This window comes from Streptomyces sp. NPDC048424 (assembly GCF_040651555.1).
Taxonomy (GTDB): Bacteria; Actinomycetota; Actinomycetes; order Streptomycetales; family Streptomycetaceae; genus Streptomyces.
The window spans coordinates 115,344-224,773 of sequence record NZ_JBEZKE010000001.1 but is presented as its reverse complement, the minus strand read 5'-3'; the positions used below and the strand labels follow the sequence as shown (position 1 = coordinate 224,773).

General features: G+C 72.4%; 116 protein-coding genes and 1 pseudogene (2 of these 117 cut by a window edge). 75 read left to right on the top strand and 42 right to left on the bottom strand.

Annotation, left to right across the window (positions count from 1 at the left end; all coding sequences use genetic code 11):
• Together AB0D29_RS01115 and AB0D29_RS01110 are read right to left on the bottom strand one after the other, a co-directional pair.
• Positions 1-117, bottom strand: the 5' portion of a protein-coding gene (locus tag AB0D29_RS01115) for a cupin domain-containing protein (protein WP_362851519.1). Its footprint begins 363 nt before the window's first position; 117 of the gene's 480 nt are visible here — the first part of the coding sequence; its start codon is at positions 115-117; the stop codon falls past the left edge of the window.
• A 28-nt stretch (positions 118-145) separates the two neighbouring features.
• Positions 146-1,762 (bottom strand): MFS transporter, encoded by a 1,617-nt coding sequence (locus AB0D29_RS01110; RefSeq protein WP_362851517.1) that lies wholly within the window; start codon positions 1,760-1,762, stop codon positions 146-148.
• Positions 1,763-1,994: 232 nt separating this feature from the next.
• On the opposite strand from AB0D29_RS01110, the gene AB0D29_RS01105 reads away from it, so the two are divergent.
• From AB0D29_RS01105 to AB0D29_RS01005, 21 genes are all read left to right on the top strand, one after another.
• The gene (locus tag AB0D29_RS01105; protein WP_362851515.1) at positions 1,995-2,966 is read left to right on the top strand and encodes an alpha/beta hydrolase; all 972 of its coding nucleotides are present in this window, start codon (positions 1,995-1,997) and stop codon (positions 2,964-2,966) included.
• 21 nt (positions 2,967-2,987) lie between these two features.
• Positions 2,988-4,961: a potassium transporter Kup gene (locus tag AB0D29_RS01100; RefSeq protein ID WP_362851513.1), complete on the top strand. Its 1,974-nt coding sequence runs from the start codon at positions 2,988-2,990 to the stop codon at positions 4,959-4,961.
• A gap of 142 nt (positions 4,962-5,103) precedes the next feature.
• The gene (locus AB0D29_RS01095) at positions 5,104-5,679 is read left to right on the top strand and encodes a DUF1772 domain-containing protein (protein ID WP_362851511.1); all 576 of its coding nucleotides are present in this window, start codon (positions 5,104-5,106) and stop codon (positions 5,677-5,679) included.
• Positions 5,663-5,851, top strand: a complete 189-nt coding sequence (locus AB0D29_RS01090; RefSeq protein WP_362851509.1) for a hypothetical protein — start codon at positions 5,663-5,665, stop codon at positions 5,849-5,851. The genes AB0D29_RS01095 and AB0D29_RS01090 overlap by 17 nt, the downstream gene beginning before the upstream one ends.
• A gap of 123 nt (positions 5,852-5,974) precedes the next feature.
• Positions 5,975-6,427, top strand: coding sequence for a hypothetical protein (locus AB0D29_RS01085; RefSeq protein WP_362851507.1), 453 nt, complete (start codon positions 5,975-5,977; stop codon positions 6,425-6,427).
• Positions 6,427-6,729, top strand: coding sequence for a transcriptional regulator (locus AB0D29_RS01080; RefSeq protein ID WP_362851505.1), 303 nt, complete (start codon positions 6,427-6,429; stop codon positions 6,727-6,729). The genes AB0D29_RS01085 and AB0D29_RS01080 overlap by 1 nt, the downstream gene beginning before the upstream one ends.
• Before the next feature lie 217 nt (positions 6,730-6,946).
• On the top strand, positions 6,947-7,306 hold the full coding sequence (locus AB0D29_RS01075; protein WP_362851503.1) for a hypothetical protein: 360 nt from the start codon (positions 6,947-6,949) through the stop codon (positions 7,304-7,306).
• A gap of 58 nt (positions 7,307-7,364) precedes the next feature.
• On the top strand, positions 7,365-8,426 hold the full coding sequence (gene lxmK / locus AB0D29_RS01070; RefSeq protein WP_362851501.1) for a class V lanthionine synthetase subunit LxmK: 1,062 nt from the start codon (positions 7,365-7,367) through the stop codon (positions 8,424-8,426).
• Positions 8,423-9,523 carry a T3SS effector HopA1 family protein gene (locus AB0D29_RS01065; RefSeq protein ID WP_362851499.1) on the top strand — a complete coding sequence of 367 codons (1,101 nt, stop codon included), beginning with the start codon at positions 8,423-8,425 and terminating at the stop codon, positions 9,521-9,523. Before lxmK ends, AB0D29_RS01065 begins: the two co-directional genes overlap by 4 nt.
• A 127-nt stretch (positions 9,524-9,650) precedes the next feature.
• Positions 9,651-9,857 carry an LxmA leader domain family RiPP gene (locus AB0D29_RS01060; protein ID WP_030718520.1) on the top strand — a complete coding sequence of 69 codons (207 nt, stop codon included), beginning with the start codon at positions 9,651-9,653 and terminating at the stop codon, positions 9,855-9,857.
• Positions 9,858-9,924: 67 nt separating this feature from the next.
• Positions 9,925-10,095, top strand: coding sequence for an LxmA leader domain family RiPP (locus AB0D29_RS01055; protein ID WP_158717266.1), 171 nt, complete (start codon positions 9,925-9,927; stop codon positions 10,093-10,095).
• Between the two features lie 58 nt (positions 10,096-10,153).
• On the top strand, positions 10,154-10,324 hold the full coding sequence (locus AB0D29_RS01050; RefSeq protein ID WP_362851497.1) for an LxmA leader domain family RiPP: 171 nt from the start codon (positions 10,154-10,156) through the stop codon (positions 10,322-10,324).
• 169 nt (positions 10,325-10,493) lie between these two features.
• A complete protein-coding gene (locus AB0D29_RS01045; RefSeq protein WP_362851495.1) occupies positions 10,494-11,543 on the top strand; it encodes a methyltransferase in 1,050 nt (349 codons plus the stop codon).
• Complete coding sequence (locus tag AB0D29_RS01040) at positions 11,536-12,423, top strand: ATP-binding cassette domain-containing protein (protein ID WP_362851493.1); 888 nt, start codon at positions 11,536-11,538, stop codon at positions 12,421-12,423. The genes AB0D29_RS01045 and AB0D29_RS01040 overlap by 8 nt, the downstream gene beginning before the upstream one ends.
• Positions 12,420-13,643 carry an ABC transporter permease gene (locus tag AB0D29_RS01035; RefSeq protein WP_362851491.1) on the top strand — a complete coding sequence of 408 codons (1,224 nt, stop codon included), beginning with the start codon at positions 12,420-12,422 and terminating at the stop codon, positions 13,641-13,643. The genes AB0D29_RS01040 and AB0D29_RS01035 overlap by 4 nt, the downstream gene beginning before the upstream one ends.
• Positions 13,640-15,520, top strand: a complete 1,881-nt coding sequence (locus AB0D29_RS01030; protein WP_362851489.1) for an ABC transporter ATP-binding protein — start codon at positions 13,640-13,642, stop codon at positions 15,518-15,520. The genes AB0D29_RS01035 and AB0D29_RS01030 overlap by 4 nt, the downstream gene beginning before the upstream one ends.
• Positions 15,517-16,479: an LLM class flavin-dependent oxidoreductase gene (locus tag AB0D29_RS01025; RefSeq protein ID WP_362851487.1), complete on the top strand. Its 963-nt coding sequence runs from the start codon at positions 15,517-15,519 to the stop codon at positions 16,477-16,479. The genes AB0D29_RS01030 and AB0D29_RS01025 overlap by 4 nt, the downstream gene beginning before the upstream one ends.
• Positions 16,476-17,204 carry a flavoprotein gene (locus AB0D29_RS01020; protein WP_362851485.1) on the top strand — a complete coding sequence of 243 codons (729 nt, stop codon included), beginning with the start codon at positions 16,476-16,478 and terminating at the stop codon, positions 17,202-17,204. The genes AB0D29_RS01025 and AB0D29_RS01020 overlap by 4 nt, the downstream gene beginning before the upstream one ends.
• The gene (locus tag AB0D29_RS01015; RefSeq protein WP_362851483.1) at positions 17,201-18,142 is read left to right on the top strand and encodes a hypothetical protein; all 942 of its coding nucleotides are present in this window, start codon (positions 17,201-17,203) and stop codon (positions 18,140-18,142) included. Before AB0D29_RS01020 ends, AB0D29_RS01015 begins: the two co-directional genes overlap by 4 nt.
• Positions 18,142-20,718, top strand: coding sequence for an insulinase family protein (locus AB0D29_RS01010; RefSeq protein ID WP_362851481.1), 2,577 nt, complete (start codon positions 18,142-18,144; stop codon positions 20,716-20,718). Before AB0D29_RS01015 ends, AB0D29_RS01010 begins: the two co-directional genes overlap by 1 nt.
• Entirely contained in the window at positions 20,715-21,047 is a 333-nt protein-coding gene (locus AB0D29_RS01005; protein ID WP_362851479.1) for a hypothetical protein, read from the top strand. Before AB0D29_RS01010 ends, AB0D29_RS01005 begins: the two co-directional genes overlap by 4 nt.
• Positions 21,048-21,087: 40 nt before the next feature.
• Here AB0D29_RS01005 and AB0D29_RS01000 read toward each other — a convergent pair whose 3' ends face one another.
• On the bottom strand, positions 21,088-22,050 hold the full coding sequence (locus AB0D29_RS01000; RefSeq protein ID WP_362851477.1) for a helix-turn-helix transcriptional regulator: 963 nt from the start codon (positions 22,048-22,050) through the stop codon (positions 21,088-21,090).
• Between the two features lie 316 nt (positions 22,051-22,366).
• Between AB0D29_RS01000 and AB0D29_RS00995 the strand changes: the two genes are divergently transcribed.
• The 5 genes from AB0D29_RS00995 (at position 22,367) to AB0D29_RS00975 (ending at position 24,237) form a co-directional block, all read left to right on the top strand.
• Positions 22,367-22,573 carry a hypothetical protein gene (locus tag AB0D29_RS00995; protein ID WP_362851475.1) on the top strand — a complete coding sequence of 69 codons (207 nt, stop codon included), beginning with the start codon at positions 22,367-22,369 and terminating at the stop codon, positions 22,571-22,573.
• Positions 22,574-22,771: 198 nt separating this feature from the next.
• Entirely contained in the window at positions 22,772-23,359 is a 588-nt protein-coding gene (locus AB0D29_RS00990) for a DUF5994 family protein (protein ID WP_362851473.1), read from the top strand.
• Positions 23,360-23,364: 5 nt separating this feature from the next.
• Entirely contained in the window at positions 23,365-23,553 is a 189-nt protein-coding gene (locus tag AB0D29_RS00985) for a hypothetical protein (RefSeq protein ID WP_362851471.1), read from the top strand.
• A gap of 95 nt (positions 23,554-23,648) precedes the next feature.
• Positions 23,649-23,915 carry a hypothetical protein gene (locus tag AB0D29_RS00980; RefSeq protein ID WP_362851469.1) on the top strand — a complete coding sequence of 89 codons (267 nt, stop codon included), beginning with the start codon at positions 23,649-23,651 and terminating at the stop codon, positions 23,913-23,915.
• A gap of 49 nt (positions 23,916-23,964) precedes the next feature.
• Positions 23,965-24,237 carry a hypothetical protein gene (locus tag AB0D29_RS00975; protein WP_362851467.1) on the top strand — a complete coding sequence of 91 codons (273 nt, stop codon included), beginning with the start codon at positions 23,965-23,967 and terminating at the stop codon, positions 24,235-24,237.
• A gap of 43 nt (positions 24,238-24,280) precedes the next feature.
• Here AB0D29_RS00975 and AB0D29_RS00970 read toward each other — a convergent pair whose 3' ends face one another.
• Both AB0D29_RS00970 and AB0D29_RS00965 read right to left on the bottom strand, forming a co-directional pair.
• On the bottom strand, positions 24,281-25,489 hold the full coding sequence (locus AB0D29_RS00970) for an FAD-dependent oxidoreductase (protein ID WP_362851465.1): 1,209 nt from the start codon (positions 25,487-25,489) through the stop codon (positions 24,281-24,283).
• A 114-nt stretch (positions 25,490-25,603) separates the two neighbouring features.
• Positions 25,604-26,227 (bottom strand): TetR/AcrR family transcriptional regulator, encoded by a 624-nt coding sequence (locus AB0D29_RS00965; protein WP_362851463.1) that lies wholly within the window; start codon positions 26,225-26,227, stop codon positions 25,604-25,606.
• Between the two features lie 123 nt (positions 26,228-26,350).
• On the opposite strand from AB0D29_RS00965, the gene AB0D29_RS00960 reads away from it, so the two are divergent.
• The 3 genes from AB0D29_RS00960 to AB0D29_RS00950 all read left to right on the top strand — a co-directional run bounded on the left by AB0D29_RS00960 (position 26,351) and on the right by AB0D29_RS00950 (position 29,654).
• Complete coding sequence (locus AB0D29_RS00960; RefSeq protein WP_362851461.1) at positions 26,351-27,304, top strand: alpha/beta hydrolase; 954 nt, start codon at positions 26,351-26,353, stop codon at positions 27,302-27,304.
• A gap of 51 nt (positions 27,305-27,355) precedes the next feature.
• Positions 27,356-28,669, top strand: a complete 1,314-nt coding sequence (locus AB0D29_RS00955; RefSeq protein ID WP_362851460.1) for a serine hydrolase domain-containing protein — start codon at positions 27,356-27,358, stop codon at positions 28,667-28,669.
• A 202-nt stretch (positions 28,670-28,871) separates the two neighbouring features.
• Positions 28,872-29,654: a VOC family protein gene (locus tag AB0D29_RS00950; protein ID WP_362851794.1), complete on the top strand. Its 783-nt coding sequence runs from the start codon at positions 28,872-28,874 to the stop codon at positions 29,652-29,654.
• 21 nt (positions 29,655-29,675) lie between these two features.
• Here AB0D29_RS00950 and AB0D29_RS00945 read toward each other — a convergent pair whose 3' ends face one another.
• Complete coding sequence (locus AB0D29_RS00945) at positions 29,676-30,536, bottom strand: helix-turn-helix transcriptional regulator (RefSeq protein ID WP_362851458.1); 861 nt, start codon at positions 30,534-30,536, stop codon at positions 29,676-29,678.
• 156 nt (positions 30,537-30,692) lie between these two features.
• Between AB0D29_RS00945 and AB0D29_RS00940 the strand changes: the two genes are divergently transcribed.
• Complete coding sequence (locus AB0D29_RS00940) at positions 30,693-31,535, top strand: alpha/beta hydrolase (protein WP_362851456.1); 843 nt, start codon at positions 30,693-30,695, stop codon at positions 31,533-31,535.
• Here the strand turns inward: AB0D29_RS00940 and AB0D29_RS00935 are convergent.
• On the bottom strand, positions 31,519-32,406 hold the full coding sequence (locus tag AB0D29_RS00935; protein WP_362851454.1) for a YhjD/YihY/BrkB family envelope integrity protein: 888 nt from the start codon (positions 32,404-32,406) through the stop codon (positions 31,519-31,521). The genes AB0D29_RS00940 and AB0D29_RS00935 overlap by 17 nt on opposite strands.
• Before the next feature lie 192 nt (positions 32,407-32,598).
• Here AB0D29_RS00935 and AB0D29_RS00930 point away from each other — a divergent pair, with 192 nt between their 5' ends.
• On the top strand, positions 32,599-33,795 hold the full coding sequence (locus AB0D29_RS00930) for a DUF2254 family protein (protein ID WP_362851452.1): 1,197 nt from the start codon (positions 32,599-32,601) through the stop codon (positions 33,793-33,795).
• 97 nt (positions 33,796-33,892) lie between these two features.
• Entirely contained in the window at positions 33,893-34,450 is a 558-nt protein-coding gene (locus AB0D29_RS00925) for a potassium channel family protein (protein WP_362851450.1), read from the top strand.
• Positions 34,451-34,537: 87 nt separating this feature from the next.
• Here AB0D29_RS00925 and AB0D29_RS00920 read toward each other — a convergent pair whose 3' ends face one another.
• The 3 genes from AB0D29_RS00920 to AB0D29_RS00910 all read right to left on the bottom strand — a co-directional run bounded on the left by AB0D29_RS00920 (position 34,538) and on the right by AB0D29_RS00910 (position 36,823).
• Positions 34,538-34,966 (bottom strand): hypothetical protein, encoded by a 429-nt coding sequence (locus AB0D29_RS00920; RefSeq protein WP_362851448.1) that lies wholly within the window; start codon positions 34,964-34,966, stop codon positions 34,538-34,540.
• A gap of 116 nt (positions 34,967-35,082) precedes the next feature.
• Positions 35,083-36,453 carry an FAD-binding oxidoreductase gene (locus tag AB0D29_RS00915; protein WP_362851446.1) on the bottom strand — a complete coding sequence of 457 codons (1,371 nt, stop codon included), beginning with the start codon at positions 36,451-36,453 and terminating at the stop codon, positions 35,083-35,085.
• Between the two features lie 70 nt (positions 36,454-36,523).
• Entirely contained in the window at positions 36,524-36,823 is a 300-nt protein-coding gene (locus AB0D29_RS00910; protein ID WP_362851444.1) for a hypothetical protein, read from the bottom strand.
• A 153-nt stretch (positions 36,824-36,976) separates the two neighbouring features.
• On the opposite strand from AB0D29_RS00910, the gene AB0D29_RS00905 reads away from it, so the two are divergent.
• Positions 36,977-37,717, top strand: a complete 741-nt coding sequence (locus tag AB0D29_RS00905; protein ID WP_362851442.1) for a PP2C family serine/threonine-protein phosphatase — start codon at positions 36,977-36,979, stop codon at positions 37,715-37,717.
• A gap of 31 nt (positions 37,718-37,748) precedes the next feature.
• Here the strand turns inward: AB0D29_RS00905 and AB0D29_RS00900 are convergent, their stop codons facing one another.
• Both AB0D29_RS00900 and AB0D29_RS00895 read right to left on the bottom strand, forming a co-directional pair.
• Positions 37,749-38,237 (bottom strand): hypothetical protein, encoded by a 489-nt coding sequence (locus AB0D29_RS00900; protein ID WP_362851440.1) that lies wholly within the window; start codon positions 38,235-38,237, stop codon positions 37,749-37,751.
• On the bottom strand, positions 38,225-38,725 hold the full coding sequence (locus AB0D29_RS00895; protein ID WP_362851438.1) for an RNA polymerase sigma factor: 501 nt from the start codon (positions 38,723-38,725) through the stop codon (positions 38,225-38,227). Before AB0D29_RS00895 ends, AB0D29_RS00900 begins: the two co-directional genes overlap by 13 nt.
• 429 nt (positions 38,726-39,154) lie before the next feature.
• On the opposite strand from AB0D29_RS00895, the gene AB0D29_RS00890 reads away from it, so the two are divergent.
• From AB0D29_RS00890 to AB0D29_RS00875, 4 genes are all read left to right on the top strand, one after another.
• Positions 39,155-39,358: a cold-shock protein gene (locus AB0D29_RS00890; protein ID WP_030011983.1), complete on the top strand. Its 204-nt coding sequence runs from the start codon at positions 39,155-39,157 to the stop codon at positions 39,356-39,358.
• A 369-nt stretch (positions 39,359-39,727) separates the two neighbouring features.
• A complete protein-coding gene (locus AB0D29_RS00885) occupies positions 39,728-41,254 on the top strand; it encodes a DEAD/DEAH box helicase (RefSeq protein WP_362851436.1) in 1,527 nt (508 codons plus the stop codon).
• Between the two features lie 75 nt (positions 41,255-41,329).
• Positions 41,330-41,638 carry an SCO5918 family protein gene (locus AB0D29_RS00880; protein WP_319723949.1) on the top strand — a complete coding sequence of 103 codons (309 nt, stop codon included), beginning with the start codon at positions 41,330-41,332 and terminating at the stop codon, positions 41,636-41,638.
• A 24-nt stretch (positions 41,639-41,662) separates the two neighbouring features.
• The gene (locus AB0D29_RS00875; protein WP_362851434.1) at positions 41,663-42,034 is read left to right on the top strand and encodes a hypothetical protein; all 372 of its coding nucleotides are present in this window, start codon (positions 41,663-41,665) and stop codon (positions 42,032-42,034) included.
• A 78-nt stretch (positions 42,035-42,112) separates the two neighbouring features.
• Here AB0D29_RS00875 and AB0D29_RS00870 read toward each other — a convergent pair whose 3' ends face one another.
• Positions 42,113-42,622, bottom strand: a complete 510-nt coding sequence (locus tag AB0D29_RS00870; protein WP_362851432.1) for a hypothetical protein — start codon at positions 42,620-42,622, stop codon at positions 42,113-42,115.
• A 243-nt stretch (positions 42,623-42,865) separates the two neighbouring features.
• On the opposite strand from AB0D29_RS00870, the gene AB0D29_RS00865 reads away from it, so the two are divergent.
• Positions 42,866-43,243 carry a helix-turn-helix domain-containing protein gene (locus AB0D29_RS00865; protein ID WP_362851430.1) on the top strand — a complete coding sequence of 126 codons (378 nt, stop codon included), beginning with the start codon at positions 42,866-42,868 and terminating at the stop codon, positions 43,241-43,243.
• Positions 43,132-43,458: pseudogene (locus tag AB0D29_RS00860) on the top strand (AfsR/SARP family transcriptional regulator); the annotation flags it as partial. The gene AB0D29_RS00865 and the pseudogene AB0D29_RS00860, both read left to right, overlap by 112 nt.
• Before the next feature lie 375 nt (positions 43,459-43,833).
• Here the strand turns inward: AB0D29_RS00860 and AB0D29_RS00855 are convergent.
• Positions 43,834-44,862, bottom strand: a complete 1,029-nt coding sequence (locus AB0D29_RS00855) for an alpha/beta hydrolase (RefSeq protein WP_362851428.1) — start codon at positions 44,860-44,862, stop codon at positions 43,834-43,836.
• 108 nt (positions 44,863-44,970) lie between these two features.
• On the opposite strand from AB0D29_RS00855, the gene AB0D29_RS00850 reads away from it, so the two are divergent.
• The 4 genes from AB0D29_RS00850 to pucL all read left to right on the top strand — a co-directional run bounded on the left by AB0D29_RS00850 (position 44,971) and on the right by pucL (position 49,026).
• Complete coding sequence (locus tag AB0D29_RS00850) at positions 44,971-45,561, top strand: GNAT family N-acetyltransferase (protein ID WP_362851793.1); 591 nt, start codon at positions 44,971-44,973, stop codon at positions 45,559-45,561.
• A gap of 29 nt (positions 45,562-45,590) precedes the next feature.
• The gene (locus AB0D29_RS00845; RefSeq protein ID WP_362851792.1) at positions 45,591-46,400 is read left to right on the top strand and encodes a PaaX family transcriptional regulator C-terminal domain-containing protein; all 810 of its coding nucleotides are present in this window, start codon (positions 45,591-45,593) and stop codon (positions 46,398-46,400) included.
• 127 nt (positions 46,401-46,527) lie between these two features.
• Positions 46,528-47,877, top strand: coding sequence for an aspartate aminotransferase family protein (locus AB0D29_RS00840; protein WP_362851426.1), 1,350 nt, complete (start codon positions 46,528-46,530; stop codon positions 47,875-47,877).
• A gap of 231 nt (positions 47,878-48,108) precedes the next feature.
• Positions 48,109-49,026, top strand: a complete 918-nt coding sequence (pucL, locus tag AB0D29_RS00835; protein ID WP_362798959.1) for a factor-independent urate hydroxylase — start codon at positions 48,109-48,111, stop codon at positions 49,024-49,026.
• Between the two features lie 6 nt (positions 49,027-49,032).
• On the opposite strand, the gene AB0D29_RS00830 is transcribed toward pucL, so the two are convergent.
• Positions 49,033-49,551 (bottom strand): histidine phosphatase family protein, encoded by a 519-nt coding sequence (locus tag AB0D29_RS00830; protein WP_362851424.1) that lies wholly within the window; start codon positions 49,549-49,551, stop codon positions 49,033-49,035.
• A 189-nt stretch (positions 49,552-49,740) separates the two neighbouring features.
• On the opposite strand from AB0D29_RS00830, the gene AB0D29_RS00825 reads away from it, so the two are divergent.
• The 6 genes from AB0D29_RS00825 to AB0D29_RS00800 all read left to right on the top strand — a co-directional run bounded on the left by AB0D29_RS00825 (position 49,741) and on the right by AB0D29_RS00800 (position 52,628).
• Positions 49,741-49,956, top strand: coding sequence for a CbtB-domain containing protein (locus AB0D29_RS00825; RefSeq protein ID WP_362798964.1), 216 nt, complete (start codon positions 49,741-49,743; stop codon positions 49,954-49,956).
• A gap of 42 nt (positions 49,957-49,998) precedes the next feature.
• Positions 49,999-50,748 (top strand): CbtA family protein, encoded by a 750-nt coding sequence (locus AB0D29_RS00820; RefSeq protein ID WP_362851422.1) that lies wholly within the window; start codon positions 49,999-50,001, stop codon positions 50,746-50,748.
• Positions 50,749-50,769: 21 nt separating this feature from the next.
• Positions 50,770-51,012, top strand: a complete 243-nt coding sequence (locus tag AB0D29_RS00815) for a hypothetical protein (RefSeq protein ID WP_362851420.1) — start codon at positions 50,770-50,772, stop codon at positions 51,010-51,012.
• A gap of 220 nt (positions 51,013-51,232) precedes the next feature.
• Entirely contained in the window at positions 51,233-51,844 is a 612-nt protein-coding gene (locus tag AB0D29_RS00810; protein WP_362851418.1) for a class F sortase, read from the top strand.
• A 153-nt stretch (positions 51,845-51,997) separates the two neighbouring features.
• Positions 51,998-52,357 carry a hypothetical protein gene (locus AB0D29_RS00805; RefSeq protein WP_362851416.1) on the top strand — a complete coding sequence of 120 codons (360 nt, stop codon included), beginning with the start codon at positions 51,998-52,000 and terminating at the stop codon, positions 52,355-52,357.
• 100 nt (positions 52,358-52,457) lie between these two features.
• The gene (locus tag AB0D29_RS00800) at positions 52,458-52,628 is read left to right on the top strand and encodes a hypothetical protein (protein WP_362851414.1); all 171 of its coding nucleotides are present in this window, start codon (positions 52,458-52,460) and stop codon (positions 52,626-52,628) included.
• 83 nt (positions 52,629-52,711) lie between these two features.
• On the opposite strand, the gene AB0D29_RS00795 is transcribed toward AB0D29_RS00800, so the two are convergent.
• From AB0D29_RS00795 to AB0D29_RS00785, 3 genes are all read right to left on the bottom strand, one after another.
• Complete coding sequence (locus tag AB0D29_RS00795) at positions 52,712-53,119, bottom strand: hypothetical protein (protein WP_362851412.1); 408 nt, start codon at positions 53,117-53,119, stop codon at positions 52,712-52,714.
• Between the two features lie 66 nt (positions 53,120-53,185).
• A complete protein-coding gene (locus AB0D29_RS00790) occupies positions 53,186-53,584 on the bottom strand; it encodes a RidA family protein (protein WP_362851410.1) in 399 nt (132 codons plus the stop codon).
• A 67-nt stretch (positions 53,585-53,651) separates the two neighbouring features.
• Positions 53,652-54,125: an Rrf2 family transcriptional regulator gene (locus AB0D29_RS00785; RefSeq protein WP_362851791.1), complete on the bottom strand. Its 474-nt coding sequence runs from the start codon at positions 54,123-54,125 to the stop codon at positions 53,652-53,654.
• Positions 54,126-54,250: 125 nt separating this feature from the next.
• On the opposite strand from AB0D29_RS00785, the gene AB0D29_RS00780 reads away from it, so the two are divergent.
• From AB0D29_RS00780 to AB0D29_RS00765, 4 genes are all read left to right on the top strand, one after another.
• Positions 54,251-55,078 carry a hypothetical protein gene (locus AB0D29_RS00780; protein WP_362851408.1) on the top strand — a complete coding sequence of 276 codons (828 nt, stop codon included), beginning with the start codon at positions 54,251-54,253 and terminating at the stop codon, positions 55,076-55,078.
• An 80-nt stretch (positions 55,079-55,158) separates the two neighbouring features.
• The gene (locus tag AB0D29_RS00775) at positions 55,159-57,153 is read left to right on the top strand and encodes an FUSC family protein (RefSeq protein WP_362851406.1); all 1,995 of its coding nucleotides are present in this window, start codon (positions 55,159-55,161) and stop codon (positions 57,151-57,153) included.
• Positions 57,154-57,217: 64 nt separating this feature from the next.
• A complete protein-coding gene (locus AB0D29_RS00770; RefSeq protein ID WP_362851404.1) occupies positions 57,218-57,919 on the top strand; it encodes a hypothetical protein in 702 nt (233 codons plus the stop codon).
• Complete coding sequence (locus tag AB0D29_RS00765) at positions 57,907-59,175, top strand: HAMP domain-containing sensor histidine kinase (RefSeq protein WP_362851402.1); 1,269 nt, start codon at positions 57,907-57,909, stop codon at positions 59,173-59,175. Before AB0D29_RS00770 ends, AB0D29_RS00765 begins: the two co-directional genes overlap by 13 nt.
• 48 nt (positions 59,176-59,223) lie before the next feature.
• On the opposite strand, the gene AB0D29_RS00760 is transcribed toward AB0D29_RS00765, so the two are convergent.
• On the bottom strand, positions 59,224-61,305 hold the full coding sequence (locus AB0D29_RS00760; protein ID WP_362851400.1) for a PhoX family phosphatase: 2,082 nt from the start codon (positions 61,303-61,305) through the stop codon (positions 59,224-59,226).
• Positions 61,306-61,716: 411 nt separating this feature from the next.
• Here AB0D29_RS00760 and AB0D29_RS00755 point away from each other — a divergent pair, with 411 nt between their 5' ends.
• A complete protein-coding gene (locus AB0D29_RS00755) occupies positions 61,717-63,339 on the top strand; it encodes a VWA domain-containing protein (RefSeq protein ID WP_362851399.1) in 1,623 nt (540 codons plus the stop codon).
• Positions 63,340-63,438: 99 nt separating this feature from the next.
• Here AB0D29_RS00755 and aspS read toward each other — a convergent pair whose 3' ends face one another.
• Positions 63,439-65,262, bottom strand: a complete 1,824-nt coding sequence (gene aspS / locus AB0D29_RS00750) for an aspartate--tRNA ligase (RefSeq protein ID WP_362851397.1) — start codon at positions 65,260-65,262, stop codon at positions 63,439-63,441.
• Positions 65,263-65,420: 158 nt separating this feature from the next.
• Between aspS and AB0D29_RS00745 the strand changes: the two genes are divergently transcribed.
• Entirely contained in the window at positions 65,421-67,673 is a 2,253-nt protein-coding gene (locus AB0D29_RS00745) for a SpoIIE family protein phosphatase (protein WP_362851395.1), read from the top strand.
• Positions 67,674-67,756: 83 nt separating this feature from the next.
• On the opposite strand, the gene AB0D29_RS00740 is transcribed toward AB0D29_RS00745, so the two are convergent.
• From AB0D29_RS00740 to AB0D29_RS00725, 4 genes are all read right to left on the bottom strand, one after another.
• Positions 67,757-68,749: a pirin family protein gene (locus tag AB0D29_RS00740; RefSeq protein WP_362851393.1), complete on the bottom strand. Its 993-nt coding sequence runs from the start codon at positions 68,747-68,749 to the stop codon at positions 67,757-67,759.
• A gap of 118 nt (positions 68,750-68,867) precedes the next feature.
• On the bottom strand, positions 68,868-68,990 hold the full coding sequence (locus AB0D29_RS00735) for a hypothetical protein (RefSeq protein WP_362851391.1): 123 nt from the start codon (positions 68,988-68,990) through the stop codon (positions 68,868-68,870).
• A 105-nt stretch (positions 68,991-69,095) separates the two neighbouring features.
• Positions 69,096-70,064, bottom strand: coding sequence for a winged helix-turn-helix domain-containing protein (locus tag AB0D29_RS00730; protein WP_362851389.1), 969 nt, complete (start codon positions 70,062-70,064; stop codon positions 69,096-69,098).
• A 75-nt stretch (positions 70,065-70,139) separates the two neighbouring features.
• Positions 70,140-70,598, bottom strand: a complete 459-nt coding sequence (locus AB0D29_RS00725) for an SseB family protein (protein WP_030302361.1) — start codon at positions 70,596-70,598, stop codon at positions 70,140-70,142.
• A gap of 172 nt (positions 70,599-70,770) precedes the next feature.
• On the opposite strand from AB0D29_RS00725, the gene AB0D29_RS00720 reads away from it, so the two are divergent.
• The 3 genes from AB0D29_RS00720 to AB0D29_RS00710 all read left to right on the top strand — a co-directional run bounded on the left by AB0D29_RS00720 (position 70,771) and on the right by AB0D29_RS00710 (position 74,889).
• The gene (locus AB0D29_RS00720; protein ID WP_362851790.1) at positions 70,771-72,597 is read left to right on the top strand and encodes an acyl-CoA dehydrogenase; all 1,827 of its coding nucleotides are present in this window, start codon (positions 70,771-70,773) and stop codon (positions 72,595-72,597) included.
• 168 nt (positions 72,598-72,765) lie between these two features.
• On the top strand, positions 72,766-73,494 hold the full coding sequence (locus AB0D29_RS00715) for a hypothetical protein (RefSeq protein WP_362851387.1): 729 nt from the start codon (positions 72,766-72,768) through the stop codon (positions 73,492-73,494).
• A 102-nt stretch (positions 73,495-73,596) separates the two neighbouring features.
• The gene (locus AB0D29_RS00710; RefSeq protein WP_362799033.1) at positions 73,597-74,889 is read left to right on the top strand and encodes a M18 family aminopeptidase; all 1,293 of its coding nucleotides are present in this window, start codon (positions 73,597-73,599) and stop codon (positions 74,887-74,889) included.
• A 28-nt stretch (positions 74,890-74,917) separates the two neighbouring features.
• On the opposite strand, the gene AB0D29_RS00705 is transcribed toward AB0D29_RS00710, so the two are convergent.
• Entirely contained in the window at positions 74,918-76,759 is a 1,842-nt protein-coding gene (locus AB0D29_RS00705; protein ID WP_362851385.1) for an NHL domain-containing thioredoxin family protein, read from the bottom strand.
• A gap of 122 nt (positions 76,760-76,881) precedes the next feature.
• Between AB0D29_RS00705 and AB0D29_RS00700 the strand changes: the two genes are divergently transcribed.
• Together AB0D29_RS00700 and AB0D29_RS00695 are read left to right on the top strand one after the other, a co-directional pair.
• Positions 76,882-77,436, top strand: coding sequence for a Uma2 family endonuclease (locus AB0D29_RS00700; RefSeq protein WP_362851383.1), 555 nt, complete (start codon positions 76,882-76,884; stop codon positions 77,434-77,436).
• Positions 77,437-77,465: 29 nt separating this feature from the next.
• Positions 77,466-78,107: an MSMEG_1061 family FMN-dependent PPOX-type flavoprotein gene (locus tag AB0D29_RS00695; protein WP_362851381.1), complete on the top strand. Its 642-nt coding sequence runs from the start codon at positions 77,466-77,468 to the stop codon at positions 78,105-78,107.
• Here the strand turns inward: AB0D29_RS00695 and AB0D29_RS00690 are convergent.
• The 3 genes from AB0D29_RS00690 to AB0D29_RS00680 form a co-directional block, all read right to left on the bottom strand.
• Positions 78,098-78,625, bottom strand: a complete 528-nt coding sequence (locus AB0D29_RS00690) for a DUF4240 domain-containing protein (RefSeq protein WP_362851379.1) — start codon at positions 78,623-78,625, stop codon at positions 78,098-78,100. The two genes, AB0D29_RS00695 and AB0D29_RS00690, sit on opposite strands and share 10 nt — an antisense overlap.
• 107 nt (positions 78,626-78,732) lie before the next feature.
• Positions 78,733-79,926: a transposase gene (locus AB0D29_RS00685; protein ID WP_362851789.1), complete on the bottom strand. Its 1,194-nt coding sequence runs from the start codon at positions 79,924-79,926 to the stop codon at positions 78,733-78,735.
• Positions 79,927-80,016: 90 nt separating this feature from the next.
• Positions 80,017-80,820, bottom strand: a complete 804-nt coding sequence (locus AB0D29_RS00680) for a hypothetical protein (RefSeq protein ID WP_362851377.1) — start codon at positions 80,818-80,820, stop codon at positions 80,017-80,019.
• A 32-nt stretch (positions 80,821-80,852) separates the two neighbouring features.
• On the opposite strand from AB0D29_RS00680, the gene AB0D29_RS00675 reads away from it, so the two are divergent.
• Both AB0D29_RS00675 and AB0D29_RS00670 read left to right on the top strand, forming a co-directional pair.
• The gene (locus AB0D29_RS00675; RefSeq protein WP_362851375.1) at positions 80,853-81,353 is read left to right on the top strand and encodes an LURP-one-related family protein; all 501 of its coding nucleotides are present in this window, start codon (positions 80,853-80,855) and stop codon (positions 81,351-81,353) included.
• 115 nt (positions 81,354-81,468) lie between these two features.
• A complete protein-coding gene (locus AB0D29_RS00670) occupies positions 81,469-81,834 on the top strand; it encodes a hypothetical protein (RefSeq protein ID WP_362851373.1) in 366 nt (121 codons plus the stop codon).
• A 30-nt stretch (positions 81,835-81,864) separates the two neighbouring features.
• Here the strand turns inward: AB0D29_RS00670 and AB0D29_RS00665 are convergent, their stop codons facing one another.
• Positions 81,865-82,452: a GNAT family N-acetyltransferase gene (locus AB0D29_RS00665; protein WP_362851371.1), complete on the bottom strand. Its 588-nt coding sequence runs from the start codon at positions 82,450-82,452 to the stop codon at positions 81,865-81,867.
• Positions 82,449-83,240 (bottom strand): carbon-nitrogen family hydrolase, encoded by a 792-nt coding sequence (locus AB0D29_RS00660; protein ID WP_362851369.1) that lies wholly within the window; start codon positions 83,238-83,240, stop codon positions 82,449-82,451. The genes AB0D29_RS00665 and AB0D29_RS00660 overlap by 4 nt, the downstream gene beginning before the upstream one ends.
• A gap of 150 nt (positions 83,241-83,390) precedes the next feature.
• On the opposite strand from AB0D29_RS00660, the gene AB0D29_RS00655 reads away from it, so the two are divergent.
• Positions 83,391-84,215: a maleylpyruvate isomerase family mycothiol-dependent enzyme gene (locus tag AB0D29_RS00655; protein ID WP_362851368.1), complete on the top strand. Its 825-nt coding sequence runs from the start codon at positions 83,391-83,393 to the stop codon at positions 84,213-84,215.
• 122 nt (positions 84,216-84,337) lie between these two features.
• On the opposite strand, the gene AB0D29_RS00650 is transcribed toward AB0D29_RS00655, so the two are convergent.
• Together AB0D29_RS00650 and AB0D29_RS00645 are read right to left on the bottom strand one after the other, a co-directional pair.
• Positions 84,338-85,633 carry an MFS transporter gene (locus AB0D29_RS00650; protein ID WP_362851788.1) on the bottom strand — a complete coding sequence of 432 codons (1,296 nt, stop codon included), beginning with the start codon at positions 85,631-85,633 and terminating at the stop codon, positions 84,338-84,340.
• Positions 85,634-85,692: 59 nt separating this feature from the next.
• On the bottom strand, positions 85,693-86,376 hold the full coding sequence (locus tag AB0D29_RS00645; RefSeq protein WP_362851366.1) for a GntR family transcriptional regulator: 684 nt from the start codon (positions 86,374-86,376) through the stop codon (positions 85,693-85,695).
• 145 nt (positions 86,377-86,521) lie between these two features.
• On the opposite strand from AB0D29_RS00645, the gene AB0D29_RS00640 reads away from it, so the two are divergent.
• A complete protein-coding gene (locus tag AB0D29_RS00640; protein WP_362851364.1) occupies positions 86,522-87,709 on the top strand; it encodes a DUF418 domain-containing protein in 1,188 nt (395 codons plus the stop codon).
• On the opposite strand, the gene AB0D29_RS00635 is transcribed toward AB0D29_RS00640, so the two are convergent.
• From AB0D29_RS00635 to AB0D29_RS00625, 3 genes are all read right to left on the bottom strand, one after another.
• Positions 87,681-88,004: a protease inhibitor I42 family protein gene (locus tag AB0D29_RS00635; protein ID WP_362851362.1), complete on the bottom strand. Its 324-nt coding sequence runs from the start codon at positions 88,002-88,004 to the stop codon at positions 87,681-87,683. The genes AB0D29_RS00640 and AB0D29_RS00635 overlap by 29 nt on opposite strands.
• 29 nt (positions 88,005-88,033) lie before the next feature.
• Positions 88,034-89,929 carry a C1 family peptidase gene (locus AB0D29_RS00630; protein WP_362851360.1) on the bottom strand — a complete coding sequence of 632 codons (1,896 nt, stop codon included), beginning with the start codon at positions 89,927-89,929 and terminating at the stop codon, positions 88,034-88,036.
• Between the two features lie 152 nt (positions 89,930-90,081).
• On the bottom strand, positions 90,082-90,381 hold the full coding sequence (locus tag AB0D29_RS00625) for a glutaredoxin domain-containing protein (RefSeq protein WP_362851358.1): 300 nt from the start codon (positions 90,379-90,381) through the stop codon (positions 90,082-90,084).
• 102 nt (positions 90,382-90,483) lie between these two features.
• On the opposite strand from AB0D29_RS00625, the gene AB0D29_RS00620 reads away from it, so the two are divergent.
• Positions 90,484-91,689, top strand: a complete 1,206-nt coding sequence (locus AB0D29_RS00620) for a DUF1266 domain-containing protein (RefSeq protein WP_362851356.1) — start codon at positions 90,484-90,486, stop codon at positions 91,687-91,689.
• Between the two features lie 74 nt (positions 91,690-91,763).
• Positions 91,764-92,183: a PPOX class F420-dependent oxidoreductase gene (locus tag AB0D29_RS00615; protein ID WP_362851354.1), complete on the top strand. Its 420-nt coding sequence runs from the start codon at positions 91,764-91,766 to the stop codon at positions 92,181-92,183.
• Between the two features lie 24 nt (positions 92,184-92,207).
• Here the strand turns inward: AB0D29_RS00615 and AB0D29_RS00610 are convergent, their stop codons facing one another.
• The 6 genes from AB0D29_RS00610 to pdhA all read right to left on the bottom strand — a co-directional run bounded on the left by AB0D29_RS00610 (position 92,208) and on the right by pdhA (position 98,398).
• Positions 92,208-92,798: a YcxB family protein gene (locus AB0D29_RS00610; RefSeq protein ID WP_362851352.1), complete on the bottom strand. Its 591-nt coding sequence runs from the start codon at positions 92,796-92,798 to the stop codon at positions 92,208-92,210.
• Positions 92,799-92,842: 44 nt separating this feature from the next.
• Positions 92,843-93,607 carry a hypothetical protein gene (locus AB0D29_RS00605; RefSeq protein ID WP_362851350.1) on the bottom strand — a complete coding sequence of 255 codons (765 nt, stop codon included), beginning with the start codon at positions 93,605-93,607 and terminating at the stop codon, positions 92,843-92,845.
• A 61-nt stretch (positions 93,608-93,668) separates the two neighbouring features.
• Entirely contained in the window at positions 93,669-94,604 is a 936-nt protein-coding gene (locus AB0D29_RS00600) for a GNAT family protein (RefSeq protein ID WP_362851348.1), read from the bottom strand.
• A gap of 159 nt (positions 94,605-94,763) precedes the next feature.
• Positions 94,764-96,197: a dihydrolipoamide acetyltransferase family protein gene (locus AB0D29_RS00595; protein ID WP_362851346.1), complete on the bottom strand. Its 1,434-nt coding sequence runs from the start codon at positions 96,195-96,197 to the stop codon at positions 94,764-94,766.
• 12 nt (positions 96,198-96,209) lie between these two features.
• On the bottom strand, positions 96,210-97,190 hold the full coding sequence (locus AB0D29_RS00590; RefSeq protein ID WP_362851344.1) for an alpha-ketoacid dehydrogenase subunit beta: 981 nt from the start codon (positions 97,188-97,190) through the stop codon (positions 96,210-96,212).
• Positions 97,190-98,398, bottom strand: coding sequence for a pyruvate dehydrogenase (acetyl-transferring) E1 component subunit alpha (pdhA, locus tag AB0D29_RS00585; protein WP_030718744.1), 1,209 nt, complete (start codon positions 98,396-98,398; stop codon positions 97,190-97,192). The genes AB0D29_RS00590 and pdhA overlap by 1 nt, the downstream gene beginning before the upstream one ends.
• Before the next feature lie 326 nt (positions 98,399-98,724).
• Between pdhA and AB0D29_RS00580 the strand changes: the two genes are divergently transcribed.
• Positions 98,725-99,384 (top strand): response regulator transcription factor, encoded by a 660-nt coding sequence (locus AB0D29_RS00580; protein WP_362851342.1) that lies wholly within the window; start codon positions 98,725-98,727, stop codon positions 99,382-99,384.
• A gap of 151 nt (positions 99,385-99,535) precedes the next feature.
• A complete protein-coding gene (locus AB0D29_RS00575; protein WP_362851340.1) occupies positions 99,536-99,952 on the top strand; it encodes a pyridoxamine 5'-phosphate oxidase family protein in 417 nt (138 codons plus the stop codon).
• Between the two features lie 123 nt (positions 99,953-100,075).
• On the opposite strand, the gene AB0D29_RS00570 is transcribed toward AB0D29_RS00575, so the two are convergent.
• Positions 100,076-101,665, bottom strand: a complete 1,590-nt coding sequence (locus AB0D29_RS00570) for a protein kinase (RefSeq protein ID WP_362851338.1) — start codon at positions 101,663-101,665, stop codon at positions 100,076-100,078.
• Between the two features lie 230 nt (positions 101,666-101,895).
• On the opposite strand from AB0D29_RS00570, the gene AB0D29_RS00565 reads away from it, so the two are divergent.
• The 7 genes from AB0D29_RS00565 to AB0D29_RS00535 form a co-directional block, all read left to right on the top strand.
• On the top strand, positions 101,896-103,557 hold the full coding sequence (locus tag AB0D29_RS00565) for a protein kinase (protein WP_362851336.1): 1,662 nt from the start codon (positions 101,896-101,898) through the stop codon (positions 103,555-103,557).
• 183 nt (positions 103,558-103,740) lie between these two features.
• Positions 103,741-104,271: a hypothetical protein gene (locus AB0D29_RS00560; RefSeq protein ID WP_362851334.1), complete on the top strand. Its 531-nt coding sequence runs from the start codon at positions 103,741-103,743 to the stop codon at positions 104,269-104,271.
• 96 nt (positions 104,272-104,367) lie between these two features.
• Complete coding sequence (locus tag AB0D29_RS00555; RefSeq protein WP_362851332.1) at positions 104,368-105,021, top strand: PadR family transcriptional regulator; 654 nt, start codon at positions 104,368-104,370, stop codon at positions 105,019-105,021.
• A 25-nt stretch (positions 105,022-105,046) separates the two neighbouring features.
• Positions 105,047-105,793, top strand: coding sequence for an ABC transporter ATP-binding protein (locus tag AB0D29_RS00550; RefSeq protein ID WP_362851330.1), 747 nt, complete (start codon positions 105,047-105,049; stop codon positions 105,791-105,793).
• Positions 105,794-105,894: 101 nt separating this feature from the next.
• Entirely contained in the window at positions 105,895-108,654 is a 2,760-nt protein-coding gene (locus AB0D29_RS00545) for an FtsX-like permease family protein (protein WP_362851787.1), read from the top strand.
• An 81-nt stretch (positions 108,655-108,735) separates the two neighbouring features.
• Entirely contained in the window at positions 108,736-109,275 is a 540-nt protein-coding gene (locus AB0D29_RS00540; RefSeq protein WP_319731183.1) for a bacterial proteasome activator family protein, read from the top strand.
• A gap of 141 nt (positions 109,276-109,416) precedes the next feature.
• On the top strand, positions 109,417-109,430 hold the 5' portion of the coding sequence (locus AB0D29_RS00535; RefSeq protein WP_362851328.1) for an NTP transferase domain-containing protein. 877 nt of this gene lie beyond the right edge of the window; the window shows 14 of its 891 coding nt (coding positions 1-14); its start codon is at positions 109,417-109,419; the stop codon falls past the right edge of the window.

Sequence of the window (109,430 nt, the reverse complement as noted above, 5' to 3'; positions counted from 1 at the left end):
GGTCAGCTGGAGGTACTTCCCGGACCAGGCGACCGCGCGATAGTTCGTGTTGTCGAGCGTCGCCTTCTCGAGGTCGAAGCTTTGAGGTTCCGGCCCGATGTCCTTGATGGTCGTCATGCTTGTCTCCCGGTCGATGAAGGCGGTACTAGGGCTCCGACGAGCGGGGCTGGGTCGTCGGGATGCGGTGGGTGAAGAACAACGCCAGCAGGGCGGCGAGGGCCAGGATGGCGAGGGCGGCCTGGAGGCCGTCGAGTCGTGCCGCGGCGTTCGCGTCCAGTGCGGCCTGGGCCACTTCACCGCTGGTGCCGGCTTCGTCGAGGGCCGTCTCGAGCTGGGCGTCCGACAGGAAGGGGGCGCCGCTCTGGAGCTTGACCGTCGCCTGGCTCTTGACGCTGTCCGGGACCGCCGGATTCTGCTCGACGCTGGTCAGGAAGGAGCCGGCGAGCGCGGCGATCATGACCGATCCGGCGAGTGCGGTACCGATCGAAGCGCCGAGGTTGGTGACGGCGTTCTGGACGCCCCCGACCTCTGCGCTCTTCTCTTCCGGTACCGCGGACACCGTGACCGACCCGAGCTGGGACGCCAGCGCTCCCATGCCGAGCCCGATCAGCAGGAGGGGGACGGTGACGACTTCCGCGCCGGCGTCGGCGTCGAGCGCGGCCATCAGGACCACCGCGCCCGCGAGCAGCGCGAGGACCCCGAGCCGGACCACCCGCCGCGGCGAGACGTCGGGGAGGAAGCGGGGGATCAGGACCGCGGCCGCCAGCAGGGTCACCGACAGCGGCAGCAGGCGGGCACCGGTCTGCAGTGCGGACAGGCCGAGGGCGACCGACAGGTAGAGCGGTACGACGAAGAACACGCCCATCTGCACGAGGTACTGGAAGAAGAACATGGTCAGCCCGCCGGTGAGCTGCTTGTTCTCCAGCAGCGCCGGGTCGATGAGCGGCTCCCTGCGCTGCTGCACGAGGCGGGCCTCCCAGCGCAGGAAGAGCCAGATCAGCAGCAGGCCCGCCAGCATGAGCCACACGACCAGCGAGATCCCGAACAGCGCGGGTGCGTCGGGCTTCGGCTGGAACCAGCCCCATTCGTCGGAGCGCAGCACCCCGTAGACGAAGAGCCCTAGCCCGAGCGCGGACAGCACGACGCCGACGAGATCGATGGGCTCGCGTTCGCCGACCGGGGTGTCGGCGATGCGGCGGGCCAGCACCAGGATGCCGAGCACCACCAGCACCTCACCGGCGAAGACCCACCGCCAGGAGAAGTACGTCGTCGCGACACCCCCGATGAGCGGCCCGAGCGCGATCGCCACGGCCCCCGCCGCCGCGACGAGTCCGTAGGCGGCGGGGCGGCGTTCAGGGACGAAGTTGCCGGCCACCAGCGCCACGATCGCGGGCAGGATGAGCGCCGCCCCGAGGCCTTCGAGGAGCGCCCAGCCGAGCAGCAGCACGGTCAGGTTCGGTGCGAGCGCCGTGGTGAGGGAGCCGGCCCCGTAGATGCAGCAGCCGATCAGGAACGCGCGTTTGCGGCCGATCAGCGCCCCGACCTTGCCGCCCGGAATCATGAACATCGCCATCACGAGGGTGTAGGCCGTGATGGCGCCCTGGATCCCCGTCACGGTCGTGCCCACGTCCTCGGCCACCGTCGCGATCGAGACGTTCATGACCGAGCTGTCGAGCGCCATCAGGAACTGTCCGGCCGCGAGCGTCAGCAGGACGACTCGCGCTGTCGCAGAACTCTCGGCCGTACCTGTCCTTGAGGGCATGGGCGGATCGTCCCAGCACAACGGGAGGGCGGATCCGCGGCCCGCCAAACAGATCAGCCGATTGGCGGACCGCGCTACGCCATACGGGACGCGCCGATGCCCGGGCCGCTTCCGTGTTGTCCAGACCTCTCCGCGTAGGTGCGGCGCATCTGGCCGGAGTTGCACCGCTGTGCTGCCGAGAGACGATGGGAGATGGCCGTGACGACCCGCATTGTGAGGCAGGAGGCACACGATGGCTACTTCCACGATGGTCCCGACGCCGGTCCTGGAGCCCGCGGCCCAGGAACTGGTGGAGGCCACGAAGCCGCACCCGCGTCTCTACGAAGTCCCACCGGCGAACGGCCGGGAGATCCTCGATGATCTGCAGGCCGGCAAGGGAGTGCCCAAGCCCGAGGTGGACGAGGAGTGGGTGAGCGTCGACGCGGGCCAGTACGGCCAGGTCCGAGCCCGCATCATCCGCCCCAGGGGCGTGACGAAGACCCTCCCGGTGGTTTTGTACATCCACGGCGCCGGATGGGTGTTCGGCGACGAGAACACGCACGACCGACTGGTCCGGGAACTGGCGACCGGATCGGAGGCCGCGGTGGTCTTCCCGGTCTACGACCTGGCCCCCGAGGCGAAGTACCCCACGCAGATCGAGCAGAACTACGCGGTCGGCAAGTGGATCATCCAGAACGGCGGGGAGCGGAACCTCGATGCCTCGCGCATGGCGGTCTGCGGCGACTCGGTCGGCGGCAACATGTCCGCCGTCTTCGCGCTGATGGCCAAGGAACGCGGCGATGTCCGCCTGGCGGCCCAGGTGCTGCTGTACCCGGTCACCGATGCCAACTTCGACACCCCCTCGTACCGGCAGTTCGCCGATGGCTACTACCTCACGCGCGACGGGATGAAGTGGTTCTGGGACGCCTACACCACCGACCCCGCGCAGCGCGCCGACATCCATGCCTCACCGCTGCGCGCCGACATCGAGCAACTCCGTGGCCTTCCCCCCACCTTGCTCATCACCGATGAGGCCGATGTGCTGCGCGACGAAGGCGAGGCGTACGCGTCCAAGCTGCGCGAGGCGGGAGTGGACGTCACGGCGGTACGCGTGCTGGGGATGGTCCACGACTTCCTCATGCTCGACAGCCTCCGCGACTCCAAGGCGACCGTCGTCGCACGCACGATGGCCATCGAGGCGCTGCGCGGGGCACTCCACCCGTAGCCCGCGCCGAGGAGGAGCACCATGGCCGATCGCCGCCGGCACGGGACGGACCCGGGTGGTGAGGCCGCGTCCCGGCCGTCGGAGGCCCGTGGCCCGAGCGGGCAGGAGACGGTACGTCTCGCGCTGGTGGTCGGCGCTCTCGGCGTGGTCTTCGGCGACATCGGAACCAGCCCGATCTACACCCTCCAGACCGTGTTCAACCCGAGCGACCCGCACCCCGTCCCGGTCAGCACGGACAACGTGTACGGGGTGGTCTCCCTCGTGTTCTGGTCGGTGGTCGTCATCGTCCTCGTCACGTACGTGCTGCTGGCGATGCGCGCCGACAACGACGGCGAGGGCGGCATCATGGCGCTGATCACGCTGCTGCGGCGGTGGAGCTCGGAGCAGGGCCGGCGCGCCACCGGCACGCTGATCGCGCTGGGCATCTTCGGCGCGGCGCTGTTCTTCGGTGACAGCATGATCACCCCGGCGATCTCGGTACTGTCCGCGGTCGAGGGGCTCAAGGTCGTCGAGCCGTCGCTGGAGAGCGTGGTCGTGCCGGCCACCGCGGTGATCATCGTGGTGCTGTTCATGGTGCAGCGCAGGGGTACCGCGGTGGTGGGCCGGGTGTTCGGGCCGGTGATGATCGCGTGGTTCCTCGCCATCGGCGCGTTCGGGGTGGTCGGCATCCTCGACCATCCGGAGATCCTCAGGGCGCTGTCGCCGACCTATGCCCTGGGCTTTCTGTTCGGCCATTTCGGTACCGCCTTCTTCGCCCTGGCCGCGGTCGTGCTCGCGGTCACCGGCGCCGAGGCGCTGTACGCCGACATGGGGCACTTCGGCCGCCGGTCGATCACCCGCGGCTGGCTGATCCTCGTCTTCCCCGCGTGCGTACTGAGTTACCTCGGCCAGGGCGCGCTGATCCTCGCCGATCCGGACAACACGAGCAGCCCGTTCTTCCTGCTCGTACCCGGCTGGGGACGATGGCCGATGGTCCTGCTGGCCACGGCGGCGACGGTGATCGCCTCGCAGGCGGTGATCACCGGCGCGTACTCGGTCGCGTCCCAGGCCGCTCAGCTCGGCTACCTGCCGAGGTTGCGGATCGCGTACACCTCCGAGTCCACCATGGGTCAGGTCTACGTCCCGTGGATCAACTGGCTGCTGATGGTCTCGGTCCTCACCCTGGTCTTCGCCTTCCGCAGCTCCACGGCGCTGGCCTTCGCGTTCGGCATGGCGGTGACCGGGACCATCACCATCACCACCCTGCTGTTCTTCTACGTCGCGCGCGTGAAGTGGGGCACACCGGTGTGGGTGCTCGTCATCGGCGGGTCCGTACTGCTCTGCGTGGACCTGCTGTTCGTGGCCGCCAACCTGACCAAACTCGTCCACGGCGCGTGGCTGCCGCTGCTGATCGGCATCATCGCGTTCACGGTCATGACCACCTGGCGGCGCGGCCGCGAGCTCGTCACCGCGGAGCGGGAACGGCACGAAGGCTCGCTGCGCGAGTTCGTCGAGCAGCTGCGCAACGGTACGGCGGCGACGAGCCGTGTCCCCGGCACGGCCGTCTTCCTCAACCGCGGCAAGCAGACCGCGCCCCTTGCCATGCGGGCCAACGTCGAGCACAACCACGTACGGCACGACCAGGTCGTGATCATGTCGCTCGAGACGGAGCCGGTCCCCCGGGTCCCGGTGGACCAGCGGTGCGTCGTCGACGACCTCGGCTACGGCGACGACGGGATCATCCACGTCACCGCCCGGTTCGGCTACATGGAGACACCGGACGTGCCCGGCGCCCTGGCCGTGCTCGACCCCGCGATGACCGAGGGGCGGCTCCAACCCGACCAGGCCTCCTACTTCCTGTCCAAGATCGAGCTGCGCCGGGGGAAGGCGCCCACGATGGCGGCGTGGCGCAAACGGCTGTTCATCGCCACGTCCTACATCACCGCCGACGCCGCCGAGTACTTCAGCCTGCCCCGCGACCAGACGGTCATCATGGGCTCGCACATCGAGGTCTAGCCGGAAGGCCCGGCCGGCCTGGTCGGCCTGGCCGGCCCGATCGCTCACACTCCGCTGCGGCGTTTCGTCGAAGGGGGGAGAGCCGGGCGAACGCGCGGCGTTCAGCCACACCGGCGACACCCCTGCACTGGAGCCCACGAACATGCGCATCCGAGTCCTTCAGGCACTCGCCCTGCTCGCCACCGGCCTCCTGGCCGGGGCCTTCGGGTACGGCGCGGCCAACCTCGTCCCCACCTTCAACGCGGTACCGCTCGACATGCGCCTGTCGTTCCACGCCGAGCTGATGAAGATGAACGGCATCACCATGCAGGCCGCGATGGCCGTCTCGACGCTGAGCTCCCTCGCCCTCGCGGCCCTGACGCGCGGACGTGCCCGGCTGATCGCGGGTACGGCGGGGCTGCTGACCCTCGCGTCCTTCCTGATCACCCGGCTCGGCAACGTGCCGATCAACGGCCGGATCAAGCAATGGGCGCTCACCTCGGCCCCGGCCGATCACGCGGAGATCCTGCGTCGCTGGGAACTCTTCAACAACCTGCGCACACTCACCGCCGTCACGGCCTTCGCCCTGCTGATCGCTCTGACCCTGTCGGGTCGATACCCGCAGGTCAGAGGCCATGCGACAAGCGCGCAGCGCGGGCCTGGTGGGGCGCGCGGGAGTCTGTCAGGATCTGGGCATGATCGAGTCCTCGAACGTCGCGAGATTGAGCAGAGCCCTTGACTGGGCAGGGTTGATTCCGTCCGCCCTCCTGCTGGTGATCGGCATCAGGCAGTACCGCGACGGCGGGTCCGTGGGGTGGCCGATCGGCGGTGCGCTCCTGGTTCTGGTCAGCCTCTGGGTGGTCTACCGCGGGATGGCCCGCCGGAGCGGCAGGACCGCCGCTCCGCAGTAGCCGTACAGCGGCAACAGGGCTCGCTCGCCCGACCCTCCCACCACCTTTTTTCCTCTCAGGAAAGAAGGTGGTACTTTCCTTGCGAGAAAGTACTCGGAACGCCGATGACCAGGGACGCCAGCCGTGACCGCTTACGACGCCCAGACCGCCCTCAACGCAATACACCACCGTCAGGAGCAGACGTTCGACGCCTACATGCGCCACGCCGCCTCCCGTCCCTACGTGATCGTTTCGGCACTGGGCCTGTTCGCGGTGTGCTCGTCCTTCGATCTGCCGAGCCCTTGGAACACCGCCGCGGTCCTGGTGGGGAACGGCCTGACCCTGGGCGGGCTGTTCGTGCACCAGCGCCGGGCGCCCGTCCGCCGGAAGACCGTCGGCCCGGAGGCGCTCTTCTACGCGGCCCGGGGAGTCGCCCTGCTCGTCCTCTTCTGGGCGGTGGCGATCGGCGCCCACTTCCTCGGCCTGCCGGCGCGGCACACGCTCGCCGCAGCCGTCACCGCCGTGGCGATCGTGGTCGCCTCGTACGCGTTGCGCCCGGTCGTCGAGAGCTTCGTCCGCGGGAACGGCCAGCGCTGATGGATCCCGACTTCGACGAGTTCCTGCACGTTCCGGCACGGCTCTCGATCGTCGCGCTCCTGTCCCCGGCCGACTGGGTGGAGTTCGGCTTCGTCCGGGACGCGGTGGGCACCAGCGACTCGGCCCTGTCCAAGCAGGTCGCCGCGTTGGCGGACGCCGGGTACGTCGAGGTCCGAAAGACCCGGGACCGTACGGGACGGCACACCCACCTCCGCCTGACCCCGCACGGGCGTCAGGCGTTCCAGCGGCACGCTTCGGCGCTCGAGCGGATCGTGGCGGCCGCCCGTACACCTCTCGGATAGGACGGCGCCCGCGCGGTCGATTCCGCTCCCCCAAGAAGGCCCAGGTCAGCGACCTGGGCCTGCTTCGTTTCCGCGACATCCTCAGCGGCCCGGAACCCGGTGCAGGAAGCTGAACCGCGCATACAGGAAGCTGAACGGTCTTTTCCCTCTCAGGGGCCTTCCGGCGCGGCAGAGTTGTCCACGTCGAGAAGGAAACGACACCACGAGGGGAAACGAAATGACGAAGTCGGCCACCGCCAAGGAACGTTCGAAGAAGCGCTCGGTCTACGTATTCACCGCACTGGGACTGGTCGCCGGAATCGCCGTCGCGACCCTGACCAATTCGGGTGACTCCGAGGACCGTTCCGCCGCACCGGCCGGCCTCCACCACGTCACCGCGACCGCCGTCACGGTGGCCGACGAGACCCCCACAGAGCCGACGGATCCGCAGGTCACGGCAGCGTCCATCCCGGGCTGGCAGAGCCCGAGCCAGCAGATCCCGGGCTGGCAGAGCCCGAGCCCGCAGGGCCCGAGCCAGGCGATCCCCGGCTGGCAGAGCCCGCCGGCGGCCAACGGTCCCGCGACGCAGAGCATCTGAGGCCGGCCACCCGATGTCGACCACATTCGCTCCCGTCGATCTCGACGGAGTTCCGGCGGTGGAATCCTTTCTCGACCGCATGGGATTCGGCCACTTCGACAGGAATTCGGTCTCCGCACCGATAGGCCGCAACGAAATATGGGCCGGCAGCACGGAAAGCGGCCGGGAGGTCTTCGTCAAACGGCTCGTGGGAACCGGCGATGACGTCCGCGACCGGATGCGGCGCCTGCTCGCCTTCGAGCGGTTCGCCGTCACCCTCCCGCCCCACGCACTGCGCGGCCCGGTCTTCCTGGGCAACGACACCGCCGAACGGCTGGTCGCCTTCACCTACCTCGACGGCGCCCGCAGCGGTGCCGAGCTGATGGTGGACGAGAGCTTCGACGACGAGCTGGCCGGCCAGGTCGGCCGCGCCATCGGCCTCCTGCACGGCGCGCAGCACCCCGACCCCGAGGAGCTGGACACCACCCCGCCGGCGCTGCCCTCCCTGGGCTTCCTCCAGGGCCTGCCCCCGGGCATGTTCGACAACCTGGGCTTCGCCGAACTCCAGGCCTGGCGCCTGATGCAGAGCGACGCACAGCTGGTCGAGGCACTGACGCGGCTGCGCGCCGCCGAGGCCGCCGCGCCCAAGGTCCCCTCCCACTGCGACTTCCGCGTCGACCAGCTCCTGCTCACCGACGAGGGCCTGTACGTGGCGGACTGGGAGGAGTTCCGGCTCGCCGACCCCGCCCGCGACGTGGGCAGCTTCGCCGGCGAGTGGCTCTACCGCTCCATCCTCGACGTGGTCACCACCCGTGGCGACGAAGAGGGCAACGGGCCCGAGGAGTACGAGCTCACCCACGAGGCGATCCTCAGCCGCGGCGTGGCCAAGATCGAACGCCTGCGGCCCAAGATCCGGCACTTCTGGCAGGAGTACGCCGCCGTACGCCCCGACATGGACCCCGGACTCCCCGAGCGTGCCACCGCCTTCGCCGGCTGGCACATGCTCGACCGCCTGATCGCCGGCAGCACGCAGCGGATGCGCCTGTCCGGCATCGAGCGGGCGGCCGCCGGCATCGGCCGCAACATCCTTCTCCACCCCCAGAAGTTCGTCACCGCACTCGGATTGGAGGTAGCCCCGTGAGCACGGGAACGAGAACAAGAACGAGCACGACAAGAACGAGCACGACGAGCACGAGCACGAGCACGACGAGCCCGAGCACGGCCACCGGCACGACCGAAGCACCGCCCGCCGCGCTGCTCCACGCCCTGGACGGCGTCCGCATCGCCGACGACCGCCTCTCCGCGACCGTCGCCGGCCGCGAACTGACCGCGGACAGCCCCGGCGAGCTCAAGACCCTCCTGGGCACCGCCCTGTACGAGACCCTGCACTCCGGCCAGGACGAGTCGGCCTCCAAGCTGCCGCGGATCCTGCGCGACCCCGACTTCGAGCGGCGCCTCGGCGAGGCCGTACCGCACCGCAGCGTCACCGCCGAGGCCGTGGTGCTGCCGCAGCCGCCCGGCACCCCCTCCGACGCCCCCGACGTGCTCGTCCTGCGGGACGGCATCCGGACCTGGGTCCCCCGGCGGACCATGAGCGTCACCGACCCGGCCCCCGGCACCCTCGTCGAACTCGGCGTACCGGCCGCCCGGCCCGCGCTCTCCCCCGGCTTCTTCGTCGTCACCAGCCCGGTCAACCGGGGCGCACCGGCCGAACTGCTGCGCGTCTACCTGAACCTGACCGACTCCCAGGCCGCTCCTCAGGCCTGGCAGGCCGTCCTGACCCGGCTCAACGAGCTTGAGATCGCGTACCAGGCCAAGGTCCTCTCCTGCCTGCCGCTCTACCCGCGGCGCGACGCCCTCGTCGTCTACCTCCAGCCCGACGCCTGGCACGCCGTTCCGGTCCTCGCCGAACTGGCGCCGTCCCTGCCCGGACTGGGGTCCGAGACCTCGCACTTCGTCCACCGCGTCGCCCCCGGCGTCGGCGTGGCCTTCGAGCCCGCGGACCAGCGGCCGGCCATGCGCGGCCTCAGCTTCGGACAGCACCGCGCCGGCGCCGCCGCCGAAGCCCTGCTCGACCGGGCCCGGCACGGCACGCCGCTGGCCGAGGCGCTCACCGCCCGCTTCACCCAGGCCGGCATCGACCCGCACCGCCCGGCGCGCAACCTCACCTCGCCGGAACTCCCCGCACCCGCGACCCCGGGCGCGACCGGCACCGCCTCGACGGCTGCCGCGGCCTGAGGGGGCTGCAGGGCGTGAGTGCCCGCGCACCCGCTCCCTGCTTCCACCTCAGTACGTACCGCACGTGCACCACGTACGGCACACCTCTCAGGTGCCCACCGGGCACCCATCCACAAGGAGAAGAACCATGGACAACGCTTCGATGATGGACCTCGTCGCCGGCTACAACACCTACGCCGAGGCCTCGGAGCTGGGCATCCAGGCGGTCGCCGACGCCCCGGCCACCACCCCGGTCTGCGCCGCGACCATCGCCGCGTCCGCCGTGTCCTCCGGCTGGTGCGCCTCGGCCGCCGCCTCCGCCGCCGGTGGCGCCACCTACAAGCTCGGCTGCTGATCCCCGCGGGATCCCCGCAGCCGCCGTCCCCCCGTACGCAACCAGCCGACGAAGGGAGGTGAACAACATGTCCCACGACCAGAACACCCTCGAGGAGCTGGTGACGGGCTACGAGTCCTACGCCGACGCCGACGAGATCGAGGTCGACGCGGTGACCGGCGCCCCCGCCACCACCCCGTTCTGCGGTGCCGCCGCGAGCTTCATGCTCAGCTACGTCACCACCAACGGACCCGGCTAAGCCGGAGCCCCGCCCCAACTCACCGTCCACACACACCCCTTGAAGGGAGACGAACACCATGAGCAACGACCAGAGCACCCTCGAAGACCTGGTGACCGGCTACGAGTCCTACGCCGACGCCGAGGAGATCGAGGTCGACGCGGTGACCGGCGCCCCGGCCACCACCCCGTTCTGCGGCGCCGTCGCGAGCTTCGCGCTCAGCTACGTCACCACCAACGGGCCGGGCTAAAACGCCCGCGGCGGGTGCCCCACACCGGGCACCCGCCGCCCCCCGGGGCCTTCACCGCCCCGTCCCCGGGCCCCCGCGCCCGCACCTGACTTCCGGGCACCGTGCCCGCCCCACTTCCGGGCCCCGTGCCCATCGACCCCCTCACCTCCACAACGGGAAGCCCAGGCGAATGACCGACAACAGCGCACACACCCAGACCCTCCTCGACATGTCCGACCTCCTCAAGCCCAACGCCGTCCGCGTGGCCGCCACCCTCGGCATCGCCGACCTGGTGGCCGAAGGAGGCGGCACCGCCGCGACGCTGGCCGAACGGGCCGGGGCCAACCCCGAGGTGTTCGCGAAACTCCTGCGCTACCTCGTGGAGCTGGGGCTGTTCACGGTCGACGCCGACGGCGTCCACGCGCTCACCGACCTCTCCCGCCCCCTGCTGCGCAGCAACGAGCCGAGCCTGGCCCAGTACCTCAGCATGGAGGGCCTGTTCGGCCGGGTCTCCCTAGGACTGGTGGGCCTGCTGCACACCGTGCGCACCGGCGAGGCCTCCCACGCCGCCGTGTTCGGCCGCGACTACTGGGACGAGATCAACACCGACCCGGTCTACGTCAGAGCCCTGGAGGCCGAGGGGCCGACCGAGGCCGGCTGGGACGCCGACGCCGTCATCCGCGCGTACGACTGGTCCTCGGTCCGCAGCGTCGCCGACGTCGGCGGCAACAACGGCACCCTGCTCATCGAGCTGCTGCGGGCCCACCCGCACCTGCGGGGCACCGTCATCGACCTGCCCAACGTCGCGGGGATCGCCGCCCGTCGCATCGAGGAGGCGGGCCTGGCCGACCGCGGCACCGCCGTCGCCGCCAGCTTCTTCGAGGAACTGCCCAAGGGCCACGACGTCTACCTGCTGTCGGGGATCCTCGCCGACTGGAGCGACGAGAAGTCCGTGGCCATCCTGCGCCGCGTCGCCGAGGCCGCCGGCCCCGACGGGCGGGTGCTCCTCGCCGAGATCAACCTGCCCGAGATGGGCACGGGCCTGGCCGCCGCCGACACCGCGCTGCGCGTCGCCGCCACCGTCCCGGTCCCGGCCCGGACCGTCGAGGCCGTCAAGGACTTGGCCGACCGGGCCGGTCTCACCCCGACCTGGCAGGGTCCGGTCACCCCGGTCCGGTCCGTCGTCGAGTTCTCCCCGGCCGTCGCCGGGGACCGCGTCCCGGAGGTGGCCGGTGCTTGAGTTCGACGCTCTCACCAAGGCGTTCGGCGACAAGAAGGTCCTGCGCGGTCTGTCCTTCCAGGTCCGCCCCGGTGAGCTGTACGGGTTCTGCGGCGCCAACGGCGCCGGCAAGACCACCGCCATGCGCATCGCGCTCGGCATGCTGGCCGCCGACACCGGCGAGGTCCGCTTCGAGGGCCGCCCGGTCGACAGCAGCAACCGCCGCCTCATCGGCTACATGCCGGAGGAGCGGGGCCTGTACGGCAAGATGCGCCCCCGCGACCAGCTGGTCTACTTCGCCCGTCTCAGCGGCATGGGGGCCCGCGAGGCCAAGTCCCTCGCCGACGAGTGGATCGAGCGCCTCGGGGTCAAGATGGGCCCCAAGGACGTGCTGGACAAGCTGTCGCTGGGCAATCAGCAGAAGGTCCAGCTGATCGCCGCCCTGATCCACCGCCCCGGTGTGCTGATCCTGGACGAGCCGTTCTCCGGCCTCGACCCGGTGGCCTCCGACGCGATGGCCCAGGCGCTCACGGAATTCACCCGCGACGGCGTCCCCGTCGTCTTCTCCAGCCACCAGCTCGACCTGGTGGAGCGGCTGTGCGACCGGGTGGGCATCGTCCGCGACGGCGCCCTGGTCGCCGAGGGGACGGTGGAGGAACTGCGCGGCAGCACCACCCGTCGCCTGGAGATCGCCCTGGAGGGCGCTCCGGCCGGGTGGGCGTCGGCCGTTGCGGGCACCCGCGTCGTCGAGGCGCGCCACGACCGCTACACGCTGGAGGTCGACGAGCAGGTCCCCGTACGGGAGATCCTCTCGGCCGCCCAGGCCCACGGCGACATCGTCCACTTCGCCTGGCGCGAGTCCTCCCTGACCGAAATCTTCCGCGAGGCGGTGACAGCATGAACCGGAACACCCCGCACGGGCCGCTCACCCTCGTCGGTCTCGTCGCCTGGCGCGAGATCGTCACGCAGTTCCAGCGCAAGGAACTGTGGGCCTCCCTGGTCATGATGATCCTGGTGTTCTGCGGTGCCCTCGGGCTGCAGAAGGTCTTCACCGGCGCGGCGGACCGTCCGGTCCTCGCCGTCGTCGGCGAACACCGGGACCTGACCGAATCGCTGCGCGCGCAGACCGCCGGGGCATCCGGCGACGGTGGCGCGGGCGGCGTGAAGGTCGTCCCCTACGAGGACGAGGCGGCCGCGGAGGCCGCCGTACGGGCGGAGAAGGCCGACGCCGCGCTGGTCGGCGAAGGCCGCGTCCTGGTCCGCGAGAAGCTGCCGGAGCCGCTGGCCGGCCCGCTGTACGAGGCCCACCGCACGGCGCAGACCACCGACCGGCTGCGGGAGGGCGGACTGACCGACCCCGCCATCGCGCGGGCCCTGACCGTACAGCCGCTGACCGTGTCCGCGCTGGACCCGGACGCGGACCGTACGACCGAGCGGACCATGACCGCCGCGATCGGCGTGATGGCCCTGTTCTTCCTGACCTTCATGTTCGGCCAGGGCATCGCCCAGGGCGTCCTGGAGGAGAAGTCCAGCCGCATCGTGGAGGTGCTGCTGGCCAAGGTGCACGCCTGGCAGCTGCTGGCGGGCAAGGTGCTCGGCATCGGGCTCGTGGCGTTCGTGCAGATCAGTGCCATGGCCGCGGGCGGCGTCACGGTCGCCATCGCCGCCGACCTGGTGGACGCGCCGGCCGACGCGATCGGCACCAGCGTGTCCGTGGTGCTCTGGTTCATCCCCGGCTTCCTGGGCTTCGCCGCCCTGTGGGCCGTCGCGGGGGCCCTGGCCTCCCGGGCCGAGGACCTCCAGCACGCGGCCGGCCCGGTCAGCATGCTCCAGACGCTGAGCCTGATGGCCGCGCTGGCGCCCTTCACCGGGATCAGCGACACCCTCACCCGGGTGTTCTCCCTGGTGCCGGGCCTGTCCTCGGCCGTGATGCCGGTCCGGATGGCGAGCGAGAACGTGCCGTGGTGGGAGATCGCCCTGGCCGCCGTCCTGTTGCTCGGTTCGATCGCCGCGCTGCTGCGCGTCGGCGGCCGGATCTACATCGGCGGCCTGCTCCAGCACGGCGGCATCGTCAAGGCGCGGACCGCCCTGCGCAACGCCCGACTGGGGGGAATGTCATGACCGTCACCACCGACACCACGGCGGCCGCCGAGGCGGCGGCCGAGGCGGAGGCCGAGGCCGCCGCCGACCGCGCCGAACGCGCCGCCGACTCCTGGGACGGTGAACTGCGCATCCTGCGCGAGCTGTTCCGCCCGGGCAACCGGCTCCAGATGGCCGTGATCGCCCTGCTCGCGGCGGTGTCCGCCGCCGCCACCCTCGCCCTGCCGCTGGTCGTCGCCGAGCTGGTCCAGCAGGTGCAGCAGGGCCAGGGGCTCACCCGGGCCGCCCTGCTGATGATCGGCACGGGTCTGGGTTCCGCCCTGGCGGGCGCGCTCGCCGCGTTCCTGCTGTCCCGCCTCGGCGAGCAGCTCGTCCGCCGGCTGCGCATCACCACGATGCGGCGCGGCCTGGCCATGCGGCTGTCCGACGCGAAGGCGGTGGGCAGCGGCGACCTCGCCACCCGGCTGACCGCCGACGCCATGCAGCTCAAGGGCGCCATCAACATCGGGCCGATCCAGCTCCCGATGGCCGCGATCACCCTGCTCGGCACCATCGTCATCATGGGCGTCCTGGACTGGGTGCTGCTGCTGATCACCCTGGCCGGATTCGTGTGCGCCCTGGCCATCGTCGCCGTCGTGATCCGCGGTCTGCGGCGCACGTACCAGAACATGCAGGACGACATCGGCACCCTCACCCACCAGTTCATCACCGCGCTCGACGCCCTCGTCATCATCAAGGCGTACCGGGCGGAGGAGCGGGTCGGCCGCACCCTGGACGGGCACGCACGGCGGCTGGAGAAGCTCGGCGTGGACGCGGCGCGCATGGAGTCGCTGGTCGTCCCCGTGATCAACCTGGGCCAGCAGATCGCCCTGCTGACCGTGCTGCTCGGCGGCGGCGCCCGGCTCGTCTCCGGTGACCTCGCCCTCCCCGACTTCGTCGCCTTCCTCCTCTACCTGCTCCAGCTGACCGCTCCCCTGATCATGGCGGCCTCCGGTGCCGCGCAGATCCAGGCCGGGCTCACCTCCCGGCAGCGGTTCAACGACGTCTTCGCCCTGCCGGTGGAGGACCTGGCGCCCGGCACGGCGGAGCCGGCACGGACGGCGGGCGGCCGGAACACCCCCGGTCCGGCCCCCGCCGTCCGCTTCGAGGACGTGACCTTCGGCTACGGCGACGAACCCGTGCTGCGCGGCGTGGACTTCGAGGTGCCCGCCCAGGGCCTGACCGCCGTCGTCGGTCTCTCCGGCGCCGGCAAGTCCACCGCGCTGGCCCTCATCGAACGGTTCATGGAGCCGCAGTCGGGCCGCGTGCACCTGTTCGGCGAGGAGGCCGCGAGCCTGCCGCTGAACGAGCTGCGCGGCCGGATCGCCTTCGTCGACCAGGCGTTCACCCTGCTCGGCGACACCGTACGGGCCAACCTGAGCCTGGGCCTGGCCGCCGTGCCCACCGACGAGGAGCTCTACGCGGCGCTGGCCGCGGTCGGCCTCGACGCCCCCGTCCGGGCCCTGCCCGACGGCCTGGACACCGTCCTCGGCGGCGCCCACGACCTCTCCGGCGGTCAGCGCCAGCGGGTCGCCCTGGCCCGCGCGGTGCTGGCGGACAGCAGCCTGGTCCTCCTCGACGAGCCGTCCTCGCAGCTCGACAGCGTCAACGAGCAGCGGCTGCGGCAGATCGTCGACACCCTCGCCGAGGACCGCGCGGTCCTCGTGGTCGCCCACCGCCTGTCCACCGTCCGGCACGCCGCGAAGGTCGTCGTCATGGACCGCGGCCGGGTCATCGCCGAGGGCACGCACGACGAACTGCTCGACTCCAGCCCCGCCTACATCGAACTGGTCAGCGCCCAGTTGCTCAGCGGCGCCGCCACCCCGGCGGCCCGGTCCACGAAGGAAGTCACGGCATGACCAAGTACTCGATCATGATGCCGTTCATGCCGACCCGGCACGAGCAGGCGCTCCCGCTGGCCGCGCTGGTCGCCTCCGGCGCCGCGGACCGGCTGTGGCAGGGCCAGGCCCTGATGTCCGAGCCGTACCAGACCTTCACGTACGCGGCGGCCTCCGGATTCCGGATCCCGGTGGGCACGGCGGTCACGCTGATGCCCTTCCGGCACCCGATCGAGGCCGCGCTCCAGGCCAAGTCCCTCGCGGTGACCACCGGCCACCCGGTGGTCGCGGGCATCGGACCGGGCGCGGCGATCCTCCAGAAGAACGTGCTCGGCGCGCCCTACCGCAGCCAGCTCGGCGCGGTCCGCGAGTACTTCACCATCATGGGCGGCCTGCTGGCCGACCGCGAGGTCGAGCTGCGGGGCGAGTACTTCGACTGCCGCATCGGACTGCCGTCCCTGCCGGGGCCGCGCGTCGAGCTCGGCGCCGGGGTGCTGCGGCCGAAGATGGCCCGGCTGGCCGGCGAGGTGGCGGACGTGGCCATCACGTGGCTGACCCCGCCGAAGTACCTGCGGGACGTCATCGTCCCCGAGCTGCAGGCCGGGGCCGAGGCCGCGGGCCGGCCGATGCCGCGCCTGGTGGCGATGGTGCCGGTGGCGCTGACCGCGCCCGACCGGGACCCGGCGAAGCTGGTCCTGGCGGGCAACACCGGGCACCTGTCGATGCCGCACTACCAGGACATGCTGCGCCGCTCGGGCATCGACATTGACCAGCCCGACCCCATGTCCGTCGCGAAGGCCGTGATCGAGGGCGGCGCGTTCGTCCACGGCGACATCAGCGAGGTGCGGGACCGGCTCGTGGAGTACGCGGCGGTGGGCGTCGACGAGATCGCGCTGAACCTGACCGGTGTGTGCCAGGTGGAGGGGCTGCCCTCCGCGCTGGCCGACCTGCGGGCGATGCTGCCGGAGCTGACCCGGTGAGCGCCGGTACGCAGGCCGTCGCGACCCCCGTCGCGCCGGCCCCGGCGGCCGTTGCGGCGGCGGTCGCCGCACCGGCCGCCCTGGCCGCCCCCGCTTCCGTGGCCGCCGTACCGGCGCCCGCGCTGGGCATCTCACGGCTGCTGCTCGTGGTGACCGGGGCCGTCGCCGCCGCCGAACTGCCTTACTGGCTCGGCTGGTTGCGCAGCACCTACCCGGACCTGGAACTGCGGATCGGGGTGACCGCGAGCGCCGAACGGTTCGTCAGCCGGGTCACGCTCGCCGGGCACAGCGGCGCCGAGGTACTGCCCGACCGCTGGGCCGAGGACGAGGTGCACGCACGGCACGTGCTGTGGACCGAGTGGGCCGAGGCCGTGGTCGTCGCCCCCGCCACCCTGCACTTCATGGCGCGCCTGGCCCTCGGGCTGGCCGACAGCCCCGCGCTGCTGGCCGCGCAGTGCACCACCGCCCCGGTGGTGCTGCTGCCCGCGCTGCCGCCGGGCGGGCTGCACAGCGCCGCGTACCGGGCCCACCACGCGGCGCTGGCCGCCCGGCCCAACGTGGCCGTGCTCCCGCCCCGTCCCGGGCGCTCCATGACCACGGGACGCGAGGACGCCTGGGCGCCGGCGCCACTGCCGGACGCGCTCGCGATGGTCGAGCAGCGCCGCGGGGAACTGGCGGCCGCCGCCGTGTCCGTACCCCTCCCGCCGCCGGCGAGCACGCTGTGACCGCCACCGCCGTCGACGGCGCCGTCGAAGGCATCGCCGAGGACGTCGGCGCGGGTCCCGTCCGCTTCGGCACCGGGCTGCTGCGCACGACCGTCCACGGCGGCCTGTGGGTCCGCGAGCCCGGACCGCTCGCGCCCGCCGGCTTCCACCCGCTCCCGGCCACCCTCCCCGAGACCCCCCGGACCCCGGGCGTGCGCCTGGTCTACGGGGAGCAGCTGCCCGGCGGCGCACGCGCCTACCGGGGCCTGTCCGGGGACGAGTCCGTGGCCGGCCACCTGTTGCGGCACGGCCCGCACCCCGGGCTGCGCCCGGCCCTGCACGCCCTCGGCCGCGCCCTCGCCGCGCTGCACACCGCCCCGCTCCCGGTTGCGACCGGCGCGCCGGCCCCGCCCACCGCCTCGCGCGGCTGGGCCCGGCTCGACGCGTGGCTCGCCGGTCGCGCGCCGGAGGTCTGGGCCGCGCAGGCCGCGTCCGTGCTGCGCGAGCGGCTCGGCGCCGAGCGCTGGCACCGGCTGCGCGACTGGACCGCCGAACTCGCCGCCGATCCGGCCCTCGTCGTCTCCCACGGCGCGCCCGGCCTCGGCTCGCTCGTCGCCGACCCCGGCGGCGAGGGCCCCGTAGAGCTGCTGGCCGGCGAGGACGTGTGCCTCGCCCCCTGGTACTCCGACGTCGGCTGGGCCGTCGGCGAACTCACCGAGCTCGCCTGGCAGCTCGGCGGCGACAGCGAGGCCTGGCAGCGGCTCGTCGACGCCGTCGAGGAGGGGTACGGGCGCCCCCTCGGCCCGCTGCGGCCGCGGCTGGCGGCCCTGCGCATCGCCCTGCACCTGCACGACTACACCGCCTACGTCGGCTGGCAGCCGGAGACCGTCGAACGCTTCGCCGGTTTCCTCGGCTACCTCACCGGTTTCGGCGGTCCCACCGCACCAGGAGACCACTGATGCACCGGTTCACCCTGCCCAACGGGCTCCGGGTGCTGCTCGCCCCCTCACACCGCCACCCCCGGGTGGCGGTGGCGGTGCACTACGGGGTCGGATTCCGGTCCGAACCCCCCGGCCGCGAGGGCTTCGCGCACCTCTTCGAGCACCTCATGTTCCAGGGCAGCGAGCAGCTGACCGGCGGCGAGTTCTACGACCGGATCCACCGGCTCGGCGGCTCCGCGAACGGCACCACGCACCAGGACTACACGGACTACTACCAGGCCGTTCCCGCCTCCGCCCTCGACGGGGCGCTGTTCGCCGAAGCCGACCGGATGCGGGCGCCGCTGTTCACCGAGGAGGCCCTCGCGGAGCAACTGGAGGGCGTCGCCCTGGAGATCCACGGGACGACGGTGGAGCGCCCGTACGGCGGCTTCCCCTGGCCGCTGCTGCCCGCCGTGCTCTACCGCTCGTACGCCAACGCGCACGACGGGTACGGGGACGCCGAGCGGCTGCGCGCGGCGACCGTCGCCGACTGCCGGGCCTTCTTCGCCGAGCACTACGCGCCCGGCAACGCCGTGTTGACGCTCGCCGGCGGGTTCGACGCGGCCGAGGCCCGCGCGCTCGTCGAGCGGCACTTCGGGGACATCCCGGGGCGGCCCGTGCCCGCCCGCCCGGACCTGCGCGAGGAGGCCCCGGAGGCCGACCGGTGGGCGTACGGCACCGAACCGGGCGTGCCCGCGACCGCCGTGGCGCTCGGCTACCGGCTGCCGGACCCCGCCCGCGACCTGGCCGGGTACCTCGCGCACACCGTGCTGGCCCGGCTGCTGCGCGCCACCGGCGCGCGGGGTGGCGGCGGTCCCGTCGAGACGAGCTGCGGCTTCTTCGGGCCGCTCGACGCCCTGGCTCCCGAGACCCTGGTGGTCACCGGTCTGCTGTCGCCGGACACCGCGCCCGAGCGGTTCGTGGACCGGGTCGACGCGGGGCTGGCCCACTGGGCGGATCCGGGCGCGCCGGGCCACGGCGAGGCGGTCCGCACGGCCGTCCGCGACCTGGCACTGGACCACGTGCGCCGGCACGACGACCTCCAGACCCGGGCCCGCGCGCTGGGCCGGCTGGAGCTGCTCTTCGGCCGCCCCGGACTCCTCGCGGAACTGCCCGACCTGCTGGCCGGTGTCGGTCCCGCCGAAGTGGCCCGGGCCGCACGGGCGTTGCGCGGGACCGCGCGGGCCGTGCTGGTGCTGGAGCCGGGCCCGGAGCGCACGCGTCCGGCCCCGTACGAGGCCCCGGCCGTCCCGGTCCGGTCCGCCCGCGCCACCGGCGAGCCGGTCGTGCCCTCGTGGGCGGAGACCCTCACCCCGGCCGGCACCCGCGTGGTCTGCTACCGGGACGAGCGGACCCCGCTGGCCGAGCTGCGGATCAAGGCGCCGCTCGGTCCTGGCGGCTGGCGGGCCCCGGGCCTGGTCCGGCGGCTGGCGTACGAGGCCCAGCTGCGGGCGGGCGCGGCCTGGCGGGCCACGGGCCACTTCGGCACGGTCCAGGTGACCACGGACGAGCAGTGGCTGGAAGTGAGCGGTCACGCACCGGCCGAGCGGGCCGGGGACTGGCTGCGTACGGTCGTCGGGACGGTCCTGGCCGCCGGTACGGTCGGGGCGGACGGCCCGAACGGGCCCGCGCAGGCGGCGGCGTTCGCCGCCCCGGCCGCGATCGCGCTCCAGCGGGCCGCCGACGCCGCGCTGCGCCTGCGGCTGCTCCCGGCGGCCGGCGGCGCCGCCGCGCTGCCGGGACCCGCGGGTGCCGTGGTCGTCGTCACGGGTCCCGGCGACCCGGACGCCACGGCCGCCCTGGTGACCCGTACCCTCGCCGGGTGGAGCGCCGCCGACGCCGTCACGCCCGAGGGGGCGGCGCCGGGGCCCGCAGACGCCTACGGGGAGGACACCGTGCTGACCCTGCACCGGCCGGGCGCCGCCGAGGCGCACGTGACCCTCTGCGCGCCCGCGGCGATGAGCACCGCGACCGAGGCCGCGGACTACCTGGCCACGGCCGCGCTGGGCGGCTGGTTCGGCTCCCGGCTGGCCGTCGACCGCACCCCCGGCCTGACCGTGATCACCGGCCGCGACACGGCCGCGGCGGGCCACCGCGCCTACCTGCGGGCCTGGTACGAGGGGCCGCACCGGCCGCAGACCGTACGGGAGTTGCGCGAGCGGGTGCGCCGGCTGGCGGGCGAGCCGTTCACGGCGGCCGAGGCGGACGCCACACGGCTCTTCTGCGCGGGCCAGGTGCTGAGCGTGTTCGACACGCAGGAGACCCTTGCGGACATGCTCTGTCAGACCGCCGCCTACGGGCACGACGCGACCTGGCTCATGCGCCTGCCCCGGGCGCTGCGCGAGGCACCGCTCACCGACGTCTCCCGAGCCGCCGTACGGATGTTCGCGGAGCGGCCGCTGACGGCCCTGGCCGTGCGGACGGACGCGGTGGAAACGGACGCGGAGGACACGCGCGCGGAGGAAACGGGCGCGGTGGAAACGGGCACGGTAGGGACGGACACGGTGGACACGGACGAGGCGGCGCGGGACCTGCCGGACGGGCGGGCGGCATGACGGACGGCCCTCACGAGCCCGCGCCGCGGGACACCGGTGCGCTGACCTTCCTGCGCGTCCTGGTGATGCCGTCGCCGGCGGCGGCGTCCGCGCCGGCCCACGAACGGCCCGGGGCGCCGGAGACCACGGCCGTGCGCGTGTCGTCCCTGCTGCCGGCGGGCTGGCGCGGGACGGTGCATTTCTTCGCGGTGGGCTTCTCGCTGGCGGTCGTCCTGCCGGAGGCGACGGCCGCCGAGGCCGTCACCGAGGAACTGCGGAGGCTGTGGCAGGACCCGGGGCTGGTCGGGTGGGAATGGCTGCTCGACCCCGAGGACACCCCGGGCCGCTGACGCGCCCCGGGGTTCCCGGCCCCGCCGGATCCGACCCCCGTCAGATCCAGCCGCGGTCGCGGGCCAGCAGCGCCGCCTGGAAGCGGTTGGCCGCGTCCAGCCGGCCCATGAGCGCGGCCACGTACTTGCGATAGGTGCGGACGGAGACGCCGACCTCGCGCGCGCCGATCTCGTCCTTGTCGACCATCTGCATGGTGGCCAGGATCTGCCGTTCCAGCTCGGACAGCCCGCCCTCGGGGCCCTCGCCCCCCGCGGGGCTGCCGACGACCTCGTCGAGCTCGCGGCTCTCGGCCCAGATCCGGTCGAAGAGCGAGATCATGCCGCCGACGAGGCCCGGCTCGCGGACGGCCACCGCGCCCAGCGTCGAGTCGTTCGGGTCGATGGGGGCCAGCGCGGTCTGCCTGTCGAAGATCAGCAGCCGTTCGGCGGTCCGTTCCACGACCCGGATCCTTACCCCCTTGGTGGTGAGTTCCTGCAGGTAGGCGGCGGTGGCCAGGTCGGCGACGGCGCCGCTCTCCACGATGGTGCGCATCGCGACCCCGCGCCGCAGCAACTGCTCGGTGAGCGGCCGGGCGGCGGCGATGTTGTCCTTCGTCATCGGTCCGCCCGGCTGGGTGGAGAGCAGTTCGGTCCGGCAGAAGAACGACAACTCGTCGAGTTTCTCCCGGACTTTGACCAGGCCTTCGAGCCGTTCGATGAGCGGCGCGTCGGTCTGGGAGTCGGCGTACAAGCCCTCGTTCTCGAATTCCTGCTCGCGCAGCAGGGATTCCAGCAGGTCCCGGGTCTCCGAGACGTGCCGCATTTCCTCGTGGAGGGCCTTGAGCCGCCGCTCGACGAGCCGGGCCACCACCGTGCTCGGGGCGACCGGCCGGTAGACCTCCGTCCCGTCGGCGGTGGCCATGCCCATGGCCACGAGCGTGTTCAACACGGATGCCACGGCCTCGGCGTCGTCACAGCCGAGGTGGACCGCCAGGGTGTGGGGCGTGGCCCGTGTACAGCGCAACAGGCCTCTGTATGCCTGTTCTTGCCTTTCTTCTACTCCGAGCCGACCCAAATGGTGATGCATGTGATTCCCCCGCATCGCTTTCACCTGGGCTTCTGGTCAAGCCCAAGCAAAATCGGATGATAGTGCGGTGATCGTTCCACGGCTATGCTTTCAACTTTCGGACAGCCTTTTCACGCCACGAGCGCGCCCGTCCATCGGCGGCGGGATCGCCGGTTCGGGGCGGCGCCGGGGCGAAATGGTGCGGGCCGGCATGGCGCGTGTCAGCGTGGTGGGAGAGCACGCCGTACCCCGCGCAGCAAGAGGAGTCGCCGTCATGGACGGTAGGCAGGACAGGCGCCAGGAACCGGGCAAGGGCCGCGAGGCGCAGGAGCACCGGCGCCCCGGAGACCCCGCGCAGCCTCAGCCGGGCAGGCAGTCCCGCGAAAAGGGACAGCAGTCGGGCCAGAAGGAGAAGGAGACCTCGCGCCGCCGCGAGGACGACCTGCTGCGCGAAGAGGACCTGCACGACGAGGGGCTCTGACCGGCGCGCCCTCGCACGCGCAGGCGCGACCCGCCGTCGGCACCGAAAATACGCTGGTCGCAAGCGCCTTCCCGGACCTCGAACCGGAGTACGGTGAAAGGACCGGGAGTATTTCGCACACCCGCTCCCACGCGGACGTCGTTTCCGGCGATCACTGCACCGGGCCGTTCGCGAACGGCCCGGGGACGGGTCCGCGACATGACCACGACCCTTGACCGCGCCGACTCCGGCGTGGTTTCCCGCCTCGTTCCGGCACGCCTGTCCCTCACGCCGAAGACCGCTCTCGTCGGTCTGCTGGACGGCGCCTGGTGGCCCCGCTCCCGTGACCTCGAGGCCGAGCTCCCGGCTCTCGCCGCCGCTCTGGACGAGCCCTGGGGGCGCATCACCCGCGTCAGCGTGAACCCCGGCCGCTGGCCGGTCATCCCGCACACGGTTCCCGTGGCCGGGCGCACCGTGCACGTCGGCTGGTTCACCGAACAGGACCCCGACAAGCTGATCCTGCTCTCCTACACCGTCGGCCGCTGGGACCTCCTGGTCGTCCCGCCCGAGACCGAGCCCGCGGCCGCGGCCCGGCTGATGGCCGCTGCCGCGCTCCCGGGCAGCTGCCTCACCGCAGGCGTCCTGATGGCCAACGAGGCCGTCATCGGGCGGCGCCTCCGGGACGGCCGCACCCGGGAAGCCACCCGGGAAGCCACCTGGGAGGGCGAAGGCGGTGCCTGCATGTCCCCCTTCGGGAACCCGATGGGCCGAAGCGCGCTCCCGCTGCCCGGAAACACCTGGAGGTGAGTTCCATGGAGACCATCGTCCTCATCGCGGTAGTCATCCTCATGATCGGCGTCGGAATGCGCTGGATCCACCTGCTGAACGCCCAGCACGACGCGCGGATCGAGGCGTACCGCTTCAGTGACCCCCTGCCGAGGCCTCCCGGCCTGCCGGACGACACCGGTCGTCGAGCCCACCACACGGATGCCGACCGGTGAGGAACGGAACTTCCTCCGACCGGGGGCAGCGGTCGGGGCGCCCCGGCGCCCCGACCCGCCGGCCTCACGCCCACTCCGAAGGGAACCACGCCCACGTGAAGTACGTAGGAACCGAGACACTGCCCTCGCTCGGGCACGCCGAGGTACGGATCATCGCGCACACCCCCGAAGCCGCCCGGGCGGTCGCGGAGGCGCTGCGCCGGTGTTTCGCAGGTACGGAACAGCGCAGCTACCCCGCCCTCGACGGCAACACCCGCCTCCACCTCACCGTGGACACGGCCACACCCGCCGGCCCCGTCCGCTCCTGGCTGGCCGCCAGCAGAACCCCCACCGGGAGCGGCGCCCACTCCGACGAGATCTGAGAGCGCCGACGGGCCCCGGGGCCACCCCGCCACACGAGAGGACGCGGTCATGGCCACACTGCGCGAACGCAAGACCTACCGCGAACAGGTGCTCCAGGTCCTCTACGAGGCCGTCGAGGGCAACCGCCTCCTCGGCCTCACCGGAGCACAGCTACGGCGCGACCTCCACGTACCCGAACAGGACCTGGCCGCCGCCTGCACCTACCTGGCGGGCGAAGGTCTGATCACCGTCGACTGGGAGCCGGGCAACACCCCCGCGATGGTCACCCTCACCCACGAGGGAATCCGGCACATGGAGGCCGAGGAGGAAGGACGCGGCTGACATCGCCACCGCCGATCCCCAGAACGGCCTCCACCGGCAGGACCTAGGCGGCCCGTTCGGCCGTGGGGGCCGGGGCCCCGGCGCGCTTGGCCGTCAGCCGCTGCTGGCGGCCGGGGCCGCCCGAGATGCGGTGCAGGCCGTACCCGCCGGGCTTGTGCGCCTCTTCGGCCAGGTGCTTGACGATGCCCTTGCACACCGCCTCCTTGAGCTTCGCGCCCAGGCGGCCGTCGATGTTGAACCACACCGCGACGTCGGCCCGGTTGCCGAACTGGAAGATGCCGGTGCGCCGGCCCAGGCTGATGCACTGCGCGCCGAAGGACTGGTTGAGGGTCTCGGGCCGTTCGCCCGCGATCCGGCTGAGCACCGTGTCGGCGGCCCGCGCGCCCATCGGCATCGCGGCCTGGCAGCTCATCCGCAGCGGCAGGTCCGACGGCGCGGCCGAGTCGCCGGCCGCGATGACGCGTACGTCGTCCACGCTGGTCAGCGTCTCGTCCGTGAGCAGCCGCCCCTGGGCGTCGGTGCTCAGCCCGCTGCGCACGGCCAGGTCCGGCACCGCGAAGCCGGCGGTCCAGATCGTCACCTCGCTCGGCAGCGTCCGGCCGTCGGCGAGCCGTACGGCGTCGCGCGTCACGGCCGTCACCTTCGCGCCGGGGCCGTCGAGCACGCTCACCCCGAGCGCGGCCAGCCGCCCGGCCACCGAGCGCCGGCCCCGGGCGTGCAGGTACGGCCCGAGGACCCCGCCGCACACGAGGGTCACCGCCCGCCCCCGCTCGGCCAGTTCGGCGGCCGTCTCGATGCCGGTCGGACCCGCTCCGACCACCGTCACCGCGGCCGACAGGGGAGCGTCGTCGAGCACCGGCCGCAGCCGCTGCGCCTCCTCCAACGTGCCGAGCGGGTAGGCGAATTCCGCGGCCCCGGGCACGCCCGGGTCGGCGCTGCCGCTGCCCACCGCGTAGACCAGGTAGTCGTAGCCGACCGCGCCACCCGACGCCAGCGCCACACTGCGCCCGGCCGCGTCGATCCGCGCCACGGTGTCGACCACCAGCCGCACGCCGTCGGCCAGGACCTCGCGGTAGTCGACGACCGCGCTGTCGGTCCCGCCGACCAGCTGGTGCAGCCGGACCCGGTGGACGAAGGTCGCACGCGGGTTGACCAGCGTCACGCGCACGTCGCCGCGCTGCGTCAGCCGGTTGGCCGCCATCACACCCGCGTACCCGCCGCCGATCACGACGACATCGAAGTTCTCAGCCATGGTGTCCTCCGCCTTTTGGGGTTCGCCTCTTCGGTTTTCGCCATGTAGACAGCGGCCGATGGCCCCCTGTGACAGCCTGTGAGGCAGATCACTCCGCCCGCCCGCGGCCACGGTTCACGGCGCCGCCGGGCTCTCGGCAGGTGTGAAGATCCGGTCCAGGTGGTGGTGGAGCACCGCGATGGCCGACTCCGGGCCGCGCTGGCCCACGAGGATGCTGGTGCCCATGGTCGCCGTCATCGCGAGCAGGCTGATCGCCTCGGTGCGCGCGTCGATGCCGGGGTCGGCCAGGCCCGCCGCCTTGGCCTGTTCGAGCAGGCCGGTCAGGGCGTTCTCGGCGGTGTCGGGGTTGTCGATGAAGGGCTGGGCGGCCAGCGCCTCGTCGGTCACGGACAGGATCGAGTAGGAGCTGTAGAGGAGGTGGAAGGTGCGGCTCTCCTCGTCGGTCGGCAGGGAGGCCAGCAGCAGCGCCTCGATCGTCGCGCGCGGGCCCGGGTCCGGCCCGGCGGCGGCCAGGCGGGCGCCCACCCGCGCGGTGAAGCGGTCGGTCAGGTGCTGGAGTCCGTAGAAGAGCAGCTTCTCCTTGGTCTCGAAGTAGTACTGCACGAGGCGCAGGGACACGCCGGCCTCCGCGGCCACGTCCCGCATGCCGACCGCGTGCAGCCCGCGCCGCCCCGCGACCTGGATGAGCGCCTCGGCGATCTGGGCGCGCCGTTCCTCGTGGTCCACGCGCTTCGGCATCTGCCGTCGTCTCCGCCTCGGTCGAGTCCGTGGTCCGGGCACCCCGGACGCCTTCATGATACCGCCGTACCATGATCGTGGTACGGTCGTACCACGAAGAACGATTCTTCCCGGAGGTGCCCCGTGCCCGAGAACACGACCCGCCCGCGCCGTGACGTCGGCCGCTACGTGAACGACGAGCTGCGCGACCGCTACTTCGCCGCCGCCGACGTGCTCTTCGCGATGGGGGCGCCCCTCCGCTCCGAGACGGACGTCGAGACCAGCTTCGGCACCACGCACGTCTACCGGTACGGACCCACGGACCCGGCGGCCGAGTCCCGTACGCCGATCGTCCTGATCCACGGCGCGGCCTACTCCTCCGCCATGTGGTTCCCCAACACCCCCGGGCTCAGCCTCGACCGCCCGGTCTACGCCCTCGACACCCCCGGCGACGCCGGCCGCAGCGTCCACCGCGAGCCCATGTGGCAGCCGGAGCGCGCCGCCCAGTGGATGGACGAGGCCCTCGACGCGCTCGGCCTCGACCAGGTCCACCTCGTCGGCTCCTCCTACGGCGGCTGGCTCGTCCTCAACCAGGCCCACCGGCGCCCCGAGCGGCTCGCCTCGGTCACCGCCCTCGACCCCGGCGGCCTGGAGAAGGTGGGCCTGCGCTTCTTCGTCTGGATCTTCATCAGCCTGTTCGCCACCTTCGCCCCCAAGGCGCTGCGCCCACGGCTCGCCAAGTGGCTGGACCAGCCGGTCCTCGCCATCCCCGAGATGCGCAAGTGGATCCAGCTCGGCGCCCGCGCGTACCGGATCCGCCGCCCCGCCCCCCTGCCGCTGACCGAGGACGCCCTGCGCTCCATCCGGACCCCGCTCTACCTGATCATGGGCAGGCACAGCCTGCTCGTACACCCGCAGCGGCAGCTGGAGCGCGTGCCGCGGCTGGTCCCCGGCGCCCGCGCCGAGATCATCGCCGCGACGGGCCACGGACCGCAGATCGACCACCCCGACGTGGTCAACGCCCGGATGCTGAGCTTCATGGAGGACGTCGACTCCCTCGGTGCGAACGACGCAGCAACGGTAAAATACGACCAGTAGTCCGTTTGATCCCTTCGCTTTCATACCTTCGCCCCTGGCTGTGATGCCGGCATGAGGAACGCGCGCACCACCCGCCGCACGACCGTGCCGGCATCGTGCGCGGCCCTGCTGATCGCGGGCTGCGTCCTACCCGCCGGAGCGGGCGCCGCGCCGCTCCCCGATCCGTCGGCCGCGCCCACGCCCACCGCGACGGCGAGCGCCTCCGCCGCCCCCACCCCCTCGGCGCTGAAGCCCATCGATCCGGCCGCGTTGCAGTCCTCAGTGGAGCGCGCGGCCAGGAAACTCAAGGTCCCGGGCGCGGTCGTCCTGCTCCGCACGCCGCAGGGAACCTTCCGGGCCCAGGTCGGCACGACCGAGCTGGGCACGACCACACCGCCCACCACGGCCGACCACTTCCGGATCGCGTCCAACACCAAGACCATGACCGCGGCGCTGATCACCCTCCTCGCCCAGGACGGCAGACTCCGGCTGGACGACCCGGTGTCCGACTACGTCGCCGGAGTGCCGAACGGCGACCACATCACCCTCTCCGAACTGCTGAAGATGCGCAGCGGGCTCTACAACTACACCAACGCGCCCGAACTCTCGGCGGCCCTGGACGCCGACCCGGGCAAGGCCCGGACGCCGCGGGAAATGCTGGACATCGCGTTCAAGCGCCCGCCGAACTTCGCACCCGACACGTCCTACGAGTACAGCAACACCAACTACGTGCTGCTGGGCCTCGTCGCCGAGAAGGCCGGCGGACGCCCCCTCGCCGAGCAGTTCCGCACCCGGCTGTTCGCCCCGCTCGGCCTGAAGGGCACCTCACTTCCCGCCCTCGTCGACACCTCCCTCCCCGGCCCGTACGCGCACGGCTACATGTACGGCAGTACGGCGTACGCCCTGGTCGACCAGCCCTACCCCGCCGACGTCCGGGCGGCGGCACGGTCGGGAAAGCTGCGACCCGTCGACTACACCCACCAGAACCCCTCCTACGCCCACGCCGCAGGCGGCGCCGTCTCCACCGCCGACGACCTGGCCACGTGGATCCGGGCCCTGGTGACGGGCAAGGTCCTCAACGCCGGGTTCCAGCGGCAGTGGCGGGACAGCCCGCAGTCCGAGGACCCGGCCGCGACCGACGGGCAGAAGTACGGGTACGGCATCACCCACCAGCGGTTCGGCCCGAACGCGTCGATGTACTACCACGGCGGTGAACTCCCCGGCTTCAACTCCTTCATCGGCCACGACCCGGTCAACGACGTCACGCTCGTCGTCTGGACGAACCTGACCCTGTCGCCCGACGGCCGCACCACCGCCCAGGCCATGCTGCCCACCCTGCTCAACCAGATCTACGCCGGCCTCGCCCTCCCCTCCGGCATCGACTAGGCCGCCGCCGGGCCCCTTCCCGGTTCCCGCCGCGCTGCGCCGCCCGGGTGCCCGTACGCCGTGTCGCCCCGGGGCGGCCGGGTGACGGGACGAGGATGTGCCCGAAGGAACGGGGCTCCCGGGGGCGCACCAGCGGATGGGGTGGACAGGCGTGTCGACATCGAGTCACGAGACGTTCGGCGCACCCTGCTGGGTCAGCCTGATGGCCCGCGACCCGGGCGCCTCGCAGGCGTTCTACGGTGCGGTCCTCGGCTGGCAGTTCGGCGCGGCCCGGCTCGGGGAGGGGTTCACCGTCGGCTTCAGCGAGGGGGTGCCGGTGGCCGGGATCGGCGCCCTGCCCCCGGCGGTCAAGGCCCCCGTCGCCTGGACCCCGTACTTCGCCGTGGACGACGCCGACGTCACGGCGGCGCGCATCCGCGAACGCAGCGGAACCGTCGCCGTCGGCCCCCTGGCCTTCGGCACCGGCCGGGCGGCGCTCGCCTCCGACCGCGACGGGGCCGTGTTCGGGATCTGGCAGGGGGACGCCATCCCCGACTGGGGCATGGGCGGGGAGGCCGCCCCGGCCTGGCTCGAACTGCGCACCCGGGACGCCTTCGACGCCGCCATCTTCTACGGCGAGGTCCTGGAGTGGGCCTGTGGGCAGAGCGGGTGCTGCGAGGTCGCCTACGTGGAGGCGAACAACCGCATCCAGCTGCGCCACGCCGGCCGGACGGTGGCCCGGCTGCACGGCGGGAGCCTCGCGGCGGCCCCCGATCCGAGCCTGCGGCCGCGCTGGCACGTCCACTTCCGGGTGCCCGATGTGGAGACCGCTGTGAAGGCGGCCACCGGCCTGGGCGGCAGCACCGTCTCCGTGCACCGTCCCGTGCCCGATCCCGTGACCGGCTCCGCGGCCGACTCCGGTCTCTTCCCCCACGAGGTCACCCTGCGCGACCCCGACGGCGCCCTGTTCGCCGTCGTCGGCCCGGCCGGCCGCGGCCGCGCCTGACCGGCCGGATCAGCCGGCCGGTCAGCCGGCCGGCGTGAACTGCTCCGTGCCGACGACCCGGAGGAGGGCGAGGCGGTCGGCCGTGTCCGTGCCGGGCGGGGGCGTGAGCAGGACGAGGCGCTGCTCGCCCTCCGGGGCGAGGAGGACCTGGCAGTCGAGGTCGACGGGGCCGACGACCGGGTGGATCACGCGCATCCGGCTGTGGCGGCGGACGGCGACCTCGTGCAGTTCCCACAGCGCGGTGAACTCCTCGCTGGCTTCCCGCAGGCGCTCCACCAGCCGGGTGGCGGCCGGGTCCGAGACCCGCCGGCCGACGGCCGCCCGCAGGTCCGCGACGTGCACCCGGCTGTACCGCTCGTGTTCCTCGGCCGGGTACGCGTCCCGCGCGGCCGGGTCGGCGAACCAGCGCCAGATCACGTTGCGGCCGTGTTCGGACACCGTGCACACGCCGCCGAGCAGGGCGCGGGCCATCTCGTTCTGGGCCAGGACGTCGCCGAGGTCGCTGAGGACCTGCGCGGGGGTGCCGGGCAGCTGGTCCAGCAGGTGCAGGAGGCCGGCGCCGACCTGGTCGCCGGCGACCCGCCCGGCGGGCGGGCGGTGCCCGGCGAGCAGGTGCAGGTGGTCGCGCGCGTCGTCGCTGAGCCGCAGGGCGCGGGCGAGCGCGGACAGCATCTGCGGTGACGGCTGCGGGCCGCGGGCCTGCTCCAGCCGGACGTAGTAGTCGGCCGACATGCCCGCCAGCTGCGCGACCTCCTCGCGCCGCAGCCCGGGCGTGCGCCGCCGGGGTCCGGCGACCAGACCCGCCTCCTGAGGGCGCACGCGCTCGCGCGAGCGGCGGAGGAAATCGGCGAGTTCACGGCGGTCGATCGTCATGTGGATCATCCTGCCGCCAGGTCCGCGCCGTAACCAGGGATCCCCGGTCCCAGGTTCGGCGGGGCTCTGCCGCCCCTCGCGGCGCGGCGGCAATGTGGGCGGAGCCGGAGCGGAACACCTCCCGGCACCCACCGCGACACCGCACACCGCGCTTGAGGAGAAGCCATGTCCGCCACCGCCACCGCCACCGCCCCCGCCCCCGCCACCACCCTCGCCGCCACCGTGAGCGTCGCCGGAGCCCGGGTCCACTACGAGCGCTCCGGCTCCGGTACGGGCCCCGCGCTCGTCCTCGTCCACGGCACCGGATCGGGCGGCTCCGCCGTGAACTGGGGCCGGACCCTGCCCCGTTTCACCGCCGGACACACCGTGATCACCCCCGACCTGTCCGGCACCGACCGCACCACGGACGACGGGGCCCCGCTGACCGTGGAGGGTCTGGCCGCGCAGGTCATCGCCGTGATCGAGGACGCGGGCGGCGGCCCGGTGGACCTGCTGGGCTTCTCCATGGGCGCGCCGGTGTCCGCCGCCGTCGCCGCCCTCCGCCCCGACCTCGTCCGCCGCCTGGTCCTGGTCGCCGGATGGGCCCACACCGAGGGCGACGAGTACCTGCGCAACCTCTTCACCCTGTGGAAGCAGATCGGCGTCTCCGACCCGGCCGCCTTCGGCCGCTCCGTCGCCATGACCGGCTTCAGCCGCGGCTTCCTCAACTCGATCGGCCGCGAGCAGATGGAACTCCTGATCCCCAACATGCCGGCCACCCCCGGCACCCTGCGCCACGTCGACCTCGACACCCGCATCGACATCCGCGAGCTGCTGCCGCGCATCCAGGCCGAGACGCTCGTCATCGGCGCCGCCCGGGACCTCACCGTCCCGGTGGAGAACAGCCGCGCCCTGCACCGGGCGATCGCGCACAGCACGTACGCCGAGATCGACGCGGGGCACGTCGCGTTCTTCGAGAAGGAGGACGAATTCGTGCGGCTGGTCGGCGAGTTCACCCTCGCCTCGTGACCCCGTCTCCCCCGGAGGCACCGGCCTCGCGGTCCGGCGGCGCGGTACCGAGCCAGCGGGCCGGCAGGGGCTCGCGGGCCACCACGTACCCGACGGCGATGGCGAGCGTGAGGACGACGAACAGCACGATCAGCCAGGACATCAGGGCGAAGACCGACCCGAGGCTGCCGAACTGCCGCATGCTGCGCTCCACGGCGTGCGGCATGTAGATCCTCGACACCACGGACAGCAGCTGCTCCCCCGTCCCGGCCAGTACCGCGCCGGGCAGCAGCGGCAGCCACGGGATCCGGCCGCCGAGCAGCAGGTGCTGGGTCCACCACCACAGCAGCGTGCCGCTGACCACGGCGAGCAGGAAGCCGCCGACCGGACCGGCCCCGAAGGCGCTCTGGACCGGCCCCTGGAAGAGCAGGGCGGTCAGCCAGACGAGGAGCCAGGCCAGCCACCGCCAGGCCGCGAGCCGGGCCTTGGCCTTGGGCAGGTGCCAGGAGCGCTCGCAGGTCATCTGCAGGGCGCGGCTGCAGGCGGTGGCCGAGATCAGCGTCACCACGACGCCCACCGCGCCGGTGCTCGCGGTGGCGGTGGAATCGGTGGCGGAGTACACCTGCCGCACCTGGTCCAGGGCGGCGTCCTGGAGCCCGAGCGTGGCCCGGATGGACGAGACCAGCTGCTTCTGGAGCCAGTCGGGTGCGAGGGCGCCCATGACGAAGAGGGCCGGGACCGCGCCGAGGAAGGCCTGCGCGGCCAGTCTGAACGCGCAGTCCAGGACCTTGACACTGGCGAGCTGTTCAAGGGTCCGGGTCAGCAGCGGCGTGTGCTTGTGCATCCACGGGGGCAGGCGGAGCCGGCGCGCGGTGGCCTCCGGACCGGACACGGTGCACTCCTCACGGGGACGGTTGCCGACGTCGGTGACCACCCTTCCACGAGAAACAGAGAACATCGCATATCCGGCATTTCACCGCCCGGTCCCGTCACTCCCGTGATTGCATCCCTCCCATGACCCGCAACAGGTGACCCGCAACACGTGACCCAACCCGTGACCGTGACCGTGAGGGGGCTTGGCCGCATGTTCCAACGGCCGACGCGCGCGATGCGCCGGGACGTGACCCAGCTGATCTGCGCGCTCGGCGGGCTGGCGCTGGGGCTGCTGGCCCCCATGGCCGACGTGGGACCGCAGGTGGAGGCCGGACGCGTGGCGACCATGCTGTTCTCGGTCGGGTTCGGCGTCATCGGCCTGGTGAGCATCATCTACTCGATGCTGTTCCTGGTCGTGCAGTTCTCCGCGACCACCTTCACCCCGCGCCTCGCGTTCTTCCGCGACGAACCGATCGTCTGGCGCGCCTTCGCCTTCGCCGTCGGGGTCTTCGTCTTCTGCGTCGCCGCGGGGCTCGCCATCGGCGCCCGCGACCAGGTCTCGGCCCTCCTCCCCTGCACCGCCATGGTCCTCACGCTGGTCTCCCTCGCCCAGATGAGGACGCTGCAGACGAAGGCGTTCGACTCGATCCAGCTCGCCCACTCGCTCACCGCGATCGCCACCCGCGCCCACCGGTCGTACGACACGCTCTACGTGCGGCCGTACGTCCCCGGCCGCACGGCCCCGGCGGCGCCTCCCCCGGGGACCGGCGCCACCTCCACCGTGCGCTGGTCCGGGCCGGTGACCGTGGTCCAGCAGATCGACGTACACGCCCTGGTGGCGGTGGCCCGGCGGCACGACTGCGCGATCGACTTCCGGGTCACGCCCGGCCGGACCCTCTCGCGGGGCATGGCCCTGGCCGAGGTGACGGGCGCCGAACTGACCGAGGAGGTCGTGCGCGAGGCCGTGATCACCGGCGTGGAACGCACCTTCGACCAGGATCCCGAGCTGCCGTTCAGGCTCCTGGTCGACATCGCGCTGCGCGCGCTCTCCCCCGCCGTCAACGATCCGGCGACGGCGGTGGAGGCCGTGGACCGCCTGGAGGACCTGCTCACCCGCCTCGCCGACCGGGAGCTGGACTTCGGCCGGTTCACCGACGGGGCCGGCCGGGTGCGGGTGACGGTCCCCGTCCCCGACTGGGAGCAGTACGTCCGGACGGCCTTCGACGACCTCCTCTTCGCCGCCGAGCACTCCCCGATGGCCCTGCGCCGCGTGCGCGACCTCCTCGGCCGGCTGGCGCGGGAGAGCCCCGAGGGCCGGCGGGCCGTCGTACGGGAGCGGCTCGACTGGGCCGAGCGCACCGGGAGCGCCGCGTATCCGCTCATCTGGACGCCCGTGGCACTGCCTTGACACGGGCGGCCCCCGCCCCCGCTCGCGGAGATGCGGGGCGCGGCGGCGGGTGCTGCAATGGCCGGGGGGCTCCGCCCGGCTGCGCGAGGAGTGGTCCATGGACGGCACCACCACCGCAAGACCCGGGGAGCGCCGGCGCGCCCTGCTGGGCTGTCTGCTCCGCTCCGCGGCCTCGACCGTCCTGATCACGACGCTGTACTACCTGGCGCCCCTGGACGGCGTGTTCGGGGTCCGCACCGTCGTGACGCTCGTGGTGGGGCTGGGCCTCTTCGGCTTCCTGGTGGTCTGGCAGGTCGCCGTCGTCGCCCGCGCGCAGCACCCGCGGCTGCGGGCCCTGGAGGTGCTGGCCACCGGCGTGCCGCTGTTCCTGGTGCTCTTCTCCGTGACGTACTACCTGCTCGCCGAGGGGAACCCGGGATCGTTCTCGGAGTCACTGAACCGGACGGACGCCCTCTACTTCACGGTCACGGTGTTCGCGACCGTGGGCTTCGGGGACATCGCACCCGTCACGCAGACCGCCCGCGTGCTGACCACCGCGCAGATGCTCGCCGACCTGCTCCTGGTGGGCGTGATCGCGCAGGCGCTCTTCGGCGCGGTCAGGATCGGGATGCGCCGGAAGGGGACGGGGCCCGTCGATCCGGACGAGGACTCGTGAGCGTACGGCGCGGGAACGTACGACTCGTGAACGTACGGCGCGGGACCCCGGCCGGGGAGCCGGCCGGGGTCCCGCTCGGTCACGCCGTCAGCACTTGAGACCGGTGGAGGCCGCCGTCGTGGCCTCGTCCAGCTGCTGGATCTGCGGCTGGAGCTGGGTGAGGGCGTCCTTGCCGGTGGTGTCGCCCGGCAGGTCCTCGTAGCCCTTCTTGAGGTTCTCGGCGGCCGACTGGACCGCCGCCTTCTCGGCGTCCTTCAGCTTGCTCACGTTCTCCTTGACCCCGCTCCAGTCGTCCTGGACGGCGTCGTAGGCCTCCTTGACCTGGTCCTTGGTCGCGGTGGCGGGGTTCAGGGCCTTCAGCTTGGCGTTGTCGGCCTTCAGCGCGGTCAGGTCGGTGCAGAGGTCCGCTGCGGCCTCGGTGGCCTGCTCCTCGGGCGACGAACTGTCGTCGGAGCAGGCGGAGAGACCGAAAGCCACGCTGACGCAGAGCAGACCGATCACCGGGAAACGCTTCATGGGGGCCTTCCTCAGTCAGACAAACCAGAAGTACGGGATCTTCCGGTACACCTGCCAAAATATGCAGATCCCATGACATTCCGCATCCGCATGACTCCGGACGGCAGCGGCCCCCGCTACGGCTTGATGTTCTGGTTCAGGTGGAACAGGTTCCCCGGGTCGTAGGTCCGCTTCACCTCGGCCAGCCGGTCGTAGTTCCCCTTGTAGTTGGCCCGGATGCGGTCCTGGTCGTCATCGGCCATGAAGTTGATGTAGCCGCCCTCCTCGGAGTGCGGGGCCGTGGCCTCGTAGTAGTCCCGGACCCAGGCGATGTTGGCCTCGTTGTCGGCGGGGTCCGGCCACATGCCGGCGATGACGGTGGCGAACGAGGCGTCGCGGTAGGCGTAGGCCGTCGCGTCCGGGGCGACGCGGTGGCATGCGCCGTTGACCGGGTAGATGTGGACCGTCGAGTTCACGGCGGGCAGGCGCGGGGCGTGCTCCAGGTGCGCCGCGATCGCCTCGTCGGTGAGCTCGGTGACGAAGTTGGCCTTCCAGTAGTGCTGGAGTCCGGGCGGCACGAGCGCGTCGAAGGCGCTGTTGAGCGCGGGGTACGGCATGGGACCCACGTGCTCGGCGACCACCGGCGCGAAGTCGTGGAAGGCCTCCAGGGCCCGCGGCCCCTCGTCGACCGGCCCCGCCCAGCAGGCCACGATCAGCGCGAACGGCTCGCCGTGCCGGTCCTCCGGGATGAAGGGCAGCGGCGGGGCGATCTGGAAGGCCGGGAACCCGCCCAGCTCCTCCGGGGCGTCGGCGATGTGGTCCGCGAAGGAGCGCAGGACGGTGGCGGCGTCCTCCAGCTCGAACAGCATCGGCCCGCCGTAGATGTCCTTGACCGGCCCGAGCCGGTACTCGAAGGAGGTCACCGCGCCGAAGTTGCCGCTGCCGCCGCGCAGCGCCCAGAAGAGGTCGGCGTTCTCCTCCTCGCTCGCCACGAGCAGCCGTCCGTCCGCGGTCACCACATCCGCCGAGATCAGGTTGTCGCAGCTCAGACCCATTCCGCGGCACAGGTAGCCGATGCCGCCGCCGAGCGTGAGCCCGCCGATCCCGGTGGTCGAGATGATCCCGCCGGTGGTGGCCAGCCCGTAGGCGTACGTCGCCGCGTTGAAGTCGCCCCAGGTAGCGCCGCCCTCCGCGCGCGCCGTCCGGCGCGCCGCGTCCACGCGGACCCCGCGCATCCCGGACAGGTCGGCGACCACGCCGTCGTCGCAGGTGCCGAAGCCGGGCACGCTGTGCCCGCCGCCGCGCACCGCCAGATCGAGCCCGTTCTCGCGGGCGAACTCGACGGTGGCCATGACGTCGCCCGCGTTGGCGCAGCGCACGACGGCGGCCGGCCTCCGGTCGATCATGGCGTTGTTGACCTTGCGGGCCTCGTCGTAGGCCGCGTCGCCGGGCGTGACGACCGCCCCGCGGACCCGTTCGCGCAACTGGTCGATCGAGAGCTTGCCCATGGCCATCGCTCCTCGTACCTGGTGCTCTGGAAGCTGGTTCCCCGTAGCCGGCCCTCGTCTCCGGTCCGCGCTACGGCTGGAGGTGGCTGAAGCCCACCTCGAAGTGTTCGACGGAGACGATCCGCTGGCCCTCCCGTTGCGCCGTCTCCTCGCGGATGCGGGCGGCCTCTTCCTCGCTGTCCCGCATGGTGTGCTCGTCGTCCCACAACGTCAGCGTCTTGGCCTCCCCCGTGGCCCGGTCGACGAGGTAGTAGACGCCCCGGAAACCCGGAACGTCCTGGACCTGGCGGACGACCGCCTCCGAACTCGCGGTCAGGTCTCCCCCCGCGGGGACCGGTGATCCCTGGTAGGTGCTCAGCCTCGCGAACATCTCCAGTCCTTCCTGGCCGGGCCGCCGGTCGGCGAACAGACGGCTCCACGACCAGCGTGCTCCGGCAGCCCGCGCCCCGCATGCCGGGACGGCGCGACAATGGGGGTGAGGTACGCGTCTGCCGTTGCCGTTGCCGAGAGGCGGGTCATCGACGTGCCCTACATAGCTGTGACCGCCCTGAGTCATGTCGGGCTGGTGCGCGAACGCAACGAGGACAGCCTCGTCGTCGGCCCGTGGACCCTGTGCGGGACCGTGACCCAGAACCCCCAGACCCTGCTCTTCCCCTTCGGCAGACCGCTCGTCGTCGCCGTCGCCGACGGGCTCGGCGGGCAGCCGGCCGGCGAGGTGGCCAGCGAGCTGGTCGTACGCCACCTCGCCTCGCTCGGCGCCGAGCTCGACGGCGAGGACGCCCTCGGTGACGCACTGCGCCGCTGCAACCACGCCGTGCACTCGGCCACCGACGGCCGGCCGGACCTGGTCGCCATGGGCACCACGATCGCCGGCGCCCTCGTCCTGCAGGAGTCCCTGGTGGTGTTCAACGTCGGCGACAGCAAGGTGTTCCGCGCGGCGCCGGACGGCCTGCACCAGGTCAGCGTCGACGACAGCCCGCCGCCGGCCCCCGGACACCGCACCACGTCGGCCGTGACCCAGACCCTCGGCGGCAGCCGCGGCTACCACGCGATCGCGCCCCACATGGCGGCCTTCGAGCTGACCGAGGGCGACCGCTACCTGGTGTGCAGCGACGGGCTGACCGACCCGGTGCCGGACGAGGAGATCGCGGACCTGCTGCTGGTCCACGACGACGGCAGGGCCGCCTTCGAGCTGTGGCGGGCCGCCATCGACGCCGGTGGCCCCGACAACATCACGCTCGCGCTGGTCCGCATCGGCGCGTAGGACGTCCCTTCCCCGAGAAGCGTCGTACGCGTCATCCGCCGCCCGGGCGCGCCAGCTGGTCCGTGAACCGCCGCAGCGCCCGCGCGCCCAGTGCGGACATCAGCGGGTGCAGCGCGCGCTCGGCCGGCCCGGCGCCCGGCAGGCGCAGGGCGCCGAAGAAGGCGAACCGGGTGCCGTCCCCCTCCGCCACCGCGGCCATGCCGCCCAGCACGAACCGGCTCTGCATGAGGCACCAGCCCGGCCGCAGCACGACGTCGAAGCGCGCCCGCAGGCCCAGCGGGCTGCGGGCCCGGGCCTCCAGCTGCTCGCCGGCCGCCGAGGTCACGGTGAAGGAGCGGATGTCGGTGATCATGACGGGCAGCTGGTTCTCCAGGTCGGAGGCGAGCGCCCAGACCTGGTCGAAGGGAGCGTCGACCAGGTCCTCCGCGAAACCGGCGCCGGGTGTGCTGCGTGCGATGACGCGCAGCCTGCGGACGGCGTCGAGTTCGGCGACCGGCCAGGAGTCCTTCAACGTTCCCACGCCTTCCGGAAATTGCGGCGGGCCCGGAAGAGCCGGGTCCGCACGGTGGGTTCGGGCACGCCGAGGAGCGCGCTGACGGAGTGTTCGTCCAGCCCCTCCAGGTCCCGCAGGACCAGGACGGCGCGGTGCGCCGGGGTGAGCCGCTCCAGTACGTCGCGCACGTCGGCGGCGAGCTGCGGATCGTCGCGCGCGGGCACGTCCTCCAGCGGGTCCGGGACCGCCCGGGCCGCCGCCCGGGCGATGCGGACGGCCTCCCGTACGGCGATCACCCGCACCCAGCCGAACAGCGCTTCCGGCTCCCGGAGTTGGCCGATGTTGCGGAAGATCACGATCAGCGCCTCCTGCGTGGCGTCCGGCCCGTCCTGCAGCGCGATGGGGCCGCACAGCCGCCCGACGTACGGGGTCAACAGGTCCAGCAGCCCCTGGACGGCCATCCGGTCCCCGCGCTGGGCGGCGCGGACGAGCGCGGCCGGCTCGGCCGCCGTCACCGTTCACCGGGTCCGGTCCACGGGATGCTCACGGCTTCCTCCTCCTCGACGGCGTCTCGGGAGGGAAGAGTGCGCCGATCGGCCGGACATTCCGCATGACCTGCGTCACATCGCGCAGGGCCACGGGCAAGGGGGACACGCGTTTATATGATTTTCGCGCGTGGATTTCCGTTCGCGCAGGTGCGTAATTACGCCAGACCTGCTACAGGGAAAAATTTACGCCCCTCAAGCCACCTCCCGTGCTACTGTGAAGTCAGTTGCAGTTGTGGTTCCCAAAAACTTACAAGTGCTCTCACCTGATTTTCGGTGGGTGCACTTTTTATTTCCGGCGCATGCAGTGAGATTTGCACATTCCGGTCGGGGCAATCATCGCGGCGACGCCGGGCTCGCACAGTGCGGTCCCGGGCACTGCCCCAAAGGAGAATTCATATGGCATCTGGCACCGTGAAGTGGTTCAACGCGGAAAAGGGCTTCGGCTTCATCGAGCAGGAGGGCGGCGGCGCTGACGTCTTCGCTCACTACTCGAACATCGCCTCTTCTGGCTTCCGTGAGCTTCAGGAAGGCCAGAAGGTTACCTTCGACGTCACGCAGGGCCAGAAGGGCCCGCAGGCCGAGAACATCGTTCCCGCCTGACGCTGACGCGTACACGCAGCTGAGGCCCGCACCTTGGGGTGCGGGCCTCGGCGCGTTGCTTTTTCCCCGCTCACGCACCCTGTCGGTCCCCGACGGCCCGCGTGGGCGGCGGGTGACGGCGCTCGGCGCCGGCCCGCCTCAACGTCCGGCCGGGCGGCAGTGTCTCCCACGACGCACCGCCCCGCCCCCGCCCGCACACCGTCCGCCGCACCCCGGCTCTCCGACGCGCAGCGCGGCACCCTCTCCACGACGGACCGGCCCGCCCCTTACGGCACGGCACGGCCCCGTCCCGGCTTTACTCCGGCTCGTTCTCGCGAATCCCCCTGCCCGGGAATTCCTCGATACGCGCCGCATCGAGGAAGGTTCTGCATGAACCGCACCACTCGCACGAACGACCGCACCTCCCGCACCCCCCGCAAGGGCGGCTCCGCGGGCTTCGGCGGCTCCGGCGGCTCCAGCCGCGGCAGCCGTTTCGGCTCCTCCGCCCCCAGCCGCTCCGGCGGCTCCGGTTACGGCGGCTCCGGCCGTTCCGGCGGCTACGGCGGCGGCCGCCGCCCCGCCGCCCTCCAGGGCGAATTCGCCCTCCCCGAGACGATCACCCCGGCGCTCCCCGCCGTCGAGGCCTTCGCCGACCTCGACATGCCCGAGCAGCTGCTGGCCGCGCTCGGCTCCGAGGGCGTGAGCGTGCCGTTCCCGATCCAGGCCGCGACCCTGCCGAACTCCCTCGCGGGCCGCGACGTACTGGGCCGCGGGCGCACCGGCTCCGGCAAGACCCTCGCCTTCGGCCTCGCGCTGCTGGCCCGTACGGCCGGACAGCGCGCCGAGGCCCGGCAGCCGCTGGCCCTGGTCCTCGTCCCCACCCGCGAGCTCGCGCAGCAGGTCACGGACGCCCTCGCCCCCTACGCCCGCGCCATGAAGCTGCGTACGGCCACCGTCGTGGGCGGCATGCCCATCGGCAGGCAGGCGAGCGCGCTGCGCGGCGGCGCCGAGGTCGTCGTCGCGACGCCCGGACGGCTCAAGGACCTCATCGACCGCGGCGACTGCCGGCTGAACCAGGTCGCGATCACCGTCCTGGACGAAGCCGACCAGATGGCCGACATGGGCTTCATGCCGCAGGTCACCGCCCTGCTCGACCAGGTGCGCCCCGAGGGCCAGCGGATGCTGTTCTCCGCCACCCTCGACCGCAACGTCGACCGGCTGGTGCGCCGCTACCTGACCGACCCCGTCGTGCACTCCGTCGACCCCTCGGCCGGCGCCGTCACCACGATGGAGCACCACGTGCTGCACGTGCACGGCACCGACAAGCACGCGACCACCACCGAGATCGCGGCGCGCGAGGGCCGGGTGATCATGTTCCTGGACACCAAGCACGCCGTCGACCAGCTCACCACCCACCTGCTGAACAGCGGCGTACGGGCCGCGGCCCTGCACGGCGGGAAGTCCCAGCCGCAGCGCACCCGGACCCTGGCCCAGTTCAAGACCGGGCACGTGACGGTGCTGGTGGCGACCAACGTCGCGGCGCGCGGGATCCACGTCGACAACCTCGACCTCGTCGTGAACGTGGACCCGCCGACCGACCCCAAGGACTACCTGCACCGGGGCGGGCGCACCGCGCGCGCCGGCGAGTCCGGCAGCGTCGTCACCCTGGTCACCCCGAACCAGCGCCGCGAGATGACCCGGCTGATGGCGGCCGCGGGCATCGTCCCGCAGACCACCCAGGTCCGTTCGGGCGAGGAGGCACTGAACCGGATCACCGGAGCCCAGGCCCCCTCCGGCATCCCGGTCACCATCACCGCGCCGCAGCCGGAGCGGTCCGGGCGCAGCGCGCGTTCCTCCCGCGGCCGGCGCAGCCGCCCCGCCCAGGAGCGCCGCCGCTCCATGGGCATGGCCGCCTGACCCGCGCCCCGCAACGCCCCCTGCACCGCCCTGTCCCGCCCCGTCCCGCCCGCTCCGTCACGTCTGTGAGGCATCATGCGCTTCGTCATCGCCCGGTACCCCTTCGACCTCGAGAAGAGCGAGGTGGAGGAGAAGATGAAGGGCGTCAAGGCCGAGCCCGTCACGGGAGCGTCGGTGATCATCAGCCGCCGCACCTACCCCGTCAAGCAGGTCGGTGAGGTCATCACCCGGCAGGACCGGCGCGACTTCACGGCGGCCGAGGTGACCCGGGCGCTGACCCGTCTCGGCTTCACCTGCCGCGACCTTTCGGTACCCGTGCCGGCGCCCGCGCTGACCCCGCTGCAGGAGGCCTCGGCACTGCTCGGAAGCCCGGCCGATGCCTGACCGCGCTTGCTAGAGTCGCTTTCCATGTCGATCCCTGACGACCTGCTCCTCGATCTCGCCGCCATGGTCGAGTCGGAGCAGACCAATCAGATGTCCCTGACCGTCGTGGTCCACGGTGCCGTCATCACGGGCCGGCTCGCCCCCGAGAGCGTCTGGCGTCAGCGGGTGGCCGAGGTCCTGCGGGACTCCGACCAACTGGGCCCGTTCGCCGAGATCTTCAGTTCCGCCGGCCGCGGTGACAGACAGGCCGGCGCGGCACCCTCGCACCTGCACTTCCACGTGGCGCGCATCCTCCAGGGCACCCTGGGCATCCCCGAGACGGGCGGGATGTACCGGATCGCGGTGAAGGACGTCAGCGCGTGGACCGTCGGGGATTTCAGCTACTCCGACAAGTAGCCCCGCGCCGGGACGTTCCGGTGCAGCGAAAGACGGCCCCCGCATTTCCTCCGCGGGGGCCGTCTTTCGTCGAATCGTTTACTTGCAGGGCGGCACGAGGCGCACGCGGTCGATGATCGCGATGTTGTTGCTCTTCATCACCGCGGTGACCTCTCCGCACACGTCATTCACGCGCACCGGACCGGCGTACTGGCTGAAGTTCCCCTCGTCCGTCTGGCACGGACGCGGCGTGCCCGCGGGGCGCGGCTTGGAGGTTTCGCAGATCTTGAGCTTCATGTACTTCGCCGTGCCGAGGTTGTTGTCGAAGACGGCACAGGAGCCCACACCCTCCTTGCGGTAGGTGAAGAGGGTTCCGAAACGGCGGGAGTCCGGAAGCTGCTCGGCGAAGGTCAGCTCGTACCCGGCGCCGCACAGGTTGGCCGTGGCGGCGGCCGCCACCGGCTGGGCCTTGACGACGGCGCGCGTGGTGGCGTCCGCCTCGGCGGAGATCCGCACACCGCCGGCGGCCGGTACGGCCTCCACAGCGGAGGCCTGCGGGGCCGTCAGGGCGAAGGACGCCATGGCGACCGCGGCGACGGTCACGCGCATGGCGGATTTCTTGGAAACGAAAGACATGTTCTCCCCCAGATACTCATTCCGCGGTCCCCGATTGCTCTGCCGGAGCCGCGCAGACTAAAGTGTCGCTAAAGCGCCTGCACTCCACCCTGATTGGTCGCGCCAGGCCGAAGCGACATCCAGTAGATCATCACCAACTGCCGTCATTTCGGGCCTATCCGGCCATCACCGATAACGAAATGGCAATATCGGCGGGGCAAGTCACACAATGTCGGCATGCGGATCTCGATGCTGGGGGCCCTGGCCGTACGGGGCGAGGACGGAAACGGCGTCGGAGTCGGGGGAACACGACTGCGCGCACTGCTGATTCTGCTGGCGCTCGAACCGGGGCGGGTGGTCGCCTCCGAGTCGCTCGTCGACGGGATCTGGCAGGACGAGCCGCCGACGGGCGCCGCGAAAGCCCTGCAGGCACTGGTCTCCCGGCTGCGGCGGACCCTGCGCGGCACCGCCGCGAACGGCTGGCCTGCGCGGGCCGCGGGGCCCTGGCCCGGGACCCGGACACCGCCGCGCGGCTGCTGCGGGAGGCGCTGGAACTGTGGCGCGGACCCGCCCTGCTGGACGTCGCCGCCGCCGACTTCTTCCGTGCGCCGGTGACCCGCCTCTCGGAACTGCGGATGGCGGTCCTGGAGGACCGGATCGAGGCGGACCTACGGGTGGGGCGCGGCCGGGAGCTGACCGGCGAGCTCGCCTCCCTCGTCGCCGAACACCCCTTGCGGGAAGGGCTCGTCGGCGCCCTGACGCGGGCGCTCGTCGCGGCCGGGCGGCCCGCCGAGGCGCTCACGGCGTACGGGAACGCGCGCCAGGTCCTCGCCGAGGAGCTCGGGGCGGACCCCTCGCCGGAGCTGGCGGCGCTGCACACCGCCGTCCTGCGCGGGGAGGTCCCGGCGCAGCCGCCGGCCGGCCCGCCCGCGCCGACCGAGCCGGGCGCCCCGCACGGTCCCGATGCGCCCGCGCCCACCAACCTGCGGGCCGGAGTGGCCAGTTTCGTCGGCCGGGACGAGGACCTCGTCCAAGTCGAGTCCCTCGTGGGCCGGTTCCGGCTCACCACGCTCACCGGGCCCGGCGGCGCCGGGAAGACCCGGCTCGCCGTCTGGCCGTCCACACCGTGTACCAGGTGGCGCTCCTCGACTCCCTCGGGTACCTGGACGCCGCGGACGGCGAGTTGGCCGCCTCCGGGGCCCCTTTCAGCTCCGCGGCAGCTCCTGGAGGAAGCGCTGCTGGTCGGCGAGGAGACCGGGCGGGAAGAGGGCGCGCGGGGCGAACACGGCCGTCAGGGTCAGCCGCCAGGAGGAGCGCTCGACCGGGGTCCGGAGCAGGGAGTGGGTCGCCCCCGGATAGCGGCGGACCGTGAGCGTGCCGGGCGCGAGCAGGCTCCGGTACACGGCCTCGGTCTCGGCCCCGTCCACGTTCAGGTCGTCGGCGCCGGAGATCAGCAGCACCGGGACGGCTCCCGCGGCCCGCATCGCCCGCAGGTCGGCGCTCGCGTCCGCGGTGTGGTTGCGGCTGATGAACGACCAGTGCTCCGCCGTGAGTTCCCGGTCGGTGCCAGGGCTCGCGCGGTACTCCCCGTACGTGGCACCGCGCCGCAGCAGCGCCAGGGTCTCCTCCCGGGTGCGCAGCGCGGCCGCCGTGCGCCCGGCGTCGGCCCCGGCCGCGCGGAGCTCGGACCGCAGGTTGTACTCGCCCTGGCGCTCCCAGTTCACGGCGGTGCCGACCGCGATGACGAAGCGCACCCCGGGCGCCGGGGCCCGCGCGACCACCTTGGGCATGACCCATCCGGCCTGGCTGGCGCCCCACAGGCCGATGCGGGTGGCGTCGATCTCGGGGCGGGTGCGGGCGGCCCAGGCGAGCGCGTCGGTGGTCTCGCGGGCCCGGTCGTCCATGGTCTGGCCGAGCCAGTCGGCGGGCTTGTCGAGGGAGAGCGAGGCGTACCCGGCCTTGGCGAAGGCCTCCCAGTAGGGGCGGTAGAAGCCGTCGTGGGTGGCGTCGACCTCGCCGTCGCCGTGCACGAGGACGACGAGCGGGAAGGGGCCGGCCCCCTTGCCGACGGGGGTGGCGAGCACTCCGGGCAGGTCGTGGCCGGCGGCGGGGACGGTGACGCGCTCCTCGTGGAGGCCGTAGTCGTGCTGCCAGAGGACGAAGCCGGTGAGGCCCGCTGCGAGGAGGGCGGTGGCCAGGAGGAGGAGCAGGGCGGTGCGGAGCGTGCGGGACATGGGGCTCCTTCGCGAATCCGTCGATCGTCGATCGCAGCGACCGCCGATCCGGCAATCGATCGACATCCAAACGATCGTAGCGCGAATGAACGTATTAGACTCGTGCGTATGACGACATTGCTGCGCGAGGTGCCCGAGGGCGCCGAGGAGCGGGTGGCCGAGCTGTACTGGGAGGCCTTCGGCGGGAAGCTGGGCACCGCCCTCGGCCCGGCGGAGGCCGGGCGGCGGTTCATCGCGGGGCACCTGCACCGGGACCGGGCCGTGACGGCCCGGTCAGACGGGGACGGCCGGGTGGTCGGCGTGGCGGGCTACCAGCTGGCCGGGCGCGGCCTGGTCGGCGGGGACGCGGCCGCGGTCAGGGCGGCGTACGGGCCCGTGCGGGGCCTGTGGCGGGTCTTCCTGCTGGCCCTGCTGGAGCGCACCCCGGCCCGCGGCGAGCTGGTCATGGACGGCATCGCCGTGGACCGGGCCGAGCGCGGCCGGGGCATCGGCGGCCTGCTGCTGCGGGAGGTCGAGGCGATCGCCGTGGAGCAGGGGTGCCGGCGGATCCGGCTGGACGTGGTCGCGGAGAACCCGCGGGCGCGGGCCCTGTACGAACGGCACGGATTCCGGGCGGTACGGGTGCAGCGGACGCCCTGGCTGCGCGACGTGCTGGGATTCGGGGGCGTGACGACGATGCACAAGGAGGTGACGCGGTGAGCGGTACGGACGGCGGGATCCCCACGCGGATGGTCGTGCACGCGCTGGTCCGGGAGGACGGGACGGTCGGGGGCGGCGAGCTGTACGAAGTCGCCGGGCTGCTCGGGATGACCGACCAGCAGGTGCGGCTGTGCGTGAAACGGCTGGAGGCCGAGGGACGGTTCACGGTGGAGGGGCGCGGTCGGCGGGCGGTGCTGCGCCTGGTGGGGGCGGCCGGGCCGGGGGTGCCGCTCGTACCGGAGGTGGAGTTCGTCCGGCACGCGTACCGGCAGGACCGGGGGCTGGAGCCGTGGGACGGCGTCTGGCACGCCTTCGCGTTCGCCGTACCGGAATCCGCGCGGGCCGCGCGGGACGCCCTGCGGGACGCGCTGACGGCCTTGGGTGCGGCGCCCGTGCAGGGCGGCCTGTACGTCACGCCCAACGCCATCGGCCCGTACGTACGGGCCCGGGCGGCGGAGCTCGGCCTCTCCGGGGCACTGAGCTGCCTGAGCACGCGTGATCTGGCGGTGGGCGCCGCCACGCACCCGCGGACCCTGGCGGCCCGCCTGTGGCCCCTGCCGGAGATCGCCGCCCGCTACGAGTCCCTGCACGCCCTTGCGGCGGGCGGCACGGAACCGGCGGACGGGCCGGTGGCGGGGCTGGCCCACGCCGTCGCGCTGGCCGCGGCCTTCTCCGCCGCGATGGTCCCGGATCCGCTGCTCCCGCCGGAGCTGCTGCCGAGGCCGTGGGCGGGAGCGACGGCCCGGGCCGCGGCCGCCGAGGCCTGGGACCGGCTCGCCGCCGCCGCTCCGGCCGGCGGCCCGCGGCTGTTCCGCCTGTACGGCGAGGCCCTGGCCTGACCGCGGGCCGTCCGGGGGCGACCACGACCCAGCCTCGGCTCCGGCCCCGGCCTGCGCCGAGCGCCACGGGGTGGACACGGTGGGCCACCCCCGCCGTGTCCACATCCTGGACAACTACGCTCGTTTCATGAACGCAGAAGCCGACGCCCTCGCCACCGTGAAAGACGCTGACCGGAAGCACGTCTTCCACTCCTGGTCGGCGCAGGAGCTCATCGACCCGCTCGCCGTCGCCGGCGCCGAAGGGTCGTACTTCTGGGACTACCAGGGCAACCGCTACCTCGACTTCTCCAGCGCCCTCGTCTACACCAACATCGGCTACCAGCACCCCAAGGTCACCGCGGCCATCCAGGAGCAGGCGGCCAAGCTGTGCACGGTCGCGCCCGGCTTCGCCGTCGACGTGCGCTCCGAGGCGGCCCGGCTGATCGCCGAGCGCACCCCGGGCGACCTCGACAAGATCTTCTTCACCAACGCCGGGGCCGAGGCCGTGGAGAACGCCGTCCGCATGGCCCGGCTGCACACCGGCCGGCCCAAGGTGCTGTCCGCGTACCGCTCGTACCACGGCGCCACCTCCACCGCGATCAACCTGACCGGCGACGCCCGCCGCTTCGGCAACGACTCCGCGACCGCCGGCGTCGTGCACTTCTGGGGGCCCTTCGCCTACCGCTCGCCCTTCTACGCGGCCACGGAGGCCGAGGAGTGCGAGCGGGCCCTGCGGCACCTGGAGGACACCATCGTCTTCGAGGGCCCGCAGTCCATCGCCGCGATCATCCTGGAGACCGTCGGCGGCGCCCCGGGCGTCCTCGTGCACCCCGACGGCTACCTGGCCGGCGTGCGCGAGCTCTGCGACCGCTTCGGCATCGTGTTCATCCTCGACGAGATCATGGTCGGCTTCGGGCGCACCGGCCGGTGGTTCGCCTCCGAGCACTGGGACGTCACTCCCGACCTGATCTGCTTCGCCAAGGGCGTGACCAGCGGCTACGTACCGCTCGGCGGCGTCGCGATCTCGGCCGCCATCGCCGAGACCTTCGCCCGGCGGCCCTACCCGGGCGGGCTGACGTACTCCGGGCACGTGCTGGCCTGCGCCGCCGCCGTCGCGACGATCAACGTCATGGAGGAGGAGGGCATCGTCGAGCAGTCCGCCCGCACGGGCGCCGACCTGCTCGGCCCCGGCCTGCGCGCGCTGGCCGAACGGCATCCCTCGGTCGGCGAGGTCCGCGGCCTCGGCACCTTCTGGGCCCTGGACCTCGTACGGGACAAGGAGACGCGCGAGCCGCTCGTCCCGTACAACGCGGCCGGGGCGGACAACGCGCCGATGGCCGAGTTCGCCGCCGCCTGCAAGAAGGGCGGGCTCTGGCCGCTCGTCGCCGGCAACCGCATCCACGTCGCGCCGGCCTGCAACATCTCGGCGCAGGACGTGGCCAAGGGACTGGAGATCCTCGACCAGGCCCTCTCGGTGGCCGACGCGCACACGGTCTGACCTGCCGGTACATACGGTCCCCCAATCCGTGGGTGCCCGTCTTGGATGTTCCGCGCCATTACGAACACCACGTGAACGTGCTGAAATCCGAACAGAGCACCTACGGACCGGGATGCACGTCAGTCCCGGGGCGGTCCTCCGTGACCGAACGGCGGGGAGCGGGCCTTCCGCTGGACGCCGGGCGTACGGGATCCAGTCAGCCGGACTCCGTGTACCCGAAGGAAGACAGCCATGAGCAAGCACGTCCTGGCACAGAACCAGTACGGCAAGGCCGAGAACCGCATCGTCAAGGTCACCCGCAAGGGCGGCGACGGTTCCTGGCACGAGATCCGCGACCTCAACGTCTCGGTCGCGCTCCGCGGCGAGTTCCGCGACGTCCACCTCACCGGCGACAACGCCAACTGCCTGCCGACCGACACCACCAAGAACACGGTGTACGCCTTCGGCAAGGAGCACGGCATCGACTCCCCCGAGGCCTTCGGCATCCTGCTCGCCAAGCACTTCGTCTCCTCGCAGCAGCCGATCCGCGAGGCGCAGATCCGCATCGAGGAGTACGTGTGGGACCGCATCCCGGTCCCGACGCGCAAGGAGCAGCACTCCTTCGTCCGCAAGGGCCAGGAGGTGCGCACCGCGCAGATCACCTACAGCGAGACGACGGGCCTTCAGGTCATCTCGGGTCTGAAGGACCTGACGGTGATGAACTCGACCAACTCCGAGTTCCACGGCTACATCAAGGACAAGTACACGACCCTCCAGGAGGCGTACGACCGCATCCTGGCGACCAAGGTCACCGCGCGCTGGGCGCACTCGGCGCTGGCCGCCGACGACGCCTCGTACGACTGGGACCAGTCGTACAAGAAGGTCCGCAAGAACATGCTGGAAGCCTTCGCGGAGACGTACTCGTACTCGCTGCAGCAGACCCTGAACCAGATGGCCGAGCGCGTGCTCGACAACTGCCCCAGGGTCAACGAGGTGCGCCTGAACCTCCCCAACAAGCACCACTTCCTCGTCGACCTGGAGCCCTTCGGCCTCAAGAACGACAACGAGGTCTACTTCGCGGCGGACCGGATGTACGGCCTGATCGAGGGCACCGTGCACCGCGACGGCGTGCAGCCGGTGATCGCCACGTCCGACTGGATCGTCGCGTAACGCCCGTCACGAAGGCGTGCTCGGCCCGGACCGCGTCGCGGGGTCCGGGCCGAAGTGCTGCCCCGGCCCCTGATCGGCGTCCTCCGGCCCGCCCACGAGGAGGTTCCAGCGCCCCGCCCGCCCGGTGAGGGTGGTCACCGACTCCGGCCGTACGTCCAGCCGCCAGAAGACCGGCGCCGGCAGTTCCAGGGCGTACACCACGGCCGCCCGTACGACGGCCTGCTCGACCGCCATCCGGTGGGTGCCCGGGGCCAGCCCGGCCAGCTCCGCCCCGACGCGCGCGATCAGCGCCTCCACGGACTCCCCGCCCGGGGGCGCGTACCCGGGGTCCGTCATCCAGGCCTGCAGGGCCGCCGGTTCCGCGGCCGCCACCTCGTCCAGGGTGCGCCCCGTCCACTCCCCCGCGTCCAGGCCGCGCAGCCCCTCGTACCCGGGGCAGGGCCGCGCGGGAGCGAAGCGACCCTGGCGGGCGGACGTGTCCAGTGGGAGCCTGGAAAGACGGACACGTATCAACGGGGTCTTCATAAGGGGAGCGTAAGCGCGGTACGGTCCGAACGACACAACTGAATGACGACGGAACGACGGAAGCACCGGTGAGAATCCGGCACGGTCGCGCCACTGTGAAACCTCCCGGAGGGGGAGGCGAGTCAGACCCGTCACCGTCGTCGAGAGCACCACTGACCGGGACGCGTGTTTCCCTCTGGAGGTTCTGCCATGGCCCACTCCGCCGTGCCCACGACGAACGCCCCTGCCATCGCCCCCATCTCGCTCTCCGCGCTGGCCCCCTGGGCCGTGTTCGTCGGGGTCCTGATGCTGGTCCTGCTCTACTTCGTCGGCGCCGAGCAGGGCGCCACCGCCGTCTTCCAAGGAGAGACGATCCACGAGTGGTTCCACGACGGCCGCCACCTGCTCGGTTTCCCCTGCCACTGATTCCCCTGCCACTGACCTCCGTCTCCGCAAGGGAACCGAACCATGAACGTTTCCCCCCGCACGCTGCTCGTCAGGGGCATGCTCGCCGGGCTGCTGGCCGGCGCCGTCGCCTTCCTCGTCGCGTACCTCCTCGGTGAATCCAAGGTGGACGCGGCGATCGCCATCGAGGAGGCCGCCGCGGCCGGACACGACCACGGCGAGGAGGCACCGGTCAGCCGGGCCCTCCAGGCCACGGCCGGTCTCGGCACCGGTGTCCTGCTGTACGGAGTCGCGCTCGGCGGCATCGCCGCGCTCGTCTACTGCTACGCGCTGGGCCGCATCGGCCGCTTCGGCCCGCGGGCCACGGCCGCGCTGGTCACCGCGGCCCTGTTCGTCACCGTCACCCTGGTGCCGTTCCTCAAGTACCCCGCCAATCCCCCCGCCGTCGGCGACCCGGAGACCGCCGGGCGGCGGACCGCGCTCTACCTCCTGATGATCGCCCTGAGCGCGCTGCTGGCGGCGGGCGCGCTGATCCTCGGCCGGCGGCTCGCGCCGGGGCTCGGCAACTGGAACGCGTCGATCGCCGCCGGCGCCGCCTTCGTCCTCGCCATCGGCGTCTCGTACGCCCTCCTGCCCGGCATCAACGAGGTCCCGGCGACCTTCCCGGCCGCACTGATCTGGGACTTCCGCCTCGCGTCCCTGGCCATCCAGACCGCACTGTGGACGACTTTCGGCCTGGCCTTCGGTTATCTAGCCGAACGGGCCCTTGCGCCCGCCTCCACCCCCAAGGAGGCTGTGCAGCCGACGAGTTGACGACGAGGGGGCCGGTAGCACATGCCGACGGCGATCAGGCAATGGCGAGGCTGGACGGGCGCCGCCCCGTTCTGGCTCAACTCGTTCCTGCTGCTCCTGGCCCCCTGCTGCGCCGTCACGCTGTTCGGCCAGATCGGCGTCATCGCCGCTCTGGCCGCCCTCGGCGGCCTGGTCCGCCACCTCTGGTACGGCGATTACGGCCACCCGGCCGTGCACCTCGCCGCCGTGGCCATGGGCGCGGGCACGGCCGCCGTCGTCATGTGAGACTCCGGCACCACCTTCCGCATCACCCTTTCGGGCGCATCGCCCACGGGCGCGGGAAGGGGTGCGGGCATGCGGCGCGAGCTGGGCAAACGCGGGGATCCCGGGACGACACGCCCGTGACGGCCTGTCAGTCCCCCGTGTTTCACCGGGTGCCGATGGGCACAGGAGGTGTCCACTGCTCACATGACCCGGCCGCACGTGCCGGACAGGAGGGATTCCCATGCCCCGCGCCCAGTGGGTCGTCGCCTCGCTGACGGTGGCTCTGTTGTCCACCGGCATCGTGGTGTTGCAACGGACCGAGGGCGCCAGGCCCGCCGCCGTGACCACCGACGACGCACTGCCCTCGCGGGCGCTGGGGCTGTCCGGGCACCGCCGGCTCGTACGGGAGCTGGAACAGTCCGGGCAGCAGTCCGGACAGCACACCCCCGGCCGGGGGGAACGCTCGCCGAGGACCGCCGCCGGGCCCCTGCGGACGGTCACGGGACCTCTGCGGACCGCACGGCCGCTGCGGTTGCGCATCCCCAGCCTGGGGGTCGACGTGCCGCTCACCGGCGACCGCGACGAGGTCGTCTGGGACACCGACGGTCCCGCGCCCGGGGCGGCCGGGACGGCCGTGGTCACCGCGGAGGGGCTGCGCCTGGGCGAGCTGCGGCGCGGCCGGACCATCGAGATCCCGCGCGCGGACAGCCGTACGGCCGTGTTCACCGTCGTACGGGTCTCCCCCGGCGGGGCCGTGGCCCGGGAGGATCCGGCCGGCCGGCCCCAACTGCGGCTGCTCGGCGGCGAGACCGCCGTGCTGGCCCGGCTGACCGGGCAGCGCCGCACCCACTGACCCGCACCTGGGATCCCGCGGCCCGGCGCGGCCGCACCCCCAACCCGAGCCCCACGGCCGTCCGTCAGCCGTGGGGGGTGTCTTCGTCCCCCGGTCGGGGGCTTCTGGGGGCCTGTCGGGGAGTCGCCCGGCGTGGCGGGGCACACCCCTCGCATGAGCGGGAGGCAACGCGCACGTTCGGCACTGACCCGGGCCCTGACCGCGGCCTGTGTCGTGCTGCTGTGCGTGTTCGGCGCCGGCCCGGCCGGCGCCGCGGCCGCCGAGTCCCGTCCCGCCTCCACGGCGCCCTCCGAGCCCGGCGAACCGGGCGAGGGCCAGTCCGATCCGGCCGCCGACCCCGAGGCACGGGCGGCCGTACGGACCACCGCGCGCGGACTGCCCGGCGTACGGCGGGCAACCCTGGCGGTGTTTCACGTGAAACACCCGGACGCGCCGCCGTGCGGGCCGGCCGCGGAGACGGCCGAACCGGCCCTGTCCCTGCGGACGGTGCGGAGCGTGGTCCTGCGCTGCTGAGCGGGCCGAGGAGGTGTCCGGCCCCTCAGGCAGGACATCCCCGGGACACCCCCGGTCACAGCGCAGCCCCCACACCCCTTGAGCACCGTGAGGTTCCGCCATGCCCATCGACCCGTACGCCGCACTGAACGCCATGCTCCGCGCCGAGGTCACGCGCTTCACCCCGCCGGTCCGCAAGGCCGAGCCGATCGAGCCACCGAAGGCCCAGGCCGTGGCCGTCGAGTCCGAGAGTGAACCGCAGCAGCCGGCCACCGCCGACTCGGCCGCGTAGGGCCGACCCGGGGCGCCCACAGGACCCGTGCGGTCCTGCGGGCGCCCCGGTCCAGACGCTGCTCCGCGCCTCGGGTCCGGGCGTCAGTTCTCGCGCTGGTAGTAGCGGTAGAACGCCGCCAGGCCGACGCCGAGGCCGACGAAGAGGCCGGTCATGGTGGCGCGGAGCACGGAGCAGTTGGTGAGGCTGTGCAGATAGCCCGCGGCGATGCCGAGGAAGACGCCGTACGAGGCGGCGTGGACCTCGCGCTTGAGGCGGGGGCCGATCCGGGCCAGGGCGAACATGATCCCGGCGAACAGCACGCCGCACAGGATCCCGTAGAAGACGTTGCCCGCGTCGACCGGGCCCATCTGGCGCTGGATGAAGGCGGCCCATACGCCGTACACGAGTCCGGCGAGCAGGGGGCGCACGTAGGCGCCCTTGTTCAGGTGGGCCATGTCCGCCGACTGCCAGGGCTGCCGCCCGCGGGCGGTGGGTGCCGCATGTGCCATGACGGGCTCCTCTCTCCCATCATCCAGGGCACACCCGCCACCCCGGACCGGCAAGTGGATCAACGGTCAGGGCGTGCGCACCGCGACGGCGTCGATCTCGAAGAGCATGCCGGGCAGGGCCAGTGCGGCCACCCCGATCAGGGTCTGGGCGGGCAGCTCGGTGCCCCAGGTGGCGTGCAGCTGCTTGAGGAGGACCTCCAGCTTCCGCTGATCGTGGCCGACGATGTACGTGCCGATGCGGACGACGTCGGCGGGGCCGAGGCCGACGGCCTCGAGGGCGGTCCGGAGGTTGACGAAGGCCCGCTCGACCTGGTCGGCGAAGTCCTCGGAGACGACGTGGCCGCTCTCGTCGGAGCCGTACTGGCCGGCTATGAACACCTGCTCGCCGGGGGCGGAGACGATGTGGCTGTAGCCGTAGTCGGTCGGGGTGTGGAGTCCTGCCGGGTTGATGATGCTGCGCGTCATGCCGAGCTCCCTGTTTCCGTTTCCGTTTCCGAACGTGCGGTGCGGTGGCTGCGGTGGTGCGGTGTCGCTACTGCGCGGCGAGCCAGGCGCGGAGCCGGGCCGGGGCCCCGGGGACCTGCCGTTCGGCCTGCTGCCGGATCTCGTCGAGGTTCTGGGCGGCCAGCGCCCTGCGCCAGGCCAGTTCGGCCCGGGTCATGGCGTGCGCGATGGCGCAGTCGGCGGCATCCGCCGCCGGGGCGCCCGCGCCGGGACCCTGCTGCCGGATCTCCGCGCACCGGAAGGCCTCCTCGGGCCCCTCGACGGCGGCGACCACGTCCATGAGCGAGATGGCGGCGAGCGGGCGGGCCAGCTTGAAGCCGCCCCGGGGGCCGGGGGCGGAGGTGACGATGCCCGCCCGGGCCAGCGCCTGCAGCTGCTTGTTGAGGTAGGCGGCGGGCAGGTCGTGCCAGGCGGCCAGCCGTGCCGCCGAGACGGCCCGGTCCGGGCCGCTCCAGGCCAGGTTGACGCAGCTGTGCAGCGCCCACTCGACGCCCTCGCTCATCTTCATATCTTGGATATTAGATGTCCAGAATAGAGAAGGCAAGGGTGCCGCGCCGCCGGACGGTCCACCCCCCAACCGCAGCAACACCGCTCGCGCCCCGGCCCGCACCCGCTTTCCCTGGTGACGTGCGCACCATCCTGTCGGCGGTACTGATCGCGCTCGTGGCCCTCCTGGTGCCCGCGAGCGCCGTCGCGTACTGGGCGGACCACGAGCTCGGCAACGCCGACCGCTACACCGCCGCCATGTCCCCCCTCGCCGTGAACCCCGCCGTCCAGGAAGTCGTCGTCACCCAGGTCACCCGCGCCCTCGCCGGGCAGATCGACGCGGGCCCCTTCCAGATGGGCGTGGACGCGCTGCTGGGCGAGGCCCTGCACTCCTTCGCCGGCACCCCCGCCTACCAGACGGCCTGGGACGCGGCCAACCGCGCCGCCCACGCCGCCTTCCTCAACGCGCTCACCACCGGCCACGGCGACGCGCTCACCATCGACCTCGAGCCCGTCATAGCCCAGGTCAAGGGCGAACTCGTCGAAGGCGGCGTGCCCTTCGCCGACCGCATCCCGGTGACGCACCTGTCCGTGAAGGTCATGGAGTACGACAACCTCGGCGCCCTCCGGGAGGGTTTCCACATGCTGCAGATCGCCGGCGTCTGGCTGCCCGTGCTGACCCTGGTCCTGGCCGCGGCCGCCATCGCGGTCGCCGTCCACCGCAGGCGCGCCGTGATGGCCACCGGACTCGGGCTCGCGGTCGGGGCGGGACTCCTGTGGCTCACCGTGGAGGTGTGCCGCCGGCTCACGCTGGACGACCTGCCCGCCGACATCGACCGGCCCGCCGCCGGAGCCGTGTACGACGCCCTCACCGCGTTCCTGCGCACCACCTCCTGGGTGGTGCTGGTGATCGGGCTCACCGCCGCACTGGCCGCATGGGTGATGGGCCGACTGCGCCGCACCCCATAAGCTCGGAAGGTACCAACACGCGCAGAACGACGCAGAAGAGCCCAGAAGAACCGATTCGCGAGCGGCGGCACGGAAGCGGGATGAGCACCGAACGCACCGAACACATATCGTCGCGGCGAGCCCGGCACCATCCGCTCGCTCCCCCCGACTGGCTGCTCAACGGGCTGAAGCCCAGTTCCGCCCCGATCCCCTGGGCCGCCGTGGCGCGCGCCGCGGTGGCCCTGGGCGCCCCGCTCGCCGTCGGCTTCGCCCTGGACGAGCCCGAATACGGGGCGCTCGCCTCCATGGGCGCCCTCGCCGGAGTCATCGGCGACACCGCCGACGCCTACCGGATGCGGGTCCTGAACATCGCCGTCCCGCAGCTCTTCGGCGCCGTCGGCGTGGCCCTGGGCACCCTGGTCTACGGGCACGGCTGGCTGGCCGTCGGCGCCCTCACCCTGATCGCCCTGGTCTCCGGGATGATCTCCTCCATCGGCACGGTCGCCTCCGTGTCCGGGCTGCTGCTCCTGCTCAACGCCGTCATCGGCGCCGGACTCCCGCTCCCCGAGCCCTGGTGGACGGCCCCGCTGCTGCTGTGCGCGGGCGGACTGTTCGTGCTCGCGCTGAGCCTGCTGGGCTGGCCGCTGCGCGGCCGACAACCCGAGCGCACCGCCGTGGCCGACACCTACCGGTCGCTGGCCACCGCCCTGGAGGCCGCCGGCGGCCCCGCCGCCCTCTACGACGAACGCCGCCAACAGGTCACCCAGGCCATCAACCACGCCTACGACCTCGTGCTCGGCCGCCGCGCCCGGGTGCACGGGCGCAGCCCCTCGCTCGTGCGGATGCTGGCCCAGCTCAACGTGGTGATCCCGCTGGTGGAGGCCGCGCCCGCCGCACACCTGCGCGGCAGGCCGCTGCCGCCCGAGATCCCGGCGGCCGTACGGGACCTGGCCGACGCCATCGAGGAGGGCCGCACCGGAACCCCCGTACTGGAACTGCCCGCCGCGCACACCCCGGCCGAGCGGGCCGTCGACGCGGCCCTGCGCCACGCCGCGAAGATCGTCTACCTCGCCGAACCGGACCTGCACAACGTGGACGACCGCCTCGGCCGGCCCGCCGCCCTGCGCGTGCGGGCCCGGCGGGCGGTGCGCGACATGATGTTCTCCGAGGCCTCCTGGCGGTACGGGCTGCGGCTCGCGCTGTGCATCGGGCTCGCGCAGTCACTCGTCTCGGTGGTCGAGGTCGAGCGCTCCTACTGGGTCGCGCTGACCGTCACCTTCGTCCTCAAGCCCGACTTCGGCTCGGTGTTCTCCCGGGCCGTGCTGCGCGCGGTCGGCACCGCGGGCGGGCTCGTCATCGCGGCCGCCGTGCTCGCCGAGGTGCCGCGCGGCTGGTGGGACGTACCGGTGATCATGGTGCTCGCCGCCCTGATCCCCGCCTTCTCCGTCAAGGGGTACGCCTTCCAGACCGCCGCGATCACCCCGGTGATCCTGCTGCTCTCCGACCTCCTCAACCACCAGGGCTTCGACCTGATCCGCCCCCGGCTGCTGGACAGCCTGATCGGCTGCGCCATCACCCTCGTCGCGGGATACCTGCTGTGGCCCGAGAGCTGGCACACCCGGATCGGGGACCGGCTCGCCGACACCGTGGACGACGCCGCCCGCTACCTGGAACGGGCCTTCGCCCCGCTCCCGGACCAGGCCGCGCACGCGGCGGCGCGCACCGCCCGCCTCCAGGCCCGGCGGCGCATCTACCGCGACCTGTCGGGCGTGCGCAGCGAGTTCCAGCGGGCTCTGACCGAGCCGCCGCCGACGGGGGCGCGGGCCGCCGCCTGGTGGCCGCTGGTCGTCGCCGTCGAGCGGATCGTGGACGCGACCACCGCCGCGCGGGTCCGCGTCAACCACGGCGCGGCGCCGCCCGACCCGGACGAAGTCGAGGAGATCGCCTCCCGGCTGCGCGACCTGGCCGAGCGGGTCCGCAGCACCACCACCCCCGAACGCGTCGAGGCGGAGCCCCCGGGCGGGACGTCGAGCGTCCTGGCCCCCGTCCACCAGGAGGTCGCGGCGGCCCTCGCCATCGCGCAGCCGGAACCCTGACCCCCGGTCCCCCGGATGGGCCTGACTCCGGGCCGGGAACCGCCCGGCGGGAGAGCATCGGAACATGCACCGCGCCCCGGCCGTGATCGTCCTCGCCGTCCTCCTGGCGGGGTGCGCCGATGTGGAGGGGCTGAAGAACGAGGGCGACCTCGGCACGGTGCACGCACCGCTGAGCCTGTGGAAGGGCATCCGCCCGGATCCACCCGCGCCGGACCAGAAGCCGGGCACGGCCGCCGTGGTGCCCGGGCTCCCCAAGGTGGCGGGCCTGAGCATGCGCGGGGTGAACGCGCTGGGCGTCGTACGCGCCGACATCACCTCCGCCACCGCACAGGACGGCGGGACCGGCCGGCTCGTCGACCCCCGGGCCGTCCAGCGGCTCGCGCTCTGCACACAGGCTGTGGACGGCGGCCCCGACTGCCCGGTGCGCCCCGCGGTCCTGCACGACCTGACGGGCAACGGCCGGGAGGAGCTGATCACCGCACTGGACATCGACGGCCGGCTCAGCGAGCTGCGCGTCTACACGGTCCAGGGCGACGGGAGGGTCGCCCGGATCCTGTCCCGGCGGGCGGTACTGGAGGGGGTGGAGGTGGCCGCCGAACACCTCGCGGTCCGCGAACCGACGTCGAACCCCACGTACGTCGCCGTCTCCGACTACGTGTGGGACCCGAAGGCCGGGATCATGAACCTCTCCCAGCTCACCCTCGACGACTGCCCGTCCCTCACCGGCGTCCCGCTCAGCCCGGACGGGCAGCGATGCACGCGCTGAGCAGCCTCCGCTGGAAGATCGCCCTGACCACCACGATGGTGTGCTGCATGGTCGCCGCGGTGCTGGGGATCCTGGTGCACAACGTGGTCGCCGAGCAGATCGTCGGCGCGGTCCGCAAGGACGCGGACACGGCCCTGGAGCACGCCCTCAGCCATTACGAGTACGGCACCACGCACGGCGACGTGAACATCGTCCTCGACCCGCCCCAGCTACCCGGCCTGCTGCGGGAACTCGTCGCCCGCGGCGACACCGGCAGCATGGTCGGCACGTACGACGGCAAGCCCGTCATGTGGGCCGCCGCCCCCGCCGACCAGCAGGCGCTCGCCGTCTGGATCCCGTTCCAGAGCACCCGCAGCCGACTGCGGGACATCGACACCGCGATCCTCGCCTCCGCCGCCCTCGCCGCCGGTGTCGTGGCGCTGGCCGGTCTCTTCCTCGCCGACCGGATCAGCCGGCGGCTCGCGACCACCGCCGCCGTGGCCCGCAGGATCAGCGCCGGGGACCTGGACGCGCGGGTGACCTTCCCCTCCCGCGCGGACGGCCGACGGCCGGGCCGCCGCTCCCGGAACCGGGACGAGGTACGGGACGTGGCGCAGGCCCTGAACTCGATGGCCGGATCGCTCCAGGACCGGCTGGAGGCGGAGAAGCGCTTCACGGCGGACGTCGCCCACGAACTGCGGACCCCGCTCACCGGCTCACTGGCCGCGGCCGCGCTGCTGCCCGAGGGCCGGCCCAAGGAGATGATCAACGACCGGTTGAAGGCCCTGCACCTGCTGACCGAGGACCTGCTGGAGATCTCCCGGCTGGACTCGGGCGTGGAGCGGGCCGATCTGGCCCGCGTGGAACTCGGCCGGGCCGTGGAGCGGGCCGTCGCCGCGGCCGGGCCGACCGCCTCGGTGCGGGTGGTCCGGGACGCCGTGGTCCTCACCGACCGGCGACGGCTGGACCGGATCCTCGCCAACCTGCTGGCCAACGCCCACAGGCACGGCCGGCCTCCGGTCGAGGTGACCGTGGAGGGCCCGGTGGTGACGGTTCGCGACCACGGGCCCGGCTACCCGCCCGAGCTGATCGAGCAGGGCCCCCAGCGGTTCCGCACCGGAGACCCGGGCCGCGGACGCGGCCACGGGCTGGGGCTCACGATCGTGGCGGGACAGGCGGCGGTCCTGGAGATCACGCTGAGTTTCGCCAACGCGCCCGACGGGGGCGCGCTGACGACCCTCGCCCTTCCGGTCGGGCGGCTGCCGGACGGCAGTTGACCGGGCCGGGGCGGATGTTTCACGTGAAACATCCGCCCAACCACCGGATCAGACGCCGATGTTCTTGCCGTCCTTGCGCCAGACCGAGACGACGGCCGGGCGGACGATCTTGCCGGGACCGTCGGGCCACACCGACTGCGGCTTCTCGACGGACGCGCCGTCGATCTCGCCCGGGTGCTGGACGGACACCAGGACGCGCTTGTCCTGGATGAGCGGGCCGCAGGTCTCGGCGCCGCGCGGGACGGTCAGGAACTGCTTCAGCTCACCGCGGCGGTCACCGGCCGTCGCGACGCCGAACAGGCCGTCGTGGGAGCCGAGCTGGTTGCCGTCCGTGGAGATCCACAGGTTGCCGTGCGGGTCGAAGGCCACGTTGTCCGGGCAGGAGATCGGGCTGACCTTGTCCTTCGGGAAGCCCGCGAAGTACGTCGCCGGGTCGTTGGGGTCACCGGCGACCAGGAAGAGCCGCCAGGCGAAGCCGTCGCCCGCCGGGTCGTCGAAGTTCTCGGCGAGCTCCAGGATCTGGCCGTGCTTGTTCAGGTTGCGCGGGTTGGGCTCGGTCGCGCCTTCCTTGCCCGGCTTGCCGCGGTCGGTGTTGTTGGTCAGCGCGATGTAGACGCGGCCGGTGCGCGGGGAGGGCTCGACGTCCTCGGGACGGTCCATCTTGGTGGCGCCCACCTTGTCGGCGGCCTGGCGCGTGAAGACGTACACCTCCTCGGCGGTCATGCCCTCGACGTGCGAGACGTTGCCCGTGGCCAGCTTGATCCAGACGCCGGAGCCGTCGAACTCGCCGTCGGAGGGGAGCTTGCCGGTGCCGTCGAACCCGGCGGCCGGGGAGTCGCCGGTGAGCATGGCGACGTAGAGGGTGCCCTCGTCGAGCAGCGTGAGGTTGTGCTCCTTCGCCGCGCGCGAGTTGCCCTTCTTCATCTGCTTCGACGAGACGAACTTGTAGAAGTAGTCGAAGCGCTCGTCGTCGCCCATGTAGACGACCGGGCGGCCGTCCTCGGTCAGGCGGGGCTGCGCGGCCTCGTGCTTGAAGCGGCCCAGCGCGGTGCGCTTGCGCGGGACGGAGTGCGGGTCGTACGGGTCCAGCTCGACGACCCAGCCGAAGCGGTGCGACTCGTTGGGCTCCTGCGCCACGTCGAAGCGCTTGTCGAAGAGCTCCCACTTGCGCTCGGTGGCGCCGGCGGTCACGCCGTAGCGCTTCAGGCGGGCGGCGGCGGTCGGGTCGGTGACCTGGCCGGCGTTGCCGAAGTACTGGTTGAAGTTCTCCTCGCCGTGGAGGGTGGTGCCCCACGGGGTGGTGCCGCCGGCGCAGTTGTTGAGGGTGCCGAGCACCTTGGTGCCGGTGGCGTCGACGGAGGTCTTCAGCAGGGCGCCGCCCGCGGCCGGACCGGTCAGCTTGAACTCGCTGGTGGCGGTCAGACGGCGGTTGAGCTGGTGGCGGGTGACCGCGGTCAGCTTGCCGCTGCGGTGGTCCTCCTGGACGACGACCACGGACAGGCCGTGCGCGGCCCAGGCGATCTCGACCTGCTCGCGGGTCGGCTTGGCCGGGTCGTAGCCCTTGAACATGAGGATCTCGTCCGTGTACTCGTGGTTGGCCACGAGCAGCTGCTGGCGCTCGTAGTCGCCGCCGAGCGGGAGGAGGCTCAGGAAGTCGTTGTTGTAGCCGAACTGACCGGCCTGTGCGGCGGCGGTCTGCTTGTCGGGGTTGAAGCCCGGAGCGCCCTTGATGATCGGCTCGCCCCAGCGGATGACCACGTTCTGCTCGTGGCCCTCGGGGATGGTGACCTTGTCGTCGGTGTTGGGCGCGACGGCCTTGAAGCGCAGGCCGCGGGCGGCCTCGCCGCCCTTGCCGGCGGCCGCGGCCTCACCGGAGGGGGTGGCGTTGGCGGTCTGCCCCGGGCCGCTGAGGGCCACGGCGGAGCCGGCGGCGGTGGCGACCGTCACGACGGCGGCGGAACGCAGCATCGAGCGGCGGGAGTACGCGCGGGCTATGACATCGCCCGCGTACTCGTTGTCGCTTGTGTTCGGCACCTCGTGGAAGCAGGCGTCGCCACAGCGGTAGCGACAGGTGAGAGCGGACCGGCCGCTCCCATGCGGGTTGCCGATGAGCGGCAGAAGCTTGCGCACGAGTGTCCTCCGAGTAGCTGCGTGGGCGCCGACAACGTGTCGGAACAATCCAGCCGTGACGCTAGGCCCGGGTTGCGCCGAAGTGGCGGCGCGGGGATGAACGGTCGGTGAACCCGGCACGTCGGAGCGGCAGTTCGAGCGCGGTGTGGGCGTGTTTGGAAGCCGGACGCCACGAAAGGCGACCCTGCCGAAGATCCAGCCGGGCGGCCGATAACCTTACGTGTCCACTCTGGGCAGGGATCAACCGCGCAGCACGGACAAATGACGCACGCACTCATGCGAAAGGCCTGGCCCATGGGTATTCGGAGCTTGTTGCGCAAGGTGTTCGGACGGACTGAAGAACCCGTTCCGGAGACTACGGACGCCCCCTCGGCCGCTGTCCCCAACCAGGCGGAACGTACCCCCCTGGACGTGGCCGCCGATCTGGTGGCGGCGTCCTTCGACAACCCCACTGTTCCTCCTCAGTCCGCTCCGCGGGACCGCGAGCCCGGGACGGTCCTCACGGCCCCCGCCCCGGCCGCGGACCCCACGGTGCCGGAAGCCCGCCGCGCGCCCTCGCCTGCGGCGACGCCCGGCCCGGAAACCACCCCGCCTGGTTCGCCTGCGGCGACGCCCGGCCAGGAATCCACCCCGCCTGCCGCGGAGGCCGCACCCGCAGCCGAGGCCACCACGCCGGAGGCGGAGACCGCCGCCGCTGCGGAGGCCACCACCGCTGAGGCGGACACCGCTGCCGTTGCCGAGGCACCCGCGCCGGAGGCGGACACCGCCGCCGCTGCGGAGCCCGAGCCGGCTGCCGCCGAGGCCACCACCCCCGAGGCGGAGCCGGCAGCAGCCGAAGCCGCCGCCATCGCGGAGCCGGAGGCAGAGGCCGCACCGGCGGCCGAGCCGGAGCCGGAGCCGCAGATCGCCGAGGCCGCCGAGCCGGAGGCGGCCGCTCCCGCGGCCGCGGAACAGCCCGAGGCCGAGCCGGCTGCCGCCGAGGCCGACACCGCCCTCGCCGCCGCGGAGCAGCCTGCGGCTGCCCCCGAGCCCGAGGCGGAGCCGGCGGCAGCCGAGGCCACCGCCCCGGAGGCGGACGCCGAGGCGGAGCCCGTGGCCGCCGAGGCCGACGTACCCGCGGCCGAGGCGCAGGACGAGCCGGCGCCGGCCGAGGCCACCGCGCCCGAGGCCGACGTAGCGGAGCCCGTGGCCGCCGAGGTCACCGCGCCGGAGGCGGAGCCCCTGGACGAGGTCGCGGCGGAGCCCGAGACCGCGCCGCAGGCGCAGGACGAGCCGGTGGCCGCCGAGGCCACCGAGCCCGAGGCGGAGCCCGTGGCCGCCGAGGCCGACGTACCCGCGCCGGAGGCGGACGAGGCCGAGGGGGCCACCTCTGAGGGGCCCGCGCACGCGCCGGCCGCCGTACGGCGCCGGGCGCCCGAGATCGCCGGCGCCTACAAGGCCGCCGGCCAGGTGCTCCGCGGGAAGGGCAAGGCCGGGGCGCGGGCCAAGGTGTACCTCGTCCTGGACCGGTCCGGGTCGATGCGCGGCTTCTACAAGGACGGCAGCGCGCAGTACCTCGCCGACCACGCCCTCGCCCTCGCCGCGCACCTCGACGACGAGGCGACCGTGCACACGGTGTTCTTCTCCACGGAGCTGGACGGCACCGCCGACCTGGCCCTCGACACCCACGAGGCGTCCTGGGTCGAGGCCCGCCACGCCGAGCTGGGCCGGATGGGCCGCACCAGCTACCACGTGGCCGTCGAGGCCGTCGTCGAGCGCTACCAGAAGGACGGCGGCGAGGGCCCGGCCCTGGTCGTCTTCCAGACCGACGGCGCCCCCGACAACCGCCAGCCCGCCCGTCAGGCGATCACCGACGCCGCCGCCACCGCGCCCGGCATCCACTGGCAGTTCGTCGCGTTCGGCGAGCACGACAACAAGGCCTTCGACTTCCTGCGCAAGCTGGACGCCGAGAACGCCGGCTTCTTCCACGCCGGCCCGGCCCCCGCCGAGCTGACCTCCGCCGCCCTGCTCAAGGGCATCCTCGACCGGTTCTAGCCCCTGGCCCCCGGCCGTACGCAGGAAGAATCACGCAGGCAAAAGGCGGCGCCCCCTCCCGCGAGGAGAGGGGGCGCCGCCTTCGGCGTATCAGCGGGCTCAGCCCCGCGGGGACCCGGCGTCCGGGACGACCGCGTCCGAGACCGGCCGCTCCGCCGCCTTCGTCTCGACCGGCTTGCGCAGCGCGATGTTCAGCTCACGCAGACGGGCCTCCTCCAGGACCGTCGGCGCGCCCATCATCAGGTCCTGCGCGTTGCCGTTCAGCGGGAAGGCGATCGTCTCGCGGATGTTCGGCTCGTCGGCCAGCAGCATCACGATGCGGTCCACGCCCGGGGCGATGCCACCGTGCGGCGGGGCGCCGAGGCGGAACGCGCGCAGCATGCCGGCGAACTCGCGCTCGACGGTCTCCGCCTCGTAGCCCGCGATCTCGAAGGCCTTCAGCATGACCTCGGGCTCGTGGTTGCGGATGGCGCCGGAGGACAGCTCGATGCCGTTGCAGACGATGTCGTACTGCCACGCCAGGATGTCGAGCGGGTCCTTCTCCTCCAGGTCCTTCATGCCGCCCTGGGGCATCGAGAAGGGGTTGTGCGAGAAGTCGATCTTGCCGGTCTCCTCGTCCTTCTCGTACATCGGGAAGTCGACGATCCAGCAGAAGCGGAAGACGTTCTCCTCGAACTGGCCCGCACGCTTGGCCGCCTCGACGCGAACGCCGGACATGATCTTGGAGACCTCGTCGAACTCGCCCGCGCCGAAGAACACCGCGTGGCCGGGGGCCAGGCCCAGGCGCTCGGTGAGGACCTTGACGTTCTCCTCGGTGAGGAACTTGGCGATCGGGCCGGTCAGGGCGCCGTCCTCGCCGACGCGGACCCAGGCGAGGCCCTTGGCGCCCAGCGAGATCGCGTACTCGCCGAGGCCGTCGAAGAACTTGCGCGGCTGCGCGGCGGTGTCCGGGACGGCCAGCGCGCGCACGTGCTTGCCGGCGAACGCCTTGAACTCCGAGCCCTCGAACACGTCGGTGATGTCGACGAGCTCCAGCTTGGCGCGCAGGTCGGGCTTGTCGTTGCCGTACTTCAGCATCGACTCGCGGAACGGGATCCGCGGGAACGGCGAGGTGACCTCGCGGCCGTTGCCGAACTCGGTGAAGAGCTCGGTCATCAGGCGCTCGATCGGCTGGAAGACGTCCTCCTGCTCGACGAAGGACATCTCCACGTCGAGCTGGTAGAACTCGCCCGGCGAGCGGTCGGCGCGGGCGTCCTCGTCGCGGAAGCAGGGCGCGATCTGGAAGTAGCGGTCGAAGCCGGAGATCATCAGCAGCTGCTTGAACTGCTGCGGGGCCTGCGGCAGGGCGTAGAACTTGCCCGGGTTCAGGCGGGACGGCACCACGAAGTCACGGGCGCCCTCGGGGGAGGTCGCGGTGAGGATCGGCGTCGCCATCTCGTTGAAGCCGAGGGCCACCATCTTGGAACGGATGGAGGCGATGACCGCCGAGCGCAGCATGATGTTGCGGTGCATGCGCTCGCGGCGCAGGTCGAGGAAGCGGTACTCCAGACGCCGCTCCTCGTTCACACCGTCGTCGGTGTTGATCGTGAACGGCAGCGGGGCGGAGGCGCCCAGCACCTCGACCTCGGAGACCTCGATCTCGATCTCGCCGGTCGGCAGCTCCGGGTTGACGTTGTCGGCGCCGCGGGAGACGACCTTGCCGTCGATGCGGACGACGGTCTCCTTGGTGACGCTGCTCAGCGCCTCGTTCGCCGCGGTGCCCGGCCGGGCGACGAGCTGCGTGATGCCGTAGTGGTCCCGCAGATCGATGAAGAGGATGCCGCCCAGGTCTCGACGGTTGTGCAGCCAGCCGCTCAGCCGGACGTCGGCGGCGACGTCAGAAGCGCGGAGCTCGCCGCAGGTGTGGGACCTGTACCGATGCATCAGTCATCCAGTTCTACGCGATACCAGGGTGGATTCAACCGTCCCAAGGTTACCGTCCGGGAGGGTGACGGGTCGGGCACTCCCTCCAGCCTGCGCAAATGCGTCCGGCGGTCCCTCCTGACAGGCACTTGACGGATATGACCTGTAAAGATGGCCGGGTGCGCACCGAGGACGTCCTGGCCGCCATCGCGACGGGCCTGTGGCGGTGGGACAACGCCTCCGGAACGGTCACCCTCGACGGTGAGGCCGCCCGGCTCCTCGGGCTGCCCGCCGAGCCCGTGGTGCTGCCGGAGGTCTCCGTACGGTCCCGTTTCCACCCGGTGGACTGGAACGAGATCAACGGGATCGTGAACCTGGCGGTCGCCGAGGGCACCCTCGCCGAGGCCCGGCTGCGGATCATGGACGTGGACGGGCGGGTCCTGCGGACCGTCCGCAGCCGTTCCAAGCCGCTGGAGAGCCGCTCCGCCGACGGGCGCGTGGACTACGAGCTGATCGGCACCATCCAGGAGATCGCCGAGCCGCAGCCCGGCACCACGGCGGCCCACACCCCCATCACGGGCGACTGGCGGCGCTCCCGCGAGGCCTTCCTGCTGGACGCGGGGCGCGCGCTGGCGGAGGCCCGGTCCACGGCCGAGGTGCTGCGGGTCGCGGCCTCGCTGTCCATGCCGGGCTTCAGCCCGGACGGGCTGGCCGTCTTCGGCGTGGCCGGGGACCGGCTGTCGATCATCGGGCACCACGGGCACGATCCGGGGGACGAGGAACCCTTCACGGACATGCTCCTGGAGACGGACTATCCGGCCGCGGAGGTCGCCCGTACCGGCCGGGCGATCTACCTGGCCACGCCGGAGGACTACAAACGGCGGTTCCCGGCCACGTGGCCGCTCGCCCAGCGCTTCGACCGGGTGTCCTGGGCCTTCCTGCCGCTGACCGTGGCCGGGCGCACCATGGGCGCCTGGATGGCCGCGTTCAAGCACCCGGCGTCGTTCTCGCCCGACGAGCGGTCCGTGCTGACGACCGTGGCCCGGATGCTGGCCCAGGCGCTCCAGCGCGCCGGAGTGGCCGAATCCGAGCGGGAGCTCACCACCGGCCTGCAGCGGTCGATGATGCCCCAGCTCGGCCCCGAGATCCCCGGCATGCAGATCGCCGCGCGGTACGTCCCGACCGGCGGCGGGCTCCAGGTGGGCGGCGACTGGTACGACATGATCCCGCTGCCGTCCGGCCGGTTCGCGCTGGTCATCGGCGACGTGCAGGGCCACGACGTCCGGGCGGCCGGGCTGATGGGCCAGCTGCGGATCGCCGTACGGGCGTACGCGTCCGAGGGCCACCGGCCGGACGCGGTGCTCTCCCGCGCCTCCCGCTTCCTGGCCGGGCTGTGCGCCTCGCAGGAGTCCGATCCGTACGAGGCCGCGGGCGCGGGCACCGGCCCGGGAGCGGGCGCCGAGGTGGACGCGGACTTCCAGAGCCCGCGGTTCGCGACCTGCCTGTACGTGGAGTGCGATCCGAAGACCGGGATGCTGGAGGTGGCCCGCGCCGGCCACCCCGACCCCGCGATCCGGATGACGGACGGCACCGTCCTGATGCGCCCCACCGCGGGCGGGCTCCCCCTCGGGATCGTCCCCGACACCGACTACCCCACCACCCGGTTCACCCTGGAACCGGGCGAGACGATGATGCTGTGCACCGACGGGCTCATCGAGACCGGCGGGCACGACCTGGACACGGGCTGGGCGCGGCTGCGCGCGGTCCTGGAGTCCGACACCCACGGCTCCGTCGGCGCGCACGAGCCGGAGGGCCCGGCCGCCGGACGCTTCGAGCCCCCGCACCTCGAAAGGCTGGCCGACCTGCTGGTCCAGGCCGTGCACGGGCCGTCCTCGCACCACACCACGGGCCCGCTGGCCGACCGCCGCGAGGACGACATAGCCGTGGTGCTGCTGTGCCGCGAGGGCGAGGGCGACGGCTGCGCCTGCGGGACCCCGCCGGCGCACCCGGCCCGCCCGGCGCGCCGCACGGTGCTGACGGTGGCCCAGGACGAACCGGAACGGATCGCGGGCGCCCGCCGCCAGGTCCGCGAGCTGCTGCACGACTGGGCCGACGCCGACCAGGTGGACTCGGCGGTGCTGATGGTCTCCGAGATCGTGACGAACGTACTGCTGCACACGGACGGCGACGCGCTGCTGGTCGCGGAGGCCGTGGGCGAACTGGGCGCGCGCCGGCTGCGCGTGGAGGTCGCGGACGGGAGCGACGAGCTGCCGCACAAGCGGCACCCGGGCGAGATGTCCTCCAGCGGCCGCGGGGTGCTGCTGATGGAGATGCTCGCCGACACCTGGGGCGTGGACCCGCAGGGCGAGGGCAAGTCGATCTGGTTCGAGCTGCACGAGCAGTCGAAGACGGGCGCCGACCAGGTGCTGTGAGCCCCGGACGCCCCGGTCGGGGCGCAGGGCTCGTTGGGCGCGTGGGCGCGACGGGCTCCCGGCCGGGAGCCCGTCGGAGCCGGTCAGTCCTCCGCGTCGCCGGCGCCGCGGTGGCCGAGCCCGGTGCGCGCGGTGGTGGGGATGCGGCCCAGCCGGCCGGCCTGGAAGTCGTCGAAGGCCTGCTGGAGTTCGTGCTGGCTGTTCATGACGAACGGACCGTAGTGCGCCATCGGCTCCCGGATCGGACGGCCGCCGAGGAGCACGATCTCCAGGTCGGGGGCGTTGGAGTCCTGGGACTCGTCCGCCCGCACCGTGAGCGAGCCGCCCTCGCCGAAGACGGCCGTCTGCCCGGTCCGGAGGGGCCGGCGGTCCTCGCCGACGGACCCGCGTCCGGCCATGACGTACGCCAGGGCGTTGAAGTCCTCGCGCCACGGCAGGGTGATCTGCGCGCCCGGCGAGACGGTCGCGTGGATCATCGTGATCGGGGTGTGGGTGATGCCCGGGCCCTGGTGGCCGTCGAGCTCACCGGCGATCACGCGGAGCAGGGAGCCGCCGTCCGGGGTGGTCAGCAGCTGGACCTGGCCGCCGCCGATGTCCTGGTAGCGCGGGGGCATCATCTTGTCGGAGGCCGGGAGGTTCACCCACAGCTGGAGGCCGTGGAAGAGCCCGCCGGACACGACGAGGGACTCCGGCGGGGCCTCGATGTGCAGGAGGCCCGATCCGGCGGTCATCCACTGGGTGTCGCCGCCGTTGATGACGCCGCCGCCGCCGTTGCTGTCCTGGTGGACGAAGGTTCCGTCGATCAGGTACGTGACGGTCTCGAAGCCGCGGTGGGGGTGCCAGGGCGTTCCCTTGGGCTCTCCCGGCGCGTACTCCACCTCGCCCATCTGGTCCATCATGATGAACGGGTCGAGGTACTGGTAGTTGATACCGGCGAAGGCGCGGCGCACCGGGAATCCCTCGCCCTCGAACCCACCGGGAGCGGAGACGACGGCCAGCACCTTGCGCGGGACGGCGGCCTGCGGCTCGGCCACGCGCGGGAGGGTCAACGGGTTCTCAACAGTCACTGCGGGCATGGTCAGGACCTCCTTCTGCGTCGAGTTTAGTTGAAACTCGAACTTTCTGCCACACCCGCAGAACAGAAGCGGCCCCGGGGGAATTCCCCCCCGGGGCCGATCACGGTCCGACCTGCGGTTACGGCGCGAAGACGACCGAATTGACCGGCGACGGAGCCGGCGCCAGGACCCCCGTACCCGGCGCCGGCGTCCCGGTGACCGCGACCGCGGCGAGGTTCGTGCGGATGGACGTACGAGCCATCAGTGCCCCCTCGTCGGTGGTGCGGGGACCCCCGTGGATTCCCCGCAGCACCGATACTCGGGAGCCACGGCACCGGCCGCGATCCTTTCGGGCGTACCCGAAAGGTCAGCCACCGCTGCGCAGCAGGTCCACGCCCAGGCCCGTCACCGTGTGCAGCACCGCCCTGCCGTCCCGCTCGGTGGTGATCAGCCCGGCCGCACGCAGGGTGCGGGTGTGCTCGGAGACCGAGGGCAGGCTGATGTCGAGGTCCCGGGCCAGTTCGCTCGTCGTGCGCCGGCGCACCAGCTGCTGGAGCACGGCCGCCCGGGTGCGGCCCAGCAGGGCGTCCAGGGCGCCCTCCGCGGGCCCGGCACCGACCAGGGGCAGCGGGGTCAGCGCCGGGTACATCAGCACGGGCGGCCCCTGCGGCCCGCCCGGGCCCTGCGCGACCAGCGGACGCCCGGTCCAGAACGGCGAGGGCATCAGCAGCAGCCCGCGCCCGCCGAGCCGGACCTCGTAGTGCGGCGGCCGGTCGACCTCCAGGACGGTGCCCGACCACTCGGCCCGCGGGTGCGTACCGGCCAGGCACGCCTTGATGCCGTGGGTGGCCAGCAGCCGCGTGCGCCAGGCGACGTCCGCATGGAAGGACTGCCGGATCCGGGCCCAGTGCGGGGCCACCACGACCTCGTGGCCGGCCCTGAGCGCCCCGCCCAACTGGTCCCACGCCTCCCGGTCCCGGCCCCACAGCGCCCGCAGCCAGGAATCCGGCCCGGGCGCCCGGGCGGCGGCGCGGGCGAGCTGCGCGCCGGTCAGCGCCGGCGCGGCCTCCCGTACGGCGGCGAGTCCCTCCTCCAGCGTGCCCGTGTACGGCTCGACGAACTCGGGGTTGTCACCGTCCGGGCGCAGCAGGTCCAGCAGCGGGCGCACTCGGCCCGGCAGCTCCCGGCTGACCCTGCCCCGCCAGCGGCCGAAAACCGCCGGTTCGTCGGTGCGCTGCCAGGCGACCAGCGCCATGGCCAGCTCCACCATCGGCAGCGGCTCGCTCGCGAAGGTGACGTTGAGCAGGTCCTCGGCCGTGAAGTGCACCCGCAGCATCGCCCCGCCCCCCGTCAGGCCTCAGCCGGTACGGCCGGCCGTCCGCACCGCGTCCAGGCCCTGTCCGGACAGGCCCTAGCCGTACATGCGGCGCATGGCGAAGTCGACCATCTGCTCGACCGCCTTGGCGTCGAAGACCATCCGGTGGTCGCCCTCCATGTCGAGGACGAAGCCGTACCCGGTGGGCAGCAGGTCGATCACCTCGGCGCCGGTGATCACGAAGTACTTGGACTCCTTGCCGGCGTAGCGGCGGAGCTCCTTGAGCGTGGTGAACATCGGGATGACCGGCTGCTGCGTGTTGTGCAGCGCCAGGAATCCGGGGGTCTCGCCGCGCGGGCAGTAGACCTTCGAGGTGGCGAAGATCTGCTGGAAGTCCTCCGCGGACAGGGACCCCGTGGTGAAGGCCCGCACCGCGTCGGCGAGCGACGGCGGCGATGGCTCGGGGTAGAGCGGCTGCTCGCCGTACCCGCCGGCCATCTGCTGCGGGGCGGCGTACTGCTGCCCTGCGCTCACGTTCTGGTCGTAGCCGTACATGAGGGGAAGACTACCGACCTGCCCGTCACGCCCGGACACGCATTTCCCGCCAGGCTTGACGCTGGTCACAGTCGCCAGGGGTTGCGTCTTATTACCGACGGGTAGCATCATTACGTTACCGATTGGTATGTACGAGGAACCTCTCTCCCCGAGCCTTAACGGAGCCGTCGCCATGGGGCACTACAAGTCGAATCTCCGCGACATCGAGTTCAACCTCTTCGAGGTGCTCGGCCGCGACAAGCAGTACGGCACCGGTCCGTTCGAGGAGATGGACACCGAGACCGCCAAGAGCGTCCTGTCCGAGCTCGCCCGCCTCGCCGAGAACGAGCTGGCCGAGTCCTTCGCGGACGCCGACCGCAACCCGCCGGTCTTCGACCCGGCCACCAACACCGCGCCGGTCCCGACCTCCTTCAAGAAGAGCTACGAAGCCTTCATGGACTCGGAGTACTGGCGCCTGGGCCTGCCCGAGGAGATCGGCGGCACCACCTCGCCCCGCTCCCTCATCTGGGCCTACGCGGAGCTGCTGCTCGGCTCGAACCCGGCCATCTGGATGTACTCCTCCGGCCCGGCGTTCGCCGGCATCCTCTTCGAAGAGGGCAACGAGGCGCAGAAGAAGGTCGCCCAGATCGCCGTCGAGAAGCGCTGGGGCTCCACCATGGTCCTCACCGAGCCGGACGCCGGCTCGGACGTGGGCGCCGGCCGCACCAAGGCCGTGCAGCAGGAGGACGGCTCCTGGCACATCGAGGGCGTCAAGCGCTTCATCACCTCCGGTGAGCACGACATGGAGGAGAACATCCTCCACTACGTCCTCGCCCGCCCCGAGGGCCACGGCCCGGGCACCAAGGGCCTGTCGCTCTTCCTCGTCCCGAAGTTCCACTTCGACTGGGAGACCGGCGAGCTGGGCGAGCGCAACGGCGTCTACGCCACGAACGTCGAGCACAAGATGGGCCTCAAGGCCTCCAACACGTGCGAGATGACCTTCGGCGACCAGCACCCCGCCAAGGGCTGGCTGATCGGCGACAAGCACGACGGCATCCGCCAGATGTTCATGATCATCGAGTTCGCCCGCATGATGGTCGGCACGAAGGCCATCGCGACGCTCTCCACCGGCTACCTGAACGCGCTGGAGTACGCCAAGGAGCGCGTGCAGGGCCCGGACCTCGCGAACTTCATGGACAAGACCGCGCCCAAGGTCACCATCACGCACCACCCCGACGTGCGCCGCTCGCTCATGACGCAGAAGGCGTACGCCGAGGGCATGCGCGCCCTCGTCCTGCACACCGCGACCGTCCAGGACGAGATCCAGGTCAAGCAGGCCGCCGGCGAGGACGCCTCCGCCCTCATAGGCCTGAACGACCTGCTCCTGCCGATCGTCAAGGGCTACGGCTCGGAGAAGTCGTACGAGCAGCTCGCGCAGTCCCTGCAGACCTTCGGCGGCTCCGGGTACCTCCAGGAGTACCCGATCGAGCAGTACATCCGCGACGCCAAGATCGACACCCTCTACGAGGGCACCACGGCCATCCAGGGCCAGGACTTCTTCTTCCGGAAGATCGTCCGCGACCAGGGCGCCTCCCTGAACCTCCTCTCCGAGACGATCAAGAAGTTCCTCGCCGAGGCCGTCGGCGGCGAGGAGCTGGCCGGCGCCCGCGACGCGCTCGCCAAGGCCGCCGTGGACCTGGAGGCCATCGTCGGCCAGATGATCGTCGACCTCACCGCCACCGGCGAGGACGTCAAGAACATCTACAAGGTCGGCCAGAACACCACCCGCCTGCTGATGGCCTCCGGCGACGTGGTCGTCGGATACCTGCTGCTCAGGGGCGCCGCCGTGGCCGCCGAGAAGCTGGCAACCGCCTCCGCGAAGGACGTCCCCTTCTACACCGGCAAGATCGCCGCCGCGAAGTTCTTCGCGGCCGAGGTCCTCCCGGGCGTCTCCGTCCAGCGCGCGCTGGCCGAGGCCGTCGACAACTCCCTCATGGAGCTCGACGAAGCCGCCTTCTAGGCCGCCCGCGGGCACCGTCCGCCCGCCACACCAGTACGCCGTGTACGCACAGCGGCCGGGACCCCCGCACGGGGTCCCGGCCGCTGGCGCATGCGCCGCCTGGTCCGCCCCGGGGCCCCTGTCCTGCGGCTTTCCCCTATGTCAGTCGTTCATGGGACGCTCGTACGCATGAGTCCACAGGATCAGCACGGCAGCAGGGGGTACTCCGTCCCCACCGGGCGCCCGTACGCCCTCAAGGAGCTGCAGGCGAGCCTGGGCAGTCTCGGCGACCACCTGCGCGAGCTGTACGACGGCGCCCACCCCGCCGAGTACGACACCATCGCCGACGCGCTCTACGTGGCCTTCCAGACCGCCGCCGGACTCGCCCCCGCCAAGAGCTACACCGGCTGCTCCGAGCACCCCAACGGCGCCCTCGACCCCGAGGCGCCCGACGGCTGGGGCCGCTGCCTCATCTGCAACGACCGCCGCCGCCTCGGACAGCGCCGGCACGGCGGCCCCGCCGCCGCCCCCGCCGGTGAACAGCGCCGCCTCGGATACCCCGTACCGGAGGGCCCGTACACCCTCCAGGCACTGCGCGCGTGCGTGCGCACCATCGAGGACCAGCGGTTCCACCTGGGCCTGTCCTCCCCCGCCGAGGACTTCGTCCGCATCGCCGACGACCTCCACCGCGCCTTCATCGTCGCCCGCGAACTCTCCCGCCCCCGCAACGCCTCGGGCTGCTCCGAACACCCCGGTGCACCCATCGACCCCGACGCGCCCCCCGGTGAGGCCTGTATCTTCTGCGCCGGACGCAAGAGACGCGCGCAGCGCTCCCCGCAGACCCCGGAGATGCTCCCGCGCATCCGCCGGGGCGAGCGCAGACAACTGCAGCGCCGATTCGAGCGACCGCCGGGCTGAGAACCGACAAGGACCGCAGACCACCCACCCTGCGCACCCTGACCTCCGGCCATCCGTCGCAGTCCGGCCATGGCGAACACGACCGTCGTTAAGGTGAACCACATGAGCTCTCCCGCCCGCTTCGACCGCGGCCACACCGACGATCTGATGACCTTCCTGACGGCCAGTCCGTCGCCGTACCACGCCGTGGCCAACGCGGCGGAGCGGCTGGAGAAGGCAGGCTTCAGGCAGTTGTCGGAAACGGACGCCTGGGATGCGGGCACCGGGGGCAAGTTCGTGCTCCGCGGCGGTGCGCTCATCGCCTGGTACGTCCCCGAAGGCGCGGCCGCGCACACCCCGTTCAGGATCGTCGGCGCGCACACCGACTCCCCGAACCTGCGGGTCAAGCCGCAGCCCGACACGGGCTCCCAGGGCTGGCGGCAGATCGCCGTCGAGATCTACGGCGGCACCCTGCTCAACACCTGGCTGGACCGCGACCTCGGCCTCGCCGGCCGGCTGACCCTGCGCGACGGCAGCGAGCGCCTGGTGAACGTGGACCGCGCGCTGCTGCGCGTCCCCCAACTCGCCGTGCATCTGGACCGATCGGTGAACACCGACGGCCTCAAGCTCGACAAGCAGCGGCACATGCAGCCGATCTGGGGCCTGGGCGACGTGCACGAGGGCGACCTGATCGCCTTCCTCGAAGAGGAAGAGGGCCTGGAACAGGGCTCGGTGGCCGGCTGGGACCTGATGGTCCACTCCATCGAACCGCCCGCGTACCTGGGCCGCGACCGCGAGCTCGTCGCCGGCCCGCGCATGGACAACCTGCTGTCGGTGCACGCGGGCGTCGCGGCGCTGGCGGCGGTGTCGGGCTCCGAGAAGCTCGACCACATCCCGGTGCTGGCCGCCTTCGACCACGAGGAGAACGGCTCGCAGTCGGACACCGGCGCCGACGGCCCGCTGCTGGGCAACGTGCTGGAACGTTCAGTCTTCGCGCGCGGGGGCTCGTACGAGGACCGCGCGCGTGCCTTCGCCGGCACCATCTGCCTGTCCTCCGACACCGGGCACGCCGTGCACCCCAACTACGGGGAACGGCACGACCCGACGCACCACCCGCGCGCCAACGGCGGCCCGATCCTGAAGGTCAACGTCAACCAGCGGTACGCGACGGACGGCAGCGGGCGCGCGGTGTTCGCGAGCGCCTGCGAGCGGGCCGGCGTGCCGTGGCAGACCTTCGTCTCCAACAACTCCATGCCGTGCGGCACGACCATCGGCCCGATCACGGCCGCCCGCCACGGCATCCAGACCGTGGACATCGGCGTCGCGATCCTGTCGATGCACAGCGCGCGCGAACTGTGCGGCGCGGACGACCCGTACCTCCTCGCCAACGCCCTGGTGGCCTTCCTGGAGGGCTGACCCCCGGGAAGGCCCCCAGGGGCTCAGGTCACCCCTCCTCGTCCATCCCGGCGAGGACCAGGGGCAGCCGGGAGGCGCCGTCGGCGGTGACCCGGACGGGCACGCCCCAGTCCTGCTGGTGGACGTGGCAGGCCGGGTACTCGTTGGCGGGGTCGTCGTCGCACGAAGCCGCCATCGCGGAGACGTGCAGCACGCCCTCGGTGACCTCCGGGTTCAGCGCGAGCTCCCGGAACAGGTCGGTCCCGGCGCCCTCGCCCCCGGCGAGGAGCTCGGGCGGGGTCGAGGAGACGAGCAGCCGGGTGGACGGCCCGTAGCGGGTGTCGAGCTTCTGCCCGCCCGGCGCCTGGAACACCACGTCGAGCCGGAGCGTGCCGGGCGCCACCTCGGTGGCGGCCCGCTGCGTCCGGTGCGCCACGGACTCGACCCGGACGGCCTCCTCCGGGAGCCGCAGCCGGGTCAGCCGGTGCCGGGCCGACTCGACGACCACGATGTCGTCACCGACGAGCACGGCGTCGCTGGGCTCGCGCAGATCGGTGGCCAGCGTGGACACCTCTCCGGTGGCGGGGTCGTAGCGGCGCAGCGCGTGGTTGTACGTGTCGGACACCGCGACCGAGCCGTCGGGCAGGGCGGTCACCCCGAGCGGGTGCTGGAGCAGGGCCTGGCCCGCCTCCCCGTCCCGGTGCCCGAAGTCGAACAGGCCGGTGCCGACGGCGGAGGTGATCGCGTAGCCGGTGTCGGTGGGGTGGACGTACCGGAGGGCGCTGGTCTCGGAGTCGGCGATCCACAGCCGGTCCCCGGCGGCCGCGAGCCCCGAGGGCTGGGCGAACCAGGCCTCGGCGACGGGCCCGTCGAGCAGCCCCTCGTTGGTGGTCCCGGCGGCGACGGCGACGGTGCCGTCCTGCGGATCCCAGGTCCACAGCTGGTGCACACCGGCCATGGCGATCCACACCTTGCCCTGCCACCAGGCCACGTCCCACGGCGAGGACAGGTCCACCTCCAGGGCGGGGCCGGAGGTCGGCGAGCCCTGCCACCACTGGCGCCCGGTGCCGGCGACGGTCTCCACGTGCCCGGTGGCCGGGTCGTAGGTGCGCAGCGCGTGGTTGACGGTGTCGGCGACCACGACCCGGCCGTCGGGCAGCAGCGCGAGGCCCTGCGGCTCGCTGAAGCTGTCACCGCCGAAGCCGCGCTCGCCGGTGCCGATGCGGCGCACGACGCTCTCGCCGTCCGCCTCCAGCTCGACGAGCTGGTGCCTCGTGGTGTCCGACACGAGCAGGTTCCCGCTCGGCAGCAGCACCGCCTTCCCGGGGAACCGCAGGTCGCTCGCGACCGGCTCCGGCGCCACGTACGGCCCGTCCCCGCGCCGCAGCGTCCCCTTGGCCTCGTGCTCGGCCTCCAGCTCCTCGACCAGCTTCGCGATGGCGTGCGCGTGCCCCTCGCCGGCGTGCTGGGCGACGATGTACCCCTCGGGGTCGATCACGACGAGCGTGGGCCACGCCCGCACGGCGTACTGCTTCCAGGTCGCGAGCTCCGGATCGTCCAGCACGGGGTGGTGCACCTCGTACCGCTCGACGGCGTCGACGACGGCCGCGTGCTCGGCCTCGTGCACGAACTTCGGCGAATGCACGCCGATGATCACGACGGTGTCGCGGTGCTTCTCCTCCAGCTCGCGCAGCTCGTCGAGGACGTGCAGGCAGTTGATGCAGCAGAAGGTCCAAAAATCCAGGATCGCAATACGTCCCCGCAGGTCGGCGAGGGTCAGCTCCTTCCCTCCGGTGTTCAGCCAGCCACCCTTGCCGATCAGCTCGGGGGCACGGACACGGGCACGGCGGGGCGCGGGCGCAGGGGTGGGCGCCGGGGCAGCATCGTTCATCCTTCAAGCTTGCCATCCGGGTATGAACACCGGGTCACAGGTCCAGGAGCACCCGCGGGGGTGACGACCGGGGGTGGGAACCCGTGGGAGTCTGGTCACGGGAAGCAAGGGAGGCGTCCGGGATGACCACCGCGCACGACTACAGCGAAGGCGTAGATCCCGAGCGCGCGCTGAAGTACGCCGTCCAGCACCACAGCGGAGACCGCACCGAGATCGTCGAAGGGGTCATCAGCAACGTGACGCCGAGCTGGGACCACGAGAACGCGGCCGACGAGATCCGCGATCAGATCCGCCTGCGGGTCAAGGAACTGGGCTGCGTCACCGGTTCGGGCAACCTGGACCTTCCGGGTTCGTCGAATTGGTACATCCCCGACCTCGCCGTCGTCCCCAAGGCGCTGGCGAAAGGCGGGGGTGCTCTGCTGCCGGACCAGGTGCTGCTCGTCGTTGAGATCACCTCCGAGTCGAACGCCGAGACCGACCGGGTCGTCAAGCGCAAGCGGTATGCCGAGTACGGCGCCCCGCTGTACCTGCTGGTCGACCGGGTGGAGACGACGGTGACGGTGTTCGCCGGGCCCGGGCGGCTCGGGTACACGAAGGTGGACGGACCGCATCCGTTCGGGACGCCGGTGCGGCTGCCCGAGCCGTTCGGGATCGAGCTCGACACCAGCGGCCTCTAGCCGGTGATCAGCCGGTAGCGTGCTGGGGCGTGACGATATTCGACGCCCTGAACGCCACCGCCGTGCGGAGCACGGAACAGTTGCGCGAGTTGTACGAGGAGCCGGGGGAGATGGCCCGGCGCAAGACCGTGGACCGGATCCACGAGGCCGCGCGGGCGGTCATCGGGCGGTCGTCGCTGGTGTTCGTGGCCAGTGCGGGGGCCGACGGGACCTGCGATGTCACGCCACGGGGCGGGCCGCCCGGGTTCGTGGCCGTACTGGACGAGTTCACCCTCGCCGTCCCCGACGCCACCGGCAACAAGCGGCTCGACACCGCCCACAACATCGTGGAGACGGGCCGGGCCGGGCTGATCTTCGTCATCCCCGGCCGGGCCACCACTCTGCGCGTGAACGGACGCGCCTGCGTATCAGCCGACCCCCGGCTGCTGGAGCAGCTGACCGCCGTCGGCAAGCCGCCGCGCAGCGCGATCGTCGTGCAGGTCGAGGAGGCGTACCAGCACTGCCCGAAGGCGTTCCTGCGCAGCGGCGCGTGGCAGCCCGGGCAGTGGCTCGCCGAGGACGCCGTACCGAGCTCCGCCGAGGTCACCCTCTCCCACCTGGACATGCCGGATCTGACGGTCGAGGACATCCGCCGGCAGGAACGCGAGTCGCTGCTGTACCGCTACGAATAGGCGAAGAGGGTGCTCAGGCGGGGCAGGCGGGGGGCGAGTTCGGCCGTGTCGTCGAAGTCGAAGTCCCAGGCCGGATCGAGGGGCGGGTAGCTGATCGTGAAGGAGTCCGCCGGGAGTTCGCGGCCGGTGGCGGACTCGTAGGCGGTCCAGGCGATCGAGAGGGCCTCCTCGTCCCACAGTTCGTGGCCCTCGGCCGCGGCCTCGCGGACCGCCGGGTGGACCGCCAGGGAGTCCGGGTCGGCCAGGGCCGCTTCGAAGGCCGCCCGGCCCTGGGTGAGGAGCCAGCCGCGGAAGTAGTCGAAGCCGTCGTCCGAGCAGCCGCCGTTGATCACGTAGGCCGCGGCCCAGAGCGGGCTGCGGTAGGACTCCGCCAGCAGGTCCCACAGCACCTGCTGGGCCGCGGCTATCTCCGCCGCCGGACGGGCCGCCAGCAGCTCCGCCGCCCGCCCCGCCACCTCGTCCGCCGCCGTGCCCGCGCGGGCCGTCTCGATCAACTGCCAGAACGTCTGCTTGTCCATGGGAAAAGCCTGGCACCCGGCACTGACATCAGCCTGCGAAGGATTCCTGGAGGGAGTGGAGAGATCTTTTGACTTCCTCCCTTTCGTGGACGAAAGGGATTCCTACCTCACGCTGCCCGGCGGACCGGCGGTCCGTCGGGTCTTCCACGATCAGCGGTAGCCGGGTTGAGACCAGCCCGGACGAGCATGACGCGTGCGGAGTTCTTGTCCCTCGGGGATACGGCTCTGCAGGCGGTGCACGTGTACGTACGTTCCGACAGCGGCAATGCGTGCTTGGCTCTCGCTCCGCACCGTCCGCAGTCCATGGTCGTGTGCGCCGGGTGCACGAGGTACAGGCCCCGACCATGCTTGCGCGCCATGCTGATCAGCTCGCGCTTGGTCGCCGCGATCGCCGCGTCGGCAGCCTTACGCGCCATGGTCGACTTCGCCAGGAACTTCGGACGGAAGTCCTCCACTGCGAGCGCGTCGAAGTCCGTCACAACCTTCTTGGCCCACTTGCGAGCGGTGTCCTGGCGCTGCCGGGCGATCTTCTTGTGTGTCTTCGCGACCTGCCGCCTGGCCTTCCGGTACCCCTTCGACTTGGGTTGTCCGCGCTTCGGCTTCCGGCGCGCCATCATCCGCTGATACCCGGCCAGCTTCCCCGCCGCCTTCCTCCCGTGCCCGGGGTGGGGGAGGTCATGCTCATCGCTGGTGGTGGTCGCGGTCTCCCTCACACCCCAGTCAACACCGATCACCGCACCCGTCTCGGGGAGCGGCCGCACCTCGGCCGGAGCGACGAACGAGGCGTACCAGTGCCCGAGGGCGTCCCTGTAGACCCTCACGCTCGACGGATCGGCCGGCAGCTCCCGCGACCACACCACCGACAGAACGATGCCGCCTGCCAGATGCAGACGGCCGTCCCTCAACCGGAAACCACGACGGGTGTAGTTCAACGTCGGATCCGCGACAGTCTTCTTCTTGTACCGGGGCATCCCCGCCCGCCGCCACATGGGCAACCGGGTCTTGATGTCCTTCACGGCTTTGGCACGTGATGCAGCGAAGTTCCGGATGATCTGCTGCTGCGGAACCGACGCGCCCTCACGCAACCAGTCGTGCTCCGCGCGCCATCCCGTCAACATCCTGTCGAGACGGGCGGGCCCGCACTTCTCTTTGGCCTTGTACGCCGCCCTGGATGCTGCGACGGACTGGTTCCACACCCATCGGCACCGGTCCCACTCAGACAGCAGGGACGTCCGGGCTGTGGACGACACGCGCAGCCGGAAGGTGTATCGGGCGCGCCCGTCCTCCCCGACCTCCGCCATAGCGCCAACGTAGAGCCTCAGCTCATTCCTCACCCCGGAACCCCGCCACCCCACCCGAACGAGTGACCGACCGCCCCCGGGGACCAGAAATCAACCAGTGAAGCTGCGAAGCGACTGGGTCAGTGCCGCCACGAAGGTGTTCTGGACGTCCGCCGGGAGGAGGTCCAGGGAGAGGTAGGGGTTGAGGTCCTCCAGCTCGACGAGGAGCAGTTCGCCCGAGGGGGCCCGGCAGGCGTCGACGCGCTGGATGCCGTGGTCGAGGGTGTTCCAGTCGATGAAGGCGCGGGCGAAGGCCAGGTCCGCCTCGGTCGGGTCGTAGCGCTCCAGCTCCCAGCGGCGGGCCGGATCCGGCGCGTACAGCGCGTACTGGAAGGCGTCGTCGACGAAGTAGAAGGACACCTCGTACGCGAAGTCGATGCGCGGCTGGATCAGCACGGCCCCGGCCGGGCCGTCCGGTGTCGCGGTGAAGGTGAGGCCGATGGAGTCGGCGCCCTGCTTCGGCTTGACCGCGTAGGTGGGGACCTGCGGCAGCTCCGAGAGCCTCGCCGGGTCGTCGATCGTCGGGATGACCGGGTAGCCGGCGGCCGTCAGGTCGAGGAGGTACTGCTTGCCCGCCATGTCCGCGCGGCCGGTGAGGGGGTTGTAGACCGGCGTGCCGGCGGCGAGGGCGGCGGCGCGGAAGGAGTCGTAGGCCTCCTGGTAGTGCAGGACCGGGCCGCTGTTGCGGACGATCACCGCGTCGAAGCCGAGCGGGAGGAGCGCCTCCGCGTCCGCGGGGTGGCACAGGGCCAGGCCGAAATCGGCCCGCAGCCGGGAGGTGAGGAATATGTCCTCGTCGCAGTAGCGGCGGCCGCGCGCCGGGTAGGCCAGGTCGGTCACGTAGAGGAGTGGCATGGCGGAAACCTATCGCGGGCACTGATCAGCGCATGAAATACCTCGTACGGGACAAAGTGCTGGCCATCGGGGACGACTACTGGATCGAGGACCAGGACGGGCGCCACGCCTTCCTCGTCGACGGGAAGGCGCTGCGGGTCCGCGACACCCTGGAGCTGAAGGATCCGGACGGGCTGATCCTGATCACCCTGCGGGAGAAGATGCTCAGCTTCCGCGACACGATGACGCTGGAGCGCGACGAGCGGCGGCTCGCGGTGATCCGCCGGAAGCGGTTCTCCCTGCTGCGCAACCACTTCCGCGTGACCATGGCCGAGGGCACCGAGCTCGACGTCAGCGGGCGGATCCTGGACCGGGAGTTCAAGGTCGAGTACGACGGGGAGCTGCTCGCGCTGGTCTCACGGCAGTGGTACCGGGTCCGTGAGACGTACGCGGTGGACGTGGTCCGCGAGGACGCGGACGCGGCGCTGCTGATCGCGGTCGCGGTGTGCGTGATCCGGATGGTGGAGAAGGAGCGGGAGGACGGGCTCCCGTAGCCGAGCTGCCCGCCGGAGTGAGTACGCGTCCGTGGGGAAGTGAGCATGCGCACTCATGCCGGGGCCGTGGGGGAGGGCGAGGATCGTGTACGTCCCCGACGGTGAGGAGCCCACGGTGAACCCCAGCACGTACGCGGCCTTGTACGGCCCGTGGCAGCCGGCTAAGCCCACCCCCAAGGAGCGGCCCGCCGTCGCCGTGCTCGCGGCCCTGCTGTGGACGGTCACCGGCCTCTCGCTGGCCTGGCTGGCCAGCATCTTCTCCATCGCGCTCCTCTGGGGCGCGGCGGCCGGGCAGCCGGTGGGAGGCCTGCTGCTGCGTTTCGTCCTGGTGCCGGTGGGCGCGGCAGCGGTGCTCGCCGCTCTCGCCTTCGCCCCCGGCATCCGCCGGATGGCCGCGTCGAGCCGGCTGCTCCTCCTGGGCGCCCTGGCCTGCCCGGCCCCCACCGTCCTCGCGGTCATGGTCTGGCTGCGCACCCTCTGAGCCGGGCGGCCGGGCGGCCGGGCCCGCGCCCTACGGACCCGTCGGCGGGCCGCCCGGCACGGGCAGCACCAGGACGTCGTAGGCCGGGTGCCCGTCCCCGTACCGGGCGCGGCCGACCTTCCGGTAGCCCCACGTGGCGTAGGCCGTCCGCGCGGGTGCGGCCTCGGGGTCCGGGCGCACGGTCAGCGTGATCCGCTCGGCCCCCTGGTCCGCGATCAGGAGCCGGTGCATCGCGGCCGCGACGCCCTGCCGTCGCCAGGCCCCGCGCACGGCGAGTTCGGCCACGTTGAACGTCCGCCGGCCGTTCTCCTCGACGAAGGCGTCGTCGAGCGGCTCCTCCAGGGCCCGCCACCACCCGGTGTCCGCGGGCAGCCGGTAGCCGTACGAGAAGCCGACGAGCTCGTCGCCGTCCCGCGCCAGGACCAGCCGGAAGCCGTCCCGCACGGCCTGCCGCCCGGCGCGCACGCGGAAATCGGCGGCGTCCCGGGGGCCCTCGCGGTACGGGGGTTCCGCGTAGACCTCCTGGTAGACGCGTACGAGCGCGTCCAGCCCCCGTACCGCCTCCTCGGACCGCCCGATCCGCTCGATCCGCTCGTACGTCAGACCTGTGGTCGTCACGCCTGGCCGCCGCGGCCCAGGCGGCGGTCCTTCAGGGCCGGGAACTGCTCGCGGGTTTCGGCCACCTTGGCCGGGTCCAGGTCCACCGTGAGGACGGCCTCGCCCGGGCCGGCCTCCGCCAGGACCTCGCCCCACGGGTCCACCACCAGGCTGTGCCCGGCCTGTTCGACGCCCGCGTGGGTGCCGGCCAGCCCGCACGCCAGGACGTACGACTGGTCCTCGACGGCGCGGGCCCGGTTGAGCAGGGTCCAGTGGGAGCGGCGGCGCGCGGGCCAGCCCGCCGAGACGACCATCGTGGTGGCCCCGGCGTCGACCAGGCCGCGGAACAGCTCCGGGAAGCGCAGGTCGTAGCAGGTGGCGATGCCGAGGGTCTGCTCCGGCAGCTCCACCGTGGTCAGGGAGTCGCCCGCCGACATGAGCACCGCCTCGCCCTGGTCGAAGCCGAAGCGGTGGATCTTCCGGTAGGTGGCGGCCAGCTCGCCCGCCGGGGAGAGGACGAGGGCCGTGTTGTAGAGGGAGCCGTCCCCCGCGCGCTCCACGACCGAGCCCGCGTGCAGCCAGACCCCGGCGTCGCGGGCGGCCTTGGACATGGCCTCGTAGGTCGGGCCGTCCAGGGGTTCGGCCTCGGTCTCGAACTGCTCGTAGGCGAAGGCGCCGACGGGCCACAGTTCGGGCAGCACGACGAGGTCGGAGCCTTCCTGCTCCCGTACGAGCTCGGCCACGCGGGCACGTCGGGAAGTCACCGACTCGCCCTCGTTCACTGCGATTTGGATCAGCGAGGCGCGCACACTACCACCGTCCTGGCGTTCAAGCCGTCAACTCGGGCCTACGATCGTCACACGAAAGCACTGCCGGGGTGCTCACCGGCAGCGTAGTTTTGGAAACTGAGTCCACTGCTTCCGAAAACGCGCCACTGAACAGCACCGCGAGGGGTCCCGTTGACCGTCCATCCCAGCCTTCAGCCCTATGCCGACGCGTGGACGCACTCCATCGAGGCGATATCCGAGCTGGTCCTCCCCCTGACGGAGGGCGAGTGGAACCGGGCGACGCCGTGCCCCGGCTGGTCGGTCCGTGACGTCGTGTCACACATCATCGGCATCGAATGCGAGCAGCTCGGCGACCCGCGGCCGATCCACACGGTGGCGCGGGACCTGCGGCACGTGGTGGACGAGTTCAGCCGGTACATGGAGGTGCAGGTCGACGTGCGGCGTCACCACACCGCGCCGGAGATGACCTCGGAGCTGGAGTACACCGTCATCCGGCGCTCGCGGCAGCTGCGCAACGAGAAGCGGGATCCGGACACGATGGTGCGCGGTCCGCTGGGTGACCAGGTGACGCTGGAGCACGCGCTGCGGCTGCGCGCGTTCGACGTGTGGATCCACGAGCAGGACCTGCGGGCGGCGCTGGGCGTGCCGGGCAACTGGGACGCGCCGGGTGCGTACGTGGCGCGGGACATCCTGCTGGCCGGGCTGCCGAAGGTGGTGGCGAAGCGGGCGGGCGCGCCGGCGCACTCGGCGGTGGTCATCGACGTGCACGGTCCGCTGGAGTTCATGCGGACGGTGCGGGTGGACGCCGACGGCCGCGGCACGATCGACAAGACGCCGTCGCTGGGCCCGGCCGTGACGCTGACGCTGGACTGGGAGACGTACGTACGGCTGGCGGCGGGGCGGGTGCGGGCGCATTCCGTCGCGGACCGGGTGAAGGTGGAGGGCGACGCCGAGCTGGCGGAGGCCATCCTCACGCAGTTCTCCGTCACCCCGTAGGAACGCCGCCGCACGAGCCGCCGTACGGGCTCCCTACGGGACGTCGGGCGGGCCGGCTCGCGCCGCGGCGCGGCGGAACGCGGCTTCGGCGCCGCACTGGGTCATCCACCGGGACGGCGGCCCTACGGTCCTTCGCGCCCTGCGGCGTCCGGGAGGGGACACGCGCGGGACGCCCGCTCCGGTTCCGCCTCGCGGGCCAGTGCGCGGCGGCGCAGTCGGAGGATCTGGGAGACGCCCAGCGCTTCGAGGACGAACACCGTCGAGAAGGCGATGCGGTAGTTGTCGCCGGTGGCGTCGAGCAGCACGCCCACGGTGAGGAGGGTGGTCATCGACGCGATGAAGCCGCCCATGTTCGTGATCCCGGAGGCGGTGCCCTGGCGTTCCGGCGGGTTGGCGGGGCGGGCGAAGTCGAAGCCGATCATCGACGCCGGCCCGCAGCCGCCGAGGACCAGGCACAGGGTGATCAGCAGCCACATCGGCGCCGTGTCCCCCGGGTAGGCGAGGACGGCCGCCCAGAGGAGGGCCGTGAGGCCGACCGTGCCCAGGGCGAGCGGGATCCGCGCGGACTGGCGGCGGCCGACGACCTGGCCGTAGACCAGCCCGAGCGCCATGTTGGAGGCGACCACCAGCGTCAGCAGTCCGCCCGCGGTGGTCCGCGACAGCCCCTGCGCCTCCACCAGGAACGGCATGCCCCACAGCAGCAGGAACACCATCGCCGGGAACTGCGTGGTGAAGTGCACCCACAGGCCGAGGCGGGTGCCGGGTTCGGCCCAGGACTCGCGGATCTGCCGGCGGACGAAGCCCCCGGAGCCACGCTCCGCCGGCACCGGACCGTGCCCCTCCGGGTGGTCCCGCAGGAACAGCACCAGCGGCACCAGCACCACCAGCCCGGCCACCGCGCTCCCCGCGAAGGCCGCGGTCCAGCCGACGCCGTGCAGGACGGGGGCGAGGACGAGCGTGGAGACGAGGTTGCCCGCCATGCCGACCAGCCCGGCGAGCTGCGCCATCAGCGGCCCGCGCCGGGCCGGGAACCACCGCGTGCCGAGCCGCAGTACCGAGATGAAGGTCATCGCGTCGCCGCAGCCGAGCAGCGCCCGCGCGGCGAGCGCCATCCCGTAGGAGGGGGAGAGCGCGAAGCCGAGCTGGCCGACGGTGAAGAGCACCGCGCCCAGCGTCAGCACCTTCTTGGTGCCGAGCCGGTCGACCATCAGGCCCACGGGTATCTGCATGCCCGCGTAGACGAGCAGTTGGAGGAGGGAGAAGGTGGCCAGCGCCGAGGCGTTGACGTGGAAGCGGTCGGCGGCGTCGAGACCGGCCACGCCCAGGCTGGTACGGAAGATCACCGCCACGAAGTAGACGGCGACGCCGATGGACCATACGGCGACGGCCCGTCCGCCGCCGGGAGGGTCCTGGAACACCTGCGGCGCGGTCGCCCGCGCGCTCCCCGGCGCGGTCCCGCGCGCGGTCACCCGGGCGCTCACCGGCCCGGCCCCCGGACCAGTGCCTCGACCCGTCCGATGTGCCCGCGGACCGCCGCGGCGGCCGTGTCCGCGTCCCCGGCCCGCAGCGCGTCCAGGATCTCGGCGTGCTCGGCCAGGGTGCGCTCCAGACGGTCGGGGTGGGCGTGCAGCAGGGCCACGCCCATCCGCAGCTGCCGGTCGCGGAGCTGGTCGTAGAGCCGGCACAGGATCTGGTTCCCGGCGCTGCGCACGATCTCGGCGTGGAAGCCGCGGTCGGCGGCCATCATCGCGGCGAGGTCGCCCCCGGCGGCGTGCCGGCGCTGCTCCTCCAGCAGGGCCGCGAGCCGGTCCAGCAGGCCGGGGGGCGCCGGTACGGCCCTGCGTACGGTGAACTCCTCGACCAGCAGCCGGGTTTCGAGCACGTCCGTGATCTCCTGCGCGGAGACCGGCAGCACCAGCGCACCCTTCTTCGGGTACAGCTTCAGCAGCCCCTCGGTCTCCAGGCGCAGCAGCGCCTCGCGGACCGGGGTGCGGGACACCCCGACGGCCTCGGCGAGTTCGCCCTCGGTGAGGAGGGTGCCGCCTTCGTAGCGGCGCTCGAGCACCCCCTCCTTGACGTGCCGGTAGACGCGTTCGGCGGCGGTCGTGGGAGTGGTGGTGGGGGTGGCGGCGGTCTGGGCGGGGGGCGCGGCAAACGGCATGCACACAGGATAGATACATGAGGGGTGCACCGGCCGCCCCGTCCGGGATGTGGACCTGCGCCCCGCGCCGCTGCACCGAAGGATGTACGCGGGCTTCGTCCACCCGCAGGACGTACGGGGCCCTGCGCGCCGGGACGCTGGAGTCATGGCCCACACGACCCTCGTCGCCCCCGAGGTGACCGCGACCCGGCTCCCCCTCCTCGACGTCCTGCGCGGCGCCGCCATCCTCGGCACCCTCATGACCAACGTCTGGATCTTCGCCTCCCCCGGCTCGGAGTGGAGCGTGCTCCAGGGCGGTCTGGGAGCGCCCGACCCGATCGCGGACCCCTCCGCGGCGAACCTCGCCGAGACCGTGTTCCGGTTCCTGGCCGACGGGAAGTTCCTGTCCCTGCTGACGATCCTGTTCGGCGTCGGCCTGGCCATCCAGTACGACTCCGCCGCGCGCCGCGGCGAGCCGTGGCCCGGGCGCTACCCGCGGCGGGCCGCGTTCCTCTTCCTGGAGGGCACGGTCCACTTCGTCCTCGTCTTCGCCTGGGACGTGCTGATGGGGTACGCCGTCACCGCCCTGCTGGTGGCCTGGCTGCTGGCCCGCTCCGAGCGGGTGCGGCGGGTGGCGATGTGGACCGCGGGCGGGCTGCACCTGGCCCTCGTCGGCCTCGTGACGCTCGGGGACCTCGCCAGGCCGTCCTCCGGCCCCGAGGCACCCGACCCCGGGGCCGTCCATCTCTACGCCCACGGCGGCTGGGCCGACCAGATCGCCTTCCGGCTCGACCACGCCCTCGCGCTGCGCATCGAGCCCGTCTTCTCCTTCGGACTGCTGGTCTTCCTCTTCCTCCTCGGCGTCCGGCTGCACCGCGCCGGTGCCTTCGCGCCGACCGCCACCGGGCACCGGATCCGGGTCCGGATGGCCGCCTGGGGCCTCGGCGCCGGCCTTCCGCTGGGCGCCGCCGCCACGCTGGGCGGATCCGACTTCTTCTTCCTGGGCCGCTACGGCACCGCCCCGCTGATCGCCGTCGGGTACATCGGCCTGATCGGCTGCGCCCTCGACCGCTTCCGGGTCCCGGGCGCCGACGCCCTCGGATCCGTCGGCCGCACCGCTCTGTCCTGCTACGTCGGCCAGAACCTGCTGTGCATGCTGCTCTGCTACGGCGTCGGCCTGGGGCTCGCCGACCGGCTGGGCGGCAGCGGGCCCTGGTGGGTGATGGGCCTGTGGGCGGCGGTGAGCCTGACGCTGGTCGCCGCGTCCCGGCTGTGGCTGCGCCGCTTCGAGCGGGGCCCGCTGGAGGCCGTACAGCACCGGGTCCTCAGGCGGCGCCGCCCGTCCGCGGGGTGACCTCCACGTCCAGCACGAACTCGTCGTACGGGGCCTCCTGCGGGTAGGGAGGCCGGATCTGCGCGAAGCGGATCCGGGCCCGGCCGCCGCCCGGGGGCAGGCCCCGTACGACGTACGTCCGCTCGACCGCGGCCCCGGGGAGGCCGTCACCGGCGGGCGTCGGCCCCTCCGCCACCGCCACCACGTCCGCGTCCCCCGTGACCTGCCAGGTCCACACGTACCCGCGCGCGCCGCGTCCGGTGAGCCGCAGCTCGTACGGCTCACCGGGGCTCAGCACGACGCTCCGTACCTCCACGCCCGCCAGGTCCTCTCCGCTGCCGGATCTCAGCCGACGGGGCCGATGACCGCCCCCTCGTGCCAGCCCGCGCGGTCCCGCCAGTAGTGCTGGAGGCGGCGGTCGGTGCGCAGGACGACGACTTCCAGGTTGAACCCGAAGCTGCCCTGGAGCATCCCGGTGACCGCGGCGACGTCGTGCCCGAAGACCGCGCCGCGGGTCCAGGCCGAGCCGGCCGCGTTGCCCCGCCACCAGTGCTCCGCGCGCCCGCCTGCGACGGCCACGCACAGCTCGTAGTTCCCGGCGGTGTCCTCGTCGGCGGCCCCGTACTGGCCCTCGATCAGGCAGGGCGCGGAGACGGCCGGCGTACCGCTGCCGAAGACCTCCCCGGCGCGCCAGGCGAAACCGTTCGGATCGTCGCGCCACCACCGCTGCATCCGGCCGTCCGTGCGGGCGGCGACGAGGTCGAGGTGACGGCTGCGGGTCTGGACGAGGGCCGGCCCGAAGTGGGCGATGCCGGAGGCGAAGTGGCCGCCGTCGTTCCAGGTCCAGGGGGCGCCGTTGATGCGCCACCAGTGGTTCAGGCGGCCGTCGGCGGTCCGTACGACCACCTCGAAGTTGCCCGGCTTGCCGTAGTCGCTCTGGATGAAGGCCGGGGTCGAGCCGACGGCCGCGTCGCCCGGCCCGAAGGCGCCGCCGTCGCGCCAGACGCGCACGGACTGCTCGAAGTACCAGTGGCGCAGCCGGCCGCCGGTGGTCACGTGCAGGGACTCCATGTTGCGGTTGTAGGTGGTCCCGGTGAAGGCGGGCTGGCCGGAGGCGTCGTTCGCGAAGGTCTCCGCGCGGGCCCACGCGAAGGGGGCGTCGCCCTCGCGCCACCAGTGCCGGAGACGGCCCCCGGTGGTGGTGGCGAGGAGCTCGAAGTTGCGGTGGGCGCGGCCGTTGCCGCTCTCGTAGACGTTGCCGGTGTGCAGGCGGCGCTTGGTCCACGGGTCGATGTTGGTCCCGCGCAGGCCGCACTTGGCCCAGTGGTCGATGTCGACCTCGCCGTAGGCGATCCGGCCGTAGCCGCCCACGTGGTAGCCGGTCCCCCAGGAGTTCTTGAACAGCCAGCAGCCGGCCGCGTCGTCGTAGCCGACGACGAGCACGCAGTGGCCGCCCGCGAGCTGGTCGCTGGTGCGGTGGTAGACGCCGGAGCCGAGGGCGAAGAAGTCGTCGTACACGTCGAAGCAGGCGGTCAGCGGGCCGACCGTGTCGAGCCAGACCTTCTGCTGCTCGACGTCGCCCAGCCGCACGTAGTCGGGGATCCGCACGGATCGCCCGGACCGGTCCCAGCTGGGCGTGTACTCGGCGCGCCAGGCGTCGCGGCGGGTGGCGGGCAGACCGGCGGGCGGGGTGCTGTACGGCCAGCAGTCCGGGTCGGCCAGCCCGCCGTTGTCCTTGATCCAGTCGAGCGCGGTCTCCGGATTGGAACCCTGCCCGCAGGTGAAGCGCAGGCCGTCGTGCACGTCCCCCTCGGAGCGCTCCGCCCATACGCAGTGCTCGATGCGGGCCATGGACTCCACGAGGCCGGCGGCGCCGAAGGCCCAGCAGGAACCGCACGGGTTCTGGTCCTTGACCTTGGTGATCCACGGCCAGCCCCAGCGGCTGCGCCAGTCCACTGCGGCGGGCCGGGCCGCGCCGGCCGTCGGCGGGCCCGCCAGGAACCCGTGGGCGGCGCGGCGCCGGGTCAGATGGGGATTGCCGCTCGGGTGCCCGAGGAGCGCCCGCAGATCGACGAGCCCCACGTCCGCGGCGGGCGTCAGGTTCGCCCCGGGCTCCAGACCCAGCGAGGGCCGCGGCACCGGCTCCTCGTCGGCCAGGTGCTCCAGTACGGACCAGCGCGCCCCCCGCGCCGCGAGCCGCGCCCGCAGCTCCCCCACCGTCTGGACAGACTCCTCCGGCATACCGGCCCCCCAGTGTGCAACCGCTCGGATGCGAGACCCGCGAGCGTCCCTCCCTCACCGGGGGGCGTCAAGGGGGTCCGCACGGTCGCGCGGTGGCACGGGGGGCGTGCCGCGCGGACCTCCTCGCCCCACCACACCCGGGTGATGCTCCGTCAGGCGTGCATGGCCTCGCGGATTCGGCGGAGCGAGGGGTTCACCATGGCCGGGTGGGTCCCGACGACCACCGTCGGGACGGTCTCGTTGCCGTCGGCGACGCTGCGGACGAAGGCCGCCGCCTCGGGGTCCCGCCAGATGTTGATCTTCCGGTACGGGATCCGGGCCAGGCGCAGCTGCGTGCGGAGCTTGATGCAGAACGTGCACCCCGGCCGCCAGTACACCGTGACGGGGTTCGGCGTGCCGTCCTTCGCCGTGCCGCCGTTCATCGCGCCGCCGGGTGGAAGGACTTCGTGCACGGGAACCGGGTCATGCCCCGAAGCCTATGCCGGAAACCACCGATCAGAGTGAGGACCGTACGGGCCGGACTGCCCGCGGAGGGGCCCGTATAAGGTCCCCGTATGGGCACCTGGATCGCGCCGAGCGTCATCGAGAGAGAGCTGTACGAGGCCAAGACCGCCGGCGACTGGGCCGCGTACTTCGACGTACTAGCCCGCGCCCAGCTCTACCTGGGCCAGCACCGCGTCCAGTCCGACGCGCACCCCGACTCCGTGTTCTTCCACGCCACCGCGGACCGCATGCTCGTCGTCCACACCGCCGGCATGCTGCCCGCACCCGCCCCCGAGACGGTCTTCGAGTCCCGGAGCCTGGGTTGGTTCTCCAAGGTCTGGGGCCCCGGGGATCCCGCCTTCCTCGCCGTGAACCCGGGCTCACCCACCGAGGCCTACCTCACCACCACCCCCGCCGACCTGGCCCGCTGGCGGGCGCACGCGGACGCCGCGCCCCTGTACGGCCTGCCCGACGGGAAGGTCCACGCCCTCTTCACCGGCGGCCCGCTGCACGGGCCCATCGCGCACGGCCTCGCGATCGGCGGCCATCTCGCCGTGACGAACGGCGAGTTCTGGAACGCCCTCGCCTACCACGGCAGCGGCTACCAGCACGAGCGCCGCCGCGTCGGGAAGAGCTGGAGCATCACCGACCGCGCCGACTGGCTCTCCACCCTGGAGCAGCTCCTGAGCGTGGACATGGTCAGCCCCGTCTGGGAGTTCGCGCTCCGCGTCCGCCGCGTCCTCGCCTCCGACTTCGCGGGGCCCGTCGACGTCGAGCACTGGCGGCACGCCGCCGAGGCCAGCCTGCGCCGCAACGCCGAGCGCTCCGCCGAGCCGCAGCTCACCCCCGAGGGGGTCACCGTCGCCCAGCCGCGCCCCACCGCCGAGGTGGAGGGCGAGATCACCGGGGTCAAGCGCCTCATCGGCCGGATCGCCCGCTACGAGCAGCGCTTCCGCGCCGACGGGCTGCTCCCCGAGGACGGCTGGGTCCGTTCGGTGGAGGCCTGGGACCTCGGCCGGGCCTCCCAGATGGCCCGCTGGGGCATCGGCTGCCGCTACGGCACCCTCCACGAGGCCGAGAAGGCCGTCCTGCGCGCCGGGGAGGCGGCCCGCCAGACGTACCGCTCGTGGGAGGACTTCTCCTCCGGGTACGTCCTCGGCCGGTGCCTGCACTTCGACGAGGAGGAGTTCGGCACCTGGTACACGAGCGCCCTCGCCGCCCACGTCGAGCTGACCACCGACCCGGCCAGCCCGTGGCTCAACATCCCCTGGAACTGACCGACTTCGGTTAATCAGCGGACGCGGCCGGAAACCGGCGGCGACCCGCACGCGCCCCGACTAGCCTCGCCGCCATGACTGTTGAGCTGAACGAGACCGTGCGGGGGCTGCTCGACTCCCCGCATCCCGCCGTGCTTTCGACCATCAACCCCGACGGCAGTCCGCAGAGTTCGGTGATCTGGGTGACCCGCGACGGCGGCGACCTGCTGATCTCCACCGAGCAGGGCCGCCGCAAGGAGCGCAACATCGTCCGGGACGGGCGGGTCGGCGTCACCGTCTTCGACCTGGCCAACCCCTTCCTCTACGCCGAGATCCGCGGCACGGCCACCGTCACCGAGGACGTCGGCCGGGAGGTGGCCGTCCGCATCGCCGAGGAGTACCTCGGCCCGGGCGCCGGCAAGGAGTACCGCGACGCCCCGGCGGCGGCCGTCCGCGTGGTCGTCCGCATCACCCCGACCAAGGTCCTCGGCAACGCCGCCCGCGCCGCGGGCTAGGGCCGGTCCGGCCGGTCCGGCCGGTCAGATGCGCCGCAGGTTCCGGTCGAGCAGGGCCCGCACGCGGTCCACGTCGGCCGGATCCTGCGCGCCGCGCTTGGGCAGCACGAAGACCCCGCGGGTGTTCTTGGTCTTGACCGCGAAGAACTCGTCCGTCTCGAAGTACCAGGGGAACACCCGCCACTCGATGTCGCCGGACAGCTCCCCGTCTCCGTCCCGGCCCGTGCCCGTGCCCGCGCCCGTGGTCGTCAGCCGGTCCTCGTGGACGACCGTCCGACAGGCTCCGTACTCCTCCACGTCCGCGTACTGCTCCTGCGCGGTGCGGGCCAGGACCCGGGGGAGGACGACCAGCACGGTGACCACGGCACAGGCCATCACGAAGGCCGTCACAGCGGGCGAGAACCCCTTGAGCGTCGGCAGCAGCCACGAGATCCCCAGGCTGAACGCCACGAGGACGATCTGGCCCCGGATCCCCGGCCAGGTCCCGAAAGTGAAGCGCCGCACGGCCCTCGTGTAGTCGTCCCGCGTCGGCTCGTAGACGAAGGTGACCTGCTCGGTCGATCGCTCGGTCGATCGCTCGGCCGACTGCTGTCCGTGTTCCCCACCCCTGTTCATGGCGCGGAGCATAGCCGCAGGTCAACCGGTGGCGACAGGACCGCTCACGGCAGGTCGGGCCGGACCGCCGACCAGGCGTCGACCGCCTCCGCCACCGGGTCGGCGTCCGGCAGGTGGGGGCGTACGGCGGTCAGCCAGGGGATCAGGCTCTTGATGCGGCGCAGGTGCCGGATGCGGTGGTGCGGGAGGTCGCGCCAGCCGCGGCCCTGCGCCGCCGCCTGCGCCGGGGTGAGGTCGATCAGGGCCAGCAGCTCCCGGCACAGGGCCGCCGGGTCGCCGCCGCGGGCCGGGCCGAACTGCTGGATCAAGTAACCCTGTACGCAGGCAAGTTCGGGGGCCCGGACCAGTGCGGGCGTGCCCTCGGCCCGCGCGCACCGGTGGGTGGCGGCCAGCGCGATCCGGCCCCAGCGCAGCCGGACCTCGTCCGGGAGGCGATCGTCGCGCATCCGCACTCCGGCGAGGACGCGCAGGGTCCGCGGGTGGGGTTCGTCGCGCAGCGGCGGCCCGGTGGCCAGCCAGGCCTCCAGGTCTTCCAGCGAGTGCCCGTCGGGCGGCACCGAGGTCAGCACCTGCCCGCGGGTGAGCAGGGCGACCATGGCGCCCGTGAGGTGGACCTTCGCGGTGTGCCCGGCGTCGAAGGAGCCGACGGGCCGCCCGTACCGCTCGATGTGGCGCAGGCCCATCCGCGATTCCCCGACGGCGTAGACCTGCCCGGCCCGGGCCACTCCGCCGACGCACCGGACCACGCACACGCCGCCCGTGACGTCGGCCTCCTCGACGGAGTACACCTGCAATTCGGCGATGGACACCCGACCCCCTTCCCCGGGCGGGAGATTACCGCCGCCGCGGGGGCGGGCACACGGCCCGGGGTCAGATCGAGGGGCTCTCCAGGACGAGGCGGATCTCGGTGACCTCGTAGCCGGCGCGGTCGAAGGCGGCGGCCATCGGGACGTTGACGGTGTCCGTGGTCGCGGTGATGCGCTGCGCGCCCTCGGCCGCGTGGAAGCGGGTGATCTCGCCCAGGATCTCGTCGATCAGGCCCTGGCCGCGCTGCTCCGGTACGACGCCCAGGTAGCCGACGTTGCGGTGGTACGGGGTCGCCGACGGGATGGCCATGCCCGCGAGGGTGCCGTCCGGGAGGTGGGCGAGCCGCCACCAGGAACGCTCGCCGGGGCAGTCGAGGTAGAACTCGATGTCCTCGCGCGCCAGTTGTTCCGCCTCCATCGACTGGAGCTCGGTCTGCGTGTGCAGGTCGAGGCTGCCGGTGGACAGCCGGACGAAGGCGTCGAGGAACTCCTCGTCGGTGCCGTCGCGGAAGACGAGCCGCCCGGTGGACTCCGGCGTTCCGGCGGCCGGGGTCCACTCGTAGCGCAGGCGCTCGATGGCGCGCGTCAGGCCGGTCTTGTACGCGGCCTCCTGGCGCCAGGCGATGGCCGCGGCCAGCTCCGGGTCGGCCTGCCAGTCGCGGGGCAGGGAGACGTTGTAGCCGGGCAGCAGGCCGAAGGCGGCGTGGCCGGCCTCCAGCAGCCCGGCGGCGACCGCGGCCGGGTCGGCGACGGAGGCGCGGACCTGGAGGCAGTCGAGCGCGATGGGCTGCTCGCTGTCGGCGCGGCCCCACCACAGGGCGCGGGCCAGGATCTCGCCGGCCTCGTCCTCGGCGATCCAGATCCACTCGGGACGGATCTGGTTCTCGGCGAGCTCCTCGCGGATCTTCTCGGCGGTCAGGGCGGGGACGGGACCGTCCTCGGGGTAGGCGACAGCACGGTCGAGGTCTGCGGGGTCTGCGGAGGCAGCGCGGAAGATCATCCGGCGATAATCACACAGCCCGCCCACCCTGACCAGGACTTTCCCGAGAACGAGCCCTGGGCCCGGCCCCTCACCGAGGACTCCGCCGTACCGTCCGGCACGGCCGATGGCCGGCCTCCGTGGGGAGGCCGGCCATCGGGTGGAGCGGGGTGCGGAGTGCTACGACCAGGTGATCAGGCGGCGGGGGTGTTCCAGGACCGCCGCGATGTCGGCCAGGAAGCGGGAGCCGAGTTCGCCGTCGATGAGACGGTGGTCGAACGACAGCGCCAGGGTGGTGACCTGGCGCGGCTTCACCTTGCCCTTGTGGACCCACGGCTGGAGCTTGATCGCGCCGACCGCGAGGATCGCGGACTCGCCCGGGTTCAGGATGGGCGTACCGGTGTCGACGCCGAAGACGCCGACGTTGGTGATGGTGATGGTGCCGTTCTGCATGTCCGCCGGCGAGGTCTTGCCGTCGCGGGCCGTGGCGACCAGCTCGGACAGGGACGTCGACAGCTCACCGAGCGTCTTGGCGTGGGCGTCCTTGATGTTCGGGACGATCAGCCCGCGGGGGGTGGCCGCCGCGATGCCCAGGTTCACGTAGTGCTTGAGCACGATCTCCTGGGCCGCCTCGTCCCAGGACGCGTTGACGTCCGGGTTGCGGCGGATGGCCACCAGGACGGCCTTCGCGATGAGGAGCAGCGGGTTGATGCGCAGCCCCGCGAGGTCCGGGTCGTCCTTGAGCTCCTGCACCAGCTTCATCGTGCGCGTCACGTCGAGCGTGATGAACTCGGTGACGTGCGGCGCCGTGAAGGCCGAGCCGACCATGGCCTGGGCGGTGACCTTGCGGACGCCCTTGACCGGGATGCGGGTCTCCCGCGCCGACGCCGGCGCCTCGGCCGCCTGGACGGCCGGAGCCGCCACGGGGGCCGCTGCCGGAGCAGCGGCGGGCACGGCCTGCGGGGCGATCGCCGCGGCGGCCGCCGCGTGGACGTCCTCCCGGGTCACGACCCCGCCGTCACCGGTGGGGACCACCGAGGCCAGGTCGATGCCGAGGTCCTTGGCGAGCTTGCGCACCGGCGGCTTGGCCAGCGGCCGCTCGCCGGTCGGCTGCGCCGGGACCGCGGGGAGGACCGGAGCCGCGGGAGCGGCAGGAGCGGCGGGCGCCGCCGGGGCGGTGCCGTTCTGCGCGGGTGCCCCCGCGACCGCCTTGCGCGGGCGGCGCTTGGTGGACGCGGTGGAGACGCCGTAGCCGACCAGGACGGGCTGGCGGGCCGCGGCGGCCGGCTCCTCCGCCTCGGCGGCGACGGCCGGGGCGGCAGCGGCGGCGGCCGGGGCCGCCTCCTGCACCGGCGCCTCGGCACCGGCACCGGCCTCCGTCTGCACCGAGATGATCACCTGGCCGACATCGACCGTGGTGCCCTCCTCGAAGAGGAGCGCGTGCACGACGCCGTCGAACGGGATCGGCAGTTCCACGGCGGCCTTGGCCGTCTCGACCTCGCAGACGACCTGACCGTCGGTGACGGTGTCACCCGGCTGGACGTACCACTTGAGGATCTCGGCCTCGGTGAGGCCCTCGCCCACGTCGGGCATCTTGAATTCGCGGATGGTCATGAACGTGGCTCCTCAGTACGCCAGCGAGCGGTCGACGGCGTCGAGCACCCGGTCCAGGCCCGGCAGGTACTCGTCCTCCAGGCGGGCCGGCGGGTACGGGGCGTGGAATCCGCCCACGCGCAGTACCGGCGCCTCCAGGTGGTAGAAGCACCGCTCCGTGATGCGAGCGGCGATCTCGGAGCCCATGCCCAGGAACACCGGGGCCTCGTGCACGACGACCAGCCGGCGGGTCTTCTCGACCGAGGTCTGCAGACCGTCGAAGTCGACCGGGGACATCGAGCGCAGGTCGACGACCTCCACCGACTTGCCCTCCTCGGCGGCCGCGGCCGCCGCCTCCAGGCAGACCTTCACCATCGGACCGTAGGCGGCCAGGGTGATGTCCGCGCCCTCGCGGGCCACGCGCGCCTTGTGCAGCTCACCGGGGATGGCGTCGACGTCGACCTCGCCCTTGTCCCAGTAGCGGCGCTTCGGCTCGAAGAAGATCACCGGGTCGTCGCTGAGGATCGCCTGCTGGAGCATCCAGTAGGCGTCGCTCGCGTTCGACGGGGAGACCACCTTGAGGCCCGGGACGTGCGCGAAGAGCGCCTCCGGGGACTCGCTGTGGTGCTCGACCGCGCCGATGCCGCCCGCGTACGGGATGCGGATGACGACCGGCATCTTGATCTTGCCCAGGGCCCGCGCGTGCATCTTCGCGAGCTGCGTGACGATCTGGTCGTACGCGGGGAAGACGAAACCGTCGAACTGGATCTCGACGACCGGCCGGTACCCGCGCAGGGCCAGGCCGATCGCGGTGCCGACGATGCCCGACTCGGCGAGCGGGGTGTCGATGACCCGCTCCTCGCCGAAGTCCTTCTGCAGGCCGTCGGTGATCCGGAAGACACCGCCCAGCTTGCCGACGTCCTCACCCATGATCAGGACCTTCGGGTCCTGCTCCAGGGCCTTGCGCAGCGACTCGTTGAGCGCCTTCGCGATCGACATCTTCTCGACAGCCATCAGTGACCCTCCTCGGCCGACTCGAAGGACGCGAGGTAGGCGGCGAACTGCGCGCGCTCCTCGTCGACGAGCGCGTGCCCGTCCGCGTAGACGTTCTCGAAGATCGCCATGGTGTCCGGGTCGGGCATGGAGCGCACGGCCTCGCGCACGCGCTTGCCCATGGCCTCGCTCTCGGCCTCCAGCTCGGCGAAGAACGCCTCGTCGGCGCCGCCGGTGGCCAGCAGGTGGGCCTTCAGGCGCAGGATCGGGTCCTTGGACTCCCAGGCCGCCGTCTCCTCGTCCCGCCGGTACTTCGTCGGGTCGTCGGAGGTGGTGTGCGCGCCCATCCGGTACGTGAACGCCTCGACCAGCGTCGGGCCCTCGCCGCGGCGCGCCCGGTCCAGGGCCCAGCGGGTCACGGCCAGGCAGGCCAGCACGTCGTTGCCGTCGACCCGGATGCCGGGGAAGCCGAAGCCCTGCGCGCGCTGGTAGAGCGGCACGCGCATCTGGCGCTCGGTCGGCTCGGAGATCGCCCACTGGTTGTTCTGGCAGAAGAACACCACGGGGGAGTTGTAGACGGCGGAGAAGTTGAAGGCCTCCATCACGTCGCCCTGGCTGGAGGCGCCGTCGCCGAAGTAGGCGATGACGGCCGCGTCCGCGCCGTCCTTGGCCACGCCCATCGCGTAACCGGTCGCGTGGAGCGTCTGCGAGCCGATGACGATCGTGTAGAGGTGGAAGTTGTTGGTGTTCGGGTCCCAGCCGCCGTGGTTCACGCCGCGGAACATGCCGAGCAGGTTGGTCGGGTCGACCCCGCGGCACCAGGCCACGCCGTGCTCGCGGTACGTCGGGAAGACGTAGTCCTCGTCGTTCAGCGCCCGGCCGGAGCCGATCTGCGCGGCCTCCTGGCCGAGGAGCGAGGCCCACAGGCCCAGCTCGCCCTGTCGCTGCAGGGCGGTCGCCTCACCGTCGAACCGACGGGTCATGACCATGTCGCGGTACAGCCCGCGCAGGTCCTCGGTGGTGATGTCGGCGACGAAGGGGGCGAACTCGGCGTTCTCCGCGTTGTCGACGCGGTCCCCTTCGGGCGTCAGCAGCTGTACGAGCTGAGGTACGACATCCTGCGTCTGCGCGGTGGCAGCGGCGGGCTTGGCGGCGCTCGCCGCGCCTGCCGCCCGCTTGGTGCCGCTGCTGCGTCGCGGCTTGCGCGCGGCAGTGCTCTCCACGGTCACGTGTGCTCCTCCGTCGGTCCGGCACCCGGGTTCTCCGGGGTCCAGTGCGGCTCACCTGCATCCGTGACGAGCGCACGGGGTGTGTGCGCGTCGCGTACGGGATTCAGGCGTGACAGGTGCCCCGGCGAGTGCCCTGCGCAATGCACGTTACCCAGTGCGCCGCATAACTGCGAAACCCCGTTTGACCTGCGTTTTTGCTTGGATTTCCAAGTAAATCCGCGACAACGGGAACAACCACTGGTCACAGCCTTGCAGGGGCCGGGAACAACGGCACGTTATCCCGGGTAACTCCGGCAGGGAAGGGGTGAGTGTGTGAAACTGACTTCGTGCGCGAAGACGGAAAAATCAAGGTATTCCTCCTGGACGACCACGAAGTGGTGCGTCGGGGCGTCCACGAGCTCTTGTCGGTCGAACAGGACATCGAGATCGTCGGCGAGGCCGGTACGGCCGCGGACGCTCTGGTCCGCATTCCCGCCACCCGCCCCGACGTCGCCGTCCTCGACGTCCGGCTGCCCGACGGCAGCGGTGTGGAGGTGTGCCGCGAGGTGCGCTCCCAGAACGAGGACGTCAAGTGCCTGATGCTGACCTCCTTCGCCGACGACGAGGCGCTGTTCGACGCGATCATGGCCGGCGCCTCGGGCTACGTACTGAAGGCGATCCGCGGAAATGAGCTGCTCAGCGCGGTGCGCGACGTGGCCGCCGGCAAGTCCCTGCTGGACCCGGTCGCCACCGCCCGCGTGCTGGAGCGGCTGCGCGACGGCAAGAGCGGCAAGGGCGACGACCGCCTGGCCAACCTCACCGAGCAGGAGCGCAAGATCCTCGACCTGATCGGCGAGGGCCTGACCAACCGCGTCATCGGCGAGCGGCTGCACCTGGCCGAGAAGACCATCAAGAACTACGTGTCCAGCCTGCTCTCGAAGCTGGGCATGGAGCGCCGCTCGCAGGCCGCCGCCTACGTGGCCCGCCTGCAGGCCGAGAAGCGCTAGGCGGCCCGTCGGCGAGTGGTCCACCGGGGCGCACGTTCCCCGGGGCGCACGGTTTCCCCGGGGCCTGCCGTGTCAATCGGGACCAACGTCCCCGGTCATCGGGGCGGGCTCCTCTTTCCCGGCGGGATGCCGGTGGCGGACAGTGGACGGCATGTCCCCAGAGGAACTCCACGCCATCGAACTGCTGCGGCGGGTGCCGTACGGCCGGGTGGCCACCAGCATGCGCGCGCTGCCCTTCCTCGCCCTCGCCCGCCACATCGTGGTGGACGGCAGGGTCGTACTGAGAATGCACTCCGGTTTCGGCTACCACCAGGCGTGCAACGGCAGCGTGGTGGCCTATGGGGCGGACAACTTCAATTCCTCGGACCCCCGGCTCTGGTCGGTGCAGTTCACCGGAACGGCGCAGCTCGTCGAGCCGACCACCGCAGAACTGGAACTATTCGGTCCGGCTCCGCATTTCGTGGACGGCGAGGTCTTCGACCCCGTCTACATGCGGATCGAACCCCAGTTCATCACCGTGCACGCGCTCGCCGGGAATCCCGAACGGCAGTACCAGCACGCGCTCTGATCACCTCTGACCAGCGCGTGCGCGGATGGCGGATACGGCAACGGGCCCGGCGGAATTGCTTCCGCCGGGCCCGCTCCCGTACGCCCGTTCCGTACGCCCGTTCCGTCCGTCAGGCCTCGTCCGTCATTCCTCGGACAGGCCGCCGGGGCCGCCCGTCTCCGGGGGCTTCGTCGCCGCCGTCGTCGGGGGCTTCGTCGACGGGGTCGCCGTGGGCTTCGTCGTCGCCGTGTTGGACGGCGAGTGCGAGGCGGTCGGCGAGTTCGAGGCGGTCGGCGAGTTCGACGGGCTGAAGCTCTGCGTCCGGGTGCGGCTCGGCGTGGGCTGGTTGTCGTTGTTCGAGGGCGAGTTGTCCGTGACCTGGTGCGAAGGCTGGGCGTCCGGGGACTTGGACGCGCTCGGCGCGGCGCTGGAGCTCTGCTCCTTGCCCGGCGTCTGCTTCTCGTCGCCCTTGCTGCCCACGCTCTGGACCGCGAAGGCCACGCCACCCGCGATCGCGACGATCGCGAGCACCGCGAACAGCCACATCTTCCAGCGGCTGCCGTTGCCGCCGCGGTCGTCGTAGCCGTCGTAGCCACCGCCGTTGCCGCCGGGGCCGCGGCCGCCGGGGAACGCCGAGCCGTCGTCCGGGTTCAGCGGCGGCACCATCGGCTGCTGGAACTGCGAGGTCGAGGAGTGCGCGGGGTACTGCCGCTGCCCGCCTGTCCCGGCCACGGGCATGACCGTGGTGGCGCCCCCGCCGCCCCGGCCGTGCGGCAGGGCCATGGTGACCGGACCGGTGTTCCAGGTGCCGCTGTTCGCCCCCTGGTCGTGCAGCATCTGCAGCGCGTACTGGACCAGCCCGCGCATCTCCTCGGCGCTCTGGAACCTGTCGTCCGGGTCCTTGGCGAGGGAGCGCATGACGAGCCCGTCGAGCTCCTGCGGGATGTGGTGGCCCTCGGGCAGCTGCGAGGGCGGCACGGGCGCGTCCTGGACGTGCTGGTAGACCACCGACAGCGGGGTCTCGCCGGTGAACGGGGGCCGCAGCGCGAGGAGTTCGTAGAGCAGACAGCCGGTCGCGTACAGGTCCGAGCGGTGGTCCACGGCCTTGCCGAGGGCCTGCTCGGGCGACAGGTACTGCGGGGTGCCCATGACCATGCCGGTCTGGGTCATCGTCGACTGGACGCCGTGCAGGGCGCGGGCGATGCCGAAGTCCATCACCTTCACCGCGCCGGCGTCGGTGATGATGACGTTCGCCGGCTTGATGTCGCGGTGCACGATGCCGTGCTGGTGCGAGTACGCGAGCGCCTCGAGCACGCCCGAGGTGATGATGAGCGCCTGCTCGGGGCCCGGGGCCTCGGCGCTGACCAGCAGGTCGCGGATGGTGCGGCCCTCGACCAGCTCCATCACGATGTAGGGGACGGTGTTCGGGCCGACCCGGTCCTCGCCCGAGTCGTACACGGCGACGACGGCGTGGTGGTTCAGCCCGGCGACGGACTGCGCCTCGCGGGTGAAGCGGGCCTTGGACACCGGGTCCTCGGCCAGGTCGGCGCGCAGCAGCTTCACGGCGACGGTGCGTCCCAGCCGTACGTCCTCGGCCGCGAAGACCTCGGCCATGCCGCCCCGGCCCAGCCGGTGCGTCAGCCGGTAACGGCCGTCTCCCACCAGGCCGCCGGCGCCCCAGTGCTCAGGACCATCGGTCATCCCGGCGCCGTTTCCCTCGGGTTCGGGTGCCATCAGTCCTCGCCGTCGTCTCTCTCGGCCGCCGCTCAGCGGTAGTCCTCTTCTTTGGTGTTCCGACGAACGCTACAGCCTCGGAACCGGTCACCGTTCGGACAAGACCACCCTGTGCCCATGTGGTCACGGAACGGGCACCTGGCTTGACGTCTGCTTGCCCTCGGGCAGACTGGGCGCCATATGCGCCCGGCCAGCGGCGTGGGGACACATCCCGAGGGGAAGCAACAGTCATGAGCCAGGACGGCACTCAGGGCCAGTACGCGGGCGGCTCTCTGGCCGGTGGCCGTTACCAGCTAAGGGACTTGCTGGGCGCGGGTGGCATGGCCTCCGTGTACCTGGCCTACGACTCGGCGCTCGACCGGCAGGTCGCCATCAAGACCCTGCACAGCGACCTCGGCCGCGAGCAGTCCTTCCGCGAGCGTTTCCGCCGCGAGGCCCAGGCTGTAGCGAAACTGTCGCACACGAACATCGTCTCGGTGTTCGACACCGGTGAAGGCGAAGTGACGTTCGGTGGCTCCGGCGCGGGCGACGGCGCCGTGATGCCCTACATCGTCATGGAATACGTGGAAGGCCAGCCCCTCGGCTCGGTGCTGGAGGCGGACATCCGCCAGTACGGGGCCATGCCCGCGGACAAGGCCCTGAAGGTGACGGCCGACGTGCTGGCCGCCCTGGAGACCAGCCACGAGATGGGGCTCGTCCACCGCGACATCAAGCCCGGCAACGTCATGGTGAACAAGCGCGGCGTGGTCAAGGTGATGGACTTCGGCATCGCCCGCGCCATGCAGTCGGGGGTCACCTCGATGACCCAGACCGGCATGGTCGTCGGCACCCCGCAGTACCTCTCGCCCGAGCAGGCGCTGGGGCGCGGGGTCGACGCCCGCTCCGACCTGTACTCGGTCGGCATCATGCTGTTCCAGCTGCTGACCGGGCGGATCCCCTTCGACGCGGACTCGCCGCTGGCCATCGCGTACGCCCACGTGCAGGAGGAGCCGGTCGCCCCGTCCTCCGTCAACCGCTCGCTCACCCCGGCGATGGACGCGCTGGTGGCGCGGGCCCTGAAGAAGAACCCGAACGAGCGCTTCCCCACGGCCGCGGCCATGGGCGACGAGGTGGCGCGGGTGCTGGGCTCCGGGCAGACCGGGGCGCCGGTCATCGTCCAGGGCCACGGGCCGCTGAGCAGTGGCGCGGGCGTGTCCTCGGCCGTGTTCCCGCCGGTGGACTCCGGGTTCCAGGCGCCGCCGCAGTCGGTGCAGCAGCCGTACCAGGCCCACACCCCGACGCCCGCCCCGTACGCGCCGACGCCGGCCCCGCAGGCGCACGCGCAGGGCGGCTACGCCTACCCGCACACGCCCCCGCCGCAGCAGTACGCGCCGCAGGCCGCGCAGCCGTACACGATCTCCCCGTCGACCGCGCAGAACCCGTCCACGGCGGGTGGCGACGGCAAGCGGAACATGCCGGTGGTCGTGGGTGCGATCGCGGTGGCGCTGCTGGCCGTCGGCGGTCTGATCGCGGCGATCGCGATGAACGGCGACGACGACAAGAAGGGGGGCACCACGGCGGACCCGGGGGCCTCCACGTCCGCGTCCGCCTCGGCCAAGGCCGGGTTCAAGGGGCCCGACACCACGCGCACGATCGACCCGAAGAAGTGCTCGGAGCCGGTGAAGCACTACAGCGAGGCCGGCAAGTACTCGGCGCCGGACCTCAAGTACAAGAACCTGCTCTCCGTGAAGGAGTGCATCCAGGCCTCGCGCGGCAAGTACAAGATCGAGTACAAGGACGAGGCCGTCTACGGCAAGGACACGGTGCTGATCCAGTCGCCGGCCGCCGGCGACAAGATCGACAAGGAAGGCACGGAGTACACGCTGACCGTGTCGACCGGCAATCCGGAGTAGTCCCCGGCAGCAGTCCGCGGCGCTGCGGAGCAGTCCGCAGCAGCAGCACCTCACGACACACCGGCATCCCGGGCACCCCAATGGGGCGCCCGGGATGCCGGTTTTGCCCCACCATGTAAATCTGGGCGCATATCTCTGACGCCGAGCGAACGACTCGGCCGCTCGGGACGGGAGGGGCTCCCCGTGATCCAAGGCTTCCGTCCGCCGCGCTGGCTGGCCTGTGCCGCACTGGTCGCCGCCGCCCTCGCACCCGCCGCTTCCGCCTACGCCGGCCCCTTCGCCCTGACGCCCGGCGCCGCCTCGCGCACCGCACCCGCCTTGCCCGCCTCACCCGCCTTGCCCACCTCCCCCGCCTCACCCTCGGACGAGGCCCACCGCGAGCTCGCCGGCAGCTTCGCCGGGGTCGGGCGGGAGCGGCCCGGCCGGCCGGTGGGCGAGCCCGCCAACCCGGAGCTGGTCGTGGCCGCCCGGCCGCTGCCGGTCCGCCCGCACGCCCGGCCCACGCCCCCGGCTCCGCCACCGCCCCCACCGCCACCACCACCGGCCGTGGCGCCGAGCCCGCGCGGCCCGCACGGGGAGGACACCGCCCTCGGCACCGAACCGAACGACCGGGCCGCCGACCTGGCCGCGCACATCCTGCCGCTCGGCACCGGGTTCGCCCTGATGGGACTGGGTCTGGGCTACCTCGGCGTGCGCCTGCGCCGGAGCATCTAGCGGGCGTCCCCGCGAGCGGTGCGCAGGGGGTCAACCTTCCGGCGTACGCCTGAGGATGGTTGCCGAGAGTGAACATACTCGGTATACATACTCAGTATGTCGATCCGTCACGGGCTTCTCGCCCTGCTGGAACGGGGTCCTCGGTACGGCTCCCAGCTGCGCACCGAGTTCGAATCCCGCACCGGCTCCACCTGGCCGCTCAACGTCGGGCAGGTGTACACCACCCTCGCCCGCCTCGAACGCGACGGTCTCGTCGCCCCCGACGGCGAGGACGCCGCCGGACACACCCTGTACGCCATCACCGACACCGGGCGCGCCGAACTGCGCCAGTGGTACGAGCGCCCCGTCGACCGGGCCAACCCGCCCCGCGACGAGCTCTCCATCAAGCTCGCGATGGCCGTGGGCGCGCCCGGAGTGGACATCCGCGCCGTCATCCAGTCCCAGCGCCACGCCACGATCAAGGCGATGCAGGACTACACCCGGCTCAAGGCCACGGCGCTCGCCGCGGTCGAGAGCGGGCAGTCCCGCGAACGCGACGACGTGGCCTGGCTGCTCGTCCTGGAACAGCTGATCTTCCAGACCGAGGCCGAGGCCCGCTGGCTCGACCACTGCGAAGCCCGGCTCGTACGGCTCTCCCTGCCGGCCGACCGGAGAGCCGGCGAAGCCGAACCACCCCAGGCCACCGCCGCCGAGACCACGGCCCCGACCACCACCACCCGGCCTCCTGCCGCCCGTACGCGGCGAGGCTGAACCATCGTTCCAGGGGGGACCCCTCATGCCTGATCAGCACCAGCCCCAGCAGCCCGTACTGCAGTTGGACCAACTCGTCCGCACCCACGGCAGCGGCGCCACCGAAGTGCACGCCCTGCGCGGGATCAACCTCTCGGTCTACCCCGGCGAACTCGTCGCCGTCATGGGCCCGTCCGGCTCCGGCAAGTCCACGCTGCTGACCCTCGCGGGCGGCCTCGACACCCCGAGCAGCGGCAGGGTCATCGTCGAGGGCACCGACATCACCGCGGCGAGCCGCAAGCAGCTGGCCACCCTGCGCCGGCGCAGCATCGGGTACGTCTTCCAGGACTACAACCTGATACCGGCCCTCACCGCCGCCGAGAACGTGGCCCTGCCCCGGGAACTCGACGGGACCTCCGCCCGCAAGGCGCGGGTGTCCGCGCTCGCCGCGCTGGAGGAGATGGGCCTCGGCGCGCTCGCCGACCGCTTCCCCGACGAGATGTCCGGCGGCCAGCAGCAGCGCGTGGCCATCGCCCGCGCCCTCGTGGGCGACCGCCGCCTCGTCCTCGCCGACGAGCCCACCGGCGCCCTCGACTCCGAGACCGGCGAGTCCGTCCTCTCCCTGCTGCGCTCCCGCTGCGACGCGGGCGCGGCCGGGGTCCTCGTCACGCACGAGCCGCGGTTCGCCGCCTGGGCCGACCGCGTGGTCTTCCTGCGGGACGGCAGCGTGGTCGACGAGACCCTGCGCAGCCGGCCCGACTCGCTCCTCTCCGGGCAGGCGGCCGGCCAGTGACCTCCTCGCTCCAAGGCTGGTACCACTCCTGGGTCGCGGCCCTGCGCATCGCCCGCCGCGACGCCTGGCGCGCCAAGGGCCGCAGCTGTCTGGTCCTCGCGATGATCGCCCTGCCGATCGTCGGTGTGAGCGCCGCCGACCTCACCCTGCGCAGCGCCGAGCTCTCCCCCGAGCAGACCCTCTCGCGCCGGATCGGGGCCGCCGACGCCCGGGTGAGCTACTCGAACATGGGCGTGGCCGTCTACCAGCTGCCCGACGGCTCCGGCTCCACGCCCGTCGGCGGTTTCGAAAAGCTCGACGGCTCGTCGGTGCCGTCGAAGAGCCCGTCGGAGCTGGACACGTCCGTGCTCCCGGCCGGGACCCAGGTCGTCAAGGACTCCGTGGGCTTCGGCAAGGTCCGCACCAAGCACGGTCTGCTCGACACCGATCTGCGCGAACTCGACACGCAGAGCCCGCTGGTGAACGGCCTGTTCACGCTCGACCGCGGCCGGCTGCCCGAGCGCTCCGGCGAGATCGTCGCCACCACCGCCTTCCTGAAGCAGTCCGGCCTCTTCGTCGGCTCCACGGTCACCCCGCGCGGCGCGACCACCTCGTACAAGATCGTCGGGGCGTACGAGCGTCCCAGCCAGCTCGCCAAGCCCGAGATCCTCGCCCCGCCGGGAACCCTGATCGCCCCGCTCGACCGGGCGCTGGAGGCCGCCGGAGGCTTCGGGCTCCGGCCCAACGTCACCTACCTGGTCAAGGTCGGCGGCGAAGGTTTCACGTGGAACATGGTCAAGGCGGCCAACACCAAGTCCCTGGTGGTCGTCTCCCGCGCCGTCCTCCTGAACCCGCCCGCCGATGCCGACGTCCCGCTCTTCCAGCAGGAACCCAAGGAGCAGCACCAGCTGGACGCGGGCGGCGCCTCCGACATGGCCGTCGTGGCCACCGTCGTGGGCCTCGCCATGCTGGAGATCTGCCTGCTCGCCGGACCGGCCTTCGCGGTCGGCGCCCGGCGCTCGCGCCGCCAGCTCGGCCTGGTCGGCGCCAACGGCGGCGACCGGCGTCACATCCGCTCCATCGTGCTCTCCGGCGGCTTGGTCATCGGCGCCGTGTCCGCCGTCATCGGCACCGTCGTCGGCGTGGTGCTCACCATCGCGCTGCGCCCCGTCCTGGAGGACCAGCTCGGCGTCCGCTTCGGCGGCCTCGACTTCCGCCCGCTGGAACTCGCCGGCATCGCCCTGCTCGCCGTGGTGACCGGCCTGCTGTCCGCGATCGTCCCCGCCGTCTCCGCGTCCCGGCAGACCGTGCTGGCCTCGCTGACCGGCCGCCGCGGAGTGCGCCGCGCCAACCGGGTGCTGCCGGTCCTCGGCCTGCTCGCCGTCGCCGCGGGCGCAATGATCGCGCTGTACGGCACCGCGTCGAGGATGGGCGCCACCGTCGTCGCGGGCGGCAGCGCCCTCGCCGAGCTCGGCATCGTCGCCCTCACCCCGGTCCTGGTCGGCCTGTTCGGGCGGCTCGGGCGCTGGCTGCCGCTGTCGCCGCGGCTCGCGCTGCGCGACGCCGTGCGCAACCGGGGGCGTACGGCTCCCGCCGTGGCCGCGGTCCTGGCCGCCGTCGCCGGCACCGTCGCGGTGTCCACGTACGAACACAGTCGGGACCTGCAGATGCGGCACGAGTACGTCGCCGACCTGCCGCACGGCACCGGGCTGCTGGAAGCCAGGGAGCACAGCGCCCACAAGGAGGTGCCGGCCCTGCGCGTGGCCCTCTCCAAGGAGCTCCCGGTGGCGGTCCGCGCGGACTTCGACCGGCTGGTCGTCGGCATGCCGAGCTGCGAGTCGTTCTCCCGGGAACCCGGCTGCGGCCGCGTCGAGATCATCAAGCCCAAGGAGCAGCGCTGCCCGCTCTTCGACACCCCCGGAGGAACGTCCGCCTTCACCGAGGAGCAGGCCCGGACGCTGCGCCAGGACTGGCGCTGCGCGGAGAGCCGGCGCGGCACCCAGAACGCGGTGGTCGTCGCCGACGAGAAGCTGCTGAGCGTGCTGGCGGTCACCGACCCGGGCTCCGTGGCCGCCCTCAAGGAGGGCCGCGCCGTCTCCTTCGACAAGCGCCAGGTCAAGGACGGCAGGATCAACCTGCGGGTGGTCATGGCCAAGGAGGGCGGCAGCGCCGCCCCCGCGTTCGGTGAGGATCCGGCCGGTGAGGACAAGTTCCTTCCCGTCCACCTGGCACCCGAGACCGCCGAAGGCTGGGGCATCCAGCTGATCCTGCCGCCCGCCGCGGCCAAGGCCGCCGGCCTGGCCACCGCGGCGTCCGGTTCGTACTTCACCCTCGAAGGGACGGCGAGCAGCGAGCAGCGGCAGAAGATCGCCGGGGAGATCGACCGCATGGGCGTGGAGGCCGACATGCGCATCGAAGCGGGCTACCAGGGCAACGACAACCTGGGGCTGCTCGCCCTGACCGTCTTCGCCGGCCTGGTCACCATCGGCGCGGCCGGCATCGCCACCGGGCTCGCCCAGGCCGACGCCGAGGCCGATCTGAAGACCCTGGCGGCCGTGGGCGCGGCGCCGCGCGTACGGCGGACGCTGAGCGGCTTCCAGTGCGGGGTGGTCGCCCTGATGGGCGTCGTCCTGGGCTCGGCGGCCGGGATCCTGCCCGCCGTCGGGCTGCGCATGGTGCAGCGGCGGGAACTGGACGCGCTCTACCAGTACCAGCTCGGCAAGGGCTACGTGTCGGCGCAGGAGGCCCTGCCCTACGTGCCGATCTCCGTACCGTGGGAGACCCTCGCCCAGCTGATCGTCGTGGTCCCGCTCGGCGCGGCCCTGCTGGCGGCGCTGGTCACCCGCTCCAGCGGCGCCCTGGCCCGGCGGACCGCGCAGTAATCCCGGGCCCCCGTACAGGGTGGATCACGACTGTACGGGGGCACACCGTGTGAGAACGAAGGTGTGCGAGAGAATGACGGCATGGAGATGCCGAGGAGTGAACGGTCGCAGGACAGTCCCCCGCACGTCCTGATCGTGGGACAGGACGGGACGGCCGTCGGCGACGCCGATGACGAGTCGCGCGAGGTCCCGGTGACGGAGATGGTCGAACAGCCCGCCAAGGTCATGCGCATCGGCAGCATGATCAAGCAACTCCTGGAAGAGGTACGCGCCGCGCCTCTCGACGAGGCGAGCCGGGTCCGGCTCAAGGACATCCACGCCGCCTCGGTGAAGGAGCTGGAGGACGGTCTGGCCCCGGAACTCGTGGAGGAACTGGAGCGCCTGTCCCTCCCGTTCACCGAGGAGGCCATTCCCTCCGAGGCCGAACTGCGCATCGCGCAGGCACAGTTGGTGGGCTGGCTGGAAGGCCTCTTCCACGGCATCCAGACGGCCCTGTTCGCGCAGCAGATGGCGGCGCGGGCCCAGCTGGAACAGATGCGGCGCGCCCTCCCGCCGGGCGGCCCCCACGACGACGACGATGACGGCGGCCACGGCGCGATCCGCTCGGGCCCGTACCTCTAGCCTCCGACGGTCCGCAGACAAAGCGGGTCCGGCCCACGCCCCCGGCGTGGGCCGGACCCGCTTCGACGTTTCCCCGGGCCGGATAAGCCCCGGGTAAGTCCGGCTCCGCGCCGGGGACATGGTCCGCGCATACTCATGGGCATGAGCTACGACGC

Bases quoted from the DNA above. Each gene is read 5' to 3' on its own strand.
- AB0D29_RS01110 (WP_362851517.1), bottom strand. From the start codon at position 1,762: ATGCCCTCAAGGACAGGTACGGCCGAGAGTTCTGCGACAGCGCGAGTC.
- AB0D29_RS01105 (WP_362851515.1), top strand. From the start codon at position 1,995: ATGGCTACTTCCACGATGGTCCCGACGCCGGTCCTGGAGCCCGCGGCC.
- AB0D29_RS01100 (WP_362851513.1), top strand. From the start codon at position 2,988: ATGGCCGATCGCCGCCGGCACGGGACGGACCCGGGTGGTGAGGCCGCG.
- AB0D29_RS01095 (WP_362851511.1), top strand. From the start codon at position 5,104: ATGCGCATCCGAGTCCTTCAGGCACTCGCCCTGCTCGCCACCGGCCTC.
- AB0D29_RS01080 (WP_362851505.1), top strand. From the start codon at position 6,427: ATGGATCCCGACTTCGACGAGTTCCTGCACGTTCCGGCACGGCTCTCG.
- AB0D29_RS01075 (WP_362851503.1), top strand. From the start codon at position 6,947: ATGACGAAGTCGGCCACCGCCAAGGAACGTTCGAAGAAGCGCTCGGTC.
- AB0D29_RS01060 (WP_030718520.1), top strand. From the start codon at position 9,651: ATGGACAACGCTTCGATGATGGACCTCGTCGCCGGCTACAACACCTAC.
- AB0D29_RS01055 (WP_158717266.1), top strand. From the start codon at position 9,925: ATGTCCCACGACCAGAACACCCTCGAGGAGCTGGTGACGGGCTACGAG.
- AB0D29_RS01050 (WP_362851497.1), top strand. From the start codon at position 10,154: ATGAGCAACGACCAGAGCACCCTCGAAGACCTGGTGACCGGCTACGAG.
- AB0D29_RS01045 (WP_362851495.1), top strand. From the start codon at position 10,494: ATGACCGACAACAGCGCACACACCCAGACCCTCCTCGACATGTCCGAC.
- AB0D29_RS01035 (WP_362851491.1), top strand. From the start codon at position 12,420: ATGAACCGGAACACCCCGCACGGGCCGCTCACCCTCGTCGGTCTCGTC.
- AB0D29_RS01030 (WP_362851489.1), top strand. From the start codon at position 13,640: ATGACCGTCACCACCGACACCACGGCGGCCGCCGAGGCGGCGGCCGAG.
- AB0D29_RS01025 (WP_362851487.1), top strand. From the start codon at position 15,517: ATGACCAAGTACTCGATCATGATGCCGTTCATGCCGACCCGGCACGAG.
- AB0D29_RS01010 (WP_362851481.1), top strand. From the start codon at position 18,142: ATGCACCGGTTCACCCTGCCCAACGGGCTCCGGGTGCTGCTCGCCCCC.
- AB0D29_RS01005 (WP_362851479.1), top strand. From the start codon at position 20,715: ATGACGGACGGCCCTCACGAGCCCGCGCCGCGGGACACCGGTGCGCTG.
- AB0D29_RS00995 (WP_362851475.1), top strand. From the start codon at position 22,367: ATGGACGGTAGGCAGGACAGGCGCCAGGAACCGGGCAAGGGCCGCGAG.
- AB0D29_RS00990 (WP_362851473.1), top strand. From the start codon at position 22,772: ATGACCACGACCCTTGACCGCGCCGACTCCGGCGTGGTTTCCCGCCTC.
- AB0D29_RS00985 (WP_362851471.1), top strand. From the start codon at position 23,365: ATGGAGACCATCGTCCTCATCGCGGTAGTCATCCTCATGATCGGCGTC.
- AB0D29_RS00975 (WP_362851467.1), top strand. From the start codon at position 23,965: ATGGCCACACTGCGCGAACGCAAGACCTACCGCGAACAGGTGCTCCAG.
- AB0D29_RS00970 (WP_362851465.1), bottom strand. From the start codon at position 25,489: ATGGCTGAGAACTTCGATGTCGTCGTGATCGGCGGCGGGTACGCGGGT.
- AB0D29_RS00965 (WP_362851463.1), bottom strand. From the start codon at position 26,227: ATGCCGAAGCGCGTGGACCACGAGGAACGGCGCGCCCAGATCGCCGAG.
- AB0D29_RS00955 (WP_362851460.1), top strand. From the start codon at position 27,356: ATGAGGAACGCGCGCACCACCCGCCGCACGACCGTGCCGGCATCGTGC.
- AB0D29_RS00950 (WP_362851794.1), top strand. From the start codon at position 28,872: ATGGCCCGCGACCCGGGCGCCTCGCAGGCGTTCTACGGTGCGGTCCTC.
- AB0D29_RS00945 (WP_362851458.1), bottom strand. From the start codon at position 30,536: ATGATCCACATGACGATCGACCGCCGTGAACTCGCCGATTTCCTCCGC.
- AB0D29_RS00940 (WP_362851456.1), top strand. From the start codon at position 30,693: ATGTCCGCCACCGCCACCGCCACCGCCCCCGCCCCCGCCACCACCCTC.
- AB0D29_RS00930 (WP_362851452.1), top strand. From the start codon at position 32,599: ATGTTCCAACGGCCGACGCGCGCGATGCGCCGGGACGTGACCCAGCTG.
- AB0D29_RS00925 (WP_362851450.1), top strand. From the start codon at position 33,893: ATGGACGGCACCACCACCGCAAGACCCGGGGAGCGCCGGCGCGCCCTG.
- AB0D29_RS00920 (WP_362851448.1), bottom strand. From the start codon at position 34,966: ATGAAGCGTTTCCCGGTGATCGGTCTGCTCTGCGTCAGCGTGGCTTTC.
- AB0D29_RS00915 (WP_362851446.1), bottom strand. From the start codon at position 36,453: ATGGGCAAGCTCTCGATCGACCAGTTGCGCGAACGGGTCCGCGGGGCG.
- AB0D29_RS00910 (WP_362851444.1), bottom strand. From the start codon at position 36,823: ATGTTCGCGAGGCTGAGCACCTACCAGGGATCACCGGTCCCCGCGGGG.
- AB0D29_RS00890 (WP_030011983.1), top strand. From the start codon at position 39,155: ATGGCATCTGGCACCGTGAAGTGGTTCAACGCGGAAAAGGGCTTCGGC.
- AB0D29_RS00885 (WP_362851436.1), top strand. From the start codon at position 39,728: ATGAACCGCACCACTCGCACGAACGACCGCACCTCCCGCACCCCCCGC.
- AB0D29_RS00880 (WP_319723949.1), top strand. From the start codon at position 41,330: ATGCGCTTCGTCATCGCCCGGTACCCCTTCGACCTCGAGAAGAGCGAG.
- AB0D29_RS00875 (WP_362851434.1), top strand. From the start codon at position 41,663: ATGTCGATCCCTGACGACCTGCTCCTCGATCTCGCCGCCATGGTCGAG.
- AB0D29_RS00870 (WP_362851432.1), bottom strand. From the start codon at position 42,622: ATGCGCGTGACCGTCGCCGCGGTCGCCATGGCGTCCTTCGCCCTGACG.
- AB0D29_RS00865 (WP_362851430.1), top strand. From the start codon at position 42,866: ATGCGGATCTCGATGCTGGGGGCCCTGGCCGTACGGGGCGAGGACGGA.
- AB0D29_RS00855 (WP_362851428.1), bottom strand. From the start codon at position 44,862: ATGTCCCGCACGCTCCGCACCGCCCTGCTCCTCCTCCTGGCCACCGCC.
- AB0D29_RS00850 (WP_362851793.1), top strand. From the start codon at position 44,971: ATGACGACATTGCTGCGCGAGGTGCCCGAGGGCGCCGAGGAGCGGGTG.
- AB0D29_RS00845 (WP_362851792.1), top strand. From the start codon at position 45,591: ATGGTCGTGCACGCGCTGGTCCGGGAGGACGGGACGGTCGGGGGCGGC.
- AB0D29_RS00840 (WP_362851426.1), top strand. From the start codon at position 46,528: ATGAACGCAGAAGCCGACGCCCTCGCCACCGTGAAAGACGCTGACCGG.
- pucL (WP_362798959.1), top strand. From the start codon at position 48,109: ATGAGCAAGCACGTCCTGGCACAGAACCAGTACGGCAAGGCCGAGAAC.
- AB0D29_RS00830 (WP_362851424.1), bottom strand. From the start codon at position 49,551: ATGAAGACCCCGTTGATACGTGTCCGTCTTTCCAGGCTCCCACTGGAC.
- AB0D29_RS00825 (WP_362798964.1), top strand. From the start codon at position 49,741: ATGGCCCACTCCGCCGTGCCCACGACGAACGCCCCTGCCATCGCCCCC.
- AB0D29_RS00820 (WP_362851422.1), top strand. From the start codon at position 49,999: ATGAACGTTTCCCCCCGCACGCTGCTCGTCAGGGGCATGCTCGCCGGG.
- AB0D29_RS00815 (WP_362851420.1), top strand. From the start codon at position 50,770: ATGCCGACGGCGATCAGGCAATGGCGAGGCTGGACGGGCGCCGCCCCG.
- AB0D29_RS00810 (WP_362851418.1), top strand. From the start codon at position 51,233: ATGCCCCGCGCCCAGTGGGTCGTCGCCTCGCTGACGGTGGCTCTGTTG.
- AB0D29_RS00805 (WP_362851416.1), top strand. From the start codon at position 51,998: ATGAGCGGGAGGCAACGCGCACGTTCGGCACTGACCCGGGCCCTGACC.
- AB0D29_RS00800 (WP_362851414.1), top strand. From the start codon at position 52,458: ATGCCCATCGACCCGTACGCCGCACTGAACGCCATGCTCCGCGCCGAG.
- AB0D29_RS00795 (WP_362851412.1), bottom strand. From the start codon at position 53,119: ATGGCACATGCGGCACCCACCGCCCGCGGGCGGCAGCCCTGGCAGTCG.
- AB0D29_RS00790 (WP_362851410.1), bottom strand. From the start codon at position 53,584: ATGACGCGCAGCATCATCAACCCGGCAGGACTCCACACCCCGACCGAC.
- AB0D29_RS00785 (WP_362851791.1), bottom strand. From the start codon at position 54,125: ATGAGCGAGGGCGTCGAGTGGGCGCTGCACAGCTGCGTCAACCTGGCC.
- AB0D29_RS00775 (WP_362851406.1), top strand. From the start codon at position 55,159: ATGAGCACCGAACGCACCGAACACATATCGTCGCGGCGAGCCCGGCAC.
- AB0D29_RS00770 (WP_362851404.1), top strand. From the start codon at position 57,218: ATGCACCGCGCCCCGGCCGTGATCGTCCTCGCCGTCCTCCTGGCGGGG.
- AB0D29_RS00765 (WP_362851402.1), top strand. From the start codon at position 57,907: ATGCACGCGCTGAGCAGCCTCCGCTGGAAGATCGCCCTGACCACCACG.
- aspS (WP_362851397.1), bottom strand. From the start codon at position 65,262: ATGCATCGGTACAGGTCCCACACCTGCGGCGAGCTCCGCGCTTCTGAC.
- AB0D29_RS00740 (WP_362851393.1), bottom strand. From the start codon at position 68,749: ATGCCCGCAGTGACTGTTGAGAACCCGTTGACCCTCCCGCGCGTGGCC.
- AB0D29_RS00735 (WP_362851391.1), bottom strand. From the start codon at position 68,990: ATGGCTCGTACGTCCATCCGCACGAACCTCGCCGCGGTCGCGGTCACC.
- AB0D29_RS00730 (WP_362851389.1), bottom strand. From the start codon at position 70,064: ATGCTGCGGGTGCACTTCACGGCCGAGGACCTGCTCAACGTCACCTTC.
- AB0D29_RS00725 (WP_030302361.1), bottom strand. From the start codon at position 70,598: ATGTACGGCTACGACCAGAACGTGAGCGCAGGGCAGCAGTACGCCGCC.
- AB0D29_RS00720 (WP_362851790.1), top strand. From the start codon at position 70,771: ATGGGGCACTACAAGTCGAATCTCCGCGACATCGAGTTCAACCTCTTC.
- AB0D29_RS00715 (WP_362851387.1), top strand. From the start codon at position 72,766: ATGAGTCCACAGGATCAGCACGGCAGCAGGGGGTACTCCGTCCCCACC.
- AB0D29_RS00710 (WP_362799033.1), top strand. From the start codon at position 73,597: ATGAGCTCTCCCGCCCGCTTCGACCGCGGCCACACCGACGATCTGATG.
- AB0D29_RS00705 (WP_362851385.1), bottom strand. From the start codon at position 76,759: ATGAACGATGCTGCCCCGGCGCCCACCCCTGCGCCCGCGCCCCGCCGT.
- AB0D29_RS00700 (WP_362851383.1), top strand. From the start codon at position 76,882: ATGACCACCGCGCACGACTACAGCGAAGGCGTAGATCCCGAGCGCGCG.
- AB0D29_RS00690 (WP_362851379.1), bottom strand. From the start codon at position 78,625: ATGGACAAGCAGACGTTCTGGCAGTTGATCGAGACGGCCCGCGCGGGC.
- AB0D29_RS00685 (WP_362851789.1), bottom strand. From the start codon at position 79,926: ATGGCGGAGGTCGGGGAGGACGGGCGCGCCCGATACACCTTCCGGCTG.
- AB0D29_RS00680 (WP_362851377.1), bottom strand. From the start codon at position 80,820: ATGCCACTCCTCTACGTGACCGACCTGGCCTACCCGGCGCGCGGCCGC.
- AB0D29_RS00675 (WP_362851375.1), top strand. From the start codon at position 80,853: ATGAAATACCTCGTACGGGACAAAGTGCTGGCCATCGGGGACGACTAC.
- AB0D29_RS00645 (WP_362851366.1), bottom strand. From the start codon at position 86,376: ATGCCGTTTGCCGCGCCCCCCGCCCAGACCGCCGCCACCCCCACCACC.
- AB0D29_RS00640 (WP_362851364.1), top strand. From the start codon at position 86,522: ATGGCCCACACGACCCTCGTCGCCCCCGAGGTGACCGCGACCCGGCTC.
- AB0D29_RS00630 (WP_362851360.1), bottom strand. From the start codon at position 89,929: ATGCCGGAGGAGTCTGTCCAGACGGTGGGGGAGCTGCGGGCGCGGCTC.
- AB0D29_RS00620 (WP_362851356.1), top strand. From the start codon at position 90,484: ATGGGCACCTGGATCGCGCCGAGCGTCATCGAGAGAGAGCTGTACGAG.
- AB0D29_RS00615 (WP_362851354.1), top strand. From the start codon at position 91,764: ATGACTGTTGAGCTGAACGAGACCGTGCGGGGGCTGCTCGACTCCCCG.
- AB0D29_RS00610 (WP_362851352.1), bottom strand. From the start codon at position 92,798: ATGAACAGGGGTGGGGAACACGGACAGCAGTCGGCCGAGCGATCGACC.
- AB0D29_RS00600 (WP_362851348.1), bottom strand. From the start codon at position 94,604: ATGATCTTCCGCGCTGCCTCCGCAGACCCCGCAGACCTCGACCGTGCT.
- AB0D29_RS00595 (WP_362851346.1), bottom strand. From the start codon at position 96,197: ATGACCATCCGCGAATTCAAGATGCCCGACGTGGGCGAGGGCCTCACC.
- AB0D29_RS00590 (WP_362851344.1), bottom strand. From the start codon at position 97,190: ATGGCTGTCGAGAAGATGTCGATCGCGAAGGCGCTCAACGAGTCGCTG.
- AB0D29_RS00575 (WP_362851340.1), top strand. From the start codon at position 99,536: ATGTCCCCAGAGGAACTCCACGCCATCGAACTGCTGCGGCGGGTGCCG.
- AB0D29_RS00570 (WP_362851338.1), bottom strand. From the start codon at position 101,665: ATGGCACCCGAACCCGAGGGAAACGGCGCCGGGATGACCGATGGTCCT.
- AB0D29_RS00565 (WP_362851336.1), top strand. From the start codon at position 101,896: ATGAGCCAGGACGGCACTCAGGGCCAGTACGCGGGCGGCTCTCTGGCC.
- AB0D29_RS00555 (WP_362851332.1), top strand. From the start codon at position 104,368: ATGTCGATCCGTCACGGGCTTCTCGCCCTGCTGGAACGGGGTCCTCGG.
- AB0D29_RS00550 (WP_362851330.1), top strand. From the start codon at position 105,047: ATGCCTGATCAGCACCAGCCCCAGCAGCCCGTACTGCAGTTGGACCAA.
- AB0D29_RS00545 (WP_362851787.1), top strand. From the start codon at position 105,895: ATGATCGCCCTGCCGATCGTCGGTGTGAGCGCCGCCGACCTCACCCTG.
- AB0D29_RS00540 (WP_319731183.1), top strand. From the start codon at position 108,736: ATGGAGATGCCGAGGAGTGAACGGTCGCAGGACAGTCCCCCGCACGTC.